The following is a 115,343-nucleotide window of genomic DNA, read 5'->3' on the forward strand; positions in this document are numbered from 1 at the left end:
GTCATCACTTCGTCGGCGATCAGCAGCGTGCCGGAGGCTTCGGCAATCTTCTTCAGTTCGGCCAGAACCCAGGCCGGGTACATCAGCATGCCGCCGGCGCCAAGCACGAGCGGTTCGACAATCAGCGCGGCGGCACGCCGGTCGCGGGAGACTTCTTCGAACCGATCCATTGTTTGCCCTCTATCGTGCCTAAGCAGACCGGCGTTCGGCATTCTGATCGATTTTCCAGTGTCGGCGTCGAGGGCGCGAGCGAATGGCGAATTCGTGGTGCCCTGCGTCGATCGCCTACTGGTTACATTTGACGCGCGCCCGGGATTATTCGGGCGTTTGGCTATCGCGACCAGAGCCCTGGACGCTCGAGTAATTTCGAAGGTCCTTACCGACATGGCCGCATCAAACATGCAAGCATGGGGCAGCTTGACCGGATTCTGCAGTCGCTGACGACGGGGCCCTTCATTGATTACGACGCCTTCCTTCCAGGAGATCGATGACCGCGCGCGCGGCATCCAAGATGTGTGTTCCAGGGCCTAATATAGCGGCGACCCCGTGGTCCATCAGGAACTGATAATCCTGGCGCGGCACCACGCCACCGCACACAACGATGATGTTTTCGCCGCCTTGTGCCTTCAGCGCTTGGACGAGCTGCGGCAGTAGTGTCTTGTGTCCGGCCGCGAGCGAGGACGCTCCGATGACATGAACGTGAGAAGCCACGGCCATGCTTGCCGCTTCTTCCGGCGTTTGGAAGAGCGGGCCGGCGACCACATCGAAGCCGAGATCGCCAAACGCCGATGCGATCACTTTGGCGCCACGGTCATGGCCATCCTGGCCGAGCTTGGCCACCATCAGCTTCGGCTGGCCGCCAAGCGACATGGAAACGTCCCTGATGCGGGACGTTAGGGTTTGGTATTCCGGCTCATTCTGGAAGGCGGCGCCGTAAACCTCCGAGGTCACCTCAGGAACGGCCACGTGATCGCCGAAGGCGCTACGCAGAGTGTCGGAAATCTCCCCCACCGTCGCGCGAGCGCGCACCGCTTTAACCGCGGCCTGAAGTATGTTGCCCTTGCCGCTGGCCGCGGTCTTGCCAAGCGCGGCAAGGGCTGCGTCGACGCGCTTGGGGTCGCGCTGACGCTTTGTTTGTTCGAGACGGCGGATCTGCGCCTCTCGCACCGCCGCATTGTCGATCTCAAGGGCATCGATCGCGGCTTCGGTCTCCAGCCGGTATTTGTTGACGCCGACGATCACCTCATCGCCGAGATCGATCGCCGCCTGGCGGCGGGTCGCCGCCGTCTCGATCAGACGTTTTGGCAAACCGTCAATGACGGCTTTAGTCATGCCGCCGATGGCCTCGATGTCCTCTATGAGCGCCCACGCTTTCTCGGCAAGCTCGGCGGTCAGGCTTTCGACGTAATAGGAGCCGGCCAGCGGATCGACGACCTTGGTCACGCCGGTCTCGTGCTGAAGAATAAGCTGGGTGTTGCGCGCGATCCGCGCCGAAAACTCCGTCGGCAGCGCGATCGCCTCATCGAAGGAGTTGGTGTGGAGCGATTGCGTGCCACCAAGCACTGCGGCCAACGCCTCATAGGCGGTGCGCACGATGTTGTTGTAGGGGTCCTGCTCCTGCAGCGACACGCCCGATGTCTGGCAGTGCGTGCGCAGCATCAGCGATGAAGGCTTCTTCGGTTCGAACTCTTCCATGATACGCCACCACAGAAGTCGCGCTGCCCGCAGCTTGGCGGCCTCCATGAAGAAATTCATTCCAATCGCAAAGAAGAACGAGAGCCTTCCGGCAAAATCGTCGACATCGAGGCCTTTCTTCAGCGCCGCGCGGACATACTCGCGCCCATCGGCCAGGGTAAAGGCGAGCTCCTGCACCAGCGTCGCGCCGGCCTCCTGCATGTGATAGCCGGAGATCGAGATCGAGTTGAACTTCGGCATCTCCTTTGCGGTGTACTCGATGATGTCGGCGACAATCCGCATCGAGGGTTCGGGGGGATAGATGTAGGTGTTGCGGACCATGAACTCCTTCAGGATGTCGTTCTGGATGGTCCCGGAAAGCTCGGACGACGAGCAGCCCTGCTCCTCGCCGGCAACAATGAAGCAGGCAAGAATCGGAATGACCGCACCATTCATCGTCATGGAGACGGAAATATCCTTGAGCGGTATGCCCTCGAACAGAACCTTCATGTCCTCGACGGAATCGATGGCCACGCCGGCCTTGCCGACATCGCCGACGGCACGCGGATGATCGCTGTCATAGCCGCGGTGCGTCGCAAGATCGAAAGCGACCGACACACCCTGCTGGCCGGCGGCGAGCGCCTTGCGGTAGAACGCGTTCGACTCCTCGGCCGTCGAGAAGCCCGCATATTGCCGGATCGTCCACGGCCTGCCGGCATACATCGTGGCACGCGGTCCGCGGACGAATGGCTTCAGGCCGGGCAGCGTGGTGAGGTGGTCGGCCCCATCAAGATCATCTGCCGTATAGAGCGGCCTGACGTCGATGCCTTCGGGTGTGCGCCAGACCAGGGCGTCTGGGGAGGCCTTCAGCTCCCGTTCGGCGAGAGCGCGCCAGTCGGCGAGTTTGGCGTCGGCCATCATTCGAACTCCAGAATGGGTTCGTCGACGGCAAGGCTTGCGCCCGCCTTGGCGGCGATCCGTTTGATAACGGCCCGCCGTTCGGCGCGAAGCACGTTCTCCATCTTCATGGCCTCGACGGTGGCGAGCACCTGTCCAGCCTCGACCTGTTCTCCTTCGGACACGGCGATCGCGGTGACCACACCAGGCATCGGGCAAAGCAGCAGCCTGGAGGTGTCCGGCGGCTGTTTCTTCGGCATCAATCGCGCAAGCTCGGCGATAGGTGGGCTGCGTACATGGGCGACAACATCCGTTCCGCGACAGCGCAGTCGGTAGCCGGTTCCTGACTTTGACGTCTTGATAGACGCGGACTCGGTGCCAATTTGAAAGTGCGCGATATGCCGTCCCGGCAGCCAATCGCTGACAACACTGAGAACCGAGCCGTCATCGAATGAAACCGCGGTAGCATCTTCCTGATCGCGCACCGCGATTGCGAAGGCATGGCTGCCAAGTGTGACGATCCAATCGCTAGGGACTTTGCGACGATGATTGTCCATCGCGCCGGAGATCAGGACATTGCGGTGCTGAAGTTTCCAGTTGATATGCGCCGCGACCGCAGCGAGCTTGCGCTCATCCGCGTCGGTTGGGGACACACCTGTGAAGCCGTCCGGAAACTCCTCGGGGATAAAGGCTGTGCTCAGCCGCCCCTCGCGAAACCGCGGATGGTCCATGACAGCGCAGAGAAACGGCAGATTGTTGCCGATGCCTTCCACTTCGAAATCATCCAATGCAGCAGCCATGGCGTTGATTGCGCCCAGCCGATCGGGCGCCCAGGTGCAGAGCTTCGCTATCATAGGATCATAGTGCATCGAGATGTCCGAGCCTTCGACCACCCCAGTATCGTTGCGAATCAGTGAACCATCTGCACGTGCACCCTCAATGGGCGGCCGGTAACGTGTCAGACGACCGATCGAGGGCAGGAAATTGCGACACGGGTCTTCGGCGTAGAGTCGGCTTTCGATCGCCCAGCCGTTCAGCTTCACATCTTCTTGGGCAAAGCGCAGCTTTTGGCCGGCGGCGATGCGGATCATTTCCTCGACCAGATCGATGCCGGTTACCAGTTCGGTGACCGGATGCTCGACCTGAAGCCGGGTATTCATCTCGAGGAAGTAAAAGTTGCGGTCGCGGTCGACGATGAATTCAACCGTACCTGCCGAGTGGTAGCCGACCGCCCTGGCAAGAGCGATGGCCTGCCTTCCCATCGCCTGCCGGGTTGCTTCGTCAAGGAACGGGGAGGGGGCCTCCTCGATGATCTTCTGATTGCGGCGCTGGATCGAGCATTCCCGCTCGCCCAGGTAGACGATGTTGCCGTACTGATCGCCGAGTACCTGGATTTCGATGTGACGTGGTTCGGTGACGAATTTCTCGATGAAGATGCGGTCGTCGCCAAAGGCGTTCTTGGCTTCGTTTCGTGAGGACTGAAATCCTTCGCGCGCCTCGATCTCGTTCCAGGCAATGCGCATGCCCTTGCCGCCACCGCCGGCGGATGCCTTGATCATGACGGGAAAGCCGATCTCCGAGGAGATGCGCGCCGCTTCCTCGGCATCCTCAATCAGGCCCATATGGCCGGGTACGGTGGAGACACCGGCGGATGCCGCGATCTTCTTTGAGGTGATCTTGTCGCCCATCGCCTCGATGGCGACGGGCGAGGGGCCGATGAAGGCGATGCCCTTGGCTTTGAGCGCTTCGGCAAAATTCGAATTCTCGGACAGGAAACCGTAGCCCGGATGAACCGCATCAGCGCCCGTAGCGGTGACGGCATCGAGGATGTTTGCAAAGCGAAGATAGGACTGGGCCGAGGCGGCGGGACCGATATGGACCGCCTCATCGGCCTGCCGGACGTGCAAGGCGTCGCGGTCAGCGTCGGAATAGACCGCGACGGTGGCTATGCCAAGCCTCTGTGCCGTCTTGATCACCCGGCACGCGATCTCGCCACGATTGGCAATCAGGATCTTCTTGAACATTTTTTGCGTACTCAAAGTGGGATCGTGTCGTGCTTCTTCCAGCGCGTTTCGACGCTTTTTCCGCGCAGAGCGGCAAAGGCACGCGCAATCCGCCTGCGTGAAGAATGTGGCATGATCACCTCGTCGATGAAGCCCCGCTCGGCGGCAATGAAGGGGTTGGCGAAACGCTGCTCGTATTCCCTGGTGCGAGCAGCAAGCCTCTCGGGATTGCCGAGTTCTGACCGGTAGAGGATCTCGGCCGCCCCCTTTGCGCCCATCACCGCGATTTCGGCGGTCGGCCAGGCGTAGTTGATGTCGGCGCCGATATGTTTGGAAGCCATCACGTCGTAGGCGCCGCCATAAGCCTTGCGCGTGATCAACGTGACCATCGGCACGGTCGCCTGGGAATAGGCAAACAGCAGCTTGGCGCCGTGCTTGATGACGCCGCCAAATTCCTGGGCGGTGCCCGGCAGGAAACCTGGCACGTCGACGAGCGTCAGGATCGGGATGTCGAAGGCGTCGCAGAAGCGAACGAAACGTGCCGCCTTGCGGGAGGAATCAATGTCGAGGCATCCGGCCAGCACCATGGGCTGGTTGGCCACCACGCCAACCGTCCTGCCCTCGATGCGAACAAATCCGGTGATGATGTTGCGGGCGAAGGCGGCCTGAAGCTCGAAGAAGTCGCCTTCATCGGCGATTGCCGTGATCAGTTCCTTCATGTCGTAGGGCTTGTTGGCGCTGTCCGGCGCCAGCGTGTCGAGACGCAACTCGATCCGCTCGGGATCGTCATGAAATGGCCGCACGGGCGGCTTTTCCCGATTGTTCAGCGGCAGGAAGTCAAAGAGGCGCCTGACCTCTTCCAAGGCCTCGATATCGTTTTCGAAAGCCCCGTCGGCGACAGAGGACTTTTGCGTGTGCGTTGCCGCGCCGCCTAGTTCCTCCGCGGTCACGATCTCGTTCGTGACCGTCTTGACCACGTCGGGGCCGGTCACGAACATGTAGGAGGAATCCCGAACCATGAAGATGAAGTCGGTCATGGCCGGGGAGTAGACCGCACCGCCGGCGCAGGGCCCCATGATCACCGAAATCTGCGGAATGACGCCGGAAGCATCGACATTGCGTTTGAAGACATCGGCGTAGCCGGCCAGTGAGGCGACACCCTCCTGGATGCGCGCGCCGCCAGAATCGTTGAGGCCAATGACCGGCGCCCCGTTGCGCACCGCCATGTCCATGATCTTGCAGATCTTCTGGGCGTGTGTCTCAGACAGAGATCCGCCGAGCACCGTGAAGTCCTGAGAGAAGACGTAAACAAGCCTGCCGTTGATCGTACCCCAGCCCGTGACCACGCCGTCGCCAGCGACCTTCTGGTCAGCCATGCCGAAGTCTGTGGCACGATGGGTGACATACATGTCGTATTCTTCGAAGGAGCCTTCATCGAGGAGCACCACGAGGCGCTCGCGGGCGGTCAGCTTCCCTTTGGCATGCTGGGCATCGACACGCTTCTGCCCGCCGCCCAGGCGGGCCTGCGCACGACGCACCTCGAGTTGTTCGAGAACGGCCCGCATCAGCGGTCAGCCTTCGGTGCAAAGTTCAAAGCCGTCGGCAATGGCGTCGCGGCGAGCCGGCTTTGCTTCAAATGCGGGTTTGCTTTGCTGGACAATCGCATGAGCTCCTCACTGGAATTACGCTGCATTAGTTCGCCAGCAATGGACGGGAAAGGCTTGACCGTGTGCGCTTGCAAAATGTATGAAATTGCGAACAGCAACATGCGAAATTGCAAATGGCAAACGGCAAGCTCTTCATTGGACGCCGCGTACGCGAATTGCGCGAGGCCAACAAGGCCACCCAGGCGGCATTCGCCGAGCGGCTGGGGATCTCGACCAGCTATCTGAACCAGATTGAAAACAACCAACGACCGGTGTCAGCCGCAGTGCTTCTTGCGCTCGCCGAAAAGTTCCATGTGGATATCGCTTCAATCGGTGGCAGCGAGGCCGACCGGCTGCTCTCGGCACTGAGCGAGGCACTTGCTGATCCGGTGTTCGGCGGTGTTTCAGCCGGATTTCAGGAACTCAAGCTCGTTGCCCAAAACGCACCGTCTCTCGCTCATGCGCTGATCACCTGTCACCAGGCATATCGACGAAACAGCGAGCAGCTTGCCAGCTTCGACGACCAGCTGATCCGAACCAATGCCTTTGCCGGGCCGACACCCTACGAGGAAGTGCGGGACTTCTTTCATTTTGTCGACAACTACATTGACGAGCTCGACGCCGCGGCCGAGCACCTGGCGAAGGCCTTGGGCTTGCCGGACCGAGATGTCGGTACGGCTTTGGCGGATCATCTGGAACAGCATCATCGCGTTCGCATTGCGCGTGCTGCCAGTGGCGAGCGGGTAATCAGGCGCTTCGACGCCTCCGCGCGCGTGCTGTATTTGAACTCTTACTCGCCTGCATCGACGCGCAGTTTTCAGATGGCACTCCAGATCGGCGCCTTGGAGCAGCGGGCGGAAATCGATGCGATCATCGAGCGCACGGGCTTCCGTACCCCGGAAGCGGCAGAGATATGCAGGGTCGGCCTCCAGAATTATTTTGCCGGTTCGCTCATGTTGCCATACCGTCCCTTCCTGGCCGCCGCAAAAGAACTAAGGCACGACCTCCACCTGCTCGCAATGCGCTTCGGCGCCAGCCTTGAGCAGGTGGCGCATCGCCTGTCGACCTTGCAAAGGCCTCGGTTGAAGGGCGTGCCCGTCTTCTTCGCGCGCATCGACCGGGCCGGCAACATCACCAAGCGCCATAGCGCCGCGAAGTTGCAATTCGCCCGCTACGGTGCAGCTTGCCCGTTGTGGAACGCTCATCAAGCGTTCGAAACCCCAGGCCGCATGGATTGCCAGTTGGCCGAGACACCAGACGGCGTGTGTTATCTCAGTATCGCGACAGAAATCACCAAGGCAGACGGTGGATACGGTTCTCCTCATCGACGCTATGCGATCGCGCTCGGATGCGAGATCTCCGACGCCGGCGATTTCGTCTACGCGGACCGGCTGGATTTTGCCAACAGCTCAGCGTTCGAGCCCATCGGCGTTTCATGCCGCATTTGCGAGCGGATAAACTGCATCCAACGCGCCGTTCCGCCGCTCAAGAGCACGATTACCGTGGATCACGACCGACGCGGCGAACTGCCATACACGATCTGCTGATTTCGATCGCCGGCAGCGCCAGGACATGCAAGTCGAATCATCATCATTGCTCCGACCTCGATTCGCCGAAATCGCTTCCCGACGTCAGAAGCATCGTCAACGACCGTGCGCGGGTCTCCCAAGCGACAGTTAAGGCGGGTCTAGCTGGCATCGACAACCAGACTCCAAAGCCTTCGCTCGAACAATGGCTCGATGTCGACGTTTTTCAACATGCTGCGAACCGTGGAGAGCGAACAAGCCGGCCACGATAATGATCAGAGCGCCTGCCAGGGTCGTGGCGCGCGGCAACTCCGCGAAGAACACATATCCCCACAGCGGAGTCCAAATCATGCCAGTGTATTCGAAAGTTGCAACACGGTTTGCCGGCGCTAGACGATAGGCTTGAGAGAGAAGCACCATTCCTGCAGAAGCAACTACGCCGCATGCGGTCATCTTCAGCAGATCGATCGATGTTGGCCATACCCAGGGCCTAACCAAGAATGCCAGGCTGGGGTGTTCTGCATGCGTGAAGCCTGCCACGCGAAACGCAACCGCGAACACGATCGATCCTGCCAGATACGCTACGTTCTGGTAGAATCCCATCGTAGTCGCGGATTCGGTTTCGCTGATATGACGCGCGATCACTTGTGAAAATGCATAGAGAAGTGCTGATCCAAGGGAGAGAAACGCGGCCCAGTCCAGCAAACCTGCTCCAGGGCGGAGCATTATCAGAACCCCCACCAAACCGAGCAGAACGCCAGCCAAGGTTCCGATGGAAATCCGCTCTCCCAAGTATGGGCTTGCGAGCCCCATTATGAAAAGCGGAGCCATGAAGAAGAGAGATACGGCATCGGCGAGCGTCAACGCTGCGATGGCTAGGTAATAAAGCGCGTACGAAAAGAACTGCGTGAATCCTCGGATGGTCAGAGTTATGTATCTTGTTGTAAGCAGCGCACCCAGTCCGACGTCGAGGTGGACAAGAACCACGAGGATCGGAAATGAGGCCAAGGCCCTTATCGCCATCACTTCGGAAACAGGGTACGCGGACGATACCGACTTGACCAATGGATCCTGTAGGGAAAACACAAAGACGCCTAGACAAAGGCTCGCAACCCCCAGCAACACTCGATTCTGCATTTCGGTCCGCTGAGTTAGAGCCTTCCGGCTGGATGAAGTTCACTGGGATCTGGAGAGCGAGGTCGCGCCACCGGAGACGCAAACACAGTAATGGCTAGCCACTTCAAAAAGTCTGAGTTAGGACCTCGGCGTGGGGTACTCGTTAGAGTAGCCAGGGTATGTTCGACCGATTCCACTTCGACCGCGAACCGGCGTCGGGAAATCCGAGCGCCTCGCGGGTAAGTCCAGCGTCAGCTAGAAGCCTGTCGTCGTGCCGTGCAAGAACTGTGTCCAAGGCGGTGTCTCGGCCGACCAGATTCCAGTGCTGGAGATACCTTGATCCGATTGACTGAGTTCTGGAGAGGAATGACATCCAAGTTTTCTTTCGTTGCCTACCCAGGATGCACGTGCCATGGGTATGAATCAAACGAATATAACTTCTGGCAGCAATGAGTGAATTTTATGAGTGCGGCTCTGGACAGCGATCTTTTGCGTACGTTTCTGGCGGTTCATGAGACCCGCAGCTTCACGCGCGCGGCTGACACAGTTGGCCGAACTCAGTCGGCGGTAAGCCTTCAAATAAAGCGCCTCGAAGGAATACTCGGGCAACCTCTGTTCACTCGTGGCGGTCGCGGAGTGGAGCTGACCCGGTCAGGAACAGAGTTGCTTGTCAATGCTCGTCGCGTCGTAGCTCTATTGGATCAGACGGTTGCAGCATTTCAGACACCGCAACTCGGAGGGCTGGTTCGCATAGGATTGCCGGAAGAGTACGGACATATCGTTGTAGGCCGTGCGTTGAACACATTCTCGAAGCTCCACCCGAATGTGGATTGCACAGCCAGATACGGGCACTCCTCCGAGAACCTGAACCGTGTGGTATCCGGAGAACTGGACTTGGCGGTGGTATTCGATTGGCAGGAAGACTCCGGCGGCGAACTTCTGATGATCGACCCTACGGTTTGGGCGACCTCCGATGAGCATAACACGCATGTGCGCTCTCCATTGCCGATTGCCCTGTACGTCAACTCCGGCTGGTGCACTGAATACGCCCTCGGATCGTTGAAAGAAAAAAAGGTCAAATTCCGGACGGTCTACACCAGCGATACGAGCAGCGGACTCAAGCTCGCAGTCCTTTCAGGCTTGGCGGTGGCACCTCTCTCTCGGAGCAACATCCCGGCTGGGGCCAGGGAACTGACCGAGGAAGATGGGTTCCAGCAGATCGATGCGTCCCGCGTGGTACTGCATCGGAACGCTCGGTCTGATAGCGAAGCAGTATCGGGTATGGCGGCAGCGATAAGAGAAGCCTTTGGCGCGCTGCACAAACGCTAAACAACGACAGCATTCACTCTACGATAGCTGTGCCGCGTTGATAGGCTGTCGCTTGTCAAATTCAGTGGCAGAAAAATTTTCGACGTGCACGTGAGAATTAGTCACGTTGCGCTCGAGCATGCCCCCTCGAATTCTGTCGCGAAGATCTGCAGCTCGCTGAACGGATCTGAGCGATTTGCCGATCGAGGCGCACTCGTGGAGTGTCATTTCATGGGCTTGCCCATTTCCATTGCCTCGCGGATGCGGATCCCATTGATCGCAGCGCCAATGCAGGGCGTGTCCGGGCCAGAACTCGTCTCAACCATCTGCCGTAATGGTGTTATAGGCGCCTTCCCAACCTTCAATGCTCGAACGCCCGAGCAGCTCGACTACTGGTTGACGATCATCGGTCAGGCGTGTGCCGAGCCTTCATCAGCTCCCTGCTGCCCGAACATCGTGATGAGAAGGTCTGCGGAAGCCCTGCAGACTGAGGTCGATATCTTGGTGAAGCATCGAGTCAAAATCGTCCTCGCAAGCGTAGGGTCGCCGGAAGCGATCATTCCCCAACTGCACGATATCGGATGCACAGTCTTGACGGACGTCGCTTCTATGCGGCACGCCGAAAAGGCGATCAAGGTTGGTGCAGATGGCCTCGTTCTTTTAAGCGCCGGCGCAGGTGGTCAGACCGGATGGTTGAACGGCCTATCGTTCGCTCGAGCGGTTCGTGCGATCTATGATGGGCCAATCGGATTGGCCGGGGGCATCTCGGATGGTCACGCCCTTTGGGCGGCCCAGGTGGTGGGCTGCGATTTCTCGTTGATGGGGTCGCCGTTCATAGCGACGCACGAAAGCATGGCTTCAGACGGCCATAAGGAAATGGTCGTCGCCTCTGGCATAGACGAGATACGTCTCACAAAGGCGATCAATGGCTTCGATGCCAACTATCTTACCAGATCCATACTGCAGACCGGCCTCGACCTCGCAGAGCTCGACATTCCGCTGAGCGTCGAGGAAGCGCGAAGGCGGTTCAGCGCGGACATGGCAGGCGAGGGCCCGAAACGATGGCGCGATATCTGGAGTGCGGGTCACACGGTCGCGGCAGTCAAGAAGATACGTCCTGCAGCAGAGCTGATCGCTGAGATAGCTTCGGAATATCATCAGGCGACCGAGCGCACCCGCGGCCTGCTCTCCCGCTAGTTTGCAAGCATTCTGGCGTTTTCGACCATTGTGCGCCCTGGCACCTATCGACGACAAGACGAGCTTCGCATTCCGCTACTCGTGCGCGCAGCCTAGCTCTTCTCACGCTGTAAAAAAGTAACGAGCTGAATGAGTTTATTTCGGATCTCTAGAGCAGCCCGCTTGCGATATGGAGGCTAATCAAGCGGCCGTAGTATCACCGCAAACCAGATCAATGGAGCACAATGTTGAGCGACCAAGACGCGCGAGAATTGAGACGCGGGCGCATCAAGCGGATGCTGTCCCCAAAAAGCGCCGTTTTCATCGGTGGGGCCGCAATGATTCCTGCGATTGAATACTGCCGTGCCCGGGGATTTCAGGGTGAAATCTTTGTCGTGAACCCACGCCGGAACGAGTTGGCTGGGGTGAAGTGCGTTCCCACCATCTCCGAACTCCCGATCGACCCGGACGTCGCTTTCTTAGCCGTTCCGAGAGACGGTCTAATCGGCGTTGTCAGGGAGCTGGCGAGCATCGGCGCCGGTGGTGCAATTTGCAACACCTCCGGGTTCTCCGAAATGCATGGCGGCGAAGAGTCTCAGAGGCAACTGGTCGAGGCGGCCGGAGAAATGCCGATCATTGGCCCCAACTGCCCGGGCGTAGCGAACTTCGCCGACCGTGCGTGCTTCATGATGGATCACTTCGGCGATCAAGACGTCGGTGGTTGCGTAGCTCTAATAAGCAACGGTGGTTCCTATCTGTCAGACCTTGGCTGTGCAGATCGTTCTATTCCGATTGCCTATTCGATTGGGCTTGGCAATCAGGCGATGTTGAGTGTCGCCGATTTGATGGACGTCGTTCTCGATGATCCACGCGTTAAGGCCATCAATCTGTATCTTGAAAGCATCAGGGAAGTCTCCGTTCTTTCCGCCGCAGCGCTGAAGGCAGCTCGCAAGAACATCCCGGTGGTTGTTATCAAGGGTGGAAGGACAACTGCAGGTCAACGAGCCACACAGTCACATACTGCCTCACTTGCAGGCGATGATGTTGTCGCATCGGCCCTCTTCCGTCGTCTTGGATTCGTCGAGGTTGGTACACCACTTGAAGCGTTGGAAACGCTGAAAATGCTTGTTTACGCACCGTCTGTGAAGGGGCGTCGCACGGCGTATGTAACCAGTTCTGGAACCTATGCGGTGCTCGGTAGCGACGTTTCGGAGTTCAACGGCTTGGACCTTCAGCCGCCGTCAGCCGAAGCGGCAGCCGAGACCGAAAAGTATCTGCCGCCGTTCATCCACCCGGCAAACCCTCTGGACATCTCTTCCGCGCAGAATGAGGGCTATGACCACAATCTGGATCTTTACCGTGCGTATCTTTCAGATCAGCCCGATATGGCGCTCATGGTCATGTGCTTCCCACCGGAGAAGGGCTGGGATCCGATAACGTGGCAAACCACTACTGCCGCATTCGCAAAGGCCGCCGCAGAACGGGAGATACCGGCAGCGTTCGTCAACACTGTTCCCGAGCTGCTTCCAAAAGCGGACCGAGAAAAGATGATTGCGGACGGCCTGGTTCCGCTTCAAAGCCTGGAAGACGGCATTCGCGCGGTTTCGAACGCAATGCGGGCGTCCGAACTTGCGGAAGAATTGGCTCGCAAATCCGATGACGAAATCCTGATTGAACCACGCCTTACTGGCCAAGTCGAGCCCATGTCTCTCGACGAGGCCGAAGCGAAGGCGGAACTCGCAATACACGGTGTAAGTGTGCCGCGAAACATCGTTGTCCAACCGGAAACCCGTGTTTCCCTGGAGGAGCTGCAGTTCCCGGTCGTCGTCAAAGCTCTCAGCTCCGAGCTCGCCCACAAGAGCGAGCTCGGTGGCGTTGCCCTGAAGATCCAGTCTGCAGAAGAAGTTTGGCAGATTGTTCGCCTGATGGCTGCGAAGCTCAAGCAAACCGCTCCACATATCGACATCCAGCACTTCCTGGTCGAGGAAATGGTAAGAGATGGCGTCGGTGAGCTGCTCGTGGGCATCCGCCATGTTGACGGGATCGGCCTCGCGCTGACTGTCGGCTTCGGGGGAACGGAGGCTGAGTTGCTCCGAGACACGAAGACGGTGCTTCTGCCAGCGTCCTCGGACACGATTTCCGAGGCCATTCAAAGCCTGCGGCTCTATCCACTGCTCTCCGGATGGCGCGGGCGTATCGCTGGCGATGTCGAAGCAGCCGTCTCGGCCATCAAAAAGATGTCCGATTGGGCGATCTCGTTAGGTGAAGCCTTTGTCGAAGCTGAGATCAACCCGTTGATCGTCCGCCCGAAAGGTGTGGTTGCGGTAGATGCTGTCACCCGGCTTTCAAAAAAGGCCGCTCCGACGCAACGGGAACAACTTTTAGCCTAGCCTAGAAGTGAGATCTCGCTCGGTTTGGCGAATTGCTGCGCTCCGAACGCGCAATCCGCCGAACCGGGAGAAAGCCCCACCTAGCACCCAGACACAGATAGGAAGAAGACATGGACTTTGCTCTCTCGGAAGACGAAAGCCTCATCTACAAGACCGCTACACATTTTTGCGAAAAGGAACTTATGCCGCACGAGGAATTGCTTGAGCGGACAGGCGAATTTCCAATCGAATTAGAGTTGGAAATCCGGCGGAAGGGCATCGCCGTAGGACTTCATGCCTGCAACATGCCAGAGAGTGTTGGCGGCGGTGGACTGAACTGCGTTTCCCTCACCTTGGTTGAGAAAGGGCTTTCCCGCGCCTCGACCGCTCTTGCTGAGGCGGTTCGCAGGCCTTTCAACATTCTGGCAGCGTGCGAAGGGGAGCAAGTCGCACACTTTCTCGAGCCGGTTATGAGTGGTGAAAAACGCGACTGCATCGCAATGTCTGAACCCGACGTGGGCTCCGACCTGCGGAGCATGAAAACCCGAGCGGTGCGTGACGGTGCGGATTGGATCATCAACGGCACGAAACATTTTATCTCGAGCGCGCAAAGGTCCCAATTCGTGATCCTTTTCGCGGTCACTGGAGAGGACGAGACACCACGAGGCGTCAAGAAGCGGATTTCCTGTTTCCTGATCGACCTCGACACGCCTGGGCTCGTGGTCGCAAAGGGATATCAGCAGTTGGGTCACCGCGGCCACTCCAACAGTATTCTTCATTTCGACAATTGTCGGATCGGCGGCTGGCAGTTAGTTGGAGAGGAAGGGCAGGGGTTTGCCCTCGTGTCGAAATGGCTTGGAGAGGGGCGCCTTTCAGTAGCAGCTGTCTGTCAAGCGCGTGCAGAAAGAGCTTTCGAGTATGCTTCTGAATATGCTGCGCGGCGCAAGCAGTTCGGGCAACCGATCGGTAATTTCCAAGGCATAGGGTTTCCACTTGCGGATATGGCCACAGATATCCGCATCGGCGACCTTCTGTTGATGAACACCGCCTGGAAGGTGGATCAAAAGTCTCCGACCGTCGCACAAGATTGTGCAATGGCGAAAGTGTGGTGTTCTGAAATGCTTGGACGAGTGGCTGATCAAGCCATCCAGACCTGCGGCGGCATGGGGTTGATGACCGACCTGCCACTAGAGCGCATCTACCGTGACGCGCGCGCTGAGCGCATTTGGGAAGGCACCTCGGAAATCCAAAGACGTATCATCAGCCGTGAGTTGATGCGCGAGCAGGGTATCTGATCTTAGGCCCGCTCGTTTCGAATTGAGAATGTGAAGGCTTCCTCGCATCAGCGTGCCGGGGCGCCGCAAGTGAGGATATAGGTACATGGGCGTTCTAAGCGGTGTCCGCATCATCGAGATGGTTGGACTAGGACCAGCACCATTCTGCGGAATGATCCTGGCAGACTTAGGGGCCGACGTGATCGCCGTTGAGCGTCCAGGTGCGGACCATGGAGCACCTCGGCCTTGGTCGTTGGTGAATCGCGGAAAGCGCTCAATCGTACTCGATTTGAAAAAGCCAGGGGCGGTCAATCTGTTTCTGGAACTGCTCGACGGTGCCGACGCTCTCATCGAAGGGAACAGGCCCGGCGTGATGGAGCGTCTTGGGCTCGGCCCTGAAGCCTGTATCGCAAGGCGGCCAGCGCTCGTCTACGGGCGCATGACTGGATACGGGCAGTTCGGACCGCTGTCGAATGCAGCGGGACACGACGCGAATTACGTGGCACTCTCCGGCGCGCTTTGGCTGGCTACCCAACCCGGAATAGCTCCAGAGGCGCCCCCGACTATCCTCGGCGATTCGGCTGGGGGAGCACTCTACCTAGCGATTGGCATTCTTGCTGGCATTCTGCGAGCGAGAAAGGACGGGGTCGGCCAAGTTATCGATGCCGCGATGGTGGATGGTTCCGCGCATCTCATGAGCCTTCTGCTGTCGTTCCTCGCCAGCGATTATAACTACTCGACTGCCAATGCGCGACCCGGCGCGCTCGGACGGCATTACGATCGCGCATATGTCTGCGGGGACGGACTATGGGTCGTCGTGCAGGCGGAAGAGCCGAAATTCTACGCAGAATTGTTGCATCGCCTCGGGCTGGAACAGGAGGAGCGATTCTCCGAGGAAGTCAGGCACAATCCAAAGTCCTGGGGACCTCTCAGCCAAGAGCTCGCAGCAATCTTCAAGTCCAAGACGCGGAAGGAATGGTGCGAACTTTTGGAGAATACGGACACCTGTTTCACACCGGTGCTCACGATGGAGGAAGCAGCGGTCCACCCGCATATGATGGCCCGCAACGTTTTCAGCAACGTAGATGGCGTGCTGCAGCCGAATCCTGCCCCACGTTTTTCGGTAACACCATCTGCCAATCCGACTTCCATCCCGCACCGTGGCGCGAACACAGCCGAGATTTTGGCTGAACTGGGAGTCGGCGCGGCGCAAATTCAAGAGCTCCGCCTTGCTGGCGCTCTTGGCCCTAGCTGATTGTCCAAACCTCCCAGTTGCGCAGAAGCTAACTCAGGCTGGAAGCAGATCCCGTTCGCGAACATAACAGGTAGGGGCCGGTGAGCACGGCCTTCTAACGACTGGCGCTGATCCTCCTAAAGGAGTCGGAGCAAAAGCTAGGTGTCAGATTTGGCCGCTTTCCACGCATGTACATCACCGATGCTGATGGCGCCTGCGAGATACAGATCTATGAGTTCGAGCAGACGTTGTCTTCCGAACGACGGAAAGTGGCCCGCGTGAATTGTCTCGACAGGAAGCTCCCGCAATCTGCGAAGAGACTCGCGGAAAGCTTCAGCGTCTGAATGCCACGCGTTGTCGACGAGATCGCCATCGTAGATCGCGTCCCCGCTGAACAATGTTTTTGTCGATTTTTCGTACAGCGCGATCGAACCGGGGGAATGCCCGGGCAGATGCAGCACCTGGAAGGCACGGTCGCCAAGATCAATCACATCGCCTTCGTCGAGATACCCTGTGAGCGGCGCCGGCGTGAGCCGATAGTTGGCGATTTCGAAGCCGTCATTTGGCAGGGCGGTGATGATTTCCTCGCTGAGCCATGCACGAGCGCATGTGCTGTCGGGATCTGGTTCGGCATGTATTTGCGCTTCCGATGCATGCCCGAGCCGCACATCAAATTCGTGCGCGCATCCGGTGTGGTCGAAATGGCAGTGTGTGCAGACGCATTTGATATGAATGTCTCTCAGGGCCTCGATCTCATTCCGGATCGGTCGGAAGCCCATGCCGCTATCGAGAAGAAGGCTGCTTGACCGTCCGCGGATAAGAAAAATATTGCAGCGCATCCACGGCACGACATGTTTCTCGATGATCTGACTTATACCGTCAGACACCGCTGCGACGCGGTACCATTCTCTCGCGACGGGCAGACCGTTGGGCTTTGGCATGCGTTACCCGATCTTAAGATCGATCACAATTCTCACCGGACCGCTAGAGAGAGAGGTCGCTGCCCTTAGTTGCAGACATTACCATGGCCGTACACACACGGCGGCGCGTAAAAAAGTCACCAGCTGAATGATTTTATTTCGAATTTTGGTGTCCACTCCAATCATATATGCCGCTTCTTATACAAGCGAGGAAGTGCTCTTCCCCGCCACACTCGAATGACTTGAGCGGTGGCGTGACGAAGTCTCTGCATCTCCTTGGTAACCGCAAAGCGCCAGCGATCCTGGCGCAAAACAGTGACTCGTGGGAGATTGAAATGAGCGAAGAATCCAACTGCGTTCTGATCGAGCGCCGAGGCTCGATCCTGATTGCGACTTTGAATCGCCCGCATACCAGGAACGCTTTCAATCTGGACATGGCCAAGGCGCTGGAGAAGGCCATGGACGTGCTGGATAATGAAGAGGACCTGTTCGTCGGAATTCTAACCGGTGCGAACGGCACGTTCTCTTCGGGTATGGATTTGAAGGCTGCTGCCAAGGATGGCATCCCGCCGCCGCTAGCGCGTGGTGATTTCGGCATAATGGGTCGTCCTCCACGCAAGCCGTTAATTGCGGCTGTTGAAGGGTACGCTCTTGCTGGTGGTTTCGAGACAGCGCTTTCTTGCGATCTAATCGTTGCAGCGCGCGATGCGAAGTTCGGGCTTCCTGAGGTGCGCCACAACCTAGTAGCGACAAACGGCCTTGTCCGGCTTCCGACACGCATGCCGTATCACCTTGCAATGGAAATTGCGCTCACGGGCGCATTCAAAGAAGCGCCGTACTTCGAGCGGTTCGGCGTGATCAATCAGATCACGGAACCCGGGAAGGCGCTGGAAGGCGCAATCAAGCTTGCCGAAGTACTCCTCGAAAATGGGCCGCTTGCGATGGCTGCGAGCAAGGAAATGATGTTCCAGTCTTTCGATAAACAGCCAGACGAAGAGCGGCTCAAGGAGCTACCGATCGTTCAAAGGGTGAATGGCTCAGAAGACGAGCGAGAAGGTCTGCTTGCTTTCGCTGAAAAGCGGAAACCCGTGTGGAAGGGGCGATAACACAGACCTACGCGCTGATCGCGGCACCCGAAGGCAGCCACGGCCGCTTTCAGAATTAAGCAGCGGTCAGTTCATCCAGCATTCTACATTTGAATTGGGAGGTAAATCGGTATGGACTTCGAACTAAACGAAGAAGAAAAATTAATTTACAATACTGCCAGAGAGTTCTGCGAGAAAGAGCTTATCCAACATGAGGAGCTGCTGGAACGGACTGGAGTCCTCCCTCCTGAACTGGATCTGGAGATACGCAAGAAAGGCATGGCAATCGGTCTTCATGCCTGCAATCTGCCAGAAAGCGTGGGCGGAGGCGGGTTGAACTGCGTCTCGTTAACTCTCGTGGAGCGCGGCCTCTCCCGCGCGTCAACTGCGTTGGCAGAGTGTGTGCGGCGGCCGAATAATATCCTCGCCGCATGTGAAGGGGAGCAGGTAGCTCATTTCCTCGAGCCCGTCATGCGAGGTGAGAAGCGTGAGTGTATCGCTATGTCCGAGCCTGACGCCGGCTCCGATCTGCGCAGCATGAAGACTAAAGCGGTCAAAGACGGTTCAGACTGGATCATCAACGGGACCAAGCATTTCATCGGATACGCTCAACGGTCCCAGTTTGTTATCTTATTCGCGGTGACTGGCGAAGAGCACACTCCAAAGGGCATTAAGAAGCGCATTTCGTGCTTTTTGGTCGATTTGGATGCACCTGGCGTGACTGTTGCCAAGGGTTACGAACAGCTTGGTCACCGGGGTCATTCCAACGACATTCTGCATTTCGACAATGTTCGAGTCGGTGGCTGGCAAATGGTCGGTGAAGAAGGAGAAGGTTTTAAGGTCGTTACAAAGTGGCTGGGAGAAGGGCGGCTTTCAGTTGCCGCCGTCTGTCAGGCTCGTGCCGAGCGAGCTTTCGAAGTGGCTGTGGAGTATGCCGCTCGTCGGAAGCAATTCGGCCAAGCCATTGGCAACTTTCAAGGCATAGGTTTTCCACTCGCGAATATGGCGACGGACATTCGTCTGGGCGATCTACTGCTTATGAATACTGCTTGGAAAGTTGATCAAAAAGCTCCAACGGTTGCGCAAGATTGCGCCATGGCAAAGGTTTGGTGCTCCGAGATGCTGGGGCGTGTTGCTGACCAAGCAATCCAGACTTGCGGTGGTATGGGCTTGATGACCGATCTTCCCCTCGAACGCATTTATCGAGATGCCCGTGCGGAACGCATATGGGAAGGCACATCTGAAATCCAGCGTTTCATAATTAGCCGTGAGCTCATGCGAGCGCACGGCGCGTAGGCCAACCGCCCAATCTCATTCAATCAACAACATCAGAAGATGTGCGCTGAACTATCGCGTAACCGACATCGGCCTCATTCACCCGTCTCCGCATAGGGGTGCCACGCGGAGACAAGCACAGGGAACCGTCCATGGGCGTACTTAGCGGCGTTAAGATCATTGAAATGGTCGGAATGGGCCCCGGCCCGTTTTGCGGGATGTTGCTCGCAGATCTCGGTGCGGATGTGATCGCAGTCGAGCGCCCGGCTGCAGACATCGGAACCGAACGACCATGGTCCGTCTGCAGCCGCGGCAAACGTTCAATCGTGCTTGATATGAAAAAGCCCGAGGCCGTCGCCACATTTCTCGATCTAGTCGAGGGAGCCGACGCGCTAATCGAAGGTAATAGGCCAGGAGTGATGGAACGGCTGGGAATTGGACCAGATGTCTGTCTTGCCCGTCGTCCATCGCTTGTCTACGGGCGTATGACTGGGTGGGGCCAGCACGGTCCTTTGGCTAAGGCAGCAGCGCACGATGCCAACTACCTTGCTCTGTCCGGTGCTCTCTATTTTGCCACTCAGCCTGATGTCGCGCCTGAATCACCCCCGACGATCTTGGGCGATGTGGCGGGTGGAGCGCTCTACCTTGCGATTGGCATTCTCGCAGGAATCCTAAGGGCCAAGAATGAAGGAACCGGACAGGTCATCGACGCCGCTATGGTCGACGGCTCAGCCCACTTGCTGAACCTCTTGGTCTCGTTCCTCCCTGTCGACTACAACATGGTTTATGCGAATGCCCGTCCCGGAGCATTGAAGAAGCATTTCGACCGGACGTACCTTTGCTCGGACGGAGAGTGGGTTGTCCTGCAGGCGATGGAGCCGCAGTTCTACATCGATCTCATGAAGCGACTTGGGCTGGGCGGGGATGAGCGGTTCGCAGAAGAGCGGCGTGACGATCCTGCCGTTTGGAAGCCACTCGGCGAGGAGATGGCAGCACTGTTCAAAACGAAGTCGAGGGATGAATGGTGTGCTCTCCTGGAGGGCACTGACACATGCTTCGCTCCGCTGCTGACGATGCCGGAAGCTGCTGAACACCCGCACATGAAGGCACGCGACGTGTACCGGACCGTAGACGGCATACTGCAGGCCACCGCGGCTCCGAGATTCTCGGTTACTGAATCCCCCGAATTGCGTTCGGTGCCGGCGCGAGGCGCCCACACTGGCGAAATACTTTCTCAGCTTGGACTTGGCGACGGCCAGATTGCAGATCTCCGGCGCACGGGAGCACTCGGTCCAGTCTAACAGTCCCAGGAGCAGGACAGACCAAATTTCAGCACCACTACCACTCAAGTAATGGCTCCCAAGGCCTCGACCGCGCCGCGAGCGCTGCTAAACCGCAGCGTTCGCGGCTGGGGTTTAGCGGTTACCATCGAAGTCCTGACAGGCTGCCTTTATCGGCCCTCATTGACGGCCGTACCTACGCGAACTCGTGAAAATCGGCGCACGTTTGAACGCTGACAACTCATGCCGGGGATGAGTTTTTTTCAGACGGTTCAGCATCAGTCCCGTGATAATTCACATGCAGCGGTAGCTGTACTGCAAATGCAGAAGCGCCGCCGGTGCTGTTAGAAGCGCTTAAGGGGAGGGTGTCATGGCTAACTACGATTTTTCACGAACAGGTCCTCATTCTACCCGTCGCCAATTCTTGACGGGAGTAGCTGCCGCAGGCGCTATGATGGTCGGCTCATCAGGGTTTCCAAACGTAGCGAGAGCCCAGACAACCGACGCCAAGCGAGGTGGTCATTTCAGGATAGGGATCGGCTCTGGCTCCTCGACGGACTCCCTCGATCCGGCGCTGTATCATGACACATTCATGATGTCGCTTGGCCGCAGCCTTCATGGCTACCTGGCGGACATCAACGCTGAGGGCGAGTTGGTTGGCGAACTGGCCGTGCAGTGGGAGCCGTCATCGGACGCCAAGACCTGGAATTTCAAGCTTCGCAAGGATGTCGTATTCCACAACGGTAAGACCTTGGACGCGGACGACGTCGTCGCCTCGATAAATCACCACCGGGGAGATCAGTCACAGTCAGGTGCGAAGGGTATCGTCGACGCCATTGAGGATATTCGCGCTGATGGCCCGCACATTGTCGTCATCAAACTCAAGGAAGGAAACGCAGATTTTCCGTTCATGATGGAAGACTACACGCTGGCGATCCTTCCCCAGAAGGATGGCAAGGTCGACGTGTCCGGCGTAGGTTGTGGCGGATATCAGCTCGACGGCATCGATTTTGGCGTGAAGGCAATTGCCAAGCGTTTCGAGAACTACTGGAAGCCAAATTCCGCCTGGTTCGATTCAGTTGAAACTCTGGCCATCCACGACACGGTCGCCCGGACAAATGCGCTGACAACTGGCCAGATCCACGCCATGGATCGATGCGACCTGAAAACGGTTCGACTGCTGGAACGCGATCGGCGCGTCGAAATCGCTTCTGTGGCGGGAACTCAGCACTACACGCTGCCGATGCTGGTGGACGTGGCTCCCTTCGACAATGTCGATGTTCGGCTGGCTCTCAAATGTTCCATCGACCGCCAGCAACTCCTCGACACTGTCCTCTATGGGCATGGACAACTGGGCAACGACCACCCGATTGCTCCGGGCACACGTGACTTCGCGGTCGACTTGCCTCAGCGCCAGTACGATCCGGACAAGGCTAAATTCCATCTCAGCAAGGCTGGCCTGTCGAGCCTCAGCGTTGACCTGTCAGCGTCAGACGCTGCCTTCGCAGGTGCAGTGGATTCGGCGGTCATCTACCAGCAGAACGCTCAGAAATCCGGAATTTCCATCAATGTGGTGCGAGAACCCGCAGATGGATATTGGGAGAACGTCTGGCTGAAAAAGCCTTGGTGCCTCAGCTACTGGGGCGGGCGGCCGACTGCGGACTGGATGTTCTCCCAATTCTACGCTGCAGGTGTCAGCTTGAATGAGACCCGCTGGAAAAATCCTCGTTTCAACAAGCTTCTGGTGGCAGCTCGACCGGAACTCGACGTCAAAAAGCGAGCTGAGATGTATACGGAGATGCAGGCAATCTGCAGGGACGACGGAGGCTCTGTAATTCCGCTCTTCGCAAACTACGTCAACGCCGTTTCTCGAAAGATCGGACACGGGAAAATCGGATCGAGCCGCGATCTCGATGGCTTTCGTTGCGCTGAGCGTTGGTGGTTTGCTACCTAAATCGCTCCAAGGCTAGGCTGCTCCAGCGCTGGGACAACCGCCTTCGTGCAGCCTGACAATTGTCAGTTTCCGCATTTCAGCATTGTAAGTCATGTCAGATATTTTCTCTTCTCCCATTATGAAGGTCGAGGACGCGTCCTGGATCGATTATAATGGCCACCTGAACATGGCTTATTACAATGTTCTCTTCGATCGAGCGGGGGAGTTCGCCTTCAGAGAGATGAAGCTTGGGGGTGGGTATGTCGCAGAGCGAAAGCTGACGACTTTCACCGCAGAGGCTCATGTTTGTTATGTTCGCGAACTGCACCTTGGTGACGACGTATTCGCAACACTCCAGCTTCTGGATTTCGACCAGAAAAGACTGCACCTGTTCCAGGAACTTTACCATGCTGATGGTTGGCTCTCGGCAACTTCCGAGCAGCTATGCCTCCACATCGACCTGACGGGCCCGCGAGTGGCTCCTTTTCCTGACGACATTTTTTTTGAGCTCGATCAGGTGTTGGCACGCCACTCCATGCGAGGGCGGCCTGTTCGCGCTGGCAAACAGATTGCCATCAAAAGGAAGTAGGGCATCCCGCCTTCCTCCGCGCAATACTGCACCTCCTATACGCGCCGGCTTTGCCCCGCTAGTTTCCGGCGGGCTGCATACGCCGTGAGGCAATAGCTCCATCGAGCCAACCCTCGTTCAGCTGCGGAACGGAAGAGAGCAGCAGTTCCGTGTACGGGTCGAACGGCGGATTTAGAACCTGCGATTTCGCGCCTGATCTTACGACCCGACCACGGTGCATAACGACTACCGAGTCCGCGATCGAGCTGACGGTCGCGAGGTCATGAGTAATGAAGAGGTACGCAATTTCCTCTTCCTTCTGCAGCTGGAGAAGGAGCTTCAAGATGCCGTTGGAAACCAGCGGATCCAGCGCGGAAGTGACCTCGTCACAGATGATGATGCGCGGCTTGGCTGCTAGAGCGCGCGCGATGCATATTCTCTGCTTCTGACCTCCCGAAAGCTCCGAGGGATATCGATTTGCGAACTCCTTGCCTAGTTCGATCTGGTCGAGCAGTTTCGCAACTCTACGATCTCGTTCGTCACCCTTGATACCGAAGTAGAATTCGATGGGCCGTCCTATGATCGTGGCGACCGTCTGCCGGGGATTCATAGCGACATCGGCCATCTGGTAGATCATCTGCAGCTGACGAAGCTCATTCTTTGACCGTTCGGCCAGCCTCGCAGGGAGTGCCTTCCCGTCAAATTTCAAGCTGCCGCTCATAGGCGGGAGCAACCCGGTGATGACACGAGCCAGTGTCGATTTGCCCGAACCAGACTCGCCAACTATCGCAAGGGTGTGAGCCTTCTCGAGTACTAACGCGACGTCTTCTAGAACCTTGATGGTGCCGTTTCCGTAACCGGCGGTGAGCCTGTCTATGGCAAGGATTGGCGACGCGGCTGCTGGTTTCTCAGGGTGCTGGATGTCGTGAACTGCGACCAGCGCCTTTGTGTAGTCCTGCCTGGGGTGGTGGATGATTTGACGCGTCGTGCCCTGTTCGACCATTTTTCCGCCGCGCAGGACCATGATCTCGTCGGCAACTTGGGCGACCACAGCCAGATCGTGAGTAATGTAGATCGCCGCGACCGACGTTTCCCGCATTGCGTCGCGTATCGCCGCCAGCACATCGATCTGCGTGGTGACGTCGAGAGCGGTAGTAGGCTCGTCAAAAACGATGAGGTCAGGTTCCGAACACAGCGCCATTGCGGTCATGACGCGCTGAAGCTGACCGCCTGACACTTGATGCGGAAAACGTCGGCCGATTTTCTCCGGATCCGGCAGCCCGAGCTTCTTGAACAGGATGACAGCGCGCGCTTCAGCGTCCGCTCGGCTGGAAACGCCGTGCATCAGGGCAGCCTCGACAACCTGGTCCATCAGCCTTTTGGCAGGATTGAACGCTGCCGCCGCCGATTGGGCGACATAGCATATTTCCTTGCCGCGCAGCTTTCTCAATCCGGCCTTACTGAGCTTACGTATGTCGCGACCGTTGACAACGACCGATCCACCTGTGATTTTAATACCACCACGCCCGTAGCCCATGCTTGCGAGGCCGATGGTTGACTTCCCTGCGCCGGATTCGCCAATCAAGCCCATAACCCGGCCGCGTCGCACGCTCAACGAAACGTCGTCTACGAGGATGGACGGAACTCCGCCACGGACCGAGTTTGACGCCGGCGCCTCGATACGCAAATTCTCGATGGTCAGGAGTTCGCCTGCCGTAGCGATGCCAGCGCATTGCTCTGTGGACATCTTTCCTCTTTCGGACATTGGAACCTCCAACGTGGTCAGTGTGGCAGCCGTTTAGTGCTGACACCACAAGGCTTCGCTTCCAAGGGTAGGGGTTCGAGCAGACTTGAATGCGTCAGTCGTCTTTAAGTCCGCTGGCCCGATGCAGAAACCAGTCCACAACCAGATTTATCGCAACCGCCAGCAGCGCGATGGCAGCGGCCGGGAGGAGTGGCGTCACGTCGCCGTAGGTTATCAACGTCGCGCTGTCGCGCACCATGGATCCCCAATCGGCTGTAGGGGGCTGGATACCCAGGCCTAGAAACGAAAGTCCGCTTATCAGCAGAAACACGAAGCAGAACCTCAACCCGAATTCCGCGATCAGCGTCGGAACGATGTTTGGCAGGATCTCCCGCGTCATGATCCAAATAGCACCTTCGCCTCGAAGTCTCGAAGCTTCGACATAGTCGAAGACCGTAACATTGATCGCCACCGCGCGGGTCAGGCGATAAACGCGAGTGGAATCTAGAACCGCGATCACGAGGATTAGAGAGGGGATGGAGATGCCAAAGATTGAGAGGAGCAATAATGCGAAGATCAGCTGCGGGATCGACATAAGCACGTCCACGAAGCGGGACAGGATCTGGTCTGTCCAACCACCGAAAGTCGCCGCTACCAGGCCACCGGTCGCGCCCAGCGCGAACGCGATCACAGTCGTCACAAACGCTATGCCCAAGGTGTTGCGAGCTCCGAAAAGGAGTCTCGTGAACATGTCCCGCCCGAGATTGTCGGTCCCCAGCCAGAATTGTGAGCTCCATGCTTCAAAGGGCGTAGCAACGATGTCTGCTTCGCCATAGGGAGCGAGTTGCGCCGCGAATATCGCCGTCAGCACGTACATGATGATCACAATAATCCCGAATTTGGCGCTTAGCGGGATGTCGCGTAGCTTGATCATGGTCAGTTAAGTCCAAGTATGCCGGATACGTAGCCTAGTGAGACCGACTTCTATTTTGGATGAAGAAGCCGGGGGTTCGTGACGATGGACAGGATGTCCGCGATTAGATTCAGGACGACGTATGTTGCGGCGAAGATGAGGCTGCACGCCTGTACGACAGGGATATCGCGCTTCTGTACCGAGTCGACGATCAACTGACCGAGACCTGGATAAACGAACACGACCTCAACGACGACCACGCCCGTTATAAGATACGCTAGGTTCATCACGATGACGTTCGCGATAGGGGCGAGTGCATTGGGGAGAGCATGCCCAACTAGAACGCGCCGCTCCGGGAGGCCTTTGAGGCGAGCTGTTTCGATGTATTGGTTCCCAAGCACATTGATGATCGAGGTCCTGGTCATTCTCATCATGTGTGCGAGGACGACCACCGCCAACGTCAGGGAGGGCAGGGCCATTGCGATCAGCCGATCAACGAGAGCGGTCGACGAGTCCACGTCCGACATGCTCGGCAATATACCTGCCTGCACAGACAAGAAAAGAATGAGCACGTAGCCTACGAAAAACTCTGGGAACGAGATCGAGGCGAGAGTGACGATGTTGATGGAACGATCGACGATCGTATTACGGTACAACGCCGCAACGATGCCCCCTAACAAGGCAAGCGGTACCGAGATTACCGCGGCGCTCAGTGCAAGCAGCAGGGTGTTGATAAATCTCGGCCGAATAAGCTCGGCGATGTCTCTGCCGTTCGCGAGCGCCGTGCCAAAATTTCCCTGAAGGATGGATCCCAGCCATTGGAAGTAGCGGATGTGCGCCGGCACGTCCAACCCCAAGCTCTTCCGGATTGCTGCGACCGCCTCCGGCGTAGCGGATCGTCCGAGAATTTCGGTGGCGATGTCACCTGGAAGAAATTGTACTCCCGCGAAGATTACGATCGAGACGATCCATAGGGTCAACGCGCCGAGGGCGACGCGTTGACCGATGATTTTACCAATCTGGTACATGTTTCGCTGAAGTATCTCTTAGCTATCAGCTCGCCACCAGCGCTCGAAGCAGCGGAAGCCGTCCAGGTCCCAATTGGTGGCAATCTTGTCGTGACCGACATTCCTGGAAAGCGCATTGATGTAATTCGCGAAGACAGGGATGACGGCACCACCTTCGTCGCTGCAGAGTTTCTGCATTTCCGTATACATTTCCAACCGCTTTCCGTCGTCGAGTTCACTTCGGGCGGCCACGAGCAACTCGTTGAAACGCGGGTTTTTCCAGTGGGTCTCATTCCAGGAAGCTTCCGCAGCGTAGGTAGTGGTGAACATCCAATCCGCCGTCGGGCGACCGCCCCAGTAGTTGGTGGAGAAGGGCTTCTTCATCCAGACATTGTCATAGTAGCCGTCCGCAGGCTCACGCACCACATCAATCGATATACCCGCCTTCGAGGCCTCCTGTTGATACAGCGTGGCTGCATCCACAGCACCGGTATACGCAGCGTCGGAGGCCGAGAGCTGTATGTTGAGGTCGCCCAATCCCGCCTTTTTGAGATGGAACTTTGCCTTCTCGGGATCATACACCCGCTGCGGCAGGTCCTTCGCGAAAAACCTATTGGTCGAGGCGATTGGATGATCGTTGCCAATCTGCCCATACCCGCTGAGCATTGTCTTGAGTATTTGTTCTCGATCGATAGCGTACTTCAGCGCAAGGCGAACGTCCACGTTGTCAAATGGGGCCACGTCAACCAGCATTGGGAAAACGTAGTGCTGGGTTCCGCTTACCGATGCGATCTCCAGCATTTTGTTACGTTCCAGCAGGTGGATCGTTTTAAGATCGCAACGGTCCATCGCATCGATTTGCCCCGTCGTGAGCGCATTCGTTCGGGCGGTAACGTCCCGAATAGCCAAGATTTCTATAGAGTCGAACCACGCGGCGTTCGGCTTCCAATAGTTGGCAAACTTCTTTGCTGATGCCTTTACACCGAAGTCGATAGTATCAAGCACGTACCCGCCACATCCTACTCCAGACGCATCAGCCTTGCCGTCCTTCTCGGGCATGATCGGGAGTTGATAATACTCCATAAGGTAAGGGAAATCGACGTTGCCCTCTGTGAGGTTCACGACAACGGTCTCATTTCCGTCTGCTTTGACATCTGTCACGGATTTCAAGATGTCTTTTGCCGCAGACTTGGAGTCTTTTCCGCGATGGTGATTGATAGACGCGATGACGTCAGCGGCCGTCAGTGATTTGCCATTGTGAAACTCGACGCCGCTGCGAAGCTTGAAAGTCCATGTCTTGGCGTCTTTTGACGGCTCCCAAGATTCGGCTAGTTCACCCACCAGATTTCCGTTCACATCCACTTCCGTTAGGTAGCTGTGCAGCCCGTGGCCAAGAATATACATAAATGTCTCAGCGTACGTTCCTGGGTCCAGCGAATCCGATGTGGAGCCTGAACCCACGCCGATTTTGAAGTGACCGCCCTTCTTAGGCTGTGCCGTTTGCGCGTGCGCGGCAAAAATACCTGAAGTGGCGCCTGCGGCTGCTAGGCCCAACATTCCAGCCGTCTGCAGGAACCGGCGGCGATTGGCTTCCCAACTTTTTGTGACGTCGTAATCTTTAGACATTCCGTTCTCCTCTCTGAACATCATTCGGTGACGTTTCTTTTCCGGCCGATCGCGTGGCCGCGCTGAGCAATCTCGAATTGTCGGCTGGTAAGCGGCCTGTTCGCCCAACGTTGATGAACGCTTAACATGGCCGCAGTTCGCGAGAGCGCGAAATAAAGTCATGCGGAGGATGACTTTATTTCGCTTCGATCGGCTCACCTGACAGGTGATAGCTGCTGTGAAATTTGCCAAATCAGGCCATACGTTCTGTCAGGACCTAAGAGAGAGCTTTTCCAATGTCCTATTCCACGGCAACTGCGTATTCGGCCCGTGTACGTCGTCTCTTTTCAGCACTTTGATCTAGAGCCATCGGCAAAAGCCAGCGCCGAGGCCAGAGGCTCCGCGTCGTGCAGTTATCGGCACCCGATGCGAGCGCGATGGTCGATCTGATTGGATACCCCGATGGAACATCGCTACCACAGCCTGCCGAGCCTGGATGCCTTGGAACTGTTTGAGTCGCTGGCGAGAAACCTCTCGATCAACGCGGCTGCCAGAGAACTCGGGCTGAGCGCATCCGAGATCAGGCAGAAGATGAAGGTAATCGAAGATGAGTTAGGCGTTTGCCTGATTATTGCGCACGATGCGGATGTTTTGCTAACGGTGCCTGGCAGGGAGATGTATCAGGCCATCTCCTTGGTTCTCTCGAACACGAGCGACTGCCTGGACAAAATCAAGCGGGCATCTCGCAAGCGCTTATCTCGCCGAATTACATAGATCGTTACGATACCGATCCAGTTTCACCCAGTCTGATACAATTCAGATCTCATCTCGTTCCCGACCAATTACACATATTCCAACCTAGATAAATGTTTGCTGCAATGCAGCGATTATAGCGGCTTCGCGCGCCTATCATCAGGGGAGCGACCGGAGATAACTGCTCGTCGTCATCAGTGTGCCTCTCAACATACTTAGCACACTTCAGCTAATGTTGACGAGAGGGCTTTTGGAAGCAAAGTCACCGGTCAGGTTACTTTTTTGCTGACACATGAAGTGCGGATTGCTGATATCCGATTCACGATCTCGCAAGGCGCACACGGCTGACGAGATGGATTTTACCGACAGAGGACCCATTGGACATGACCAGCGAGACTACAAATTACGAGAATATCCTCTATGAAGTGGATGCGGAGCACATCTGCTGGATCACGCTAAATCGCCCGGAGAAGGCCAATGCTATGAGCGAAGCGCTCATTCTTGAGTTGCGCTCCGGCTTGCTGCGTGCAGACCAGGATGACTCGGTGCACGTGATTGTAGTGCGTGGCGCCGGCAAGGGCTTTTCGGGTGGCTACGATCTGGATGGCGACAGCCAGGATGACCGCTCCTCCATCTACCCATACCGCCTAAAGTACATTAGGCAGTTCGAAGAGTTCATCACGCCGTGGCTCCTGAGTAAGCCAGTGATCTGCGCGATCCATAAGTATGCGATCGGAAAGGCGTTCGAGTTCTCGCTGTTCTGCGACTACACGATCGCCACGTCGGACACGAAGATGGGGTACAGCGAAGTGCGTTATGGCTTGTCCGCGCACTGCCTATTCATGCCTTGGCTGGTGAATATGAAGACGGCGAAGGACCTGCTTCTAACAGGTCGCGAAGTTCCGGCCGAAGAGGCGAAGACCCTTGGTTTGATCTCGGAAGTCTGCGCTCCTGAACAGCTTCATGAAGTTACGAAGCGCAAGGCGACGCTCATGGCGCGCATTCCGCGCCACATGCAGCAGATGCACAAGATGTACCTGAACCGTCTGTACGAGATGCAGGGACTTCGTAGCGCGACCGACTACTACCTCGAACTCGTCGCCGTGCTCGGGCAGCAGCCGGTTCCGGAGTATGAGGAGCTCACCCGCATGACGGTGGAGAAGGGCCTCCGCGCGGCTCTGGATCACGCTCAAGCTCGCTACAAGGGTCTGGACTAACTCAACCGGCGCACCACAGCAACCTGTGGTGCGCGACCGGCATCAAGTGGGAACTGAATAAACGGAGCGGAGGCGGCACTTGCACGTATCAAAGCTGACGCCGGAATTGGTCGCAGATCTTCGATCGCAGTACCAAGCGGTAGCGCCTTGGAAGACGGAGAGCGGCGAATCTTTGAAGCGTGCAGCCGTCGGCATCATTCTGATCGAGGCGGATGATGGGTCTGGCGAACCTGCTTTCCTATTAACGCTGCGAAATTCGAAGATGAGATCGCATGCTGGCCAATACGCTCTGCCCGGCGGGCGCGCAAATGACGGCGAGATGCCTATAGAGACGGTCATTCGTGAGTGTGATGAGGAAATCGGTCTGAAGCTTCGCGAGGAGCAGGCGATAGGGTCTCTTGACGTCTACGTCAGCCAATCTGGCTACGTGATCACGCCCGTGGTTTTTGTTGTGTTGTCCGACGCGGCCTTCAACATCAATCCTGAAGAGGTCACAGAGATGTTTCGGATTAAGTTGTCGGATGTAACTGGTGAGCGTGGAGCACAGTTTTCTGACGAGCTGGGGGGCGGCGCCAATCTGATAAGACTTCCTCTCTTCGACCATCACTTGCACGCCCCGACAGCCGCGATGATCTATCAACTCCTCGAATTGCTCGCAGGGAGATACACAGCTGTTAGTCACCTTGTTGCCCCAGATTTTGCGACGCGGTGAATGGTATCTGGCGATTCTGATCTCCAGCAGCAGACAGCTCGGATCCAGAAAGCATCAACTTCTTCCCAATGCTGCCGATATCGCAACACGCGAAACGTCATCGATGAGCGCTTTTGCAGCGGTGCGGCGAAGTCACAGTGACCTATTGAGTGAAAAGGCGTCGCGGAATGAAATATCAACCTGAGGCAAGCCACTTCATCAATGGCGCGTATCTCGACGATACGTCTGGAAAGCCCATCGAGGTCATCTATCCGGGTAGCGGTAAGGTGATCGCGACGCTCCACTCGGCCACGCACACCATCGTTGAGGAGGCTCTGCGGGGAGGGGACGCCGCGAAAGTCATCTGGCGAGAGGCCACCAGCGCCGAGCGTAGCCGTGTGTTGAGCGCAGCTTCGCGGATATTGCGCGAGCGTGCAGCTGAACTCGCTGAACTCGAAACGCAGAACACCGGAAAGCCCATACAGGAGACGATCGTAGCGGATGCTGGCGCTGCCGCCGACCTACTGGAGTACTTTGGAAGTGTCGCGGCGAGCATTACGGGCGACTACATCCCACTGGCGAACGGAGACTTTGCCTACACAGTGCCAGAGCCAGTCGGGCTTTGTGTGGGAATCGGCGCCTGGAACTATCCCCTGCAGATCGCTTGCGCGAAAGCGGCGCCCGCGTTGGCATGCGGCAATACCGTGATTTTCAAACCATCGGAGATCACGCCGCTGACGGCCCTTAAGCTGGCGGAGGTACTCCATCAAGCGGGTCTCCCGCCCGGCGTATTCAATGTCGTCCAGGGTTACGGTGAGGTCGGCGCTACGCTGATAGCAGATCCTCGCGTCGCGAAAGTTTCGCTCACGGGGTCCGTAGCCACAGGCAAAAGGGTCTACGCCGCAGCAGCCGAGGGTATGAAACGTGTGACTATGGAGCTCGGTGGGAAATCACCGCTTATTGTTTTTGACGACGCAGATCTAGAGACCGCGGTCAGCGGCGCGATTCTCGGCAACTTCTATTCATCCGGCCAAGTCTGCTCCAATGGAACGAGGGTGTTCGTTCAGAAGGGCATAAAAACTGCCTTCACGGAACGTCTGCTGCAACGGCTTTCATTGGCAAAGATCGGTGATCCGATGGATCCCGAAACGAACTTTGGTCCATTGATAAGCGAGCGACAGCTACAGATCGTCAGGTCTTATATCGAGAAGGGTATAGGTGAGGGGGCGAACCTGGTACATGGCGGTATCCAGCTCAACCGTGCCGGTTATTACCTGTATCCAACCGTTTTCACGGAAGTCGACGATCGGATGACGATCGCGCGTGAGGAGATATTCGGTCCGGTGATGTCCGTCTTGGACTTCGACACGGAAGAAGAAGTGATCGGAAGAGCCAATGCAACGGAATTTGGTCTGGCTGCGGGAGTTTTCACAGCCAACCTCGCACGGGCGCATCGTGTCGCAAAAGCCTTTGAGTCCGGGACTTGCTACATCAACACATATAACGTTTCGCCGCCGGAAACTCCGTTCGGGGGCTCAAAGCTATCGGGCGTTGGCCGAGAGAATTCAAAGGCTGCGATCCAGCACTACACCGAGATGAAGACGGTGTTAGTATCGGTGAACGAACTCAGTGCTCCCTATTAATGCGTCACGTGGCACGTCTGGCTCATGTCCTGAGGATCATGCTGACACGATGTAGAACTTTGAGAGCAGCAGACAAGGGAAATAGAGAGTCCGCCTTCGCGCCGCGATTGGAGCGAATATCCCGATCGCAGAGCTACGGTCGTCCTTTCTGCGAGAACCTCCACCGCGAACAAGGAGATACCCCCGGCTGCTGGCAGGATAACGCGGGTCGTCATAGTGACGAATGCAGCAGCCTAGATCGCGGGCTCTTTCGCTGCGAGCTCCATCATCCAGTCTCTGAACAGCTGAGCTGCCCCTGACAGCTTCCGGTTCTCATTCCACGTCAGGTAGAAGTTTCCGGGTGCGGGCAGACGCAAATCGGTAAGCCTGACCAACTTACCCGCAGTGACCAGAGGGTGAATGAGACGATGCCATCCGATTGCGACGCCTTGATCGGCTTGCGCAGCCTGCATCGTCGCCGAAAACTTCCCGAACCTTCGACCCCTAGGCGTATCATGTGGGATTGCTGCTTTCGTGAACAGCTCATCCCACCCTGTCCAATAGGAGTCAACCCAACTGAAATGCAAAAGCGGTAGCTCAGGTAATGACTTGGGTGTCACATCGCAGTGTTGCTGCGCGAATCCCGGTCCGCATACCGGGTACATGCCATCGTCGAAAAGATGCTCGGCACGCTCCGCCTGCCATGAGCCATTCCCGTAGCGAACGCGCAGCTGAACCTCCGCGTTCCTGAAGTCGCGAGGATCATCCGACACAAGATGGTCGACTGAGATGTCGGGGTATCGCTGCCAGAAGTCGGGCATCCGTGGCATCAGCCATAGCGATGCAAAATTGTCGGTGCACGCGATCGTTAGCTGACTAGCCTGATCGCCGCGCTTGACGCTCTTCACAACCTCCGACGCTCTTGTGAAACCATTCGCCAAAACCGAGTAGAGTTCCTCGCCGGCGGAAGTGAGCATCACACCGGTATGCACACGGTGGAATAGGGGAACGCCAATTTCCTCTTCGACAGCCTTTACTTGTCGGCTGACGGCGCCTGGCGTGACATTTAATTCTGACGCGGCGAGCTTGAACGAGAGATGTCTCGCGGACGCCTCGAAAACCGCCAGTGAGGTCAAGGACGGCAGGTCATAGTAGCGACGAACCATAGTATGAAACCATCAAAAGCGCCCACAGCCGTGGGCTGTTTGCGTTAAAGGCTATCCCGCGGCTGGACGCGTGACAAGAGGTACTAGTGGTCCCGGGTTCCTTCCCGCCGACCTACCGTTAAGACAATCCATCATCTGCATTCCTCCCACGCACTTTAAGTCGCTTTACTGGAAATCCTAGGCACGAGTGCTTTCAGCACGTCCGTCATTCTAAGTGTCCCACCACGCTCACCGTCGACCTCAACCGAGAGAACTTTGTCGGCCGCTCCCCCGGCCTTCAAGCTGCCTCGAGCGTCTGATCGCTACTGATAACCTCGTCTGCGTCGTGCGACACGGGCCCCGTTTGCATGACGGATCGAACGCGAAGTACGCGCGCCCTGTTGATATCGCTCATGAAATTATCGATGTAAGGGTCCGCCGGGTTCAGTAGAATGTCTTGGGGCTCACCCTGTTGGATGACTTCGCCATCCTTCAGGATCACGAGATGATCCGCGAGCTTCAAGGCTTCGTCGAGATCGTGGGTGATAAAAACGACCGTTTTATGAAGATCGTTTTGCAGGTCCAACAAAAGGTCCTGCACGCTGGACCGGATTAGTCGGTCAAGTGCCGAATAGGCCTCGTCGTTCCAAATGGCAGCGGCAGTGGGTCCAAGCTTCGTAAATTGCTGTGTTCTGGGCAACAGAGATGAGCCGATGACTTCTGAGACAATGCCCAAAACCGGAGCCCCGTAACCTGTGATCAGAGGACTCATGGATTCACTTTCCGGGACGCCTGAAAAGCCTTTGCAAAAATCCTCGCAGCCATGGCCTACGGCATTTGTTCGGCAACAGCGAGGTCCATTCGGTTGAAGAGCGCCAAGGGAAACCCATCGTCGTGGTCCTAACCTAAACGTTGCTGTGGTTCCGTCCTGTCGTCGCCGTGGGTACGAGCGCCTTCAAAACGTCAGTCATCTTGAGAGTGCCCACCCGGGCCCCGTTCGAGTGCACCGCAAATGACTTGTCGGCGGCACCGTGGGATCGCAGGATCGCTCGCTCCAGGGTTTCGTCCCCGTCGAGGACTTCATAGCCATCATCCTCGACGATAGTCTTTTCCATTACGGATCGGACGCGAAGCACCCGGGCGCGGTTGATATCGCTGACGAAGTCTTCGATGTAAGGGTCGGCCGGGTTGAGGAGGATGTATTGCGGTTCCCCTTGCTGCACGATTTCGCCGTCCTTCAGGATCACCAGATGGTCGGCGAGCTTGAGGGCCTCATCTAGGTCATGCGTGATGAAGACGACGGTCTTCTGGAGATCCTTCTGTAATTCCAAGAGGAGGTCCTGCATGCTTGAGCGGATAAGCGGGTCAAGCGCCGAATAGGCTTCATCCATGAGCATGAGCTCGGAGTTTGAAGTTAGCGCCCGCGCAAGGCCGACGCGCTGCTGCATGCCTCCCGACAGTTGGTGAGGATACAGCCCCTCCGAGCCCGCGAGGCCGACTCTGCTGAGCCATTTGCGGGCCGTCTCGTCGGTTTTGGCCCGCCCGTCCCCACGCACAGAGCATGGCATGCCGGCGTTGCGGAGGACCGTTTCATGGGGCAGCAGCGCAAACTTTTGAAAAACCATAGACATCTGGGTCCGGCGTAGCTGCTGCAGCCTCGCCCGATCGAGTTTCATGATGTCCGTCCCGTTGACTATGACCTCACCCGCCGTGGGGTCGACGAGGCGGTTGAGGTGTCGAATGAGGGTCGATTTTCCGGAGCCCGAAAGGCCCATGATCACCGTGATCTCGCCTTGTTTGATCTCCACATTGATGTCGCGCAGCCCAAGTACATGGCCGTAGGCCTGCAGCATGTCCTTCTTGTGCATCCCGGCCTTCGCGTAGGACACCATGGCCGGCGCGTTGTTGCCGAAGATCTTGTACAGGTTGCGGATGGATACGAAGCTCTCGGTCATGCTCATGTCCGCGACTGATGCATCTTATTGACGCGCTGGAGGGCTGCTCGGCTGACTCGGTCGAGAACAATGGCCAGGAGCACGATGCCGAGGCCCGCGACAAGGCCGACGCCGAGTTCGAGTTTGTTGATGCCGCGAAGGACAAGAGTTCCAAGGCCAGGCGCGGAGACCAGCGAAGCGATCACGACCATAGATAACGACAACATGATTGTCTGGTTGATACCGGCCATGATGTTCGGCAGCGCGAGGGGCAGCTGGACGCGATAGAGCTTTTGCCAGGAGGTCATGCCAAACGCCTCTCCGGCCTCGAGAACGTCTTTGTCCACTAGCCGTATGCCGAGGTTCGTTAGCCTGATCGACGGCACGATCGCATAGAGAATGATCGCGATGCCGTACAGCTTCGGCTCCGTGACGCTGAACAGGAAGATCAGCGGGATGAGATAGACAAAAGTGGGCAACGTCTGCAGCAGGTCGAGAAAAGGCGTCAGCCACCGCTCCAACCGGTTGCTGCGTGACATCGCAATTCCGATCGGCACGCCGAACAGGACACAGATGAATGTGCAGACCATGATGATGGCGAGGGTCTGCATGGCGTAACCAAAATGGTCGATGAACGCCAAGACTAGGAACACCACCAGCACGAAGATCGTCACGCCGGTGCGACGCCCGGCGAAATGAGCGATGGCGACCAGGATCAGGATAGCAGCCCACCAAGGAAGTGACTGCATCAGATCGATGGTGTTGCGCAACGCCCAGCTCAAGGGCTGCGTCACCGGGTCCAGAACGACTTTGACGGGGTCTTTCACGTCCAGGAACAGACGTTCCAATCCGGCCGTCATGTCGCGGGTCCGTGGGAAGGCGCCGCACGCCTTGTGAAGGACATCCAGGGACGGAAACGGGAAAAATTCGGTTTGCTCGGTCCCCGCCGCGCCGGCCTTGGCGAGTAGATCGTCCATCGACATCGGCCCGCCGATGGCGCCGGCGTCGCACCAGGACCGCAGCCCCAAGGAGTCAAAAGCTTTTTCGTAAGCTGACATTTCGAGCCTTAAATCGCCGCAATCCGGCAGCCACGCCCGTCAAGGCGCGGCCACCAGAATTGACCGAGAGGTGCTTGTCGATGTGCTTGAGGTGCCGCCAAGCATTTTGCCAAGTCAACCACTAGACCCACACACAGCGTGGGTGGTGCCCGGAGAGCGCGCTTGTTGATCTCACTTCAAGACGGCCGAAAGCTTTTCTTTCGCCTCAGGGCTGAGCCAGTCCGCCCACACCGTTTTATAAGTGGTCAGGAAGTGGACCGCTGACTCATCGGCCGAAGCCTTCTTGCCATCCTGCCACGCCAGTATTTCGTTCATCTGCTCGGTTGTGAACGTCACCTTGGACATTAGCGCTGCAATCTCGGGCTCGCGCTTCTCGAAATCCGTTGTCGCTGCTGTCACCACCTCTGCCGGCGGATAGGCCGACTTGCCGGGTGTCTTGCACGTTTCCACTGCATTGCAGGCATGGATTTCGGGGACATATGGACCAATGTCGACCTTGACCATCTTGTACTTGCCTAGAACGGATGTTGGACCCCAATAGTAACCGAACCAAGGCTGTTTGTTCTCGTTGGCAGCGGCGATCGCTGCGGCCAGCGTCTCTCCGGAGCCGTGATTGAAAACTTCGATGCCGTGGCCTTTCAGATCGAAAGCCTCAGCCAAATGGTCGTTCGTGATTTTACAACCCCAGCCTTCGGGGCAATTATGAAACTTGCCGCCGACCCAGTCGGGATGGGCCAGAATGCCATCAATCTTCGCAAGTTCCGGATGTTCGTCAACGAGGTATTGTGGGACCCACCATGCATCAATGCCGCCGGGGGTCAGGATATGGCCCAAGGTCTTAACTTTGCCGGCGGTCACCAATGCTGGGTATGCTGGCGCGCCGTTAAGCCAGAGTTCGGTGACGATGTCGGGACGGCCGGTCTCTGCAACCGATGTCACCGCAGTAGCAGTAGCCGAAGGAACAACCGTGACCTTACAGCCGTAGCCCTGTTCCATCAGGAACTTAGAGACAGCGGTGACGATCGATCCCGAGGCCCAGTTCATCTCCGTGATGGTGACGTCACCGCATTTGGCTTCGGCCGCAGTCGCGGCGATGGTAGCGATAAAGGCTGCGGCGGTGAGTTTAAGCGAGTGTGAGAGCATTGTTTTCTCCTGTTGGTATTCCAATTCCAGGCGATGTCCCCAGCAGCTATGAAGTCGCCGGAGCGGTTCCCCACATCAGGAATTATAGGAATGCCGAACATTTAACTAACGAATATAATTCGACCCTGACATCGACTTTTTCGATGTCCAAACGAGCCGTCAGTCGATCGCAAAGCGCTCCACAGCAGTTTCATCAAACGTGAAACCGGCTCCGGGACGGGTGGGTATGAGGATGTCGCCATCCACGATCTCCATCTGTTCGCGGAACAGCGGCGCATACCACGGCATGTGTTCCACGGAGATGCAATTGGCGGCAGATCCTGCGATGCACAGGCTGTGCTCGGTGAAAATATGGGTGGAAATGGGCAGGCAGTACGCTTCCGCCAAAGCCGCCACCCGGCGCATTTCGGTAAGTCCACCAATCCGCTGGAGGTCCGGCATCAACACATCGGCGGCGCGGGCCTCGATCGTGTTGCGGATGCCGAAGCGTGTCCACTCCGTCTCACCCGAAGCAATCGCCATGTCGAGCGCATTACGAACTTCGGCCTGGCCCACGAGGTCATGCACAGATACCGGCTCTTCCAGCCAGCCGATGTCGAGGTCCTCAAGCATCCTGCCAAGACGGATCGCCTGCTTTGGAGTGAGCGCCTGGTTGGCGTCCGTGAGGATTTCGATGGAGGGTCCGACTGCCTCTCGGACTGCCTTGACGCGCTCGAGATCCTTTCTAGGGTCTTTGTTGCCGACACGCACCTTCATCGCCCGGAACCCCTGGTTAAGAAAGATCGCCGCCTCATCAACCAGTTCGTCGATGCTCTGGGAAAGCCAGAGTCCGCCGCTGGCGTATGTGCGGATGCGATCTCGGCACGCTCCGAAAAGGTGATGCAGTGGCCGATCCGCGCTTTTGCCGACCAGATCCCAACAGGCCGTGTCGAGCGCGGAAAGCGCCGAGATCGTGACGCCAGCATAGCCAGTTGGATTGATTTCGGACCAGATGGCTGAATTGATCGCCGTCACATAGTGAGGGTCCTGGCCCACGATGCGATGCGAAAAGCCACGGACCATCTCGTCGAAGGCTTTGAGCCGGACGGCATTCAACGTGAAGATATAACTCTGGCCCACGAGCCCGACATCGGTCTCCAGATAGACAAGCAGGCATCCGACCGAACGCATATTGTGAATGGCAGTTGTGATCGGCTTAGCAAAAGGAACGTCTGTCGGTCGAGTCTTCAACGCGGTGATTTTCATGAGATTCCTTTGTGCAGGTTGAGGTTCAGGCGATCGCCTCACGCAATGCCTTCACAGCGGTTTCCATAAATTCAGGTGCAATGACGTCAATACGAACGGCTACGAAGACTGTTCGTTGAAAGCGCGGCGCACCCTTGACCACATGCAGGTGGCCGGACTTGACGTGCGGTGCCACGGATTCGGCCAGGAAATAGCCCGAACCACCGCTAGCGAGGATGTGATCCATGGCCACCGCGGCGCTGCGGATCGTGAGTTTATGGCTGAAGACGCCCGGAAAATGCATGCTATGCTGCGCCCGGAACGTTTCCCCCCAATCCACGAAAACGTAGCCAGGAACGACCCCGCTCTCCACCGCGCGCGGTGTTGTCGAAACCATCACGAGTTCTTCGCTGATGAGCGGTTCGATGCGCGCCTCCGCGCAATGGCGCGGATCATAAAGCACGGCAATGTCGAGCAGTCCCGCTCGGAGTTTCTCCATAAGCGTATCCGAGCGCTCGGCGATGGCGCTCGCGACTCCATCCGGCAGGGCCTTGGCCATACGTTCCAGCCAGCCGGGCACCACGCGGGGCCAATGATTGTCTTCGACGCCGAGCGTGACGAAGGCATTCAGGCCCTCCGGCAGGGTTGCGACTTGCTGGCCGCGCTCCCAGGCCCGGACGATATTGATGGCGCTGGAGTGGAACTGATGCCCGCCGGTCGTCAAAGCCACTCCGTTACGCTTACGGTGAAACAGTTGGCGGTTTAGCCGGCGCTCGAGGGACTTGATTCGAGCGCTGATGGTCGACTGCGTGACGTTCAACTGATCGGCGGCGTGTTGGAAGCTGCCGGTGCTGCCAACCTCCAAGAATGCCCGAATGTGCTCAATATTCAACGCAAAGCCGTCCTCAAATCGAATTCTTCGATATGACTCGATAATTATATTCGTTTGCCACGTCAATGCGGGTGAGAAAGAGTGGATTGCGGGATCCAGTGATGACAGCGCCAACTGGAGACATGCCAAATTTGGGCGGGCTCCCCCGGAGGTCGAAGCGCCGGCTGCCCCTGAACGGAGACATCTATGCGGATTGCATTTATCGGGTTGGGCAATATGGGCGGGCCTATGGCCAGCAACTTGGCGCGCGGCGGCTACGAACTCGCGCTTTTCGACCTCGATTCAAATAAGGTCGATGCCGTCCGATCAACCGGAGCGGCAGCCGGCAACCAGGCGATCTCAGCGGCCACGACTGCAGCCGAGGCCGCCTCTGGCGCCGACATCGCGTTCACCTCCCTACCTAACCCAAAAATCATCGAGTCTGCGGCGCTCGGAGAGAAGGGCATTGTTGCCGCGTTGCCGAAAGGTGCGGTATGGATCGATCTCTCAACGAACAACCTCGAATGCGAGCGTCGCATCCGCGCGGCCGCCGATGCTTGCGGGATCGATTTCCTTGATGCTCCGGTCTCCGGCGGCATTGAAGGCGCCGCAGCCGGGACGCTGATGATCATGGTCGGTGGAGACGCCCAAGTCTTTGCCCGCTGCAAGCCAGTCCTCGACAAGATCGGCAACCGGGTCATGCACCTAGGGCCTCATGGAGCCGGCTACGTCGCCAAGATTGCACAGGTCGTGCTATGCTACCTCAACTCCGTGGCCCTCAGCGAGGCCCTCATGCTCGGGGTCAAAGGCGGGGTTCCCGCAGATACCATGCTGGGGATCATCCAGGGCAGTACCGGGGCGAGCTACGTCGCCAATCGATACGGCCCGGCGATTCTGGACGGCAGCTATGACCCGGGATTTGCACTCGGGCTTGCACACAAAGATATGGCCCTGACCCTGGAGCTCGCAGGATCTGTCGGCGCCACGCTGCCGATGTGCGAGCAGGTCGAGGCGGTCTACAAAAAAGCTGTCGACAAATACGGTTTCGATCAAAACCACCTCATGGCTGTGAAGCTCCTGGAAGAGCAGAACGGCACATTCCTTCGTTCCACCTGACACGATATAAGCGAAAGGATTACCAATGGCATACGAGATGAAAGCCGAGGACTTCAGCGTCCAGGGCGGCCACGCCAACATCTCCAAGGAAGAATGGGAAGCGCGAGTGGACCTTGCGGCCCTCTATCGCCTCGCCAACATGTACGGCTACGACGATCTGATCTGGAACCACATCACGATGCGGGTTCCAGGTACCGATCACCAGTTCCTCCTGAACCGCTTCGGCCTACTCTATAACGAGGTCACAGCGTCGAACCTGATCAAGGTCGACGAACAGGGCAAGGTTCTGTACGGCCCGCCGGACGTCAATACTGCGGGTTTCGTCATCCATTCAGCGATCCACAACACCCATCACGACATGAAAGTGGTCTTCCACAGCCACGCGCCCGCAGGCCTGGCCATCACAGCACTACAGGATGGCCTGGAATTCCTGACACAGGACGGCTCGATGCTTTGGGGCGACATCGGCTACCACGACTGGGAAGGCCTGTCGCTGACCCTTGAGGAGCGGGATCGTCTCGCCAAGAACATCGAAGGCAAGAAATGCCTGATCATGAAGAACCACGGGTTTCTCGCGGTTGGTGCCAACGCCGGCGAAGCCTTCATGAACCTATATTATACGGTCCGAGCGTGCCGAGTTCTGATCGATGCCTATTCTACCGGCCTCAAGCTCGACAAGAGCCGCGAAGACATCTGGCGGCTAGCACATCGGCAGTATGACGATTTCCCGCTCGGTAAATATGAATGGCCTGCGCTGTTGCGCCAATGCGACCGGGTCGATCCTTCTTACCGCTATTAAACTGACAGCTTGATCCTCGGCAGACACTGGCCGGGGTTCCTGTGGCAACATTTTTTCAACGCCCCGCACGGAGGTCGAACGACCCGCCGTCCCTTCCGTGCGGGCCGAATTCCTTCCAGCCGGGGGCACCCGAACCGATGACCATCCTGTTGAATAATCATGGCTACGACAATGAAAGCTGGCGGAGGGAACTCTGCCGCCAGCTTCCTGAATTGCCTGTCAAAGTGTTCGGTGAACCGATTGATCCCGATGAAGTCGTCTATGCGATGGTCTGGAACCACCCCGCAGGTGATCTTAACCGCTATCCGAATCTCAAGGCAATTTTCTCCCTCGGCGCCGGGGCCGAACATTTCGTGGCAGATACAAGCCTGCCTGACGTCCCGGTGATTCTCCTCGCCGACCCGGCCGTGGCCCGAGACATGGCGGCCCATGCCCTTTACTGGGTGCTGACGTTCCACCGGCGCTACGCGGACTACCGTTCCCAGCAGAAAGACCGGATCTGGCATCGTAAGCAGATCGTCCCTACGAAAGAGTTTCGCGCGGGGGTGTTCGGTTTGGGTCGCATCGGCACAGAAGTCGCCAGCCGCATCCGCGATTTTGGTTACGCCGTCAGCGGGTGGGACCGCAGCGCGCGACAGATCGAGGGGGTCGACTGCTTTTCCGGAACGGATACCCTGCGAGACTTCCTGAGTCGCATCGACGTCGTCATCAACGCCCTTCCGCTATCCCCGAAGACGCGGCACTTTCTCGATGAGAAGATATTCGCGGTCATGCCCCCGGGCAGCTTTTTTGTCAACATCAGCCGCGGCGCAGTCGTCCACGACGAGTCCCTGCTTGACGCGCTCGACCGCGGCCATCTCGCCGGCGCCGCGTTAGATGCATTTGCCCAGGAACCGCTCCCTCCCGAGCATCGCTATTGGACTCACCCCCAGGTGTACATCACGCCGCATATGTCGGGGGCCACATTTGCATCGAGCGCCGTAGCCGTGATCGCCACCAACGTGCGCCGTCTTGAGCGCGGACTTGAGGTCTTTCCGTTGTTCAACCGGGAAGCCGGCTATTGAACTTATCGGCATAATATCACGCCCTATTTTGGTGCAGATCCAAATCAGGGTGCGTATGGACGGTGCCAGGTTGTGCTGCCGTTGGCACGCCGAGAAATCTTCCGGCCGGAAGATTTCTGGCTTTGTGAGGCGCTATCTGATGTGCCTGGCGGAAACACCTCGAAAAGTGGGAGGCGGACACGAAGCCACAGGATACCGCGATTTCCAGAACGGGCATCGCCGACTGGGCAAGCAGGAGCTTCGCGTGTTCCAATCGCAATTCCCGGAAGTAGCGGCAGGGAGAGCGACCGATATCATTGCGGAAGAGGCGTTCCACCTGCCGCCGCGACAGCCCTGCAGCCGCCGCAAGGTCCGCCATGGTCAGCGGGGCTGCCAAATTCCTCTGCATCAATTCGATGAGTTTCACGACCGTGGGGTTGAGCCTGCCATGCTGACGCAGAAGCGGCAGCCGCTGGCGCTCCTCGCCTGTGCGCACACGGCCCGCAACGGCCAACTCCGCAACACTCACCGCGACAGGTTCGCCGCAATGATATTTCACAAGCTCGACCATCATATCGAAGGCTGCCGTGCCGCCGGCGCAACTCCAGATGTTGTTGTCGACCTCGTAGATGGTCGCCGCAGCCTCGACGCGCATGAACCGCTCGTTGAAGGCCGGCAATGCTTCCCAATGGACGGCGCACTTGCGGTCATTCAGCAGACCCGCTTTCGCCAAAGCAGCGACACCACTCCCGAATGCGCCCGTGTCAATGCGGCGCTGCCGGCATTCGCGCAACCATGCGCTCAGCACCTTGGTTTCAGGTCCTCCATCAGGCTCATCACCGAAGACCAGAGCCAGTACCGGGCGTTCAGGCTGCATCAAATACCTGCGCTCCTGTGCCAAGTCGGCGTCCGCCGTGAAAACGATGCCGCAGTTGGCCCTCACGGTTCCACCCAGGTGGGAAACAATACGCCAGCGAAAGGCTTCACGCCCGGCGACTTTATTGGTGAGGCGGAAGACGTCCAAGACGGACGACACGGCGAGAAGTTCGAATCCAGGTGCCAAGTAGAGGGCGACAGTAATCGGTTCAATGGCAGAAGCCGACGCCCAGGCGCCGTGGGACCAGTGATGGACCATGATCAGACTCTCCGCCTTGTTCTTCGAGCGACAGGCGAGAACCCGCCCGCGCCATAATCTGATCGAAGGGGCAAATCCACGAAAGGATAGTTGCGTCAACATGGCGGTATATTTGCGACACGGTGATTTCTTCACCAAAAATCAGGCTCAAAGGCCAGGGCGCGAGCCTGCCCCGTTATCCGTCGGGTTTCTCCTCCTCCACCGCTTTACACTTGGGGCGTTCGCAAATTTCGTAGACGTGCTGCGACTTGCTGCCGACGATGGGGACCGAAGCCGCCCAATCCACTGCCAATGGCGTGTCATATCGCCCGATATGTCGCCGATCCTGTCCAGCTGCGGCGTTGCGATTTCTCCCCATGAACGGATCGGAGATCTTCGCCGCTTTGACTACCTGGTGGTCGTTGGCGGGGTTCTCGAAGAGGAAAGCCTCCTTGTCGACACCCGGTTTGACAACCATTTGCGGGTCGCTGCCGAGGCTGGCGTGCCTCTCGTGGGGTTGTGTACCGGTTCGTTCATCTTGCACCGTGCCGGTCTGATGCACGGTTATAGGTGTTGCGTCAGCTGGTTCCACAATTCGGATTTCCTGCGACTTTTCGAGGGCCTTCAGGCCATTTCCGACCAGATTTTCGTTGTCGATCGAGACCGGCTGACCTGTTCGGGCGGCGCGAGCGCCGCGCATCTTGCAGCCTTCCTCGTCGACAGGCACCTCGGCAAAGCCCTGGCCTCCAAGAGTTTGCGGATTATGATGTTCAACGAGGCGGCAAAGGGTGAGACGGCGCAGCCGACCGGGCGCCTTGAGGTTGTCGTCCGGGACGAAATCCTGAAACGCGCAGTGCTGCTGATGCAGCACCACCTTGAGGTTCCGCTGACTATCGGCCGGATAGCCGACAAGCTCAACATAAGCAAACGACTGGTCGAGCGCCGCTTTCGATCGGAACTCCATACCTCGCCTCAGACGGTCTACACCCAGATACGGCTCGATCACGCTCGCCATCTTCTGCTGAGAACCGACAGGTCGATTTCAAGCATCGCCCTGGAATGCGGCTTCTGCGACGGTTCGCACCTGAGCCGCGTCTTTCGCCCTCGTTACTTGCGGACGCCTCAAGAGTTCAGGTCGCAGCAAGGAGAATCGCTGTCCCTGCATCGCGGCCAACGGCACGGCAATAAGGAACCGGCGTCGGGTAACGGGACCTAGTTTGGATTAAAATAACCTTTCAAACAGGATCGCTATTCCACGAATAATCGCAGTATAGCGCTAGATGCGCCATGATACGCGGCGGCGGTAGCATAGCACAAAATGCCGATGATCGATCTCACACGGGAAAAAATCGTTGTGGTGGTGCAATCAGCTTTTCCGGGGTCCAAAAAGCCCTGCCGGTAGGAGGTTCACCGGTAGGCCACCCCGCTTGGAACTGCGGCCCGCGTAGCTACCCGAAGTCGACAACCGAAGTTGCGAGCTCAAACTGCGGTGTCCACCCACTACATCTTTGGCAAGGTCAGCCGAAGGTCGAAATAATGTCATGCGGCAGATGAGTTTTTTGCGCAACTGTCGGGCCCGGCGCAAATGATAGCGTCTACACACTGAACCGCCCGAATGAAGACGCGTAGAAATGAAATCCTTGAGGCGTACCGGTCCGCCGAAGAATATACCCGGCCGGGGAGTGGCGCAAACTGGTGGATTACATGTGCAGTTGTACAAGCCCAATCGAGACCACCGAATCGGCGCTGGCTGCGTCGTCTCACGCGGAGCACCCCATGCACAAGAATTCCCTGGCAGCTACAGGCTTTCTGTGCCTGGGCGTTTTCATCTTCTCGCTGCAGGACGCGATTATGAAAGGGCTCTCGGACACGTATTCGGTCACCCAAGCGATAACGGTTCGATCAATTGTCGCATTGCCCATACTGGTGGTGTTGGTGCGCGCGACCGGGAGTATTCGGTTCCTTCTTTCAAAGCGTGCCGGGCTGCTGACCATTCGTGCAGTGATCCTCCTAGGCGCATACCTTTGCTACTATCTTTCAATCGCAGCGCTGCCTTTGGCCGATGCTATCGCGCTCTATGTTGTCGCTCCACTTATCATTGCAGGGCTCGGAATTCTTTTCCTCGGCGAGCGACCTCACCAGACCACCTTTATGGCTCTGGTGGTGGGTTTGATCGGCGTGATCATCACGTTGGAACCGGGTCTTGCGGCCTTCGAATGGGCATCTGCGTTAACCCTCTTGGCTGCAGCCCTCTACTCGTCGGCACAGATCCTGGCGAGGAAACTTGGCGACAGCGAGAGCGCCGCAGTTATCACATTCTATCAGAATTTGGCCTTCCTCATTGGCGCGCCCGTGTTGGCCGCGCTCGTGAGTTCGAGCGCCCTCAAAGATGCTGGTCACCCGAGTCTTGCCTTCCTTATGCGCCCATGGGTCTGGCCAACGCTCAACGATACGTTGCTGATGGCCGGCTGTGGCGTAATCGCATCTGCCGGAATGACATTGCTTGCGCAGGCTTACCGGCTTGCGCCAGCGGGGAACGTCGCCGTCTTCGAGTACAGCGCCATCCTATGGGTGCCATTGTGGGGGTTTCTGTTCTTCGACGAAGTGCCGAGATTCACCACCGTCGTGGGGGCAGCCCTGATCTGTGGAGCCGGATTGTTTGCACTGATTGGGCAGAGCTCCGCTAAGAACGCAGCTCAACCGACTTGATCTGGTTCTCCACGGATAATCGTCGGCTCCAGAAGTGTGCCAAACGCGGCACCCCATGGTTGGTAACGTTGGGGGAGAAGCCCTTGTTGAATGCGGTTGCTAATACGAGGGCGATCACACCGCCGGATATTCGTTCCCGGAAGGGTGGCACTCGTCTGCCTGACGGCCTATACTACGCCGATCGCAAAGCTCGTTGATCGGCAGTGACATTGTTCTCGTTGGCGACAGCGTCGGCATGGTACTCCACGGCTTGCCGTCGACGCTGGGCACGCTTGAGATGATGATCATGCACGGCTAGGCCGTGCGCCGTGGCCTCGAACAGGCGCTGTTGATCGTCGACATCCCATTCGGCTCCTACGAGGAAAGCCCCGAGCTGGCCTTCCGCAATGCTGCACGCGTCATGGCGGGAACCGGCTGCGCGGCGATCAAGCTCTAAGGCGCATTGCATCGCCTGAACTGCTCCCGGATGTTGGGCCGTTGCCTCATCTGATTTGCTCCCCGCAGTTTGGTGGCGGGAGCAAATCAGATGAGGCGGATAAGCATGGCGACGCGGGATGAGCTGGTGAAGGTGGTAGCAAAGCGCTACGCCCGAGGCGATCGGGCAGATAAGTCGCGCATTCTCGATGAATTTGCGGCGGTAAGCGGCTTTCACCGCAAGCATGCCATGCGGTTGCTGCGGAATGGACCACCGGCGCAGCGTTCGGGCCCGCGACCGGAGCGCCGGCTTTATGACGACGCGGTGCGCGAAGCGCTGATCGTGCTCTGGGAAGCTTCAGATCGCATCTGCGGCAAGCGTCTGAAGATGCTGATTCCGATTTTGGTGGAGGCGATGGAGCGTCACGGGCATCTGCATCTAACCGCCGAGATCCGCACTCGGCTATTGGCGATGAGCGCGGCCACGATCGACCGCGCGCTTCGCGAGGTTCGAGACATCGCTGGTGGGCCGAGACGCCGTCGCAGTACAGCGTCCACCGCGCTGCGGCGCAGCATTCCGATCCGAACCTTCTCCGATTGGCAGGATCCTCCGCCTGGATTCGTCGAGGCCGACCTGGTGGCGCACAGCGGACCGACGACGCGGGGAAGCTTCATACAGACGCTTTGTCTTACCGACGTCGCGAGCGGATGGACGGAATGCGCGCCCTTGCTGGTGCGTGAACAGAAGCTGTTGAGCGAGGTGCTGACGGTATTACGGCGGCTCCTGCCATTTCAGCTTCTCGGATTCGACACGGACAATGACAGCGTGTTCCTGAACGAGACGATACGCGACTACTGTCTGGATGCCGGCATCGAGTTCACCCGCTGCCGTCCTTACCGCAAGAATGACCAGGCCTTCGTCGAACAGAAGAACGGCGCCGTGGTGCGACGCATTGTCGGGTATCGCCGGCTGGAGGGGCTCGAAGCCGCTGCTGCCCTTGCACAGCTCTATTCGACGGTTCGGCTGTTCGTGAACTTCTTCCAACCCTCCTTCAAGCTGGCCGGAAAGGAACGGGACGGCGCCCGCGTGCGCAAGCGCTATCACCCTGCGGCAACACCTTGCCAGCGACTGCTGGCAGATCCAGGGCCAATCTGGAAACGAAGCGGAAAGCCCTGGAAAAGGTCGCCGTTCCAACCACACCCGGCGGCCAGCCACCTTGGAAGCGTGATGCAAGCCTGCTCGCCTGGCTCGACACACTCTGAAATAATGCGGAGGAACATGCACAAGAACCGCGAAAATCCGCCGATCAGGCCGTGCTCCTCCGCATTATGGGGACCTCGTGATTAGTAAAACGGGGCAAGACGGACGCCGCCGACGCCGAAGCGATCAGCGAAGCCGTCACCCGCAAGACCATGCGTTTCGTTCCGATCAAATCGGCTGATCAACAAGCGGCGGCCATGGTGCTGAGGACGCGCGCCCTTTTGATCCGCCAGCAAACTCAGGCGATCAACGCGCTTCGCGGGCATTTGTCGGAGTTGGGCGTTATTGCCGCCCTCGGCACGGCTAATGTGGCTGCGTTGATCGAGATCGTACGGGACGAGGAGGACGTTTGCCTGCCAAAAGCCGCTCGACTTGCTTTGGCTGAGATCGCCGATCAGATCGAGGCGCTGACGCGTCAAATCGACAAGCTCGAACGAGGGATCGTCGGCGAAGCGAAGCGCGATGAGGACATGCGACGGCTGACCACAATTCCGGGCGTCGGAGCGATCACGGCGGCTTCCGTCAAAGCGCTGGTCCCGGATCCCGGCGGGTTCAAATCCGGCCGTCACTTCGCCGCCCGGCTGGGACTGACGCCAAAGCCTCATTCGAGCGGCGGCAAGGAGCGGCTCGGCGGCATATCGAAAATGGGCAACCCGACGCTCCGCTCGCTGCTCGTTTGTGGCGCGACGTCTGTCTTGCAGCGCGTTAAGGGAAACGACAAAGCGCTGCGATGGCTAGTGACCCTTTTGGCGCGGCGGCCTTTCAAGGTCGTCGCGGTCGCGCTCGCCAACAAGATGGCGAGGATTATCTGGGCGCTGCTCACCAAGGGCGGGACATATCGAAATACTGGTGCGGCAAGCGGCGCAGCACGCGCCTGAGCCGAACGACGACCAGGACAGACTGGCCGGCGCGACGCCGGACAGAGGCGAGGTGCACAATTAGACGATGACCCACGGGACGAAATCCCGAGGCGAGAGAGGCCGGCGCGACAATGCGCTTACAGCGCGTCAGATTGATCAGCCCCTCGCATCGCGAATTTCATCGAGGCCAGCGGTCTAGACCGCGCTGAAAGGCCGGACATATGACCGCACCTATCCCGCTGGGTGAAATGTCTGAAAAAGCGCTTGCCCGCGTGGCCGTTCCACATATGTCGCGCTATAGCAACGCCCCGCTCCTTGATCAATCTCACCGCCTCAAGCTTGAACTCGCGGCTGAACTTCCTTCTCTCCATGGGAAAACTCCGGTTCCATCTTCAACACCTTAACTCGGTGTCCATGGAACCGGCAGCAGGCCAAACGACCTACTGCAACTCTCGCGCCCGTCCGGCACCATTCCCAGTTTCCCAAATCGAGTCGAAGTTGCGTAACATCACTTCCGCGACACTGAAGGTGTGCTTGCCTTGCCGCGAAGTCAGGCGAGCATCGATGTCTGGATAGATAAAAAAGGGCAGTGAAATCCGGTCAGTCGGACCACTGTGCACGACCTGGTGCGGAGTGCTCATGAAGCGGTCGTCGCTGAGGGTCTGAAGCATGTCGCCCAAATTGACTACGAGACTGTCGGGCAAGCTCGGCGCCGGGACCCAGCCGCCGCGAAACCACACCTGCAAGGAGCGCGTGGGGAGCTCCTCCTGCAGCAGCAGCGTGAAGAAGCCATTGTCGGTATGCTTTCCGGCCGTGCCGCCAGTAGACGGATATCGTATCACGCGCTGCAGGACCGTCGGCGGGCTGAAATGGCGTAGGAACCAGCTCTCTTCCATATCGAGCAGGTCGGCCAGCGCGATCCCAAGCTCCGGCACAACCTCGTTGACCACGGTAGCTTGCAAAGCAAGCAGGCTTCGAGCGAAACCAGGAGCCAGCGCGTCATCCGGAAAGCGTGTACAACCAGCAAACGGACGCCGGTCGCCTTCGTTCTCGATTCCGAGGTCGAACATTTCCTTTGGATCGGGACCAACTTCGGGATGTAGCACCTCGCCGTGCAACGGACTGTATCCACGGGCGGTAGTGGGGTACACGTTCTGGGCGGCGTGACCGTACCGTTCCTTTGTCGACTGTGGCAACGCGAAGAACCGCCGGGAAGCTTGTATCGCTTCTGAGATCTGTTCTTTCGGGATTCCGTGCTCAAGGTAGAAGAACCCGTACTCCTCGCAGGCCAGGCGTAGGCGCTCGCGCTCTTCGTGTCGCGTTGCATCGGCTGCCAGTTTCATCAGTGAGATTTGCGGTAGTGTGGTCATACCTGCTGCTCCGTTTCTGCGCGGGCCCTATCGGGCACTTTGAAAACCCAGTAATGCGCACCCTCCTCCGCGATGTATTTGGCGTCGTTTAGACACTGTACCGCCACAAGCACGCCCGCATCCTGAAGACGCCTTACCTCATTTTCAAAGGATGTAGCCTCCGCATAGCTCTTGCGGGTACTTACGATGATGAATCCGTTTGGGCGCGTAACGCGCGCGAGTTCGCGCAGTGCGTCCGGTCGGATGTGCCCGAGCGTGAAGACGCCGCAGCAGATGGTGATGTCATAGCTCGCGCTGGCGTGGTCGGAGAGCGGCCCGTTAAGGTCGACATCGCCTTGGACATGGCGGTAGACGCAGGTTTGCCGGGCCTTTTCCGCCATTTCCTCGGAGAGGTCGATCCCGTCAATCAACCGGAAGCCGAGGCGTTCCAGTTCCCCGCCGACAAGGCCCGTTCCGCACCCAGCGTCCAGGATTGCGGTGGCAGTTCGTTCGCTGGCTAAATACGCTGTCTGCACAGTGCCTGCCAATTCCGCAACAACCGTCGGCCCGCAGTATTCCTCGCAACCGACATCGAGATCATAGGAACTGGCCCATCCACCATAGAAGTGGGTCAAGCGATCGACGTCGCCGTCGAGAGCATGGGAAGCCTTGATGCGCTCTGCGGCTTCCTCAAGTGCGGTCTGTTGATCGAGGTTGTTCATCGCAGTTTCCTCCGTTTAGGGGCATATGAGATGCGGCAAAGTCGTCAGCGGCGGCGCAATGTCACCGACTCGATCCACAAGCTGCTCGTTGCCGTATTGCTGAGCATGGCTATCCGACCATGCGGAGGCGCCTACGCTCCAGGTGATAACGTCGTGGATCAGGGCATCGCTTAGGCCCATTCCGCGCCCAAGATCAAACGCCTCGTCAAGGATCAGGCGATTGACGTGGGTGAGCTCGCCGACCAGAGACTCAAGCAAGCGTATCTGGATGCCACTGAGCTGGACGTCGTCGGGCGGAAACACATGCTCGCGCTTCGGTTTGATGCGGCCAACGGGATCAGTCAGGAATTCCTGGTCTGGCGGATGCGAGGGGTCGGCACCGTACTTGGATGGCGCTCGATAGCCCGGCACTTGCAGCCGAACGCCGAAGACCACCTCCGCCAACTCCACAACTCTCAGATGGCTGTCGTATCGGTCGAACTTCCGTCCTGCCTCGCTATAGCGCTTTTCGACGGCGCGCCCGATCGGCAGTCCCACGTGCAGTTCGTCGGCCAGCTGAACGGTCAAGCCCATATCCTTCACCGTGATCTCCAGAGTGCAAGAGCGATCGTAGCTGCCATCCAGGAGAAACGGGACGAACTGCTCGATTGCAACGGAGTTCGCGGACGAGCCGACAAACTTGCGCCACGCCTGCTGCACTGGAATAACCTCTCGCACGCTTCGGCAGAGCGCGTGGCCGCTCGCAACGGCTGCAGCGTAAAAAAGCAGGTTCGTCAGTAATTTGACTGATTGGCCCTGACCTATGTCTCCGACATGGAAGGAGATGGCTCCCATGATTTGCAACACCGTCTCGCAACGCACATAGGCCTCCTTTGGCCCGCCGACGAAGAAGCTGACATTGGCAAAATCGACCCCCATGTGGGACAGGTTGCTTACGGGCGCTTCTAGCGAATCCACGCCAATTGCTGCGGCCCGACGGCCGATCTCGATCGTGTTGTGGTAGTCGGTGGTGGACGTATCAATCCATACGCTTCCCGGTGGCATTCCCGCCAAAGCGCCTTGCTCGCCCGTCATGTTGTCAAAGACGTCTTGTGGCAGCGGCAGGCAGGTGATGACAATGCCGCAATCGCGGGCCGCGTCGCGCGGTGCGTCATGCCAGCGGGCGCCGTTTTCCAGCACGTCTTTCGCAGCCGCAGGATCGATGTCGTAGACGTCCACATGATAGCCGGCTTGCAGGAGCTTGGCGATCATCGGTCGGCCCATGCTGCCAGTACCAATGAATCCGATGCGTTCGACGTTGCGGGAACGATCGGGGCGGACGCTGCTTACACTGCTTACACTGCTTACACTGCTTACAGCAGACATTTGACTTCCTTACCCGGCAAACGGGCTTTATGACACGACTATCTCGAATAGCGTTCGAATGCCTATTCGTAGGATACTTATATCGCCCTTTTATATGCCTATAACGAAAAAATCAATTTGGTTATTTATAAGACTACGTTTAACATCGTAACAATATTATCATATTTCGCAATTTAATTATAGATATTTGAAATAGGATAGACTTTAATAATAAATATAGATGATTTCTTTTCACATTCTTCGGGTAGTCGCTCGACAAGCATGAACCAAAACTCGTCGGAATTTCATGCCGATGTTTATCGGTTGACATTTCGGATAACATCTCAGCCGATCCGGTGCGGCCACCACACTTTGACAACCGACCGGCTTCCAAATCCACGATCATAGGGTCTTCACTAAGCGGATGGGCTTCAGAGCGAAAGTCGCGAGAGATAGACATGCAGCCAGGTGAAGCCAGCGTGCCTCAATGGGCAGTGCGGGGCCTCTCGGCCAATCCTGTTGTCAAGTTCGGCGGTCGGCGGGATCGCGTGGCTCATCTGCCCGTTGCACCGACGAAAGCCTCCATCGTCGCCGTCGAGAACGCCACGGTTCTTCGGACCACCGCATCCCGATTACCACGTCGAGGTCGACGGTGCCTTCTGCTCGGTTCCGCATCGGCTGATCGACCGAACCGTCCAGATCCGCCTCACCAACGCTTGTGCACCTTTCATGTGACTTGTTCGATCGGCGCCGCCAGCAACGGCCTCACGGCTGCTCGCTCGATCTCCTCGAATAGTTCCGCGAGAAGTTTGCCGACATGATGCATTAGCCGACTATAGGGGCGGGAAAAACCAGGTTGATGGCCCACCGTTCTCGATGGCCGCGAGCGGGTAAGATTTATCTCCCCTCGCGATGATCATTTCACAGCCCGCGTCCGTGGCAATCCTTGCTGCCATCAACTTTGTCACCATGCCACCCGAACTATGGCGAGCAAGGGAATGACCCGCCATGGCCTCTATCTCGGGAGTAATGCATCGAACCTGTGTCACCAGGCGGGCTGCGGGGTTGTCGTGTGGGTTTTCCGAGAAGAGGCCATCAACGTTGGAAAGCAGAACGACAACGTCGGCGTTTACCAGCTGCGCGACTCGTGCCGCTAGCCGATCATTGTCGCCAAAACAGATCTCCGCCGTTGCGGTCGTGTCGTTCTCGTTGATAATGGGTACAGCACCAACTTTGAGGAGTTGGTGAAGGGTTGAAGCCGCATTGAGGCGACGATGCTGATCGTCTATATCTTCGCGGGTCAATAGTATTTGCCCAACGCCAAAACCATGGCGCCTAAAACTCCGTTCATAGGCACACATGATTTGAACCTGACCCATAGCGGCGGCCGTTTTTTTCTCCTCAACTCGAAGAGATCTGTCCAGATGGTTGAAGTGACTTGAGCCGACCGCGACGGCACCAGAGGTGACGAGGATCACCTGCTGCCCGCGTGCGAAAAATCGGACGACATCCTCTATTAGCGTCTCAAGCCAAGGACCGCGTATCTCTCCCGTTTCTGCATCGCCGATCAGTGCTGAGCCAATCTTCACTATCAGCCGGCGAGCCGAAGCCAATCGGATCGAGCTTGTTGGCGCTGCCGTTGAACGTTGCTGCACTAGAAGTGAAGACACGTCTCTCCACTCTCACCTTTCCTGAGCGCCACAACCTCGGAGGTATAAGGGCGCACGAGACGCCCTTAATTTCAGATCGGCAGCCCAAACGAGCGCTTACTTCTTAGTCGGGACTCCAACAATCCCGCTTCGCCTTTCGTGATCAGAAGCGGTAGGTGACACCTGCGCCTATCAACCAGGGATCGAGCGCCGCCTTGCCCGTCAGCTTCGCGCCGTCTACCGTGACGTCGAAGTTTGGCTTCAGGAAAAGCTTCTTCACGTCGAAGTTGACGCCCCAGTGTTGATCCACCATGTAGTCGAATCCGACCTGCAGCGCGGTGCCGAACGTGTTCTTGACCTTGAGAGCATCGGCGCTGCCGGCATCCTGGTTATAGAAGATCGTGTAGTTCACGCCGGCACCGACATAGGGCTTGAAGGCGCCGAGATTGGTAAAATGATACTGCAATGTGAGCGTGGGCGGCAGCAGCCAAACCTTGCCGACCTTGCCCAGCCCGCCGATCGACCCTTGGCCGTCGATGTTGGCATAGGTCGTGCCCAGTATGAGTTCCGTGGCGATGTTGTCCGTGAAGAAATAGGAGATATCGAGTTCCGGTGTCAGGGTGTCCGAATAGGAAAGACCGGAATCGGGCACCGCATTGACGTAGCCCGAATCCTCAGTGATGACCCCCAACGCGCGCAGGCGGACCTGCCAAGGGCTTGGCGCTTCCGTGACCCAGTCTTCTGCCTGCTGGACGCTCGCGGCTTGTTCAAGGTCCGCGGCGACGGCCTGCTGTCCCACCATAATGAGGAGGGCCGCCGCCCGCGCCACGCCCATTCGCTTTTTCGCCATAATATTCTCTCCTTGCTCTTCAGAAATAATGCACTGCACTACGAGAAATCCTGCTCGAATTGCTTGAGACTGATGGAGCACTCATGTCTGCTCTGATTATTTGAGCCCTGCTCGCAATCATCTACCCGTGCTCACTTTTGTTGAAACGTTGCTTTGGCTGGGTCTCAGCCGCCTGTCGAAGGCAATCCGCCTGCCAGCCGATCGTACTGCGAAGGAAATTGTTGCCCAGAGCGGTGAATGCGGCCCGCTCCCGATGGTCCTTGCCGTGGCCGTGCCCGCTCGTGCTGGGTTCGTAGAAGTAAGCGGAATAGCCAAGAGCCTGCAGCTTTGCGGCCATCTTGCGCGCATGGCCCGGGTGGACGCGGTCGTCCCGCGTCGAGGTGGCGATCAGGATCGGCGGATAGGGCTCTCCCGGCATCGCGGCGTGATAGGCGGAGATTTCCTTCAGGAAGGTCCAATCCTCCGGCTTGTCGGGATCGCCATATTCGTCAATCCAGTTCGCGCCCGCTAAAAGCTTGGTGTAGCGGCGCATATCGACGAGCGGCATTGTGCAGAACAGCGCGCCGAAACGCTCGGGATAGCGGGTCAGCATATTGGCGATCAGGAGGCCGCCATTTGAGCCGCCCTCGGCGGCAATCCGCCTCGGCTGTGCAATGCCTCTTCGCACGAGGTCGGCAGCGATGGCGGCGAAGTCGTCATGGGCGAGACGTTTGCCCTGTCTTCGCCCGTCCTCGTGCCAACGGGTTCCAAACTCGCCACCCCCTCGGATGTTCGCCACCACGCACGTGCCGCCGCGTTCGAGCCACAGCTTGCCGATCAAGGAGTTGCAGTAGGGCAGGAGCGATGTGCCGAACCCGCCGTCGGTGGTGAGGTGAACCGGAGCGTCCCCGCTCCTGTTCGCCGGGCCGACCTGCGTATAGGGGATCATCTCACCATCGGTCGAGACTGCCTCGTGGCGCGTGACCACCAGCCCGGATGCGTCGAAATTCTGCGGGTTGCGCTTCAGGACCACTGGAGCGCCGAGAGGCGGCGCGGCATCGAGGTCGAATAGGAGAAGCTGCGGCGGTGTGATGGGATCCTGAGCCGAAACGAGGACCTCTCCATTGGTCTCGTGCTGTTCCGCATCGAGCGGGCACAGGTGAACAGTCCCTTCGGCGGGCACGGCGTCCAAGGCCTGGCGCGTCCATTGCTGCCGGCCGGGTATCCACATCTCGAAGCGCGGAACGAGGTTGACGAGGTAGGAGATGATGAGCTTCCCGTTATTCCAGAAGAATGACTGCAGGAAGCGCCTGGCGCCTGGTTCAAAAAGGGTAACAAAACTGCGCTCGCCGGCGATGAAAGAGGAGAGCGAGATGCCGACCAGCGCGTCCGCCCGATGGGGCGTCCCGCCCACCGTCCAGGATTTGCGCGGCTTTACCGCCAGCCAGTCGCTGAAGCCGTTCCACTTGGCGTCTCGAGGAAGGTCGACCTGCATCATCGGCCCGCTCCTGTCCCCGATTCGCACGGTCTCCTCGAAGAAGGCCGTCTGCTCGATGAACCAAAGGCGCTCGCTCTCGGCGGTGCGGTCCAGATGGCAGGACACGCCGAGGGATTCGGAACCGGTCTCAAAGATTACCGGCGCGGTGAGCGGATCCGCGCCTCGCTTCCACAGTCGCACGGTGCGCGCGTGGCCGGAGCGGGTGGCCATGCCGTAACCAAGCGCACTGGAAAGCAGAAGTGTGTCGGGGTCGAGCCAATTAACCCCGCCCTTGGCCTCCGCGAGGTTGAAACCGTCGGCGACAAAGCTAAGAGACGCCAGATCGAATTCGCGATGCACGACCGCGTCGCTGCCGCCGCGCGACAGGCGCAGAACGGCTCTTTCTCGTCTCTCCGGCTCAAGCGACGCGCCGCCCCAGATCCAGTCCTCTCGGTCGCTAGCGGCGAGGGCGTCCAGATCGAGCAGTAGCTCCCACTGGGGTTCCGCCTTCATGTAGCCGGCAAGGGTAGTCCGGCGCCACAGTCCACGCGGGTTTCGGGCATCTTGCCAGAAATTGTAGAGGTACTGACCGCGGCGGGTGATCAGGGGAATCCTGTCGGGATGGTCGAATATCGCCGTCAGGGCGTCGCGGTCGCGATCGAACTGCGTCCCACCGAAGTACCCCAGCGTCCTGGCCGACTGGCTGGCGGTCCAGGCAAGTGCCCGTTCGCCTTCTACATTTTCAAGCCAAAGATAGGGATCATCGTCGGGAGCATCCAGCGTTGGGCGGAAATCGAATGCGGTCATGTCCGGATAGCGCGATGAATGATGTCGACTGGAAAACAAGCTCAAGGTTCTCCCCCGGCTCGGGAGAGCTTTGTTTTCGCGGCGGCGACCGCATGTTCGGCGAGCGTGATCATGGATGAGTTCTCCCGGTCCGCGGCAATGCGTTTGGGGATAGCCAAGCATGTGTCGTGCCAAACAGGAAAATCATTTTAGAACAATGGGATGGCTCTGATACGCTATGTCTCATGTCCGACATTGTCGAAGACCCGACAACGAGTGAAGCCGTAAACGCCTGATTGGTCTCCTGTGCGAGCTCGGTGGGGCACCGCGGAAAACTCAAGCAGTTGAGCTCTCACTGCGAACTGGCAGAGTTTCGGATCGACATCGGCGACGGGGGCGATCGCCTGATTCTGAGACAAATCGCCAAGCCGCTGGTCGGGCTTTTTCAACGAGGGTCTTGAGGGTGAAGGATCTTGCAGCTCTTGCAACTGCCGACCTTGTTGGACAAGGCATATCGCGATCTGTCCAGCAAGAGACACAAGGTTCTGCACCGTCCGTTCATGAAGACATCGTGCTGGTCTCCATGAGAAGTCTTCTGGTGCAGAAGGTGCCCGATTAGCTATTCGGAAAAAGGCGACATCGACGTGCAAATCGGGTGCCGCCGTGAGGCGCCCCCTCAATGTCGGATTCTCGACAGGATCGCACATCCGCCAACCCATTGCTTTAATAAGATTTCCTTTCTCTGGCACGGCCCTTGCTTAGGATTCTCCGAAGGTTCAGCGAGACGCCGTCCATGATCATCCGCATAGAAAATGCCGTCGCCGCAGTGAAAACCGCGCTCTCGCCCGCCACCAAGCCGCCAAAAGGCCGGCGCGTCATGGTCGAGCGGGCGACTGCGCCGGCTTCAAACATCTAATGGGACTGGAAGGCGTCTCGCGTGACGGCGACCCGGTCTTCGAGGCGGGCGGAAAGGATGGACGTCGACACTCCCTAACCACGTCGCCGGCACGACCCGTCGATTGTGACCGGGCTGCAATGCTCGGAGTCTACATTCGACAATCCGATCCACGGGACAATTTCCGCAAATCCGGCCCGGACCAAGGCTCGAAAACGCTCGCGAGGGGGAGCCAATGGCTATGGCCGATATTCGCCACGAGCAAGCCGCTTGGTGGGAAAAATCAATAGGAGCAAGGCAAAGTGGAGTTCTCTTGCGTTGGAGTCGGTGCTGGGCCGTCTAATTTGAGTCTTGCATGTCAGATACACGAGCAAATCGGGCAAGGGGCGCTGTTCCTGGATCGGCAAGTCGACTTCCGTTGGCATCCAGGCATCGCTTTCGATTCCTCAGAGCTCCAGGTCAGCCACTTTAAGGATCTGGTCACGCTGGTGAATCCGCGATCAGCCTACACTTTCGTAAACTACCTGTACGAGAACGGGCGTCTGTACCACTTCCTGAACGCACAGTTCGGGGCCGTGTTCAGAGCTGAGTTCGAGCAATACTTGAACTGGGCCTTCCACAGGAACCCACTTGTTCGTGGCGGGGAGACCGTGCACGAAATCCGCTTTGACGGCGAGTTCCGGGTGCGGACGGAAAACGCGGTTCTTGGCGCCAGAAACCTCGTGGTCGGCATTGGCAAGCAGGCGAGAATTCCGCCTCAGTTTGAGGGCTGGACTGGACGCAACCTGTTCCACTCATCTGTCGTCCTGCACATCGATCTTGACGTGCGGAGGAAGCATGTCTGCGTGGTTGGCGGAGGCCAGTCGGGGGCCGAGGTGATGTTGCACCTTGTCGGCCTGCCGAAAGAACGGCGGCCTCGATCGATCACTTGGGTCTCGCAGCGTGAAAACTACCTGCCCCTCGACAACAGCCCGTTCACAAACGAGTTGTTCATGCCCTGCTTTTCGGATCGTTTCGCCAAGATGAGCCAGTTGCAGCGCAAGCTGTTCCTGGAGCGTTTCGTACTCGCCTCGGACGGCATTTCGGAAAGCACGTTGCGTGCTATCTATCAGGCGCTGTACCGCCACGCATTTCTCGAGCCAAACCCATGCGACATCACACTGCGGCCAGGTTGCAACGTTTCGCGCTGCATCAACGCTGGCGCGGGTCACAGGCTGACCCTGCAGCGCGCCAGGCACTATGTCGGAGACGTCATGGCCGATATCGTCATCTTGGCCACCGGTTACCAGAACGCGGTGCCAGACTTCTTGGAACCGATCGCGGACCGGCTGGAGCAGGTCGACAATGAATTGGCCATTGGCGAAGATTTTTCGGTGCACTGGGACGGGCCGCCAGACAGTCGCATCTTCATACAAAACGCGAGCCTCGGGCAGCGCGGACTGGCTGATCCGAATCTAAGCCTGCTCGCCTGGCGAGCGCGTCGCATCCTCGACAGCCTTCTCGGGCGCGCGCCGCGCGCCACCCCCGAGCATCGCGGCTTCATCAGCCCTACTTCCATCGAGAGTTGGTCCGACCCGTTGGCCGAAGAAATGGGCAGCGGGATATGACTCGGCGACTACTGATCATCGGCGGTAGCATCCAAGGAATGATGTCCACCTTCACTGCGGGGAAGGTGGGAGCCTTCTGCGAAATCATCGTGACGGGAGACGGGCCACATGGACCATATCAGATTTGGGAAGGCGGTGTTCAGTGAGCCGGATCCGGACGATTTGGACGTTGCCCTGCCGGCAGCAGAGGGAACGAGTGTAGACACGCTACGGCAACGGCTACGCCGCCGGTACAGGCTTGGACAGAACCGGAAGATCCCGGGCATTCGCCTTGACCTCTCCGGGATCGGGGCAGTTGGCCGAAGTGCAAGTGAGTCACGATCGGAAGGCTCTGGTTCAAATTCAGCCCCAGAGACCCGACAACGCACAACCCGCGTTCACGATCGCGCAGGCTTCCAACCGACCCGCGCAAACAACAGCCCGGCGCCTTAAGATAATCGGCGAGTGCCGCCAAATCGCTCGCAAGCGTTTCCTCCGTTACATGCGCGCCGTTTCGCTGGCAATGCGGACGATAGTCTCGTCTTGAGATACATCCAGCCAAGATAGTATTTCAGGATTGCGTTTTTGCTCCGGTTGCCGAGCCGTTCGTCCGCTCCCATCGAGGACGTTCCTGCATTCGGAGGTGGCTCGTTCGATAACCGGGTCTGCGAATCCGCAAAAAGATGCGTCAGATGCCGCCCAGGCAGAGATATTTCATTTCGAGGTAATCCACGAGCCCGTGGCGGGAACCCTCCCGTCCGATGCCGGACTGTTTTATCCCACCGAACGGCGCTGCTTCCGACGACATCCGTCCCGTGTTGATGCCCACCATGCCGTACTCCAAGGCCTCGGCCACGCGCCAGACACGCTTCAGGTTTGACGCATAAAAATAAGCGGCGAGGCCGTAGATCGTGTCGTTGGCCTCACGCACGACCTGATCCGCATCCTCGAAGCGAATGATTGGAGCCAAGGGCCCGAATGTCTCTTCTTGCGCCACTATCATTTCGCTGGAGATCTCGGTGAGGACCGTCGGTTGGAAAAACGTGCCTTCCTTGCCGATGTGTTTGCCCCCGCATCGAATTACACCGCCTTTTGCGACGGAATCGGCAATATGGGATTGGATCTTGACCAAAGCATGCTTGTCGATGAGCGGGCCGATGTCGACCGCGGGAGCGAAGCCATCCCCAACCGATAAGTGGCGGACTTTCTCCACGAATTTCTCGACGAACTCGTCGTGAACGCTTGACTGGACGTAAAGGCGGTTCGCCGAAACGCAGGTCTGTCCGGCATTGCGGAACTTCGCCTGGATCGCCCCGTCAACCGCGGCGTCGATATCGGCATCGTCGAAGATGATGAAAGGTGCATTGCCGCCGAGCTCGAGGCTGACCTTCTTGATTTGGTCCGAGCACTGGCGCATCAGCAGCCGGCCAACCTCGGTTGAGCCGGTGAAGCTGATCTTACGGACCTTGGGATTGGTGCACAGTTCACGGCCGACAGCATCGCCTTCGGACGCATAGATCAGGTTGACGACGCCTTCGGGAAAGCCAGCCTGATGCGCTAGGGCGAACATTGCGCCAGCTACGAGCGGCGTCTGTTCAGCGGGCTTGAGGACGATTGTGCAGCCCGCCGCCAAGGCCGGCGAAATCTTGCGCGCCACCATGGAGGCCGGGAAATTCCACGGTGTTATCGTGCCAACGACGCCGACCGGCTGCTTGATCACCAGCATCCGGCGGTCCGTCGACGGCGCCGAGATCGTCTCGCCGTAGATGCGATTGGCCTCTTCGGCGTACCATTGCAGATACGCGGCCGCATGCGAGACCTCCGATTTGGCTTCGGCAAGCGGCTTGCCCATCTCCGCGGTGAGAATCGCAGCAAGGTCATCGGCGTGGTCGATAATCAGCTGATGCCAGCGCCAGAGCATGTCGCTGCGCTCGCGTGCGGTCAATGCCGCCCATTCAGCCTGTGCGACATAGGCCATGTCGATTGCAGCGCGCGTCTCCTCGACACCCATGTCCGGAAGTTCTGCCAGCAATTCGCCGGTCGACGGGTTAAAGACCTTGAAGGTCCGCTCGCCAACAGGTGTGCCAAGTGCCGGCATGCGGTCGATGGCGCCAAACAGGTCGGGGGATTTCAGGTGGCGGATCATCGGCAGGCACAGGGGCAATACCGGATTCCTCCTCAACGCAGCGAATATCCATGTCGGCAGAATGTGGGGTGTATTCTGCAGGTGCGGCTTTCTTATAGGGCCTCGGCCAGACGGCTGGTAGACCACGGTACTCAACGGGAAAGGGAAAGGACTTCGAATTCTCTGGTCGATGGCTCGCGGTTCTCACTGAGGCGAAAACTGGACAATCGGTCGTCGGCTTCGCCAGCCGCACGCGGTGCACGCTGGTGGCCTGCGCCTACAATTGCAGACAATCCTCCGGCGTCCACCATCCGCTCGAAAAGCTGGGTGAGGAGGAGCGGCACAATCAGGCGAGAGTCGACCGCCTGAACCGGGCAAATGCCTCACAAGGTCCCCGAGAACTGCTCCGCGGGCCTCTAACCGAAACGGACTTCGCTCCATGCGAAAAGGCCCACAAGGGGAGAAGGTAAGCACCGGGTTCCTGGGCCTATCCTTTGCCCCCCAGCGACGGGCCGACGACCATAATAGAAGGCTCGGCCGAAAGCAGCTTCTTCGCCGCTGCCTTGACCTGGCCGAGCGTCACCTGATCGATGAGGGCTGGGCGGCGCTGGATGTAGTCGATGCCGAGATTGTCGATCTGCATATCGACCAGGGTGGCTGCAATCGAGCTGGAGGAATCCAGACGGGAGATGGCATAGGCGCCGATCAGATATTTCTTGCTCGCCTCGAGCTCGGCTTCGGTCGGGCCCTCTTCCACCATCTTCTTCACCACGTCGCGCACAATGCCGAGGGTCTCGGAGGCGCGGTCCGAGCGCGTCGCGGTGCTGATGATCAGCGCGTTGGAATGCTCTTGGTCGACCAGGTTGGAAGCCACACTGTAGGCAAGGCCGCGCTTTTCCCGCACCTCGTCATACAGGCGTGAGGTGAAGGGCAATCCGCCGAGGATTTCGTTCATCAGCACTGCGGCGAAGAATTGTGGCTCGCTGCGCGCGACGCCTGGAAAAACCAATTGCAGCGAGGTCTGTGGAAGGTCGTAGTTCACCTCCACCTGCTGTCCGAGTTCTGCAGCGACATCGGCGATGGGAAAAAGCGTCTTCTTTTCGCGCAAATCGCCGAACAGCTGGTCGAGCTTGTTACTGAGCGTCTTCGCGTCGATGTCCCCGACCACGGCAACACGGAGCCCGTCGCGAGCGAAAATGGCCTTGTGGAAGGCGCTGAGATCGGCCGGCGTGATGCCGGCGAGGCTCACTTTGGTACCTTTGTCCGGCCTTGAATACGGATGCGTGCCGTAGAGTGCGCGCCGCCATTTGCCCTGTGCGATCGTCTTGGGATCGCGTTCCTTGGCGATGATGTCGGAGAAGACCTGGGCGCGGATGCGCTCGAACGCCTCCTGGTCGAAGCGCGGCCTGTTGACCGCGAGCCTGAGCAGATCGAAAGCGGCATCCTGGTGTTGAGAAAGCATGCGCATCGACCCATTGATGCAGTCGCGCTGCGCGATGAAGCTCATGTGGGCGCCCGCATCGTCGAGCTCCACCTGAAAAGCATCGCTGTCGAGATCGCCAGCCCCCTCTGCGAACAGGCCGGTCATCAGATAAGCGAGCCCCTCCTTGCCGATCGGGTCCTGGGTGGTGCCGCCCTCGAAGACAAAGTGGATGGTGACGATCGGCACCGTATGGTCTTCCACCAGCCAGGCCTTTATGCCCTTTCCAGATTTTACCTCCTGGATGTCCATCGCCGCATGGGCGGTGAGCGCCTGCTGGATGAGGAAGAAAATGGCGAGGAGAAGGATGGCCAGCGGCATGGCGAGGCGCGCAGCCTTGCCTTCTCCTGCAAGCGGAGAAGACAAGACGTGTGCGAAGGCGCCGCGGTGTTGGTTCGTCATCATATCAATTCTCCGTCTCGGGAAAGAGATAGCCGGTGGTCGAATGGTCGAACACCAGATAGCGGGCGGCAACCGCTTTGACCTGATCGGCAGTGATCTTGCGGATGCGGTCCGGCCACTCCACGACGTCTTGCACGTTGCCGCCGGTGGCAAGGGTGGAGCCAAACATGTTGGCGATGTGGTCCTGCTTGTCACGGGCGAAAATCATCGAGCGGACAAAGCGGTCTTTGGCCTTTTCCAGCTCGTCGCTGGTGACGCCGTCCCTGGCGATCCGGGCGACTTCGGCATCGGCAGCCGCTTCGAGATCGACCAGCTTTGCATCTCCGCGCGGCGAGCCACGGATGGTGAAGTAGGTGGCGTCCAGCATGGTGCCCCGGAACCAGGCGTTGGCCTCGGTGGCAATACCCTGTTTCACCACCAGTTCCTGATAGAGCCGGCTGCGGTTGCCGCCCCCGAGGATCTCAGCTAGAAGGTCCAGCGCCTCGGCCTCGCCGGGCTCGGCCGTGCGATAGGAAGGCACCACCCAGTACGTCGAAAAGCTGGGCACCGCAACGCGGGCATCGCTCAGCGTCACCACGCGCTTGGTGTTCTGCTCCGGCTCGACTGGGCGAATGCGCGGCGGCAGGTCCGGTCCGCGCGCCACCTTGCCATAGGTCTTCTCGGCCAGCGCCTTGACCGTCTCCGGTTCGACATCGCCGGCCACGATCAGCACCGCGTTGTTGGGCCGGTAATAATTGTCATAGAAGGCCTCCGCGTCGGCGCGGTTCAACTTCTCCATCTCCTGCATCCAGCCAAGCACCGGTATGCGGTAGGGCTGGTTCTGCCACAGCGTCGCGACGACCTCCTCGTCCAGCACTGCGTGCGGGTTGGTGTCGATGCTCCGACGGCGCTCTTCCAAGATTACGTCCCGCTCCGTCTTGACGACGTCGTCGGTAAGGATGAGGTTGCGCATCCGGTCGGCCTCGAAGCCCATCATCTGTTCGAGGGCCAAGGGCGCTACCGTCTCGTTGAAAGCGGTGTAGTCGTATGAGGTGAAGGCGTTTTGGTAGCCTCCGATGTTGGCCACGGCGCGGTCGAACTCGTCGGCGGCGTGGTTGCTTGTGGCCTTGAACATCAGATGTTCGAAGAAATGCGCGATGCCGGATTTGCCGGGTGGCTCGTCGGCGCTGCCGATCTTGTACCATACCATATGGGTGACGACCGGCGCACGGTGATCGGGGATGACGACCACCTCCATGCCGTTGTCGAGCAGGAAATCCGCCACCTTGCCGTCATCCTTAGCGGCCGCAGCCGTAGCGGTCGTCGCGAGGACCAAAGCGGTTGCAACGAATGCTCTGCGCAGCCAGTGCGACCGAAGTTTGATCGGCGGCACCAGTTGTATTGGCTGGTTGAAAGGCAAGGTTCGAGGCAAATGTTGCACATCTCGAACGCGCCGCGTCCACCTCTCCCCCCGTGGACGGATCGGCGGGCAGCGCCGAGCCAGAGGAGGAGCAACCGCCTTCATGGTACCGGGCCTTACTCGAGCCCCATCTTCGGATGGACCCGGGAGACCGGTGTTTCTTGGTGGGGCGATCATTGGACGGCTTCTCCTTGATCCGTGACGCATGTGCGCATGACCACGCAGGTACCGTGCCAGATCAGAAAACCGTTCGGCGCAGGTGATAGTTGGGCACCGCCATGTCGCGTAGCCGACATTGTCGCACGTGGGACACCGCCGACGACGCGCTTGTGGCTTGGGACGAAATCGTCCTCGCTCACAAGAACAATTGAGCGCGCTGCGTTGGGGGATGGGATGCGCCACGAACTGGCCGGCACTCAGAGGGTTTAGAATGGAGAGTTCGGTGGTCGCCCGCGGAACGCTGTCCTTGATAAGCAGGTCAGGGTCGATGCTGAACGCGAGAGGCGTCAGGAGCGTGGCGGGCTCAAGCGCCCGGAGTCGGCTCGCACGCGCAGACAGATCTTATCAAGGATCTGCGACAGTTAATGAGGCGGCCTATAAGCCAAGCCTATCTGGTCAACAACAGCCTGATCCTGCTCAATCTTGTGCGCGCCAACCGGCGCGCGGGATTGTGGAACCGCTCGCGGGTGGCTTCCACAACAAACAGCAAGGTCATCAAATCAAGCAGGAAGTCGTCGATCGCATGGGCGATTGTTTCCGACTTATCCTTGAACTGACCCAGCAAATCGCGCGCGTCATCGATCGCATCCGCGCCGGCCGTATCCGCATCCGCGCCGGCCGCATCGATCAGACCCTCGATCTTCTTGAAACAATCCAATTTTGCGAAACTCCTTCAAGCGCTTGCCAGGCGGGTTATGCACGAAGACGGCACCCTGAACCACCCAGCCGTTATCCTGGTGGCCCGACGAATGAGGCGTCACGCTAAGTGCGTCTCGTGCGCGATGCAGTTGTTGGATCGTCGTCAGCGTATCCTGCCTGGGTCGGTAGGTCGGATGGTCGCGTGATAGGCCAGCAAAAACCAAGCCATGGACGGGCGCTGCGGAGCGTTGGAAGATCGGGTGCTTGGGCCATGCCTGAGTGGCAGCGCTGGACAAAGCTTGCTGGTGGTAGGCGGTTGCGATGGCGTGCGCCAGCTGCCCGCCGGGCGATCAAGCAGCGCCTTGAAATTTTTCGTTTTGCTACGCCTCGCTCTCGGCTATGAATCGGGCTGGCCTAATGGCCTGCCTACGTTACAATTGTTACAAAGGAATGCGTATAATGGCGACTGGAACGGTGAAGTGGTTCAACAGCACCAAGGGGTTTGGATTTATCCAACCCGACAATGGCGGTCAGGATGTTTTCGTCCATATTTCCGCTGTCGAACGCGCGGGCCTTTCGACTCTCGCTGATGGCCAGAAGATCAACTATGAGGTCGAACAGGACCGCCGCACTGGCAAATCCTCTGCTGGCAGCCTCAGCAAAGCTGGCTGAATTTTCTCCTGCGTCCCAGCCAGAGTGGGCGCAGTATGTCAGCAGATACTCACGGCCGCTCGATAAGAGCGAGCAAGAAAGTGGTTCAACGGCAAGGCCGGGCAGCAGATTGCTGCAAGGCGTCGCGAACTCCAGTAAAAGCAGGCTGTCTGCAAAGGAAAGGCGGGGTTGGTCCCCGCCTTTTTATATCCGGCGCATTTTAAGCCGATGGCTACAGCGCTCGAGAACGAATCTCGATCGTCGAAATCAAGCTGCGACCTTCTTGCGGGTCCGCTTCGCCGGCTCCGGCGCCGGCTCCGGCGTTTCCGTCTCTTTCGGTTTGCGGCCGAGCCCCATCGTCTTGGCCAATGCCGAGCGCGCCGAGGCGTAGTTCGGCGCGACCATGGGATAATCTGCCGGCAGGCCCCATTTGGCGCGATATTCATCCGGCGTCAGCCCATAGTGGGTCGACAGATGGCGCTTCAGCGACTTGAATTTCTTCCCGTCCTCGAGCGAGATGATGTAGTCCGGTGTCACCGACTTCCTGATCGGTACCGCAGGCTTGAGAGGCTCTGGCTCTTGTGTGGAGACACTTCCGGCCGTGCCTTTCAGAGCCGCGTGCACCTGGCCGATCAGGGCAGGGAGATCCCCCACTGGGACCGGATTGTTGGACACGTAGGCTGACACGACATCGGCGGTCAGCTCGATAAGGGTGTCGATGTTTTTTTCGGCTTCTTCTGTCATGAAACTCTCCAGGCGGCGTGAAACATAGTCAGCGAAGCGTCGCTTCATAGTGCCGGTTGCCACTGAAAGCAACAAACGTCTCGACGGCATTATTGCGATGCTCGTCCAGCGGCGAGCTCTTTAGCGCGGTATCGCGCCATCGTGAACGTTGATCCGCCCGTTATTGGCGACCGTGCCGCCGCGGTGCTTCGCACATTTCCAGGCGCGTCTCGACCGTGAACTTTTGCGCTCAAAAATTGCCGGTGTTCTCGAAACGAAGCGGTCTATTTCTGTTTTGCCATCCTCTCTTTGGACTGTGAAATCGATGGCCGCGGCTGTGTCCTGGCGCCGTGTCAAGGAAGATGTATCAAACGTGTTCATTCTCAATGGTCGAAACGGTGCAGGTTCATCATCCGTCAGCCGCTATTGCTCCGGCTCCGGTGCCAGCGCTTCGGGGCTTGCCGAGCACTGCCCCTTTGCTTCCCTGAAATCCACTCGAGAAGAGCGTTCACTTCCGGGCCGGTCGCGGCTCTGCCGCGACCACAGGGGACCGGTCCTGATCTAGCGCAAGGCGCCCACCAACCGCTTGTCCCACAATGGTGCGGTGCACCACGCAGGGAGACTATTTATGAAAATCCTAGTGACTACGGTGGCTGTCGCCTTGCCTGTAGCTGCCGCTCTTGCTGCGCAAGCGATCCCCGAAGACCTCAGGGAAACGGCACGGGCCACCTTCAAGGCTTTGCCATCCACCACACCGGCAGTCGCCAACAACCCGATCACACGGGAGAAGATCGCCCTTGGCAAGGCCATGTTCTTCGATCCACGCGTCTCGGCGTCAGGCGTCTTCTCGTGCAATTCGTGCCACAACCTGGCCACCGGAGGCGACGACAATCGGGAAACCTCGATCGGTCATGGGTGGCAGAAGGGGCCGCGCAACGCGCCGACGGTATTGAACTCTGTCTTCAACATCGCGCAGTTCTGGGATGGGCGCGCCGAAGACCTGAAGGCCCAGGCCAAAGGACCGGTCCAAGCCAGTGGCGAAATGGCCAACACACCGGGTCAACTCATCGCCACGCTCAAGTCGATGCCGCAATATGTCGAGTGGTTCAATGCAGCTTTCCCGGGTGAAGCTGATCGTGTCACCTTCGACAACTTCGCCAAGGCAATCGAAGCCTTCGAGGCGACACTGATCACGCCGGCCCCCTTCGATCACTTCCTCAATGGCGATGACGCCGCCATGACTTCTGAACAGAAACAGGGCCTGGCTCTTTTCATGGACAAAGGCTGCTCGTCCTGCCATGCCGGCATCAACGTTGGTGGGGACGGCTATTACCCATTTGGCCTTGTTGAAAAGCCTGGCGCCGACATCCTGCCGGAAAAAGACAAGGGCCGATTTGCGGTCACCAATACACCCGACGATGCCTATGTTTTCCGGGTGGCGCCGCTGCGCAACGTAGCACTGACCGCACCATACTTTCATTCGGGCAAGGTTTGGGATCTGAAGCAGGCCGTCGCCATCATGGGAACCACCCAGCTCGGTGAAGAATTGACGCAAGAAGAGGTCGACCGGCTCGTTGCCTTCCTTAACTCGCTGACCGGAAAGGTGCCCGAGGTCGCCTATCCCATCTTACCCGCCGAAACGGCGGCGACGCCTCGACCTGTCTCGCAAATCTTGGGAAAATAAAGGGCCGGAGCCAGGGGAGCGCTATCAACAATGATGGCGACTTTTCCCTGGGACATGGTGCGAAATTCAGAAAGGCTCCGGCCTCACTTTCTCCCGGAGCGCGCGTGCTGCAACGACCATGTTCGTGAGGGCAGGGCGGACCTCCTCCCATTTGCGTGTCTTGAGGCCGCAGTCCGGGTTTACCCACAGTTGGGCGTCGGACAATCGCTCCCGGGCAAGCATAAGGAGGGCCGAAATCTCGGCGACTTCCGGGACGCGTGGTGAGTGAATGTCATAGACTCCGGGACCGATTTCGTTCGGATATTTCGAGTTCGTGAAGGCGTCCAGAAGTTCCATTTTCGAGCGCGACGTCTCGATCGAAATTACATCCGCATCCATTTCAGCGATCGCGTCGATGATCTCGTTGAACTCCGAATAGCACATGTGAGTATGGATTTGGGTCGCGTCCTTTACACCCGTTGAAGCGAGCCGGAAGCATTCGACCGCCCAGTCGAGATAGACTTTCCAGTCGGACTTGCGCAGTGGCAAGCCTTCGCGAAACGCGGCCTCGTCGATCTGGATCATCCTTGCGCCGGATCTTTCGAGGTCCCTTACTTCATCGCGGATGGCAAGCGCGATCTGGCGGCAGGCCTCGAAGCGGGGTACATCGTCGCGAACGAAAGACCAGTTGAGAATGGTCACTGGACCTGTCAGCATTCCCTTCACCGGCTTTTCGGTAAGCGACTGGGCGAATTGCCACCAGCGCACCGTCATCGGATTGGGCCGTGACACGTCGCCGAAGATGATGGGCGGGCGAACGTAGCGGGAGCCATAGCTCTGCACCCAGGCATGCTGGGTGAAGGCGAAGCCGGACAGCTGCTCGCCAAAATGCTGTACCATGTCGTTTCGTTCGAACTCCCCGTGCACCAGCACGTCCAGGCCGATCTCCTCCTGCCAGCGAATAGCAGCCTTGGTCTCCTTCTTCAGGAAGGTCTCGTACTCGACATAGCTGAGCCTGCCTTTCGCATGAGCGGAGCGCGTCTTGCGCACCTCCGGCGTCTGCGGAAAGGACCCTATGGTCGTCGTTGGGAACGGCGGCAAGCTTAGCGTGCCGGCCTGGACTCTGGACCGTTCGGAAAATGCGCTCTTTCGATGCTTCATGCCGCCGCTGATGCTGGCGATCCGCCCCTCGACGAGCGGATCGTGGACCTTTATGGACGTTGCGCGCGCGGCGGCCGCCTCGGTCGAAGCATTCAACGCGTCTGCCACCGCATCCCTGCCTTTGGACAAGGCCTGGGCCAGCACAACCAGTTCGTCGGTCTTCTCGGCCGCGAAGGCGAGCCACGACCTGATGTCCGCGTCGAGTGCCGTCTCCATACGCAGGTCGATCGGCACATGCAGCATCGAGCAGGAAGGCGCGATCTCGACGCGGTCCAACGGCCAGCCGGCGACGATCGGCTTGATGCGGTCGAGAATGGCAGGCAGGTTCGCACGCCAGACGTTGCGACCGTCGATCAATCCAAGTGAGAGCACCAGATCCTTCGGTGCGAGACGACCAACCGTTTCCAACTGCTCGGGAGCGCGCACGAGATCGAGATGCAGGCCCGCCACCGGTAGGGAAATTGCGGTCTCGAGATTGTCTCCCAGCGACCCGAAATAGGTCGCCAACATGATCTTCAACTCGGGCACGGCTTTCGACAGTTGGCCGTAGGCGAATTGGAACGCAGCTCGTTCGTTCGGGTTCAGATCGAGCACAAGCGCTGGCTCATCAATCTGCACCCAGTCGGCTCCTGACAGACTTAGCCTCCGCAGGAGTTGCTCGTAGACAGGCAGAAGCCGTGGTAGGAGCGCGATGGGATTGAAACCTTCGGCAGGTGACTTCGCCAGCTTGAGGAAGGTTACCGGTCCAAGGATGACTGGGCGTGTGTAAATGCCGAGGGCTTTAGCCTCGAGGAAATAATCAACCGGTTTCGTGGACGAGAGGGCGAACGTCTGATCATCGTCGAGTTCGGGCACAATGTAGTGATAGTTGGTGTCAAACCATTTGGTCATTTCCATCGCGGTTAGGCTAGGTTCATGAGCCGCATGCTCGTGACCAGCGTGTCCACAATCCTCCGTTCGACCTTGGTTGCCGCGCGCCATGGCGAAGTAGATGTCGAGTGGGACCTCGCCGCTATTCCAGGCGTAACGGGATGGCACGGCGCCGACCATGGCTGCGGTGTCGAGCACATGGTCGTAGAGCGAGAAGTCGTTCGACGGGATTTTCGACACGCCGCGATCGTGCTGCTCTTCCCAGCTGGCGATGCGGAGCGCCTTCGCCGTTGTAAGAAGGTCGGCAGCACAAGATTTTCCGGCCCAGTAACTTTCAAGCGCGAACTTCAGTTCGCGCCGGCGACCGATACGCGGCACGCCGAGCGTTGCTACAGGAACTTGCTGAGAGACAGTCATGCCATACCCCGATGGTTGGGGCGTGGGGACCAGGAAGGCGCTGGTAGGCCGACAGGAACGTCGGGCTGCCGCGACCACCGAGACACCCCGCCCGTGGACATTGTTCGCCGTGGCAGGTCTCCTGGCTCGCGGGTCATAGCCTCTACCCGTCTTCCCGAGGCTGTTCGCCTCAGTGACATGAGTGGGATTGGCTCGCCGCTAACAGTTGCGGGGGCAGCGCCGGCATCGCACCGGCTTCCCTCTTAGCTCCGCTGCGGCAGTGCCGTACGGAGAACCACGACATTCAGACAATCGCAGCAGCACGCGCCTTTGTCAAACACCATATAAATAAATGTTTATGTCGTTATGTGAAATCCGTTCGGCGTTGTTCCCCTTAGGGTCGCGTGCGATGCGAGCAGCAGCGCGTTTCTATGCGAAAATGCCTTATCAGGTTCGGCATCCTGTTGCATTGTCGGCACATTGGCTACATGAGGATATTACCCCACCGCTGTAGGTGACCGATGGCTTGCCAGCCAAACGACAGTCGTGTTGTTCGAAGGGTGAACGGCGTTCCCGGCTCATAAGCTGAAGTTCACAGGTTCAAATCCTGTCCCCGCAACCAATTCTATCATAAATCAATTACCGCCTCGGTCTAACCGGGGCGGTTTTTTGTTCAAATGGCGCGCAATCACTGCGGCGCCAAAGGGCGTATCACTGCGCCGAGAAAGTCGCGCGAAACGTAAAAGCGAGCAAGTTAGCGCGGCTTGGCCCCGTGTAACGCGCAAGCATTGTCTCATTGTGGACGGTAACGGGTTGCTCATATTGGGCTAGGCAGGGCGGGCTAGGGAGTGCATGGGCCGACCGCGAAATCAGCGCCCGGCGACCCGCTCCCAAAGCGGACATGCGCAAGTATCTAGAATAGCGCGCTGACAAAAGCCGACATGGCCTGGCACCTTGGCCAATAGTCAGGCGCTTGCATGGTCCTAAGGTCCTACCCTCAGCAAACATTCTGCGTCTCGTGGAGATCCACATCGACATCTTTTACCTCTCGCCATTAGCGCAGGGCGGCCCACGTCCGCCCTGCCATCTTACCCGCGAGCAGCATCAACCCACACGCTGTTCGTCTGCCTGGATGTGTGTGCTCCGGGCTTGTAGTTAGGGTAGACCGAAAAACTGCATTGACCATCAAGAACGGCCCCTTGTTTCCTGTGAGTATCCGGTCAAAGTTCGAAAGACTTGTGGCTCAGGCGAATAATGACGCGGTAGCCTGACAAAAGGAGGAGAAGTCGTTGCTACTTGCAGAGTGCCTATGCGGATCGACCTTGGGGTCGTCGCGTTGATCGAGGACTCCGAACCTGTAGTCACGGCGGTCTTGTTGGCGCGTGGGCTCTGCGAGATCTACGACCGTATCGCCCAGGAAGGCGAGATCGTTCAACAAGGGGCTTCGATGCCACCGATCGCTCGAAGGGCGCTGGCCCGTCTGTCGCGGCATTGCCTGACCGAAGGAGTCGATGACTTGGGGTCGAGCATCCACCTGGTGATGGGGGCAGCGTCGCGGGCGATGGGGTTTTGGGGCATCCCCAGCTTCGCCGGAGACTTCAAGTACAGCGACGTGGAGTTGGTGGACGACGCCTCGGGCGTTCCGACCGCCGACTGCAGGGAACTGGCGCGGCTGGGCGGAAGCGAGTTCGATGCCATCGAAGACATCCATCATGAGCAGTTGAGGGTCGCGGTCCAGAGCTATCCGGCTGCTCAGCGGGATCGAGCTTACACCACCATCCGGGAATTCGTGGTGCGGCGGCCGGTTTGCAGTCTGGACGCCCTGCACAGGTTTATCACGAACGATCACCTGCACGGCGCGCGCGCGATCGCTGCCCTTTACCGGCCAATTCCTCAGACTGCGATGGCAAATGGCTCCGCCCGGCTGTGCGGACGTTGCGGGTCTCTGCTCTGGCCGACCAGTGATCCCGCGTTCCCCAATGGACGATGCAGAGTGCGTCGGTGCGCCATCCGTGGGGAAACGATCGTGGGCGACGGCATCGCTGATCCTTCGTTGTTTCGACTCGCCACGGGTGCCGTTCTGGCCTTCTGGGTGGGACCCGGGCTCGACGAGGTGGCGTTGCATGACCACCTCGCTGGCCAAGGCCGATCCGTTTCCCTCTACCCCATGTCCGATGCTGCGGACGTCGGGCTCGACGGGCTGGAGGTTGGTCTGGACGTGAAAAGCTACGCGAGCCCGCTCGTCCTCGGCGCTCGATTGTCCAGAGGTGTTGGGCGTCTCAGTATCTTCGGTCGGAAGATCATCGTCGTCCCAGACTACAAGGTGCGGCTGAACCCCCGCTACATCGACGATCTCCGAGCATCGTACGTAGGTGCAGAAGACTTGGAGTTCATGACGGTTGCCTCCGTCATCGAGGAATTCTCGGCATGAGAGCGCAGCCGAAGGACTTTGTGGGAGCCCTGGGGGCGCAATGGTTGTGCGCGGCCATGGACACCATCCTTGGGGCGAAGCATCTTCGCGATGCCCCAGCCTTGATGTCGGGCTTCGGCTCAGTGCTGGACAGCGCAACGCTTAAGGGCTTCGCGGAAGCGGCCACGGCCCTTCGTCTGCTCGGCGTCGTGGCTGCATCGGAGATTCAGCTGCGTCAGCTGGTCTACTCGGCGCTTAGCTGGGAGGAGGACCACCGCCACCTGCCCGATTACAGGGAGCCGCCGTACAGGATCGATGCATCAGATCCTCGGTTCCCGTTCCGCAGGCGAGTCCCGGACGACGACCCAGAACTGGTCGCGATGATGGCTGCGCTCAAGAACCCTTTGGCGTTTAGATCATGGTCGCTCACGGCGGCCGATCCGACACGATCTATGATAGTCGAGGTGGGTCCCTCAGGATCGAGCGAGAGGATCTCCGTTGATCTCGAAAGCTTCCTTCCAGATGCTCCGCCGCGTTTCGATTTCACCAGGGAGCCGCGTGGTGCCATCGAAGTACCGGTATCTGAACTGATCCTCGTGGCCGAGGAACTCGACGAGATGGATCGGCGGCAGCCGGGACGACCGCCCGGCAACTGGGCGGCCCGGATGCGCGAGGCGAATGGCGCTCTGAAGGTGGAGATGCTCTCACCCGATAGGGCCACTGGTCGCCTGGTCGCGAAGGACACCATTCGGCTAGACGGGCTGCGGCACCTGATCGGTCTCCCCGGCACCGGCAAGACCACGTTGATCGTGCTGTTGCTCATGTGGCTGAGCGCACGGGATTACCGCGTCGTCGTACTGCTGCCATCCATTGAGACATCGTTGAACCTGCTTGGCGACCTGCGCAAATACGGCGCTGATGTCGGTCTGCTGATGGGCCAATCGCCGCAGACGCGCATAGATCACGCTCGAAAACTTGCCGATCGCATTGGCGCAACCGAGACCAAAGGGTTCGGCGCAACGGCGGAGGGCGCGGAATTGTTGGCACTGAACTGCGCCTTGGGCGGCTTCGAACAGGATGCTCAACCAGAACGCGAGTTTCCTCACCTGTCGCCCCCGTGCACGTCCGTGCTTCAGCGCTCGGCCAGGGCGGATGGCTCGCTGCGACCAACTGAAACGGCCCATCTCTGTCCACTGTCGGCGCACTGTGGCCGCCTGAGAGCGCCGAGGGAACTTACCGATCACAACATCTGGTTGGGCCATGTACTATCGATGGACACCCGGATCAGCCCGCACTTCAGCGATGATCGGATTCGACATTTCGAAGCGGTGGCCATGAATTCCGATCTGGTCATGGTTGATGAGGCGGACGGAGCGCAAGCCGTCCTCGACCGCAAGGCCGTGGCGTCGCTCGATCTGACCGGCAGCGAGTCCAGTTACGAGCACGCGCTCAATCGAGATCTCTTCGTTCCGTTGTCGACCGGGCGAACCGACGTAGCGGCAGGCAGCATCCAGCAGTACGGTCGAGCAGCGTCCGACTTCCGCAGCTTGAATCACAGCCTGGTCGGGCACCTTCAGAACCTGAGGCTCCGAAGCGGAGTGGAGACGCCGCTATCGCGGTTCGAGGATACCTTCGTCACCGGCAACAACATCCTCACGGCCATCTTCAGCCCAGAGGACATTTCCATCCTGTCGGGCTCCCAACGCGAGAGCGAAGAAAGACGCTTCAACGCCATCCGGGCGTTCTGGGACGGCTGCATCCGCGCGGCCCTGATGCGCCGCACGGACGAGGACCAGGACGTCGACGGATACGGCTTCGATCCCGAGCGCATCGCCATCGACCTAGGCAGGAGCAAGGGCGAGGTGTCGGCGACCGCAACGGCCATAGCGGGGCTGACGCGCGACTGGATCTCGGAGCCGCTGGCTGCGCAGCGTGATCAGTACTTGGAGCAGGTACGCAGCGAATTCTTCAAGCTCGTCGAACCTGGCGCTCATCTGGGGCGTGACGAGGTCGTCGAGCTCTTCCGTTTTCTCGTCGGCGTGACCACCGTCGTCATGCAGTTTCTTGCGCTAATCCCTGCTCAGCAGGCCATGGTGGCCGAGGGCGTTCACAGGGAGCCGCTGTTCCAGCAAGGCATTTCGGAGGACCTCGGGCGGCTGGTTCCGGAGGCGCTGATCGGTCGGCTCTCCGGAGTCCGGTTCCGCTATGAGGACGAAGGCCTCCGGTCCAAGGTTCGCCTGCAATACGTGTCGTTCCGCGGCGCTCCCAGGGTGCTGCTGTATCGTCTTGGCAGGTTGTTGAGGCATCAAGGCCGTGCAAGGGGCCCCAATGTCCTGCTTGCGAGTGCAACTTCGTACTTGGCGGAGAGTCCAACTTTCCATATCCCCGTCGGGCCTGACATCGTCCTGCGTCGCACCGGGCGGGACGCGGGGTCGCGCCAGTCGAAGTACGTGTTCGCGCCGATACCAGACACATCGAACCCAAGCCGGATGCTGCGGTTCAGCGGCTCGTCGACCACCGAGCAAGACAGAGTGCTCAAGAAGATGGTCGAGCACTACTTCCTCGGCGAACACCCGTTGGCGATGCAAATGGTGACCGACTTCGATCCTGGCCGCAAGGTCGGCATGGTGGTGAACAGCTATGAGCAGGTGATGAAGATCAAGGCCCATATCAAGAGGATAAGGCCAGATTTGGCGGGCCGCGTGATCGGCGTGGCGAACAGGCCGCCCGATCAGAACGATGGGGATTGGATCAGTGCCGCACAGGTCGAGCGCCTGAGCGCTAGGGACAATTGGGACGTCCTCCTCTTCCCGATGAAGGCGCTCGCAAGAGGGGTGAACATCGTCTTCGAATCGGGGCCTAGGGTCCGCGATGCCTTGCTCGGGACCCTCGTGTTCCTAATTCGTCCGCATCCGGCATCGGAGAGCCTGGACCTCGTCGCGGGTATTGCCGGTCAACAGTCGTTGGCATTCGACATGCGGCATTTCCGCGACGAGGAAGGATACGAGGACTTGGCGACCGCTTGGCGCCACGCGCGTCGCGAGCTTTCATCAGTCACACGACGCCTGTTGCGGTTCCCACTGCAGGCCAGCCGACTAGGCGAGCTCGCGATACCCTTCACGGCGGACATAATGGTCGACGTGCTTCAGACCATCGGCAGAGCGATGCGCAATGGAGCAGCCGCGCGGGCGATCTTCGTGGACGCTGCATGGGCACCTCGCTCCGCGGCAGGTGCTCAGGACAACTTCCGGAGCAGCATGCTGGTGGCGATGCGGGACATCCTGCGCAATCGTATTCACGACGATGACGCCGTCGATGCCGAAATCTATGGGGCTCTCTACTCGCCCTTCTACGATCCGCTGCGCCGCTGCGCGGGCGTAGCATTCTCGGATGGACCACTAGATGAGTGACCGACTGCCAGACATCCTGTACCGCGGCGTGAAAGGCAGTCGGTCTGGAGGAAGGGAAACCGTCGTCTCTGCGCTGCAGTTCGACGGCGAGGCCGGCGATCCCGTGGAGGCTGAACGCGTCACGTGGACAACGCGCGCTGCGGCATTGATGAGGGAACTCGCTCAGGCGGGTGACGCTTCCGAGAGGGAAGGGGGGCACGCGTTGCCATACGCTTCCCTGCGGGCGTCGATCGCGTCGCAGGTGCCAGAAGCATTGGTCCTGGAGCGCGACCTGGGTGCGCCTTGGTCAGACCAGCCAAGAGCATTGATGGATGTGCCGAGCAGCGGCGATCTCAAGGAGAGACTGGGAAGGGCGCTCACACTGTGGGTAGGGTCGGCATTGCGCCCATGGGCTACAAGAGTCGGTGCGCCCGAGCAGCTCGTGGATGCGATCGACGTCTTGGCCTCGAACGCCTTTTCCTGGCAACGCCGCTCGGTAGTTCTTGGAGGAGCTTTGACGTCCGACAGTTTCGTGGAGGCGCGGGATGCCATCATCCACACCTTCGCGCGTTGCCTCGAAGGCAAAGTGCTCTTCGAGGGCATGGGGCCGGTTCGGCGGATTGTTCGGGGTCGCAGTTCGTCCAATCAGATCGACTTCATCACCTGGCCGAGGCGGCACGGCGAAGCACTCTATTCGATGGTGGCCACGATCACGGTCGAGACCGTTCCGTTCTCCGAAAAGCCGATCGCCACAGTGCGCGCGTCCCGTCGGCGCTGGATGCAGGAGGTTCCAACCGGTCGAGTCCTCATCGGTCAGAGCAACGTGAGCCTTACGCTCATGGCCCAGAACGGTGCGAAAGTGTGCTTGGAAGTACCAGCGCCGGTGCGATCGCAGCAGGTTCAAGACCCGATCACGCCTGAATTCCTCGGGCACCTGCTCGGCACGGGCGCCGACATCGGCAGCAGCATGGCCGAGCAGGTGGAGAGGGGTGCCAGTTCTTCCCACTTCTTCGGCATCCCGTACTCGCCGCGTTTCGGTTCCCATCCCATCGGCGCGGGCGTTTCAACGAGAGATCAGACCGATCTCTTCGATGTCGTGCAGCAGATTATGGGCGGCCTCGGATTCGTCGCGATACCGTTTGAGGAGACAACCACGACCAAGCAGGTGCCGAAGCGGGCCGAGGAACTCCACAAGGCATTGGAGACCGAGGCGCTGCTGTCCGACATCGCCATTGCAGTAGGGCGAAACGATCTTGCGGACGATGCATCCATCCGAGCCGCGTGGGACTCCCTGGATCTTGGCGAGTATGGTCCGATCATAAGCGCCACGGCCGCGTCCAAGGCCCGCGAGAAGCTGCTAGAGGTCAGAACCGCCAACGCCCAACGGGTGTCCAGAGCTTTCGGTGAGAAGAAGCCATCGGTGGTGGCGATTGCTCGTAGCGAGAACGAGCGCCGCCTGCTCGAATCTGTCCTGCGAACCCTATTCGGGACAAGTATCGAGGTGAGCACTCGTCCGCTGCCCAGCGATGTGCACGGATCACGCGCGACCCTTCCGCTGTCCGAAGCGAAGAATGGTCAACGCTTCGAGGCTCGTGTCGCCGCATGGCGACCTCTTGCCGAGCTGCTTAACCAGATCGACGGTGGCTGTCACGCGCTGGTGCAGGCGACCGACTGGTATGATGGACGACCAGACGATCCAGTCAACAAGCCGGCCGGTCGGTACGCACTCGCCGCGGAGGCCAACGCGAACGTGCAATATCTGCGACCTAGGGCGTCGGGTCATAGAGGATTCGCGAACTACCTCCACCGGATACAAGCGGCGACGTACGATCTGATATTCGGTCATGCAGGACTGGTCTCCGATGTCGCGAACGTGGTCGCCGATGCGTTCCGGGACAGCACGGAGGAGCCAACATCGTTGATCGGGATATCCGTCCTCACTCAGGCGCGCACCCGACTGGCAGGCAAGGGCGGCAAGCTCTGCATCGCGACCCGGGTCGATTGCGAGAACGGTCGGACCACGGCACGGGTGGGCTGGTACGACGGCGAGATGAAGTGGTCCGCGAGATGGGAGCCGCTGTTCAAAGCCTTGAAGCGGATCGCAAGCCCTTCGATCAAGGCGTCATTGGGGAGCGGCCTTGCGACCGAACGCGCCAGTTTCCAGGCGTTCGTGCGCGAGATCTTGGACGATTGCGTTGAAGTCGGCGACCGCCCCCTCGTCATGATCGACAGCACTGGGGCAGCCTCCCTGTGGCCCTGGCTTAAGGACGGTCAAATCTCCGGCGAGATCACTCTTGGTTCGGAACGCCTGGACGCCTCTCGTCGATGGCCCGGCGCCAGATTGGTTCGCGTGCGCTTGGGCAATGCGGCTCGGATCGCCGAGCGCAAGACCACTGACTATGTCGCGGTTGCCACCGACACGGGAGCCGAGACCGGTGAGATCCTCCGCCGGTACTGCCCCACCATAGTCGCGAGGACGGTCAAGCTCTCGTCGTCGCGCACTGGCGCTCATTACTGGGCGACAGCGGGATATTTCCAGATGTCGCTGCCAAGAGGACTGAGCGTCTATCGGCGTCTGGTCTCACTGGTTCACGTGGCCAAGGCGTTCAAGGACGCTCCTCAACCCATGGAGAAGCTCTTTGCGCCGATCGAGATACCGATCTTTGACGTGAGCTACCGGCTCCCGAACCCGATCGAGATCACCGTCGCCAGCACACGGGAGGGGGACGATCCCGATCGCATTGCCCACCTCGTCGCCAGCCTCAGGTACGGCTATGGGCATACCGCGTCCGCCACGTCCTTGCCCGCCCCACTATCGTTCGAGTCCAAGGCGCGCGATTACATGACGCGCTTCGCTCTTGATCTGTCCCCGGAGGAGGACGACGAGGCCGCCGAAGTCGGGCAAGGACCAACGGTCGACGACGGCACGTATGCCGACGAGGGCGCGCCGGATGATGCCGGTGCTGGCGGTGGGGCATCCGACAAGCAGGCCTGGGACGGCATACTTGCCAGCAAACCGGGGGTGACGGTCCTCAATGCTCCGCTATGGCCTAGGGACGCCGGCGCGCCCATCTTCAAGCCCAGCGATCGGTCTGAGACCGCTGTGCACATGTTCCATCAAGCGCCGAAGGTGAATAGGGAGCGGCCAAACGACGACGGCGATGAAGAAGCGCCTACTTGGTCGGAACTTGCGGGAGTCATCCGTCTCCCGGACTTCGTGACCGAGGAATGGCTCTCCGAGTTTGTGCAGATTCCGAATGCACAGCTCAGGGCCATTCATCAGTCTCGATCGGAACTGGCGACATTGACCGGCTTCGATGGCTGGCCGGACCTCCGGCCCGACCAGAACGACTTCGTGCCGATCCTGTTGAATGGACTGAGGTATCCACGGTTCGCCGCCGCGATCTGTCAGATCGCCAAACGAAGCATGGCTTCGAACAAGGCTAAGCAGTGGAGCCCCTTCAACCCTCTCTGGCGCCAAGCGATCACGGCGGCGAAATCCACGGTCCGGTCCGATGCGTCCCTCTCCAGACCCGACACCTTCTGGAATTTCCTCGATATCCTGTTGAAGGGCGACGCGGTCCGACTCGCCAAGGCTCAAGTCGTGCTTGGCGCCTATGAGCACCCGTTCGACGCAGCGATCATCGGCACGATCAAGAACGATGGGCGGCTCGGGGACGTTCGCGAGTTCGCGACCGACGCCGCCGAGCACCTTTTTCGTTCCGACTACGAATGGTCCGGCGACATTCGCCGCTTCCCACCCAAGCCGACTGGCGAGGGTGAGGTGCAACCTGCTCAAGTCGAGTTCGCCGACCCCGAAGGGCCATCCATCAACACGGCCCGTCAAACCCAAACGGAGCATGTCCCCATGATTGGTACCAATGCAGTTGGCCATTCAGCACCTGCCTTGGACATGGGAACGGAAATTGATATGGCGTCCGACGCACCCGATGGGACGACGTCGATCGACGATGAAGCCGCTTGGCGCAGCGCCATGGGCAGCATCCTACGATTTGCCGACCCCGACGCGGGGCCCGACGAAGGCGTCCTAGCCAAGATCGAGGAGCAGCTCGAAGCCGCGCGGCAGGCGCTTGTTCGATACGATGCGTCCAAAAAGAAAGGCTGTGTCCGCTCAAGCCTTGTTGGAACGCTCCCAAGCGATACTCGAACACGCCAAGGCAGTTCTAGTCGATGCCGGGGTCGAGAACGAGGATTTCGGTAGCGTTCCGACCGGGTCCTTCAGCGCGACGATCGATCTTGAAGCAGCGGCCTCGATCGAAGAGACGCTTGCGTCGGCGGAGGAAATTGGGAGCGCTGCGCGGGAGAAGATCGACAAGGCGCAACGCATCCTCCGGCAAATGCTGATGACTCGACTGGACGAAGCCTCCGCTCTGAGGATACAAGCGATCGAAGCGGGTCGTAGCGTGATCGCCTCCGTGATCGAGGTGCTGCAGCGATTGGCGCCGGTCCCGCGGCCCTCCGGGGACAGGCAGTTCGAGGCTTCGGTTGATTCAGCCGAACCGCCCGCGTCGGACGAGCCGCCTTCTCTCGCAGCGGACGCGCCGGAAGCCGACGAGACCTTCTCGACACCGCTGGACGATGTCGGCGAAATCTCTTCGAAGCGCGATTGGGATTCCTCCAATGAGCTGGATGAATTCACGCCCGTCGAGGATGCCGATCTCGTCCTCGATCGGTTCGCAACCGAGCCGGACGAGGGCGAAGATGCATTGGCATCCGGTCCGGATCCGATGGTGGCGAAGCTCGAAGAACGATTCGAGGAATTCGTCGTCACACAGAGGTTCGGGCTTGCATTCCACTTGTCCGAGGCGGCGCGTCGAGCTGGCCTGCACCAGGATTTCGCCGTTTCCCTGCCGGAATTGAAGCTTGCTGCCTTCGCGGGCCGCTTCAACCACTCTGCCCACCAGGGCAGCTCCGTGGTCCACGATCTGATGACCGAGGCCGCGCTGGTGTTCGAGAGCCTCGATGACGAGCAATCAACGACCACGGCGAGGCGGATCATGGGACTGGCTTCACTCGCACCATTCGCGATCTTCCATGGGGAGTCCGACGCCAAGGCCGCCCTTGAATCCCTGCGTCAGGTGGGGCCGGGCCTTGGGAAAGCAGTCCATGGGCTGAGGGAGGCCTTGGCAGCTCCGCTCAGATCCGGGATCTCGCTCAGTCCTTCCCTGCTTCGGCTGGCGCGCGAGGATGCACAGGACGACGAGTACACGCGCATCCTTGCTGACAAGATCAAGCATGCCTTAGAGGAATTCGGGGCCAAGCGCTACAAGTTCCAGTTGGGGAACAAGCTTCGTGGTGCCCTTACCAACCGTGATGGCGCCTTAGGCAACCTTGGGGCGCGGGTCGAACGAGGCGGGCAGTCGGCATTGGACGCCGCCCGAAAGTTCGCTGCCCAGTACAACGACCGTAGCTCTGTCATCCACCTCCTCGAGGAGACGGAGAAGCGGGTCGCAACATACAAGCTCACAGGCATCGATGGCATCGCCAGAGAGAAGCTCGTCGGCCTCATCCAGTCGCTGGCGCAACTCTGCGCGGAATACGTCGATTCCGCCGACGCTGCGCCAGTGATGAAAGGCATGAGGGCCAATATTCAGAAGGCGAGGTCCGGCATCACCGACGCGGTCGATACCCTGGATGGCGCGCTCGCGCAGTTTCCAGCGGCCACCGCTCTGGAGGCATCCGCCGTCAAGTTCGCACGAGAAGCCTTCGACAGCTTCAAAAAAACGCTGAACGGCGGGGAATCCACCCCTAGTCCAGTCGATCATCTGGTTGCTCTGCATGGGCAGCTCCTATGGGTATCGGCGCTCAACTTCGGCCGCGGTTGGTATCCGGCGCCGTACGCGCCAGAAACTGTCACGAGCGCGCTCGTCGGATTGGGCTCGGACCAAATCCATGGCGCCGCCGATGGGGCTGCCTTCGATACCGCGATCCGGAAGCGACTGGCTGTCGGGTCGCACATCGCAGCGTCGATGATGATCGAAATGGCGGTATCGTTCGGGGTTGCCGACTTCGATCCCGAAGGCCTGTCCGAACTTCGCCTTGCAGATGAGGAGACGAAGAGGGATTCGCTCGAGGCGGATCTTCGTGACGCAAGGTTGATGGTCGACCGCGTCCAACGAATGGGAGGTGTCGGTTCCATCGACGAAGCGCAGTCGCTTCTCTCCCTGCTGGATCGGATCGAACCCAGGACATTGCCCGAGATCGTGCCCTTGGAGGCACGAACGGAAGCAACGGAGGACGACGAGCAGATACTCGACTTCAGGGCGGCGTACGGGTTAGTCGCGGACGTCAAGAGCAAGGTCGACGTCCTTCTCACCCGTCCCCGCGAACAGCTGCTGGCTCGGCTGGGGGTGTTGGAGTCCAGGAGGACGGCCGCTGCTGGTGATCTGGAGACGGTGCGTGGATTGGTGCAACGTGACGATCTCTTGACGGCGACCGAATACGTAGAGTTCCTCGAGAACGGTCGCGGGCTGCCTGAGACCACCTCGCCCAACCCTCGATACAGAGCGTACTTCCCGAAGGTGCCCGATGCGTTGGCGGAGATGTCTCGCACCGAGCAGGATCGCATACTTTCAGTGATCGAAGGGGGCGGCGAGTTCGCCGGTCTGAACTTCGGACGGATCGCTGCGGATCGTCGCGCTGATGTGGTGAACCTGCTGGAGGAGTGGAACGAGCTCAAGCGAGCGGTCGCCTCGTTGCGACAAGAAGCAGACGTCGCAGGCCGCCTCGTGCGGTTGCTCGAAGGCTTCGGACTGAATGTCGTGCTGCGGTCACCGAATCCGCGCGGCAATCGCAAGTTCTACACCGTGGACATGCATGTGGACCTGTTGCCGGACAGCGCCTCGGTACTTCTTCCAGACTTCGGCAGTCTTACGGGGGGAGAGTATCGCTTCTGCATCGGCCCCAAGATGCCCACCGATGGCGAGGTTGCCGGCATCGAGGCCGATGCAGGAGCCCTCCGGCTAGTCTTCGTCGTGACCGATATGGTTCCGTCCGAGCGTCGGCGGCAGCAGCATCTGTCCAGTCTGGAGAAATCAAGGCGGCTGCTCGCGATCGACGAGTCCATCGTCTATTTCACGCTTTCCGAGCCCGAATCGCGCGGACTGACCTTGTTCGAATTGGCTCAGCCTTTCTCCTTCGCGGATCCTTACCGCGACTATGGCAACCAGGCCGTGCCGAGAGAGATGTTCTTCGGGCGCGCCGAGGAGCGCAGAAAGCTTCTTGAGCCGCATGGCAGTTGCATCGTCTACGGCGGGCGACGCCTGGGCAAGACCGCGCTGCTACGTCATCTGCAATCCGAGGAGGATGACCCCGGAGCCGGCACAGCGGTGGCGTACGTGAACATCAACGACATCGGGACCAATGCTGGCGAAGAGCAGATATGGGAATCGATGTCCCGCGAACTGAAGCCGATCTTCTCGAAACCGGTCGAGCAGAGCGATCGGTTCAGCGAGACGATCCGGCGCTGGCTGGCGGGGGACAGCAAGCGGCGGGTGCTGGTGCTCCTGGACGAGTCCGATAGGTTCATCCAGGCCGATGCAACCAAGGATTTTGTCCAGTTTATTCGTCTGCAAAGGCTAATGGACGATACGAACCGACGGTTCAAGTTCGTGCTCGCGGGTCTGCACAACGTGACGCGGCTCGTGCACACCGAGAACCCGCCCCTCAAGCATATCGCATCCGATCCCCAGCGTATCGGGCCGCTCATGGACGACGAGCTTGGGGATGCCGAGGCATTGGTCAAGCGTCCATTGGCGGGCATGGGTTATGAGTTCGAGAACCGTGAGGACGTCTGGCGCATCCTCAGCTACTGCAACTACTACCCGGTCCTGGTGCAGAAATTCTGCGAGGGCCTGGTTCGGGAACTGGTCAAGGAAACGTTGAAGAAGCGACGGCCCATAACCGGGATCACGTCGGACCACGTTCGCCTGGCGCTGGAGAACGAGACGATAGCGAAGGAGATCGGCGAGACCTTCGATTTCACGATCAGCAAGATCGAGGACCGGTACTCCCTCATCGCGAACATCGTCGCCGAGCGAGCCCTGCGCGATGCCGCGGACGGCCGAGTGGGTGAAGGCATGACCGCAGTGGAGGTCCGCGACGCCGCCGCGTCTTGGTGGCCAGCGGCCTTCGGGGAGGCCAATCGCCTCTCGGTGGCAGAGGATCTGCTCGACGAGATGGAGGGATTGGGAGTGCTGCGTCGCGTGCAGCCCGATCGCTGGGCGCTTCGTTCGCCGACGATCCTCCGGCTCCTTGGCAACGACGACAAGATCGCGGCCAAGCTCGGCGAGTTCATGGATCGCAATGCCCCACCGGTCTTCGACCCGCGGTCGATGCGCCGAAAGCTCAAAGCAAATGCGGCCATGCGCATACAGGAGGGCGGGATGAGTCCGCTCACCTTGGGTCAGGAGCACGACATGCTGCGGGACAGGGTCCCTGCCACACTGATCTTCGGCAATGCGCTCTCCGACATCGGGATGGTTACAGGCGCCCTCTCCTCCGCCTCGAGCTCCCGGGAGGACAAGCGCGGTACCGGGCACGTCACGGCCCGGTCGTTCCAGTCGATGGATGCCATGCTCAAGGACCTCAAGGGGCCGTTGCCCGGAGAGCCCGCCGCGCTTCTCGTCGTTCATGACGCCAGTCCATGGAACGCCGCGTGGGTCGAGGGGGCACTCCGCGCCAGATCGGTCCGCGAGGGGAAGGTTCGATTGATCTTCGTGGGGCAACCGGAACACGCCCTGGATTGGGTCCGCGACCCGAGCAGCAAAGCACTGTCCAAAGAGGTGAAGATCGTGCCGTTGCAGACCTGGTCCACAACTCTAGCGGACCATTTCCTGCATCAGGAGCATCTCGATCCGATGCACTTCAGGGCTTCGTTGCAGGCCGCAACCGGCGGTTTCAACCGGCTGATGCAGCAATTGTTCACCACGGGAGGAACTGTGAACGCCAAATCCCTGGCGACGAGGCTCGAGAATACGGCAGTTCGACGTCGCCGCGATCCAGCGTTGCCGGGCGAACTGGGCCTCGCAGGGGCGATGTACGACATATTCAAGGCCGTAGCGGTATACACGGAGGGCGATATCACCGCCTATGAGATAGGTGAAGGACCGGTTGCGGAGCTTGGTGCCAACCTCGCGGGGCAGCAGGTCGTCGATTTCGGAGTGATGATGGGTCTGCTCGAGGCACAGGGAGCAGGGTCGGCTCGCGACGAGGACAGCCGACCGTACCGTTTGAACGCGCTCGCCAGATCGTTGCTCGGGGCCGGAGGTTCGTAGTGACCATCGACTGGGGCAGCGTGGACTGGTGGGATCTACCAGGACCATCAGCGTTTCTAGGACGTGCCGTCGACCGGCTGGCTTCCGACGACGGCGGCTTGATCGGGCTCTCCTTCCCAATACGACGGCCAACCGGCCTGATCCTAGCCCTCGTATCTGCTTTGGAGCAGGGGCGAGGGCTTCGTGCAATCCTGGTAGACGCCCGGAACGCCAGCGGCGCCCGATCGCCTGCTCACGCCTTGGCCGCAGCTGCTGGGGCGCCACCCGGAAGCATCCGATCCACCAATGACTTCATCGAGTCGGCCGCCCTTGCGAACGCCGTGTTCCTCATCGACGAGCTGGGTGTTGAGCAGTGGAACCAATGGAGCCTCTTCTTCCGCACCTTCCGCAATGAGCGAACCCGGTCCGGAAGGATCTCGGCCCCCAGCCTGGGGGTGCTTACACCGCTGACTCTCCCTCTCGATGAGGTCGAAGCGGTTTTTGGTTCATCCGAGGTGAAATGGCGAGACGTGGTCTCCCGAGCGGATATGCACCTCTTCGTCGAGTCGCGGCTCGGACGGTCCGGTCGTCTCGCGGAGCGGGCAGCCGTAGCGACTGTCGCGGAAGTCGCATGCTGGGACCCTGGGATTGCGCTTCAACTCACTGAACGCCCTATAGGGGACCAGATCGACCCGCGTCAGCTCCTCAGCGCACTGGAACTCAAGCTTGGAACGCCCTCTTGGTCGAACGGGCTCGTCGACCTGATGGACGGAGCTCCGCACATGCACACTCTGGCGCTCCTGGGCTCCAGGGAGCTCTTGGCACGACGGGTATGGCGGGCACACGTCGCGACCATCTTCCCCGCGATTGAACAGATCCGCCAAGCGTTCGTGGAAAGGTACTTCGGCAAGCTCACCTCGATCCTGCCTGTCACCAAGACCTTCCAGAACAACACGCAGCGAACGTACCACCATCCCCTCGAGCTTGAGATCAATGACGTCTTCTATCATCTGAAGGATGAGATCCCGCCGCTCGAAGCGAACCTTCTCCGAGACCTCAAGACGCTGAGGACATCGATGGCCCATATGGAGCCCGGCGACGCTTCGCTCATCGTCAGGGCATCCAGGAGCTGGCAGATGATGCTTGGGGATACCGAGGGCTTCGCCGGCGGCGTCGGTTGGGATTGGCCGCGCTGCGGTCAACGCCTCGTCCTGCTGGTCGGTCCGTCCGGGGCGGGCAAGAGCTCCTATGCCGCGGCCAATTACTCGACCGAGCTGGTGATATCCGCCGATGCGATCCGCGAAGAGCTCTATGGCAGCCACAATATGACCGGAGGTCAGGAGGCCGTGTTCAACACGGTGCGGCAACGTGCAAGACTTGCACTCGCCGCAGGGAACAGCGTGGTGATCGACGCCACCAACCTCAGACGCAACGACCGTCTACTCAACGCCACCTTGGTCCCGGCCGACATCGCGGTCGACTACGTGCTCATCGATCGTCCGATGGCGGAGAAGCTGCGCGATGGCGGTTGGCGTCTGGAAAAGAAAGGCCTCATCGAGGGCCACACCAACCTCCTGCTCGGGGAACTTGGTGACATCCTGGCGGGCGATGGCCTGCCGAATGTGACCGTTCTCGATCGACGAACCTAGATCCGTCCAGACGCGGATGCCAGCAGTGGCGAAGAGCGACTGCCAATGGGTTGGATCGATAGCCTGCGTATTCCGGTGATGCCGGACGGCTATTCCAATCTGAAGCCGGACAGTGATGGAGTGCACCCCCAGACTGAGACAAGGAAAATCGCGGACAGTTTCCCCGCAAGGAGAGGAAACTGGGGTATGGCCGGACGGCAAAGAGTTATTGATGATGACCAAAAGCTGGAGCTTCTCCGGCGCATGGAGGCGGGCGAAACCGTCAGCAAGTTGGCAGATGAGGTTGGTATCAGTCGCCAACGACTTTACGAGTGGCGCGATCATCTCAGGCTTCATGGTAATCTGAGGTCACGTCGGCGCGGCGGCCGGCCAGGACAGCAGGAGAGTGCAGTCGATGTGCCGTCACCTCAGGAAAAGGCACTGAGCAGGGTCAGGCGCCGGATCAGGGAACTGGAGCAGAAGGTCGGGCAGCAGCAGCTCGATCTCGATTTTTTTCGCGAAGCCTTGCGGCACTTCGAGGAAGATCAGCGTCGGAGCAGCGCTCTTGGCGAAACGGCATCTTCAAAGTCATCGAAAAGATGATGACCGGCCTGTCGCAAGGCGAATTCAACATCGACAGAATGTGCTGGCTCGCTGGTGTCAGCCGCGCGAGCTATTATCGTCACTGGCTGGATTCGGCCCCGCGTCGGGCCGAGACGGGTTTGCGCGATCTCATTCAGAAGCTGGCTCTCGGCAACACACACTACGGCTACCGCCGGATTGGAGCCCTGCTTCGGCGGGAGGGGTGGCGAGTCAATCACAAATGCGTTCTACGGATCATGCGTGAAGACAATCTGCTGTGCTTGCGCGCTAGACCCTTTGCGCCTGTGACGACCAACTCCAGGCATGGTTGGCAAGTCGTGCCGAACCTCGCGAGGGGAATGATCCTCAATGGCGTAAACCAGCTATGGGTTGCCGATATCACCTTCCTGCATCTGGCCGAGGAGTTTGCCTTCCTTGCCGTTGTCCTTGACGCGTTTAGCCGCAAGGTTGTCGGATGGGCGCTGGATACGCATCTTAGAGCAAGCCTTGCCATCGGGGCTCTCGAGATAGCGATCGCTGATCGCCAGCCCGTACCCGGGAGCCTCATCCATCATTCCGACCGGGGGGTTCAATACGCGTGCGGGGCCTACTCCGAACTTCTGCATCGCCGCGGCATCCAGGCGAGCATGAGCCGTGTCGGCAATCCTTACGACAATGCGAAGGCGGAGAGCTTCATGAAAACCCTGAAACAGGAAGAGGTGCAAGGTCTCGCCTATAAGGATGCAGATGATGCCCGCAAGCACATCGGTGCTTTCATAGAGACCGTTTACAATACGCAGCGCCTGCATTCGGCGCTCGACTACCTCAGCCCGGAGGAATACGAACAGAAGCATTCACGCGGGCGACAGATGGAAAAGGCTGCATAGCTTAACACGGGAGCTGTCCGCGATTTTCCTTGTCTCAGTCTGGGGGTGCACTCCAATGCCGTCCGGATTTTGATCGGAATCCCGTCCGGTCGTTCCCTGGAATCCGCAATAGCCAGGGTGGGTTGCTTGCCAGCTTGCTGAGTAGCTCGAGGGCCAGCGAAGCCCAGAGCTAGTATTTGCCGAGGTCGTCCGCCGCCTTCCTGGTCAAGACTTGCAGCTCGATTGACGCACTTTTCGACGGCCATGTCGCTCAGACTAGGGTCGATCAACGGCAGACCCAGTGGAGTATTCCAGGCTATGATCTGACGGGCAGGCGTACCCTGGAACCATTGCGCTATTCGCAGGTCAGATGGGAACTCTCGCGAAACTTGAGGTGCTTCCGCGTACAGGAACACCGGCACAGGACGTGTGGGATCTAAAGTTGCTTTTTGGTAGCTCGGTCCTTCGGGCCTCGTGGCGGAGGGCCGAGTTGGGAGCCTCCGAGAAACAAGTGATCCGAGCGTGATCCTGACCGAGGTCCCGGGCCGCCCTGACTATGAGAGAGGAGCGCTGGTGATACCGGCATCGTAAAACTCCGCACGCTTTTGGGCCGCCATCACATAATCCTTGTTGAGCAAAACAATATGCTGGGCGCGTGGCTTCTCATTCTCCGGATCACGAAGCAAGCCGAGTCTTTTCAAGACGTAGAACAACATCGCCGTACGAACGGACAGGACGGCTTTGAAATCCTGCATGCCGTAATCTTTCGCGACGACAGTCTTCTGGCTTTCGGTCAGCTGCGGATGCGGAGTAATCTCCACCGCGACGTGCTCTTGCCAGAGCACGTCGTCCTGGCCCCTGGCTCCGCCGGGTCCGGGGGAACGCACGTCAAGAATGCGCGGCAGCAGAAAGTCTTTGAACTTTCCGTCGATATGGCAATAGGCGCGGGCGTGCCAACGAAGTCCGTCAGAGCCGAAGGCATGGGGTGACATCCGCCGCCATACCGGATCGGTTCGGGTGTCGCTCATGGATTGGTAAAGCACTTCTATCGATTTCCCCTCGCGCATGGCGTCGAGAACAGCGCGCAACCCAATGGGGTCGACCTCCCGATGCGGACTGAGGGCAATGTCAGTATCGGGACGGTAGCCGATCCATGATTCCGCTGGCTTCGCCAATCCCTCCGCAAGGGAGCGCAGGCGCGACAGATAACCATCCGAATCGGGCTGCAAAAACCTTGGCTTGAAATTGTGCGCCGCGACATAGCGCTTTGCGCTCTTGTCGTACTCCACATTTCCCGGCGCCCGTTCTTGATAGAGCGTCAAGTCCTTGGACGCCTGCGGAACTGACACGCCGAACCTTTCGATGATGTCCTTGCGGCGAACCCCCCCCTCCCAGAACAGGCGGAATTCTATGAATTCCAGCCTCTGTTCGACGCCCCACCGGATGCCGGTCACTTCATTATTCATTGCAAGCCTCGCCGATGGGGATAGAAACTATATTGACAGCTAAACACGATCCGTATAGTAACTTAACACAACCATACAGAATCGTCAATTAAGAGGAGTGCGTAGCATGAGCCGCGACCACGTAAGTCACGCGGACCTGGTTCGTTTTGCCGACGAACGGGTGAACCTGAAGCGCGATGACGCGGCGGATTTGCGCGCTCAGGCGAACCGCTTGCGTGACCGCCTGGAGACCTATCTGGCAGAACATCCCGACTTCGCGCTGCGCAAGATGATGCTTTCGGGAAGCCTGGCCAAGGGTACGGCGCTGAAGTCGATCAGCGATATCGACGTGGGCTGCTACGTTTCTTCCGACTCGGCCCCGGACAAAATCTCAGATCTGATCGACTGGCTGGCCAAGAAGCTCGAAACGGCGTTTCCGAACTTCAAACCCGAGCAGATCAAGCGCAAGACCTATTCCGTCGGGGTCAATTTCATCACCACGGGCAATGAAGTCGACATCGTCCCCATTCTCTATGCGGGCGATCCGCAGTGGCGCGGTGACCTTGTCTCTCAGGACACGGGCGAAAAGCTGATGACGAGCGTGCCGATGCACCTCGAATTCATCCGCAAACGGAAAACCGCCAATGACAAGCATTTCGCGCAGGTCGTGCGGTTCGTGAAGTTCTGGAGCCAGCTTATCAAGCAGCAGGACGAAAATTTCCGCTTCAAGTCATTCATGATCGAGCTGATAGTCGCCTATCTCGCCGACCGCGGCCTTGCGTTGAGCGACTATCCGTCGGCCCTGGGGAAGATCTTCGCCTTCATAGCAAACGACGACTTCGAAACGGCCATCACCTTTGCTGATTACTACAACCCGGCGACCTGCGCGGCGACAGGCGCGCCGGTCCGAGTCTGGGACCCCGTCAACAACAAGAACAACGTGAGCGCTCTCTACACCCGGCAGAACAAGGAGAAGATCGTCGAAGCCGCCCTTGATGCGGGTGACGCGATCGACTCGGCGCTGCGCGCGATCACCAAGGGCGACACCGTGCGCTACTGGCAGAAAATTTTTGGCCCGACGTTCAATGTGTGAGGCAATATGAGCTCCTACTCCACCACCGAAACCGAAACCTTCACGATCGCCCATGCACGGCGCATCGCATCGAAGGTTGCCACCGACCTGCTGCGGTTCCAGTCGCTTTATAACGGCGTGCCGTCTACGGCCTTGATCGACAACTACGAGAAGGAGATCGTCGAGTATCTCCGCCACGACGTCGTTAAGTCCGTGACCTACGGCTTCAAGCGCGACGGCAAGTGGACCGAGGCCGCCGTGCGCTACCGCGCGCTCGCGGGCGGCATCCTGGTCTCGGACGATGATCCGGGGAAGATCCGGCCGCGCCTTGACGTTGCCGGTGCCACCTTTACGTCCTTTCTCGTTCACAACAGCAACTGGTCGAACATGACGGCAGCAGAACGTCAGGCGATAGAGAACGCCTGCCCCTTTCAGCGGTCGTTGGGCACCGAACCGCCGCTCGAATCCGGCTATTGGACCGACGATCTCAACTACATCGCCGGCGGTCGTGGTCTCGGCCGCAGCACAGTGAGGAAGATATGAGCGACGCCATCTCAATTGACGACGTTTTCGACCGTCGGCTCGATTTTCCCGATATGGGCGCGGCGCGGCGGCTTGCGCGGCTTGTCGGCATAGATGACGCGAAGACGCGCCTTGCCAAGGTTCTGGGCGTTCTGGTCAATCCCGCTGGCCCGCGCGATTGGGCGGAAAAGCACCATAAGGGAGCGTCAGTCGCGCTCGACTATTTGGAGCGACGCCCGCCACTGGTGATTCTAGCGGGTGACGTCGGCACAGGAAAAACCGCTCTCTCTGAAACCGTCGGCGATGCCGTCGCCCGGCAGGAAAAGATCGGCGTCACGCTCTATCCCCTGTCGCTCGCGACGAGGGGAAGCGGCAAGGTCGGCGAAATGACCAAGCTGCTGTCTGCTGCATTCGATGCGACGCTTCTTGCGGCCGAGAAACTCAAGCGTTCGTCGGGCAAGGCATCGGGCGGGATTATCCTCCTGGTCGACGAGGCCGATGCCGTTACGCAGAGCCGCGAAAGCGCCCAGATGCATCACGAGGACCGGGCCGGTGTTAACGCGTTCATTCGCGGCGTCGATCGGCTTGCCGAGAGGCAGTTGCCGGTTGCCGTGGTCCTTTGCACGAACCGCCTATCGGCAATTGACCCTGCCGTACAACGGCGGGCGGCGGAGATTTTCGATTTTGACAGGCCCGGCGATAAGCAGCGCCGCGCTGTGATCGAAGACCCTCTGACCGAGCTGGGTTTCAACAAGGCGCAGATCGATCAGGTCGTGAACCTGACCGGGGGCGAAAAGGGCGCGGTTGGTTACACCTTCTCCGATCTCACGCAGCGCTTACTGCCGACACTTATCCTGGACGCTTATCCCGACCGGCCTGTCCGGTTCGAACGCGCCATCGAGATTATTCAGGCCATGAAGGCTACACCGCGCTTCCGCGACGGTAAGGCGACATGAGCGCAGCTTTTACGGAGGACTGCCCGTGACCCAAGCCGTTATCGTCGCCCGCGATGGAGCAGCCTATCAAGCCCGTCTTTTCTGGCAAAAGGCGGCGCTGCTTCTCGATCCCCATGGCCCCGTCGTAAAGGTCGGCTTTGAAAGCGGCGCGAACGGGTTTGATGACATGTGGGTCGAATATGATCCGGCTCTTCTCGATCAGGAGGGACATCCCCTGCGCAGGGAGCATGTCCAGTGCAAATGGCATGTCAGCCCCGACAGTTACGGCCATGCGAGCCTGGCCGACCCGGCGTTTCTCGGGGCGACGGCGCGGTCTCACTTGCAGCGCGCCATAAAGGCGCAGCGTGACCACGCACCCGATGGAATGGGCACTCGCTTCCGGCTCGCCAGCAACTGGCGCATTGATCGCGCCGACCCTCTGCGCGCGCTCGTGAATGAGCGGTCGCACACACTTCGTGTCGGCATGCTTTTCGGAACCGCCACCGATAACAGCACGATGGGCAAGGTGCGCAAGCTTTGGCGAGATCACCTGGGTGTCACGGACGACGAACTGCGCATCCTCGCGCGGACCCTCGCTTTTTCGGAAACGTCCGAATCCCTGGACGGACTGCGCGAACTTCTCGACCTGCATTTCCTGGCCGTAGGGCTGAAACGTAGCTGTGCCGGGTTTTGCCGACCGCCAGATACGGCCGGATTCGGACTGGCAGGGGACGCTGTATCCGGCGTTGAAGAACTTCCTTCTTGAAGCCGCGCGCGAGAGCGAACGGCTCAGGCTCGTCCTCGACGCGCACCTCACGCTTTCATTTGCGGCAGGTTCGGTGCTCAATATCAAATCGGGGCGTCTTATCGAGCTGGAGCAGCGCACTACGGGCCGTGCGGTGTGGTCGCCCAATGACCTGCCTCACGATCCCGCCTGGCCGGTATGGACCTTCAGTGAGCATGACGGCATGCCGGAGGGGGACGGGATAGTCGTCACGGTGAGTCTCACTCATGACGTAGCGGCGGCGGTGTCCGGATATGCGGCCGCGTCGCTGCCCGTAGCGCGCGCTACGCTTGACGCGCGGATCGCAACGGCGCCGGGTGCTCGCGCCGTGATCTGCGGCCGTCATGCCTTCGAGCTGGCAGAGTCTCTGGTCGCCAAGATCAGGTCAGTCCGCGACACTTCGCCGGGACAAAGGATTCACTTGTTCATGGCTGTTCCGGGGGCCTTTTCATTTTTCCTAGGCCAGCGCGCAACCGCCATTGGGCCGGTCACGATTTATGAGTTTGATTTTGATGGCAACAGGGGGGGTAGCTACGAAGTGTCGCTGTCCTTGCCGGTCACGGTGTCGTAGGAGACGAAGCGCCGCTCCCGCTCAAGATCGTCATCGCGCCTGCGGCAGCGCTCGCCCTCCACCGGGGAGAAGCGCGGCGGTTATGGCGGATTTGATCCATTATGCTTTGTGCTGCGCGACATTGTGGTCGCGTCTCTCGAGAGACGACGACGTCATACCAGGACGAGACACACTCAACCGTGCTATCCATGTATTCTCTGGCATGATCCCAGTCGTGAATATCAAACCGACCCTAAATAGACCAGAACGCCTAGCGGCCGTCCCGCCTGTCGCCGACGACTTGGCGGCAAATCTGCTCCTTTGAAGCAACGCGGGAGGCGAACGATAGAGCTCTTTTGTGGACTGGACGTGGCGATGGATGAGACAGCGCTGTGCGTCGTCGACGATCATGGCGTCGTGCAACTTGTGACGACGGCGGTGACGGATCCCGATGCGCTGTTTGCGGTGCTGAAGCCGTTTCTGCCGAGCCTGCGCCGCGTCGGCCACGAGGCAGGATCACTGTCGCCGGTCTGCATCCGGAACTGAAGAAACTCGGCCTGCCGGCGATCTGCCTGGAGACGCAGCACGTGCGCGGCGCGATGTCGGCGCAGCGCAACAAGACCGACAGGGCTGATAGACTCGGCATCGCCCACATCATGTGCACCGGCTAGTTCCGCCAAGCCTACATCAAGTCAGAGAGCTGCTGCGGGACGAAGCTTCTGTTGATGCGCCGGCGCAATCTGAAGGTCAAGTTTCTCGACCTGGAGAACGCGATCAGGCACTCGCTGAAGGCATTCGGCATCCGCCTTGGCAAGGTCGGACGCGCGCTTTATGACGACGATCGACGATCCCACACGCTTCCGCCGCTCACGCGACGTCGCGGCCTACTTCGGGCTGACCTCGCGGCGCTGGCAGTCGGGCTCCTCGATCGACCTTCAGCGCCGCATCTCGAAGGCTTGCGATGCGGACGTGCGGCGCGCGCTCTACGAGGCGGCGTCGGGACTGATGACGCGCTTCAAGGGCAGGGACAAGGTCAAGAGCTGGGGCCGGGAGATCGCCAAACGCTCCTGCCACCGCAAGGCCTGTGTCGCTGTGGCGCGCAAGCTGGCGGTGATCATGCACGCCATGTGGAGCGACGGCACGTTCTATGTCGGCGACGCAGCCATGAGTGACACCGACGCCGCGCAACGCGCCCACATCAAGGATCGACGCCTGCTCGGAGCGCAGCGATGAGCGGCGCGGCGGCGGTTGAAACGCATGGCGCCCGCACGCTGACGGACGCCATCTGACACAAGGAGATCCGCCCCTGCGGATGAGAACCGAAGCAGACCAGGAACGACGGAACGCACGTTATCTTGCCTGCTGCCGCGCCGACGAACAGCCGGCCGGACCGCGCTCGATTGCCTGTGACGATGCTCCGTCAGTCCGATGGAAAAGTGCGCCACGACGGTCCGAGCGCTGCAACCATGCAGCCGAACCACACCGTCGCAGAGCGCGGAAGATTGCACGGCGCATCGGAACTCGACGTTCAAAAGCGGAATCGTAGCGCAGAGAATAGAGTCGTTTATCATCGTAGACGGAAGGAGGAACGACGATGATTACAAAGTATTGCCAAACACAACCGATTAAGATGGCAAGATAAAAGGCAGCACATTGTGCTTTGGGCGGTTGGTTGTTTTTGTTGGACTTTTCGCTGTCTCCCACACATTGCAACAGTCCAGCGATATCCTCCTGATCGCGGCTCAGGCGATCGATCGCCTCTGCGAGCACGACGACGAACTTGCCCCGCATCGCATCGCTGATCAGCTCCTGAAGGCCGGGACGCAGCAGCAACGCGCCGGAGATCGCCCGGTCGGTATTGCTGTCGACGACTGTCCAGCCTTGCTTTTTGGCATGGAGGCGCCAGAGCCGCAGCTGATCCCTCGATCGAGGCGTCTCGCTGATTGTCAGTCGAGTAGCGGGCGTAGAGCGCGACCTTCATGAGGCGACCTCCCTATTCCGGGAGGCGATCTCGCTTCCAATCATGCGTTTCGGCTTGTACGAAATCCCGTGCGGCCTGTCGCGCCAGCAGCCGGACCAGATCGATGAGGCGTGGATCGGGCTTCGAGGACGCAGGCACTGCCGGTTCGCGGGCCGCGTCGACGACCACACCAAACTTTTCGGCTGTTGTACGTCTCGGTCGCACCACGATCGCGTCCTCGTCCTCGCGCGGAGCACTCCGCTTCGCGACGAAGATGCCACGTGACGGCGCGTTGGCAAGAGAGAAATTCATTTTGAATCAATAGCTTGTTTCGCGCAGGAGCGAGTTCTGGCGGACGGCAGCGTAGTGGCGGGGCACGAGTCGACTACCGTCGTAGCAAAAATATTTTTGCGATCACCTTCCTTTGAAGAGGGTAGTTTCGTCATGGTGGCAACCCTCGACACCATGAATGCCTTGGGGAGGCCATCCTCACCCACCGGGATGCATAACAGTTTCACCAGCCTTGCCCTCCAAGGAAAAGACGGCTATATATCCGGATATAGAACGGAGGCACGCGATGAGCAACAGTGCGCAGAAGAGAGCCATCGAGAATTATCGGTCTCGCCTGACTGAGCGCGGCATCGCGCGGTTCGAGATCCAGGCGTTCGACGCCGACCGCGATCTACTGCGAACCCTTGCCCGGAAATTGACGGAGGGCGGGCCGGAAGCCGGACAGCTTCGTCGGGCCGTACAGCAGGCAGTGGCGGGTGAGTCTCCGAAAGCGGGCGGCATTCTCGCTGCGTTGCGTCGCTCGCCTCTGGTTGGCGCGGACCTCGACCTCAGCCGGCCCCGCGAAGAGGGGCGCAAGGTCGACCTGTGACGCGTTACCTGCTCGATACCAACATCATCAGCAATGTCGTCAAACCGCAGCCATCAGAATCACTCGTGGCATGGATGTCGTCACAGCGCGATGAGGACCTGTTTATCGCCTCGCTGACCGTTGCGGAAATCCGACGCGGGATTTTGGAGAAACCACGCGGCAGAAAGCGCGATGCACTCGACAAGTGGTTCACTGGGTCTGAAGGGCCGCAGGCTCTGTTCGCGGATCGCATCCTCGCATTCGACGAGAAAGCAGGTCTGATCTGGGCGCGGCTAATGGCAGATGGCAAGGCCAAAGGCCGCCCACGAAGCGCTCTCGACACGATCATCGCCGCTGTTGCCGAGAGAAATGGGTGCCTTGTCGTCACGGACAATGAGAAAGATTTCGAGGGAGTCGATATCGTTAACCCCCTGCGGGAAGTCGAGAGATGAGCGTAGTCACCTCCGTTTGTTCATGTAATGGTCCTATCGAGGTCGACTCACAGCAACAGATCAAAAAGCCTATGGTTTCACGCCTCGGCAGGCTCAGCCTAGCTTCAAATTCATTCAGGAGCAGGCACCTAGCGGCTCTGTCGAGGTAATAAATGACTGATTACAATAAATTGAGTCGAGAAGATTTGATCCGCGTGCTGCTCGACCGGGACGGAGTGGACGTCGGCGGAATCCGTCTGACCTACCCCGGACAAACGCCGCCTTGGCAAATCATCCGCCAGTTGAAGCCACGCTCGCAGCGTATCGAGAAAAAGCTGTGTGTTGGCTCCGAGGCATTGCAGTCCGAGAACGTCCTCCATGCGCCGTGGAGGGGATCGTCGGTTTGAGGAAACCTCGCCCGAGGAACTCGAGGAGTGCTTTTGGCGCGCCAAGATGATCTCGGACTTGATCATTGCGAGGCTCGGTCCTGGCAGGGATGGCATCGCCACATGAGCCTGTGCATGGCCGCCCTGGCGTTCCTCTCCAAGCTATCGGCTGATCTTCGCCGCAGCGCATGGAGCAAACCGAACGAAAGTCTGAAGGAGCCAATCGCCGCCCGATCCGGATGGCTGGGCTCGTCCCGAGCGTGCCCGAGATCCGCTATCTCCTCGCCCGGATCCTCATCTTCCCACCGACACAAAAGCCCTTCATCATCGCATGGTCGCTATGGCGACGACGACATCGGGCCGCAGCCACCATTTGTCACTACAAACGGCGTGGACATGCGCAACCTGTAGTACTAGCCCAAGCGGCGGCGTGAACACCAAGGGCTGCCGTTTCGTTTTTCAGGGTTTGCCTGAAAAATCTTTAGCCCAGACCGGGCTATTCTGGTGCACCTGTCGTATTTCCACAGGGTGTTGCACGGTAGAGTGACAACGCCTTGCCGCGTGCGCGGAGCAGGAGGGCATGGCAACAGGCCGGAACAAGTAGGACGGCGCAGACCGTCACACTCTTCAAAAAGAGACTATTCGCCAGAGGGTATCTTCATCATCGATCCGGCGGTCGGGAGGCTCTGCCGGCTGAAAAGGACGATGGCTATGATACAGTCAGGAGATGGATGGCGTGATCCACGTCGGGCACCTGCACCGATCACCTCCCCAAAATGGCGATCCGGTCCTGGTATCGAGCCGCCGTGCCGAGATTTTCGCGGCCGTGGAGGCTTCGCTCTCTGGTGTCTGCAGGGCGAAGCGGGCAGCAGATGAGAGCCAGCGGCGGGGGAGCACCAGCCGCCCGAACCGACGTGCGTCGACGGACACGATCGTAAGGACGCTGGCCTGTCTTGGCAGTCTCGGCCGGATGTCGACGTCGCTCTAGATCCCAAGACGTCGATCTTGAGATAGCGATTTGCCAGCACTTTCCTTAGACAGCTTGCACCGGGGTGGGGACCTAGTTCGCACGCTACAGCAACCCAGCCTGTTCAGCCTCGCGGCGCAGGTTCTGGCGCGGGCGCGGGCCGATCTGCTGGATCACCAATCCGGCCGCCAGGGAGCCAAGGTCGCCGCAGGCCTTGAGGTCGCGGCCTTGGGTGTAGCCATGCAGGAAACCGGCGGCATAGAGGTCGCCGGCGCCGGTCGTGTCGACCAGTTCCTTGATCGCCGTCGCCTGGATGACCACGGTCTCGTCGCCGCGCACGATGACCGAGCCTTTTTCCGAGCGGGTCACGGCGGCGATCCGGCAATCCTTGCGGATCTGCGCCAGCGCCTCGTCGAACGACGATGTCTGGTAGAGCGACTTGATCTCGTGGCTGTTGGCAAAGACGATGTCGACGGTGCCCGAACGCATCAGGTCGAGGAACTCGTCGCGATAGCGGTCGACGCAGAACGAATCCGATAGGGTCATCGACACCTCGCGGCCTGCCGCGTGCGCCAGCTTCGCCGTCTGCCGGATCGCTTCCTTGGCGCGCGGCGGGTCCCACAGATAGCCCTCGAAATAGGTGACCTTGGCGCCGGAAGCCTTGTCGGGCTCGACATCCTCCGGCCCGAGTTCGATGGCGGCGCCGAGATAGGTGTTCATCGAGCGCTCGCCGTCGGGGGTGACGAAGATCATCGAGCGCGCCGTCGGCGGCTCGCCCTTGAGCGGCCTGGTGTCGAAGGCGACGCCTTGCGCATGGATGTCGTGCGCGTAGATTTGGCCCAGCGCATCGTTGGAGACCTTGCCGAAGAAGGCGGCGCGTCCGCCGAAGGAGGCGACGCCGGCCGCCGTGTTGCCGGCGCTGCCGCCGGACGCTTCGATGGCCGGGCCCATGCGGCTGTAGAGCAGTTCGGCGCGCTGGGTGTCAATGAGGTTCATCGCGCCCTTGATGATGCCGTTGGTCTCGAGGAAGTCCTCGTCGCACTGGGCGATGATGTCGACAATGGCATTGCCGATGCAAAGCACGTCATAATCCGGCATCAATGTCTCCGCGATGAACCTGCCGGCTTTCTGCCGCCACGTGCGGATCTGGCGAGTTGGAATGGGTTTTCCAAATGACAATCCAGTCGACGTCGGCGTTCATGCGGCTGCGAGCCCTGCCGCGCGCCGCAAGTCTTCGGCTCTGTCTGTCCTCTCCCAGGTGAACTCAGGCTCTTCACGGCCGAAATGTCCATATGTCGCGGTCTTGCGGTATATCGGACGTAAGAGATCAAGCATTTTGATAATGCCCTTCGGTCTGAGATCGAACAGCTCAAGAACGAGGCCCTCGATCCTTTTTTCCTCAATCCTCGCCGTTCCGAAAGTGTTGACCATGACAGAAACCGGACTGGCCACGCCGATCGCGTAAGCAAGCTGAACCTCGCAGACCTCCGCAAGTCCGCTAGCAACGATGTTCTTCGCGACATAGCGGGCCGCATAGGCAGCCGAGCGGTCTACCTTGGACGGGTCCTTGCCCGAAAAGGCGCCGCCGCCGTGACGCCCCATCCCACCATAGGAATCGACGATGATTTTGCGCCCTGTAAGGCCGCAGTCGCCGCGCGGCCCACCCACCACGAACCGCCCCGTTGGATTGACCAAGATCCTGATCCCCGCCGTATCCAAATCGGTCGGCAGGACCGGCCTTATAATCTCCTCGACGACGCCTTCCCGGACTGTATCTTGTGAGACCTCTTCCGCATGTTGCGTCGACAGGATTATGGTATCCAGCGCCACTGGGCGCAAACCTTCATAGCGGACAGTCACCTGCGACTTCACGTCCGGACGCAGCCAGCTAAGCTGTCCTGCTTTGCGGACCTCTTCCTGCCTTTTCGTCAAGCGATGAGCGAGCTGGATCGGCAAGGGCATCAGTGTATCGGTCTCGCTGCATGCGAACCCGAACATCAGGCCTTGATCCCCCGCGCCCTGCTCGAGATCCTGCCCCCGACCCTCGTCAACGCCTTGGCTAATGTCGGGCGACTGCTCGGTGAGGGCCAGGACGACGGCGCAACGCCGACCATCAAAGCCAACGGCATCATCATCGTATCCAACATCGAGAATCGTGTCGCGGGCAACTTGGCTGTAATCGACCTGCGCATCGCTGGTGATCTCGCCAGCCAGAACGACCATCCCTGTCTTGACCAACGCCTCACAGGTCTTCACCAAAGCTTCACAGGCGACGCGCGCCTTTGGATCGGAGCGCAGGACCGCATCGAGGATGGCATCCGAGATGTTGTCGGCCAATTTATCCGGATGTCCCGCGCCGACGGATTCAGAAGAGAACACGAACTGCCTAGCCATGAAATGCCTCGCTTCGGGTGTGGAGTTGTATGGAGCATTTTGATGAGTTCGCCTTAGATGTCGGTGATGCCCGGCACCCCGAACGCAGCGCAGAAGTCGGCGACGTCTCTTCGCACGCTGGTGTGAACATCCGGATCGTTGGGCTGGCGGCAGACCAAGTCAATGAAAGCGGCGATCTGCAGCATTTCCCCCTCGCGCATGCCCATTGAGGTCACTGCTGGCGACCCCAAGCGAATTCCGCTTGCGACCGCCGGGTCGCGCGGGTCGCCCGGCACCATATTGAAGTTCGTAATGATGCCAGCGTTTGCCAACCGCTCGGCATAAGCTTTTCCTGACAGTGGTCGATCACGCAGATCAAGGATCAGCATGTGATTGTCAGTCCCCCCGGTGACCAGGTCATAACCTCGCTCCAGAAGCGCCTGGGCCAGAGCCTTGGCATTCTTGACGATCTGGTGACCGTAGCTGCGGAAGGCCGGGGTCGCGGCTTCCTGCAAAGCGACAGCTAGCGCAGCGACAACATTCATATGAGGCCCTCCTTGCAGTTGAGGGAAGACAGCGCGATCTATCCGCCTGGCGAGATTGTATTTGCTCTTGGGATGGTACAGAGCCTGATAGCGATCTTCGTTCCTCGACAAAATGAAGCCACCGCGGGGACCGCGGATCGATTTGTGAGAGGTGCTGGTGACGACGTCGCAATGGCAAACCGGATTCGGGTGCGCTCCTGCGACAATCAGGCCACTGATGTGCGCGATGTCGGCCACGAGATAGGAGTTCGTCTCCAGAGCGATTTCTGCCATCAGCGCGTAGTCAAAGATACGGGGATAAGCAGTACCGCCAACCCAAATGAGCCGAGGCTGTTCGCGCTTTGCTGTTTCGCGCAAACGGTCATAGTCAATTTGCTGCGTCTTTTCGTGCAGCCCATAGGGGACCCGCTTATAGTCCGTTCCGGAAAAATTGATGGCCCAACCATGAGTGAGATGGCCGCCTTCCGGAAGGGGCAAGCCCATGACTTTGTCACCGGGGCTCAAAAGCGCGCGATAGACAGCCTGGTTGGCCGGCGAGCCGGAATAAGGCTGGACGTTGGCATGCTCGCTGCCAAATAGTGTTTTCAACCGCTCAATCGCAAGGTTCTCAAGCTCATCGACGATCTCGTTTCCCGCGTAGTATCGTGCACCGGGGTACCCCTCGGCATACTTGTTCGTGAAAATCGAACCGGTCGCTTCCAGAACGGCCGAGGAGGCAAAGTTCTCAGAGGCGATGAGTTTGAGCGTTGTCCGCTCCTGCCGCTCCTGTCTTAGAAGCAGTTCGTGAACGCGGCGATCAACCGCGGCCAAGGGAGACCATGCGGAGGTTTCGGGCTGCGCGATGGCGCCGTCGGTGGTGTTGTCCATGGTAGCTTCTCGCTCCGCTTGGATTGATTTATTTCACGATCAGGCAGGCGGTCCCTTCGGCCGCGCGTCTCGGATCGCTTCGAGCCGCTGCAGGTCCCGTTTATGATAGCCGTCGCCATGGGGCAGGAGATCGACCAATAGTTGAACCAGCCCGCCGTCCTTGCCTGCTTTCAGATGGTACGAGCGCCACGGGCGTTGTTCGTTGCAGCAAAGAAAGTCGGCTCTGGCGAGCAGCCGGACGTGTCGCACAATCCGCTCGCGACGCACGCCCAGAATCTCCGCTAGTTCGCAGACAGTTAGGTCCGCATGCGCGCAAAGGCCCAGGATTCGAAGGCGATCCAAATGCGCTGCTGTGCGTAGGCGACTGACCAGTGTCATCATTGGTCAACATCAGGCCACATAGAAAGACAGGGCACTCGTCCTACTGACTTTGTCATTTGGCAATCTCCGCAGATGCTGCAGCTTTCGAACCAAATCATGTTTTTGCTTAATCCGGCCACCAGACAATCGCCGTGGTCGCGAGGAACTTCTCCTATTTTTGAGCGCGTATTTGAGCGCGTACTTGTTTTGAGGCGACAGTAGAGTTTTTCAAAAACCCATGATGTGCGCTCTTCTGCTGTTGCCGCAAAGAATTGCAGTTTGACCATTGAGAGTAAGTGTCGCCAGGCTTTTGACCTACTTACCTCGGATTCGACGATGAGCTTACCATTCCAACGAATTTGGTGTTGCTAAGAGTGTATGAATTTCTTTGAAGGATCTGTTGCAATGTCTGCACGCGAATTGGCGAAGTGCCGGTCAGGCAGCGAGACTGGCGAACAGCTTGACCAGGGGGGATCGGATCAAAAGCGGATCCCGCTTGCCGTTTTGTATCCCGGCGATCGATCTGTTCGAAATCGACGACTGCGAGCAGGAAGTAAAGACAGGCGGCCAGATCGACAAACGCTGATTGCCGGACAATGACCCAGGTCGAAGTCAGATAGGGAGGAAATTGAGTACCAACGCTCCAGTCAACTCAATGGCAAAGGCACGGCTTGCGCCGATGTCGTGCTGCCAGAAAGTTTATCCTGTGCCAGACTATTCCCAAGCCTTGGGGCAATCCCAGAGCTGATGGGGGATCATCGATCCTGAGTCGTCATGAGGACCCATGTCCGTGGCGCACACGGACATGAGTATGCCGTCGTTGGCTTCGATCAGGTAGACGATGAGATGGGCCTCGAATGTTGAATACGTATTGGCGGCGATAGTTCAAGCCGCTCCCGGGCCATGCGCGGATTGGCAGCGATCAGATCGAAGATCGCGAACATCTCGTCATGATCTTCTCTGACCTGCACAGCACCGAACAGGTGCACTGCCTGCTCGGCAATACCGATAATGGTTTGGCCGCTTCCGCAAAAAGCGTGTCCCTGGAACGTTTGCCGGCGCCCCTTTTCAGGCCATCATCGACAAAACGCCAACGCGAGCGATTATGTGCGCGATTTGATCCGCCGGGATCAGGAGCGAAATGACAAAATCGCGGCCATGAAGCGCCGCGCGACAATGGCTAATGGGAATTCGCCTCTCGTTAACAGCCGTAGCGGCCCGTTTTGGCTTGCCCCTCGACCCAATCCTTCATCGGGTCGGGTAGTGATACGTTCATCGTTGCCATAGTGCCCTCCGTACCCTATACCAGCATGGCATATTTTGGCAAAGTTTGTCAAAACGCTGGCCGAGCCGCGCTATCCGAAGGCGCTTGGGTCAAGTGTTCATGGGCGGCCGATCATTGCGGATGTCGCGGACCTTGTCGCAATAGCTGACGCCGGCCGTGCTTTTCAATGAAAGACGATGGCACGCGGCTGCCCCGCCAAGCCCAAATCTGGTTCAACACCAGTGCCCGGCCTTCGGCCCGTCCTCAAACTGCTCACGTTGAACGCCAGCGATTGGTGCATCTTGCAGAAGCTGAGCTTGCGGAAGGCGAACACGGTGCTGGAGGTGACTGAGTACTCGCGGCGACGCCTGCGGAGTACGTAGCGGTCGAGAACGCCGCAAGGGGGGCAGACAGGCTCGCCCTGGGTCTTAGGCCAGCGGAACTGACGGAAGATCGCGTAGGCTTTCTCTTCGTCAATCTTGACGAGGTGCTGGATGGGCATGTCCCGGCATCCCGGGGACATCAGGAAGTGCTGGCCGTCCTGGTATTTCGCACCTCCGCGCCTCAGCGTCGTGATTGACGTGGATGAAACGCCACCGGTCCGGAAGTTCTAGAATCTAGGCGGGGCGTGCGGGAACTAGAGGCGTGGGTGCTCATGTTCAGGCTCCTGAGGCGATGGTCGCCGATACACATGGCGATGCGGCGGCTTCGGGAGGCCGTCGAAATCAGCGCCGTATGCGGATCTGCCTGACATAAGCGGGCCATTAGTGGATCTGGCCGCAGGAGTCGATCGGTTCTTTAACTTCGAGGCAACGAGCCGTAAACGAGCATGGGCCAAACTCGCTAACTGCTTCACCCGCATTTCAGTGACGGTTAACACTGGTTGCCATGCAGCCGCCCGCCGCATTGACTTTCAGGCAGGTCGGGCAGATATATTGCTCGATCGAGGAAGGTAGTCGTGAGCGTTAAGGTTGGCCATTTCAACGTGAAGGATCGTCGCGCGGAGAAGCAGCGTTCCCGTGATGTCGACCTTGCGCGCCTTGCGTCCAAGCAGATTTCCGCTAAGGAACTTCGCGATGAGAATGGCTTTTTCTCGTCCCTGGATCGGTCGAAGGCCCGGCTTCTTGTTCGCAGGGCCTCAGTCGCGTTGAGATGAGTGACGAGCCTGCGCGTTTCGGCCCGGTAGACGTTCTCCAGATAGCATCAAAACTTACGATCGATGATGCCACATTTGTCATCGGCGGCCAGGCTACCAACCTGTGGGCATGGTTCTACCAAGACCGAACTCCTGAGTTGTCGTCCAGCTCCGAACTGACGAGTAAGGACATCGACTATTTCGGCACGAAGAAGGCGGCAGAGAGCCTGGCGCAGGCGCTTGGTGGGAAAGTCTATCTTCCAAATGCAGATGATATGAACACGCCGAACACGGCAGTTGTCGTGGCCGAGGTCAACGGAAAGAAGTTGCAGATCGACTTCATGCACGGCGTTCTGGGTCTCACAAAACGCGAGTTGGAAAACGGCGTTTCGGTCATCCGGCTTGAAGCAGATTCGGACGGAAAGCTGCTGCGGGCAGATGTTGCTGTCATGCATCCAGTCCTCTGCCTCAAGAGTCGAGTCGCGAATATGCTGTCGCCGGCCACCATGCGGCGAGATAAATTCGCGTGGAAACAGTTGTATGCAACGATTGCCATCCTGGAAGTCTACATAAGAGATGCATTGGACGACGGCGATATAAAGGAAGTTAATCGCTGCTTCCGAGAGATTTTTAACTACCTAAGGAGCGATCGTTACGGCCGAAGAGTCGTAGATGAATTGGGTGTCGATCCCCTAAAAATCTTGGAGACGTTCGCTTCCGACAGCTGCCTTGACGAGCGCTATCGCGAACTGACGCTCGGAAAAATGATCGACAGAATCGTGACGGCACGACAACGCCGCCATGACACATGAACGGCAGTTCGGGTTAGGTGGTGGCGGTTGCTACCGAATGGCGCTTTGCCGCCGGAAACATCCGGCTTCGTGCGTGTAAGGCGTAAGCTGAAATCTCAGGGATGGAAGGATCCAGCAACCAATGCAGGGCCGTGTCCCATCAGATTCCATGTGACATGAATTGTCATTGACGTGCTTTCATGAATTCTGGGGTCTATGTCACATCCTCGCTTGCTGCCCGAAAAGAATTTCCCGGGCTACGCGTACCTGCCTGGCAAACATCCTCATCCGGTTCGCGATCCGTTAGGCCACAGTTACCAAAGCGACCCGGTGGCCGTTGTCGCCGTCGAGGAATCCCTCAGCTCAAAGGGGTTTCGATGGGGTGTGGACCTTTTCAATCACGGCTATTACTGGGAAGCTCATGAGGCTTGGGAGCCTCTTTGGCACGCTGCGAAACGAAGCACTCAGCATCGCCTTTTCTTCAAGGGATTGATCCTGTTGGCAGCGGCCGGGGTGAAGATCCGCGAGGGAAAGCGGGTCGCTGCCGCGCGCCATGCGGCAAGAGCTGCAGCCGTCTTTCGTCAGGTGACGTCTCTGCCGAGCCGGCCCTTTGAGGACGCACTCGGAATGACACCTGCCGCGCTCGCGGTACACGCCGAAGCGACCGTAACTTCCCCAGCTGTTTTGCGAGAGCCGATGCTTGGCCAGCCCGACCCGGTTTTCGATTTCATTCTCGCCCCTGGATACGAGGGCTGATGGACGACCGACACCACCGTGCCCTTCGTTATTTCATTGTACGCACTTCCGGCTGTCATGGGCAGTTCGACAATAGAAGCTTCAATCCTGACGCGCGTGCCCCTGCGCTCACACTGCTCTGAGCGCAGCTCCAGTGACAGGCGCTGTTCCTTCGTTCACTCGCGGTAAATTCCCATGGCGTCCCGAGAAGCGACACAACGGGCAGCGCAAACCTGAAGCGGTTGCCTGCGGCCTCGGGCCTCGGCCCTTGACTAATTGGCAGTGATGTACAGGGATTCCCCGAGAGCTTAATCTTAACCGCGCAATGACCTGCTACGGCTGATGGAGGGGAGGGCGCTTGGACGAGAACGATCCGAAGGAAGAGCTGATCGAGACGATTTTCCGCAACGGCACAATCACCGTCGTGGGGATCTTGCTTGCCTTTTCGCTCGGCTTCGTCACGCATTGGGCTGCTAACCCCATGCCATGGCGATTCTACGACCTGGTTGCCGTTGTGCCGATCCTGCTCGGCATCGCGCTGCAGATGCGGGCGCTGTCCATGCTGCTCGACATGAGTTCGCTGCGCCGACCCATCTACGAACGCGCCAACCGCATCTTCATGGCGGGCCTCATCTTCACCGCGTGCGGCGTGGGGCTGGCCATCCTGCTCGATGTCTTCGAGATGTCGGCGAAGGGCGCGCTGCCCGGCGCTTGAGGGCCCCGTCACTGCGCTCTGGCGCTGCCGCTCATCGACTGACGCATCGTCAAGTCCAGGGTTTCCTAGTGCTGCCTCCCGTGCGGCGCTGGCCCTTCTTCCCGAGGCCCTCTTCGCCGACGCCTACAGTTGGACTTTTCCACTGCCCGACTCGCTGGCAGCGAGCCACTGCATTGCGGAGGTTGCATCTTCCAATATGGCGGCACGTTTTGCAAAGCCGAAAAAGGCGTTACGCGCTGCGCTTACAGGTTTTCGCCCGTCGTATGCATCATAGCACGCCCTGAGGGCGGCTTCGTGGATCATGTCTCTGCGATCTTCAGGCCAGTCGTTGAGGAAATCGATAGCGTCCGCAAGGCCGGCAATCTCTTGCACGACGTACGCTGCACGTTTCACGAAAAGTGGACTGCTGAAAGCCTCCGGGTTCATTCGTTTCTCCCAATTGCTGACCCACTGGTTTCCCTAAAACAGGCAGCCTCATCGACACCCGCGGACGAGGTGCCCAGTGGGCGAGGTGCTGACTTTCGGTCCCGATTGCCTGAGCCAATCAGGCGGCTTTGAGTTCCTTCAAAGCCATCTCAAAAGCATTCTTGATCGGCTTGGATACATCCTCGGTAGCTCTCAGCATCAAGGCTTGTAGGACCTTGGCCTGCTCGGCGGATTTTTCAATCTGTTTGTGCAGGAAAGCGATCTGCACCTCGATGAACTCGGAGGGCGACTTCACGGCAACCAGTGCTTCGAGGTGCGTGAAGCCAGCTTCGGCATTGGCCCGCAGAGAGGCAATCATCTGCTGGGACACCTCGTTGCTGGTGGTCTTGGCCGTTTCAAAGGTCGACTCAAAAGCCTTTTGAGTCGTTTCGGCGCCCGAACTCAATTTGGAAAATGCCTCCTTCGACCGCTCAAGGCCCTGTTCGGCGACAGCGCGGACTTGCTCGACAGGCTTGGATGGGTCGAAGGCAGGGGAGCCGGCGTTTTCGATCGTTTCGGTATTTCCGGTGATCTTGGACATTTTTTCGATCCTTTTCCACGGGCGACAGCTAAACAAAGCCGCCATCGTCTATGTACGGAATAGTCGCAACGGATTTATGAAGCTGACATGAATTTGCGCGAGTTGGGTCTCCACGAAGGGTAAAGCAAGGGCGGATGGCTCATCAAAAAGAAGAGCAAAACCGGCGCTATCACCGATATCGGGCCGCCCAGGCTGGTCGGACTTGCAAGGCGCGATCAACGGCTATCCGACGCGGTATTGTGCCGGTCTGGAAACGGCCGGTGTGCTCCAAAATGCGTTCATACGAAAGCAAGTGCGAATGAAAAAACCAAAAGCCCGCAGCATGGATGGGATCGTCGAAGGGACGACCTGCGTGAGTTTCCCGTCGATGTTCGCCGTGTCATGGGTGTTGCAATCAACGACGCCCAGAATGGCGAGGAGCATGCGGCGGTCAAAGCCCTTAAGGGATTTGGCGGCCGCAGCATCCTGGAGGTGGTCGATGACTTTGACTGAGACCTTATCGCGCCGTCTACACCGTCCGCTTCGCTGGCGTGATCTACATCCTTCATTGCTTCCAGAAGAAGTCGAAAAAGGGCAGAGAGACGCCCAAGCACGAAATCGAGCTCGTGACAGTGCGATCGAAGGCCGCTGAGGCGCACTATCGCGAAAACTATGGGAAAGGAACAAAGTCATGACAGAAGACATCACCGCCGAAGTGAGCGGCGGCAACGTGTTTGCGGACCTCGGCCTTGACAATCCCGAAGAGGAATTGCTCAAGGCGAAGCTGGCCCGTGAGATCCGCGCCATCATTAAGCGTCGGCGCCTAACTCAGGCCAAATCAGCTGAATTGCTCGGGATGAAACAGCCCGACGTCTCCGCGATCGTCACCGGGCGAACTGGCAAGTTCTCGATAGATCGCCTGGTGCGCTGCCTCGATCGGCTCGACTATAAGGTCGACCTGGTGGTTCGCCATAAGCCTCGACGCTCAACACACGTGGCTGAAGCCGCTTGACGGCTCGATCATGACATCGCGTCAAGGCCGATGGCGGCCCGAGCGTCGTTCCAAAATTTCGCGAGCGCCGAACTTATTCCGACCGGATCCGCGCCAAAGGAAGGGCGGCATTGCTGCCGCCCTTTCCGAGATTGTTGAGAGGCGTGAACCTTAAAAATCCATGCCGCCCATGCCGCCCATGCCGCCGCCGGGCATCCCACCCGGCATGCCGCCGCCAGCCGACTCCTTCTTCGGGGCTTCCGCGATCATGGCTTCGGTGGTGACCAGCAGGCCGGCGACCGAAGCCGCGTCCTGGAGAGCCGTACGCACGACCTTCATCGGGTCGACGATACCCATGGCGATCATGTCGCCATATTCGCCGGTCTGGGCGTTGTAGCCGAAGGTCGCGCCCTTGTTCTCAAGGATCTTGCCGGCAACGATCGATGCTTCCGCACCGGCGTTGGCCGCGATCTGGCGGGCCGGAGCCTGCAGCGCACGACGAACGATGGCGATGCCGGCCGTCTGGTCGGCATTGGCGCCGGTGACGGTGATGGCTTGCGAAGCGCGCAGCAGGGCAACGCCGCCGCCTGCAACGATGCCTTCTTCCACGGCCGCGCGGGTCGCGTTGAGGGCGTCATCGACGCGGTCCTTCTTTTCCTTGACTTCGACTTCGGTCGCACCGCCGACGCGGATCACCGCAACGCCGCCCGCCAGCTTGGCGAGACGTTCCTGCAGCTTCTCCTTGTCGTAGTCCGAGGTGGTCTCCTCGATCTGCTGCTTGATCTGGGCGACGCGGCCCTGGATCTCGGCCTTCTTGCCGGCGCCGTCGACGATGGTGGTGTTCTCCTTGGAGATCGACACCTTCTTGGCGCGGCCGAGCATGTTGAGGCCGACGTTCTCGAGCTTGATGCCGAGGTCTTCCGAGATGACCTGGCCACCGGTCAGGATGGCGAGGTCTTCCAGCATGGCCTTGCGGCGATCACCGAAGCCCGGCGCCTTGACGGCGGCGATCTTCAGGCCGCCACGCAGCTTGTTGACGACCAGCGTGGCCAGAGCCTCGCCTTCGACGTCTTCCGAGATGATGAGCAGCGGCTTCGAGGTCTGCACGACGGCCTCGAGGACCGGCAGCATGGCCTGCAGGTTGGAGAGCTTCTTCTCGTGGAGCAGGATGTATGCGTCCTCGAGATCGGCAACCATCTTGTCGGCGTTGGTGACGAAGTACGGGCTGAGGTAACCGCGGTCGAACTGCATGCCTTCGACGACTTCGAGTTCGGTCTCGGCGGTCTTGGCTTCCTCGACGGTGATGACGCCTTCGTTGCCGACCTTCTGCATCGCTTCCGCGATCATGGCGCCGACTTCAGTCTCGCCATTGGCTGAGATCGTGCCGACTTGGGCAACTTCCTCGGAAGTCTTGATCTTCTTGGCGTTCTTGGTGAGGTGGGCGACGACTTCGGTGACGGCCAGATCGATGCCGCGCTTCAGGTCCATCGGGTTCATGCCGGCGGCAACCGCCTTGTGGCCTTCCTGGACGATCGACTGCGCCAGAACGGTCGCGGTCGTGGTGCCGTCGCCGGCGATGTCGTTGGTCTTCGAAGCAACTTCGCGGATCATCTGCGCGCCCATGTTCTCGAACTTGTCGGAAAGTTCGATTTCCTTGGCGACGGTAACGCCGTCCTTGGTGATGCGCGGGGCGCCGAACGACTTGTCGATGACAACGTTGCGGCCCTTGGGGCCGAGCGTGACCTTCACCGCGTCGGCGAGAATGTTGATGCCGTGAAGCATGCGCTCGCGAGCATCACGGGAGAATTTTACGTCTTTGGCAGCCATTTTTTACTCCTGGGCATTTCGCCCGAAATTCAGATTGGATGGTGCGGGTGAAAGGCGGCAGCGTGTCAGCCGATGATGCCCATGATGTCGGATTCCTTCATGATCAGAAGGTCTTCACCATTGAGCTTGACTTCGGTGCCCGACCACTTGCCGAACAGGATGCGGTCGCCAGCCTTGACGTCCAGCGGGACGAGCTTGCCAGCTTCGTCACGAGCGCCCGAGCCGATGGCGATGATCTCGCCTTCCTGCGGCTTTTCCTTGGCGGTATCTGGGATGATGATCCCGCCGGCGGTCTTCGCTTCGGACTCGACGCGGCGAACGACCACGCGGTCATGCAGCGGTCGGAAATTCGACTTTGCCATTTTTGGATGTCCCTGGTGCTGTTGAACGGTTCTCCGTTGCCGGAGCGTGGTTAGCACTCGCCTATGCCGAGTGCTAACGCGACCGTGAGATAGGTAGTAGGTTCGTACTCGTCAAGACGAAATAGGGACGGCCGAGGAGCAAAAAATTCTGCAATCGGCGCGGAAGCACCGGGTCCCTGTACATGAGCTCTTTCTGCATCTTTGCTGGCAGTCGCTCGTCCCCTCCGGCTCAAAATAGCTCTGCCAGAGGTTCCGGCCTGGTGTCGCCTAAGAGGAAGGGCCTGAATGGTAGTTCGCCCAGTGACTTTTCGGCGAAGAGCACCGCGCGGAGGTCGTCGTGCATCAGGAGCAGATCATTCAAGGATTCCCATTGGCAGTGGACGGGATGAAAATTCGCGAGGGAAAGCGGCTTGCCGCTGCGCGCCATGCGGCAGGAGCTGCAGCGCTTTTTCGTCAACGATCTTTCTCGGCGCTCCGAAATCTCTTCGTCACCCCACATCGCAGACCTCCGCTCCCGCCACTCATATTCATCGCATCCGCGCAATCGCGCACTCGAAAGCACCTGATGGCGCTTGTGCGCATGCCAGCCGGGGAGACACCAGTTTTTGACGGGCAATTGCATTCAGGCGCGGAGCACGCTCGAAGCCGAGAAGGTCGGCAGAACGCAAGCCAACCGCACTTTGGCCGTGGCTCTCGACATCCTGACGCTGGATTTTCATGTCAGTAGAATGGCGGGGTACGCCCTCGATCATCAAGGCGATACACCGTGCAAAACGATACGATCGTCATGCACAGAGCTACCTCTCGGCCCTTGCTCTCGCTAACAAAAAGACCCGGCCCAATCTGGAGGGATTGGGCCGGGTCTTTAAGGTCACATTCCATTGGTGGGCAGTGACGCTTCTTGGCTATCCCGCCATTATTAACGAAAGGTTAACCGCGGGCAAACTCCTCTGCTTCCACTAGGCGACAAGGGCGTCCACACAGGGAACAATCGATAAGACCCCTGACAGTCCAGGACGACAATATCTGCTCGCCATCGCCAAAGGCGCTTCCATTTCCCAACAAGAATCGTTGAACGTGATCGAACGCATCCGCTCTGCTGCCGATCGCTGGCCATGGTTCGTGGAGCAAGCAGGTCCATTCAAACACGAACCGATGAACTTGATCTCAGCCTGAACGGACGGAGGCCTCAGCCTGCGCAGGCGCTGCATCGGCATATCTTCCGACGACCCGGCTGTTCCGAGCCCCTGCCCACACGAAAGTAAACGTGCACCAACGATGACGAGTACCGTTCCGTGGCCGCCGGCGATGCCGAAAATCCTCGCCGCATGAGCGCGGCGTGACGTTCAACCGACCTTGCGACTCAGCTGGAGTTTGCGACGGAGCCGGAACCAACCGGAGTGTTCCAACTGGAAATCCTTCGCCCGAGCCTTTGCGAGAAGTGAGCACTTCGTCTCGGGCTCGCCGACTTCAAGCGGCTTTAGGAATCAAAGGCCCCGGAACTGGGTCGGTTGCCGGGGCCTTGGCCATGTACGAGATACCTAGCATGGCCGCATTGACAGTGAGCTAATATGCTCAACAAACGGTAAATGGCCGCCGCACTCCGGTCCCGAGGGCTCCCGGCCGCGCAGAGGCATGCGCGCTGCCGAAAGGCGACCAGAGCTTCTTCCTTTATCTGTTTGGCCAATGCATAACTCACCTAAAGGGTCACATTGAAGCCGATCCTCGGAGTCACTGAACTGTCCTTTAGCCAGTCCCTATGGACTGTTCCACAGAGCCCCATCGGATGCAGGCGGTGGGCCTTTTGCATCGGCAATCAACCAAGGCGGTGATGCGCGCCCTTGCCTGACCCGAACGTGGCCGACGAGGCTCCAACTTCCTCTATGCTGGCCGGCTACGATGAAGAACTGTTGCTTGCCAATATATCCGTCTCCGACGTAGCGGCTGAAGATGCCGACTGACGTGCCCGGCCATATACATGCTCATTGCTTTTCTTCAGCCTATTCGCAATTTGTCGTCTCAAATGCGATGATTTGGGACTGAGCCGTCGCTCTCAACGAACAACATGCGCCGTCCGAGGTAGAGCTAAGCGCAGAGCGGCGGCCCATTTTCTTCGCCAGTGCGTTCGGAACTCACCTGGATGCTAGCCGGGGAGCGCTCGGCCGCTGGCTCTTTTACTTATCTAGGGTGTCGGACTTGGCTTTGTTACCTTTCGAGGCCCAGGTGGCCCTAATTCGATCGCTGGCTTCAAGGTAAGACATGTCGAGCAAATAGGTCAGGAGGCTCTCACCGTCTGCCTGCACTATCTGACGAATTTCTCTCAACATTGCCTGGACAAACTGCAAGTTCTCTAACTTTCTGGACTGTTGCACTGGAACCCCGCCTTCCGAACCGTTTGCTGAAACAAAATTGAAACTCGCTCCTGAACAAGAAAACCTCC

At 59.1% G+C, this 115,343-nt stretch carries 84 protein-coding genes, 12 pseudogenes and 1 riboswitch; of the genes and pseudogenes, 50 read left to right on the top strand and 46 right to left on the bottom strand.

The features are described from left to right. From ABID19_RS31880 to ABID19_RS31900, 5 genes and pseudogenes are all read right to left on the bottom strand, one after another. Positions 1 to 176: pseudogene (locus ABID19_RS31880) on the bottom strand (aminotransferase class III-fold pyridoxal phosphate-dependent enzyme); the annotation flags it as partial. Positions 177 to 453: 277 nt separating this feature from the next. Next, positions 454 to 2,592, bottom strand: coding sequence for a methylmalonyl-CoA mutase (gene scpA, locus ABID19_RS31885; protein WP_263807097.1), 2,139 nt, complete (start codon positions 2,590 to 2,592; stop codon positions 454 to 456). Further along, complete coding sequence (locus ABID19_RS31890) at positions 2,592 to 4,595, bottom strand: acetyl-CoA carboxylase biotin carboxylase subunit (RefSeq protein ID WP_263807098.1); 2,004 nt, start codon at positions 4,593 to 4,595, stop codon at positions 2,592 to 2,594. Before ABID19_RS31890 ends, scpA begins: the two co-directional genes overlap by 1 nt. An 11-nt stretch (positions 4,596 to 4,606) precedes the next feature. Beyond that, complete coding sequence (locus ABID19_RS31895; protein ID WP_263807099.1) at positions 4,607 to 6,139, bottom strand: acyl-CoA carboxylase subunit beta; 1,533 nt, start codon at positions 6,137 to 6,139, stop codon at positions 4,607 to 4,609. Beyond that, entirely contained in the window at positions 6,139 to 6,342 is a 204-nt protein-coding gene (locus tag ABID19_RS31900) for a hypothetical protein (RefSeq protein WP_263807100.1), read from the bottom strand. The genes ABID19_RS31895 and ABID19_RS31900 overlap by 1 nt, the downstream gene beginning before the upstream one ends. 12 nt (positions 6,343 to 6,354) lie before the next feature. On the opposite strand from ABID19_RS31900, the gene ABID19_RS31905 reads away from it, so the two are divergent. Continuing rightward, on the top strand, positions 6,355 to 7,767 hold the full coding sequence (locus ABID19_RS31905; protein ID WP_263807101.1) for a helix-turn-helix domain-containing protein: 1,413 nt from the start codon (positions 6,355 to 6,357) through the stop codon (positions 7,765 to 7,767). 129 nt (positions 7,768 to 7,896) lie between these two features. Here ABID19_RS31905 and ABID19_RS31910 read toward each other — a convergent pair whose 3' ends face one another. Continuing rightward, positions 7,897 to 8,883 carry a DMT family transporter gene (locus ABID19_RS31910; RefSeq protein ID WP_263807103.1) on the bottom strand — a complete coding sequence of 329 codons (987 nt, stop codon included), beginning with the start codon at positions 8,881 to 8,883 and terminating at the stop codon, positions 7,897 to 7,899. A 441-nt stretch (positions 8,884 to 9,324) separates the two neighbouring features. On the opposite strand from ABID19_RS31910, the gene ABID19_RS31915 reads away from it, so the two are divergent. The 5 genes from ABID19_RS31915 to ABID19_RS31935 all read left to right on the top strand — a co-directional run bounded on the left by ABID19_RS31915 (position 9,325) and on the right by ABID19_RS31935 (position 16,244). Continuing rightward, a complete protein-coding gene (locus tag ABID19_RS31915) occupies positions 9,325 to 10,191 on the top strand; it encodes a LysR family transcriptional regulator (protein ID WP_263807104.1) in 867 nt (288 codons plus the stop codon). Positions 10,192 to 10,401: 210 nt separating this feature from the next. Continuing rightward, a complete protein-coding gene (locus ABID19_RS31920; RefSeq protein ID WP_263807105.1) occupies positions 10,402 to 11,367 on the top strand; it encodes an NAD(P)H-dependent flavin oxidoreductase in 966 nt (321 codons plus the stop codon). A gap of 227 nt (positions 11,368 to 11,594) precedes the next feature. Beyond that, a complete protein-coding gene (locus ABID19_RS31925) occupies positions 11,595 to 13,736 on the top strand; it encodes an acetate--CoA ligase family protein (protein ID WP_263807106.1) in 2,142 nt (713 codons plus the stop codon). A gap of 110 nt (positions 13,737 to 13,846) precedes the next feature. Then, on the top strand, positions 13,847 to 15,010 hold the full coding sequence (locus ABID19_RS31930; protein ID WP_263807107.1) for an acyl-CoA dehydrogenase family protein: 1,164 nt from the start codon (positions 13,847 to 13,849) through the stop codon (positions 15,008 to 15,010). An 85-nt stretch (positions 15,011 to 15,095) separates the two neighbouring features. Continuing rightward, complete coding sequence (locus ABID19_RS31935) at positions 15,096 to 16,244, top strand: CaiB/BaiF CoA transferase family protein (protein ID WP_263807108.1); 1,149 nt, start codon at positions 15,096 to 15,098, stop codon at positions 16,242 to 16,244. Between the two features lie 137 nt (positions 16,245 to 16,381). On the opposite strand, the gene ABID19_RS31940 is transcribed toward ABID19_RS31935, so the two are convergent. Further along, entirely contained in the window at positions 16,382 to 17,164 is a 783-nt protein-coding gene (locus ABID19_RS31940) for an MBL fold metallo-hydrolase (RefSeq protein WP_263807109.1), read from the bottom strand. Between the two features lie 314 nt (positions 17,165 to 17,478). Between ABID19_RS31940 and ABID19_RS31945 the strand changes: the two genes are divergently transcribed. From ABID19_RS31945 to ABID19_RS31965, 5 genes are all read left to right on the top strand, one after another. Beyond that, positions 17,479 to 18,249: a crotonase/enoyl-CoA hydratase family protein gene (locus ABID19_RS31945; protein WP_263807110.1), complete on the top strand. Its 771-nt coding sequence runs from the start codon at positions 17,479 to 17,481 to the stop codon at positions 18,247 to 18,249. Positions 18,250 to 18,360: 111 nt separating this feature from the next. Next, entirely contained in the window at positions 18,361 to 19,524 is a 1,164-nt protein-coding gene (locus ABID19_RS31950) for an acyl-CoA dehydrogenase family protein (RefSeq protein ID WP_263807111.1), read from the top strand. A 131-nt stretch (positions 19,525 to 19,655) separates the two neighbouring features. Continuing rightward, on the top strand, positions 19,656 to 20,804 hold the full coding sequence (locus ABID19_RS31955) for a CaiB/BaiF CoA transferase family protein (RefSeq protein ID WP_263807112.1): 1,149 nt from the start codon (positions 19,656 to 19,658) through the stop codon (positions 20,802 to 20,804). Positions 20,805 to 21,153: 349 nt separating this feature from the next. Further along, entirely contained in the window at positions 21,154 to 22,737 is a 1,584-nt protein-coding gene (locus ABID19_RS31960; protein ID WP_263807113.1) for an ABC transporter substrate-binding protein, read from the top strand. Positions 22,738 to 22,828: 91 nt separating this feature from the next. Continuing rightward, on the top strand, positions 22,829 to 23,305 hold the full coding sequence (locus ABID19_RS31965; RefSeq protein WP_263807114.1) for a thioesterase family protein: 477 nt from the start codon (positions 22,829 to 22,831) through the stop codon (positions 23,303 to 23,305). A gap of 58 nt (positions 23,306 to 23,363) precedes the next feature. Here ABID19_RS31965 and ABID19_RS31970 read toward each other — a convergent pair whose 3' ends face one another. From ABID19_RS31970 to ABID19_RS31985, 4 genes are all read right to left on the bottom strand, one after another. After that, positions 23,364 to 25,049, bottom strand: a complete 1,686-nt coding sequence (locus tag ABID19_RS31970) for an ABC transporter ATP-binding protein (RefSeq protein WP_263807115.1) — start codon at positions 25,047 to 25,049, stop codon at positions 23,364 to 23,366. Between the two features lie 94 nt (positions 25,050 to 25,143). Beyond that, the gene (locus ABID19_RS31975; protein ID WP_263807116.1) at positions 25,144 to 25,962 is read right to left on the bottom strand and encodes an ABC transporter permease; all 819 of its coding nucleotides are present in this window, start codon (positions 25,960 to 25,962) and stop codon (positions 25,144 to 25,146) included. A 50-nt stretch (positions 25,963 to 26,012) separates the two neighbouring features. Next, positions 26,013 to 26,969 (bottom strand): ABC transporter permease, encoded by a 957-nt coding sequence (locus ABID19_RS31980; RefSeq protein ID WP_263807117.1) that lies wholly within the window; start codon positions 26,967 to 26,969, stop codon positions 26,013 to 26,015. 18 nt (positions 26,970 to 26,987) lie between these two features. Continuing rightward, complete coding sequence (locus ABID19_RS31985; RefSeq protein ID WP_263807118.1) at positions 26,988 to 28,574, bottom strand: ABC transporter substrate-binding protein; 1,587 nt, start codon at positions 28,572 to 28,574, stop codon at positions 26,988 to 26,990. Between the two features lie 441 nt (positions 28,575 to 29,015). Here ABID19_RS31985 and ABID19_RS31990 point away from each other — a divergent pair, with 441 nt between their 5' ends. The 4 genes from ABID19_RS31990 to betB all read left to right on the top strand — a co-directional run bounded on the left by ABID19_RS31990 (position 29,016) and on the right by betB (position 32,857). Beyond that, positions 29,016 to 29,327, top strand: coding sequence for a LysR family transcriptional regulator (locus ABID19_RS31990; protein ID WP_263807119.1), 312 nt, complete (start codon positions 29,016 to 29,018; stop codon positions 29,325 to 29,327). A gap of 362 nt (positions 29,328 to 29,689) precedes the next feature. Then, the gene (locus ABID19_RS31995; protein ID WP_263807120.1) at positions 29,690 to 30,523 is read left to right on the top strand and encodes an enoyl-CoA hydratase/isomerase family protein; all 834 of its coding nucleotides are present in this window, start codon (positions 29,690 to 29,692) and stop codon (positions 30,521 to 30,523) included. A gap of 79 nt (positions 30,524 to 30,602) precedes the next feature. Then, complete coding sequence (locus ABID19_RS32000) at positions 30,603 to 31,235, top strand: NUDIX hydrolase (RefSeq protein ID WP_263807121.1); 633 nt, start codon at positions 30,603 to 30,605, stop codon at positions 31,233 to 31,235. 167 nt (positions 31,236 to 31,402) lie between these two features. After that, positions 31,403 to 32,857, top strand: a complete 1,455-nt coding sequence (gene betB, locus ABID19_RS32005) for a betaine-aldehyde dehydrogenase (protein ID WP_263807122.1) — start codon at positions 31,403 to 31,405, stop codon at positions 32,855 to 32,857. Positions 32,858 to 33,090: 233 nt separating this feature from the next. Here betB and ABID19_RS32010 read toward each other — a convergent pair whose 3' ends face one another. The 7 genes and pseudogenes from ABID19_RS32010 to ABID19_RS32040 form a co-directional block, all read right to left on the bottom strand. Continuing rightward, positions 33,091 to 34,002 carry a LysR substrate-binding domain-containing protein gene (locus ABID19_RS32010; RefSeq protein WP_263807123.1) on the bottom strand — a complete coding sequence of 304 codons (912 nt, stop codon included), beginning with the start codon at positions 34,000 to 34,002 and terminating at the stop codon, positions 33,091 to 33,093. 343 nt (positions 34,003 to 34,345) lie between these two features. Next, a pseudogene (locus ABID19_RS32015) lies at positions 34,346 to 34,624 on the bottom strand (glycine betaine/L-proline ABC transporter ATP-binding protein); the annotation flags it as partial. Between the two features lie 262 nt (positions 34,625 to 34,886). Further along, positions 34,887 to 35,942 carry a quaternary amine ABC transporter ATP-binding protein gene (locus ABID19_RS32020; RefSeq protein ID WP_263807124.1) on the bottom strand — a complete coding sequence of 352 codons (1,056 nt, stop codon included), beginning with the start codon at positions 35,940 to 35,942 and terminating at the stop codon, positions 34,887 to 34,889. Beyond that, positions 35,939 to 36,973, bottom strand: coding sequence for an ABC transporter permease (locus tag ABID19_RS32025; RefSeq protein WP_354494676.1), 1,035 nt, complete (start codon positions 36,971 to 36,973; stop codon positions 35,939 to 35,941). Before ABID19_RS32025 ends, ABID19_RS32020 begins: the two co-directional genes overlap by 4 nt. A 171-nt stretch (positions 36,974 to 37,144) precedes the next feature. After that, a complete protein-coding gene (locus tag ABID19_RS32030; RefSeq protein ID WP_263807126.1) occupies positions 37,145 to 38,116 on the bottom strand; it encodes an ABC transporter substrate-binding protein in 972 nt (323 codons plus the stop codon). A gap of 159 nt (positions 38,117 to 38,275) precedes the next feature. Beyond that, positions 38,276 to 39,361 carry a mandelate racemase/muconate lactonizing enzyme family protein gene (locus ABID19_RS32035; RefSeq protein WP_263807127.1) on the bottom strand — a complete coding sequence of 362 codons (1,086 nt, stop codon included), beginning with the start codon at positions 39,359 to 39,361 and terminating at the stop codon, positions 38,276 to 38,278. Between the two features lie 25 nt (positions 39,362 to 39,386). Then, a complete protein-coding gene (locus tag ABID19_RS32040) occupies positions 39,387 to 40,232 on the bottom strand; it encodes a LysR family transcriptional regulator (protein ID WP_263807128.1) in 846 nt (281 codons plus the stop codon). Positions 40,233 to 40,418: 186 nt separating this feature from the next. On the opposite strand from ABID19_RS32040, the gene ABID19_RS32045 reads away from it, so the two are divergent. The 3 genes from ABID19_RS32045 to ABID19_RS32055 all read left to right on the top strand — a co-directional run bounded on the left by ABID19_RS32045 (position 40,419) and on the right by ABID19_RS32055 (position 43,190). Then, positions 40,419 to 41,327: an NAD(P)-dependent oxidoreductase gene (locus tag ABID19_RS32045; RefSeq protein ID WP_263807129.1), complete on the top strand. Its 909-nt coding sequence runs from the start codon at positions 40,419 to 40,421 to the stop codon at positions 41,325 to 41,327. Between the two features lie 25 nt (positions 41,328 to 41,352). Continuing rightward, the gene (locus tag ABID19_RS32050; RefSeq protein ID WP_263807130.1) at positions 41,353 to 42,126 is read left to right on the top strand and encodes a class II aldolase/adducin family protein; all 774 of its coding nucleotides are present in this window, start codon (positions 41,353 to 41,355) and stop codon (positions 42,124 to 42,126) included. A gap of 137 nt (positions 42,127 to 42,263) precedes the next feature. Further along, positions 42,264 to 43,190 (top strand): 2-hydroxyacid dehydrogenase, encoded by a 927-nt coding sequence (locus tag ABID19_RS32055; RefSeq protein ID WP_263807131.1) that lies wholly within the window; start codon positions 42,264 to 42,266, stop codon positions 43,188 to 43,190. A 16-nt stretch (positions 43,191 to 43,206) separates the two neighbouring features. Here ABID19_RS32055 and ABID19_RS32060 read toward each other — a convergent pair whose 3' ends face one another. Next, the gene (locus ABID19_RS32060; RefSeq protein WP_263807132.1) at positions 43,207 to 44,304 is read right to left on the bottom strand and encodes a GlxA family transcriptional regulator; all 1,098 of its coding nucleotides are present in this window, start codon (positions 44,302 to 44,304) and stop codon (positions 43,207 to 43,209) included. A gap of 313 nt (positions 44,305 to 44,617) precedes the next feature. On the opposite strand from ABID19_RS32060, the gene ABID19_RS32065 reads away from it, so the two are divergent. The 5 genes and pseudogenes from ABID19_RS32065 to ABID19_RS32085 all read left to right on the top strand — a co-directional run. After that, positions 44,618 to 45,499, top strand: a complete 882-nt coding sequence (locus ABID19_RS32065; RefSeq protein ID WP_318528306.1) for a GlxA family transcriptional regulator — start codon at positions 44,618 to 44,620, stop codon at positions 45,497 to 45,499. A 560-nt stretch (positions 45,500 to 46,059) separates the two neighbouring features. Then, positions 46,060 to 46,992: a DMT family transporter gene (locus ABID19_RS32070; protein ID WP_263807133.1), complete on the top strand. Its 933-nt coding sequence runs from the start codon at positions 46,060 to 46,062 to the stop codon at positions 46,990 to 46,992. 86 nt (positions 46,993 to 47,078) lie between these two features. Beyond that, positions 47,079 to 47,425: pseudogene (locus ABID19_RS32075) on the top strand (3-methyl-2-oxobutanoate hydroxymethyltransferase); the annotation flags it as partial. A gap of 93 nt (positions 47,426 to 47,518) precedes the next feature. Further along, positions 47,519 to 48,547: pseudogene (locus tag ABID19_RS32080) on the top strand (integrase catalytic domain-containing protein); the annotation flags it as partial. A gap of 206 nt (positions 48,548 to 48,753) precedes the next feature. After that, positions 48,754 to 49,545 (top strand): annotated as a pseudogene (locus ABID19_RS32085) (IS110 family RNA-guided transposase); the annotation flags it as partial. Between the two features lie 422 nt (positions 49,546 to 49,967). Here the strand turns inward: ABID19_RS32085 and ABID19_RS32090 are convergent. From ABID19_RS32090 to ABID19_RS32100, 3 genes are read right to left on the bottom strand one after another with little or no spacing between them, the layout of a single operon-like run. Then, the gene (locus ABID19_RS32090; RefSeq protein WP_263806993.1) at positions 49,968 to 50,897 is read right to left on the bottom strand and encodes a 2-oxoglutarate and iron-dependent oxygenase domain-containing protein; all 930 of its coding nucleotides are present in this window, start codon (positions 50,895 to 50,897) and stop codon (positions 49,968 to 49,970) included. Beyond that, a complete protein-coding gene (locus ABID19_RS32095; RefSeq protein WP_263806994.1) occupies positions 50,894 to 51,598 on the bottom strand; it encodes a class I SAM-dependent DNA methyltransferase in 705 nt (234 codons plus the stop codon). The genes ABID19_RS32090 and ABID19_RS32095 overlap by 4 nt, the downstream gene beginning before the upstream one ends. 15 nt (positions 51,599 to 51,613) lie before the next feature. Continuing rightward, a complete protein-coding gene (locus ABID19_RS32100; protein ID WP_263807034.1) occupies positions 51,614 to 52,885 on the bottom strand; it encodes an NAD(P)-dependent oxidoreductase in 1,272 nt (423 codons plus the stop codon). A gap of 681 nt (positions 52,886 to 53,566) precedes the next feature. On the opposite strand from ABID19_RS32100, the pseudogene ABID19_RS34400 reads away from it, so the two are divergent. After that, positions 53,567 to 53,656 (top strand): annotated as a pseudogene (locus ABID19_RS34400) (Mu transposase domain-containing protein); the annotation flags it as partial. 119 nt (positions 53,657 to 53,775) lie between these two features. On the opposite strand, the gene proB reads toward ABID19_RS34400, so the two are convergent. From proB to ABID19_RS32115, 3 genes are all read right to left on the bottom strand, one after another. Continuing rightward, the gene (gene proB, locus ABID19_RS32105; RefSeq protein ID WP_263806995.1) at positions 53,776 to 54,612 is read right to left on the bottom strand and encodes a glutamate 5-kinase; all 837 of its coding nucleotides are present in this window, start codon (positions 54,610 to 54,612) and stop codon (positions 53,776 to 53,778) included. 142 nt (positions 54,613 to 54,754) lie between these two features. Then, positions 54,755 to 55,441: an OmpW/AlkL family protein gene (locus ABID19_RS32110; RefSeq protein WP_412177313.1), complete on the bottom strand. Its 687-nt coding sequence runs from the start codon at positions 55,439 to 55,441 to the stop codon at positions 54,755 to 54,757. A 121-nt stretch (positions 55,442 to 55,562) separates the two neighbouring features. Beyond that, a complete protein-coding gene (locus ABID19_RS32115; protein WP_263806997.1) occupies positions 55,563 to 57,704 on the bottom strand; it encodes a prolyl oligopeptidase family serine peptidase in 2,142 nt (713 codons plus the stop codon). A 772-nt stretch (positions 57,705 to 58,476) separates the two neighbouring features. Between ABID19_RS32115 and ABID19_RS32120 the strand changes: the two genes are divergently transcribed. After that, positions 58,477 to 58,599 (top strand): hypothetical protein, encoded by a 123-nt coding sequence (locus tag ABID19_RS32120; protein ID WP_263806998.1) that lies wholly within the window; start codon positions 58,477 to 58,479, stop codon positions 58,597 to 58,599. A gap of 281 nt (positions 58,600 to 58,880) precedes the next feature. Continuing rightward, positions 58,881 to 60,185 (top strand): lysine N(6)-hydroxylase/L-ornithine N(5)-oxygenase family protein, encoded by a 1,305-nt coding sequence (locus ABID19_RS32125; RefSeq protein ID WP_263806999.1) that lies wholly within the window; start codon positions 58,881 to 58,883, stop codon positions 60,183 to 60,185. A 667-nt stretch (positions 60,186 to 60,852) separates the two neighbouring features. Here the strand turns inward: ABID19_RS32125 and ABID19_RS32130 are convergent. The 4 genes from ABID19_RS32130 to ABID19_RS32145 form a co-directional block, all read right to left on the bottom strand. Further along, on the bottom strand, positions 60,853 to 62,262 hold the full coding sequence (locus ABID19_RS32130; RefSeq protein ID WP_263807035.1) for an NAD-dependent succinate-semialdehyde dehydrogenase: 1,410 nt from the start codon (positions 62,260 to 62,262) through the stop codon (positions 60,853 to 60,855). Between the two features lie 514 nt (positions 62,263 to 62,776). After that, complete coding sequence (locus tag ABID19_RS32135; protein WP_263807000.1) at positions 62,777 to 64,174, bottom strand: M16 family metallopeptidase; 1,398 nt, start codon at positions 64,172 to 64,174, stop codon at positions 62,777 to 62,779. Position 64,175: 1 nt separating this feature from the next. Then, entirely contained in the window at positions 64,176 to 65,486 is a 1,311-nt protein-coding gene (locus ABID19_RS32140; RefSeq protein WP_435528785.1) for a M16 family metallopeptidase, read from the bottom strand. A 691-nt stretch (positions 65,487 to 66,177) separates the two neighbouring features. Beyond that, positions 66,178 to 66,447, bottom strand: a complete 270-nt coding sequence (locus tag ABID19_RS32145) for a hypothetical protein (RefSeq protein ID WP_006199620.1) — start codon at positions 66,445 to 66,447, stop codon at positions 66,178 to 66,180. 440 nt (positions 66,448 to 66,887) lie between these two features. On the opposite strand from ABID19_RS32145, the gene ABID19_RS32150 reads away from it, so the two are divergent. Then, complete coding sequence (locus tag ABID19_RS32150; RefSeq protein ID WP_263791708.1) at positions 66,888 to 67,100, top strand: cold-shock protein; 213 nt, start codon at positions 66,888 to 66,890, stop codon at positions 67,098 to 67,100. Positions 67,101 to 67,346: 246 nt separating this feature from the next. Here the strand turns inward: ABID19_RS32150 and ABID19_RS32155 are convergent, their stop codons facing one another. Beyond that, positions 67,347 to 67,823, bottom strand: a complete 477-nt coding sequence (locus ABID19_RS32155; protein ID WP_263807001.1) for a Ros/MucR family transcriptional regulator — start codon at positions 67,821 to 67,823, stop codon at positions 67,347 to 67,349. A gap of 607 nt (positions 67,824 to 68,430) precedes the next feature. Here ABID19_RS32155 and ABID19_RS32160 point away from each other — a divergent pair. Then, complete coding sequence (locus tag ABID19_RS32160; RefSeq protein ID WP_263807037.1) at positions 68,431 to 69,486, top strand: cytochrome-c peroxidase; 1,056 nt, start codon at positions 68,431 to 68,433, stop codon at positions 69,484 to 69,486. A gap of 66 nt (positions 69,487 to 69,552) precedes the next feature. On the opposite strand, the gene metE is transcribed toward ABID19_RS32160, so the two are convergent. Next, positions 69,553 to 71,913 (bottom strand): 5-methyltetrahydropteroyltriglutamate--homocysteine S-methyltransferase, encoded by a 2,361-nt coding sequence (metE, locus tag ABID19_RS32165; protein WP_263807002.1) that lies wholly within the window; start codon positions 71,911 to 71,913, stop codon positions 69,553 to 69,555. 94 nt (positions 71,914 to 72,007) lie between these two features. After that, a riboswitch (cobalamin riboswitch) is annotated at positions 72,008 to 72,207 on the bottom strand. 994 nt (positions 72,208 to 73,201) lie between these two features. On the opposite strand from metE, the gene ABID19_RS32170 reads away from it, so the two are divergent. From ABID19_RS32170 to ABID19_RS32195, 6 genes are all read left to right on the top strand, one after another. Then, a complete protein-coding gene (locus tag ABID19_RS32170; RefSeq protein ID WP_263807003.1) occupies positions 73,202 to 74,323 on the top strand; it encodes a restriction endonuclease-related protein in 1,122 nt (373 codons plus the stop codon). Beyond that, positions 74,320 to 77,712 (top strand): hypothetical protein, encoded by a 3,393-nt coding sequence (locus ABID19_RS32175; protein WP_263807004.1) that lies wholly within the window; start codon positions 74,320 to 74,322, stop codon positions 77,710 to 77,712. The genes ABID19_RS32170 and ABID19_RS32175 overlap by 4 nt, the downstream gene beginning before the upstream one ends. Before the next feature lie 4,070 nt (positions 77,713 to 81,782). Continuing rightward, positions 81,783 to 86,987, top strand: a complete 5,205-nt coding sequence (locus tag ABID19_RS32180) for an ATP-binding protein (RefSeq protein ID WP_354494684.1) — start codon at positions 81,783 to 81,785, stop codon at positions 86,985 to 86,987. Next, a complete protein-coding gene (locus ABID19_RS32185; protein WP_263807006.1) occupies positions 86,987 to 88,615 on the top strand; it encodes an AAA family ATPase in 1,629 nt (542 codons plus the stop codon). Before ABID19_RS32180 ends, ABID19_RS32185 begins: the two co-directional genes overlap by 1 nt. 45 nt (positions 88,616 to 88,660) lie before the next feature. Continuing rightward, positions 88,661 to 89,197: a helix-turn-helix domain-containing protein gene (locus ABID19_RS32190; RefSeq protein ID WP_263807007.1), complete on the top strand. Its 537-nt coding sequence runs from the start codon at positions 88,661 to 88,663 to the stop codon at positions 89,195 to 89,197. Beyond that, entirely contained in the window at positions 89,197 to 90,063 is an 867-nt protein-coding gene (locus ABID19_RS32195; protein WP_263807008.1) for an IS3 family transposase, read from the top strand. Before ABID19_RS32190 ends, ABID19_RS32195 begins: the two co-directional genes overlap by 1 nt. A gap of 533 nt (positions 90,064 to 90,596) precedes the next feature. Here ABID19_RS32195 and ABID19_RS32200 read toward each other — a convergent pair. Next, positions 90,597 to 91,508: a WYL domain-containing protein gene (locus ABID19_RS32200; protein WP_263807009.1), complete on the bottom strand. Its 912-nt coding sequence runs from the start codon at positions 91,506 to 91,508 to the stop codon at positions 90,597 to 90,599. Between the two features lie 106 nt (positions 91,509 to 91,614). Between ABID19_RS32200 and ABID19_RS32205 the strand changes: the two genes are divergently transcribed. The 6 genes and pseudogenes from ABID19_RS32205 (at position 91,615) to ABID19_RS32230 (ending at position 96,583) form a co-directional block, all read left to right on the top strand. Beyond that, positions 91,615 to 92,580 (top strand): CBASS oligonucleotide cyclase, encoded by a 966-nt coding sequence (locus ABID19_RS32205; RefSeq protein WP_263807011.1) that lies wholly within the window; start codon positions 91,615 to 91,617, stop codon positions 92,578 to 92,580. Positions 92,581 to 92,586: 6 nt separating this feature from the next. After that, complete coding sequence (locus ABID19_RS32210) at positions 92,587 to 93,102, top strand: HORMA-1 domain-containing protein (RefSeq protein ID WP_263807012.1); 516 nt, start codon at positions 92,587 to 92,589, stop codon at positions 93,100 to 93,102. Then, positions 93,099 to 94,037 carry an ATP-binding protein gene (locus ABID19_RS32215; RefSeq protein WP_354494687.1) on the top strand — a complete coding sequence of 313 codons (939 nt, stop codon included), beginning with the start codon at positions 93,099 to 93,101 and terminating at the stop codon, positions 94,035 to 94,037. Before ABID19_RS32210 ends, ABID19_RS32215 begins: the two co-directional genes overlap by 4 nt. 25 nt (positions 94,038 to 94,062) lie before the next feature. Then, entirely contained in the window at positions 94,063 to 94,782 is a 720-nt protein-coding gene (locus tag ABID19_RS32220) for a hypothetical protein (RefSeq protein WP_263807014.1), read from the top strand. Next, entirely contained in the window at positions 94,697 to 95,371 is a 675-nt protein-coding gene (locus ABID19_RS32225; RefSeq protein ID WP_263807015.1) for an SAVED domain-containing protein, read from the top strand. The genes ABID19_RS32220 and ABID19_RS32225 overlap by 86 nt, the downstream gene beginning before the upstream one ends. A gap of 324 nt (positions 95,372 to 95,695) precedes the next feature. Further along, a pseudogene (locus ABID19_RS32230) lies at positions 95,696 to 96,583 on the top strand (IS110 family transposase). Between the two features lie 480 nt (positions 96,584 to 97,063). Here the strand turns inward: ABID19_RS32230 and ABID19_RS32235 are convergent. Together ABID19_RS32235 and ABID19_RS32240 are read right to left on the bottom strand one after the other, a co-directional pair. After that, positions 97,064 to 97,331 (bottom strand): annotated as a pseudogene (locus tag ABID19_RS32235) (recombinase family protein); the annotation flags it as partial. Positions 97,332 to 97,343: 12 nt separating this feature from the next. Then, complete coding sequence (locus ABID19_RS32240) at positions 97,344 to 97,622, bottom strand: hypothetical protein (RefSeq protein WP_263807016.1); 279 nt, start codon at positions 97,620 to 97,622, stop codon at positions 97,344 to 97,346. 265 nt (positions 97,623 to 97,887) lie between these two features. Between ABID19_RS32240 and ABID19_RS32245 the strand changes: the two genes are divergently transcribed. The 4 genes and pseudogenes from ABID19_RS32245 to ABID19_RS34405 form a co-directional block, all read left to right on the top strand. Continuing rightward, positions 97,888 to 98,190 (top strand): hypothetical protein, encoded by a 303-nt coding sequence (locus ABID19_RS32245; protein ID WP_263791813.1) that lies wholly within the window; start codon positions 97,888 to 97,890, stop codon positions 98,188 to 98,190. Then, the gene (locus tag ABID19_RS32250) at positions 98,187 to 98,621 is read left to right on the top strand and encodes a type II toxin-antitoxin system VapC family toxin (RefSeq protein ID WP_263807017.1); all 435 of its coding nucleotides are present in this window, start codon (positions 98,187 to 98,189) and stop codon (positions 98,619 to 98,621) included. Before ABID19_RS32245 ends, ABID19_RS32250 begins: the two co-directional genes overlap by 4 nt. Before the next feature lie 152 nt (positions 98,622 to 98,773). Further along, positions 98,774 to 99,007: a hypothetical protein gene (locus tag ABID19_RS32255; protein ID WP_263807018.1), complete on the top strand. Its 234-nt coding sequence runs from the start codon at positions 98,774 to 98,776 to the stop codon at positions 99,005 to 99,007. Between the two features lie 19 nt (positions 99,008 to 99,026). Then, positions 99,027 to 99,217: pseudogene (locus ABID19_RS34405) on the top strand (IS701 family transposase); the annotation flags it as partial. A gap of 841 nt (positions 99,218 to 100,058) precedes the next feature. Here the strand turns inward: ABID19_RS34405 and ABID19_RS32265 are convergent. The 4 genes from ABID19_RS32265 to ABID19_RS32280 form a co-directional block, all read right to left on the bottom strand. Continuing rightward, entirely contained in the window at positions 100,059 to 101,051 is a 993-nt protein-coding gene (locus ABID19_RS32265) for an adenosine kinase (RefSeq protein ID WP_263807019.1), read from the bottom strand. A gap of 99 nt (positions 101,052 to 101,150) precedes the next feature. Next, on the bottom strand, positions 101,151 to 102,347 hold the full coding sequence (gene metK / locus ABID19_RS32270; RefSeq protein WP_263807020.1) for a methionine adenosyltransferase: 1,197 nt from the start codon (positions 102,345 to 102,347) through the stop codon (positions 101,151 to 101,153). Positions 102,348 to 102,400: 53 nt separating this feature from the next. After that, positions 102,401 to 103,738: a serine hydroxymethyltransferase gene (locus ABID19_RS32275; protein WP_263807021.1), complete on the bottom strand. Its 1,338-nt coding sequence runs from the start codon at positions 103,736 to 103,738 to the stop codon at positions 102,401 to 102,403. A 39-nt stretch (positions 103,739 to 103,777) separates the two neighbouring features. Beyond that, positions 103,778 to 104,119 carry an ArsR/SmtB family transcription factor gene (locus ABID19_RS32280; protein ID WP_263807022.1) on the bottom strand — a complete coding sequence of 114 codons (342 nt, stop codon included), beginning with the start codon at positions 104,117 to 104,119 and terminating at the stop codon, positions 103,778 to 103,780. A 1,068-nt stretch (positions 104,120 to 105,187) separates the two neighbouring features. Between ABID19_RS32280 and ABID19_RS32285 the strand changes: the two are divergent. Then, a pseudogene (locus ABID19_RS32285) lies at positions 105,188 to 105,265 on the top strand (type II toxin-antitoxin system ParD family antitoxin); the annotation flags it as partial. Positions 105,266 to 105,304: 39 nt separating this feature from the next. Here ABID19_RS32285 and ABID19_RS34410 read toward each other — a convergent pair. Both ABID19_RS34410 and ABID19_RS32290 read right to left on the bottom strand, forming a co-directional pair. After that, positions 105,305 to 105,383 (bottom strand): annotated as a pseudogene (locus ABID19_RS34410) (ribbon-helix-helix domain-containing protein); the annotation flags it as partial. 163 nt (positions 105,384 to 105,546) lie between these two features. Beyond that, positions 105,547 to 105,864: a transposase gene (locus ABID19_RS32290; RefSeq protein WP_263807023.1), complete on the bottom strand. Its 318-nt coding sequence runs from the start codon at positions 105,862 to 105,864 to the stop codon at positions 105,547 to 105,549. Between the two features lie 650 nt (positions 105,865 to 106,514). On the opposite strand from ABID19_RS32290, the gene ABID19_RS32295 reads away from it, so the two are divergent. The 3 genes from ABID19_RS32295 to ABID19_RS32305 all read left to right on the top strand — a co-directional run bounded on the left by ABID19_RS32295 (position 106,515) and on the right by ABID19_RS32305 (position 108,738). Next, entirely contained in the window at positions 106,515 to 107,309 is a 795-nt protein-coding gene (locus tag ABID19_RS32295; protein ID WP_006199651.1) for a hypothetical protein, read from the top strand. A gap of 210 nt (positions 107,310 to 107,519) precedes the next feature. Beyond that, complete coding sequence (locus ABID19_RS32300; protein ID WP_263807024.1) at positions 107,520 to 108,044, top strand: DUF309 domain-containing protein; 525 nt, start codon at positions 107,520 to 107,522, stop codon at positions 108,042 to 108,044. A 337-nt stretch (positions 108,045 to 108,381) separates the two neighbouring features. After that, positions 108,382 to 108,738, top strand: a complete 357-nt coding sequence (locus tag ABID19_RS32305) for a hypothetical protein (RefSeq protein ID WP_263807025.1) — start codon at positions 108,382 to 108,384, stop codon at positions 108,736 to 108,738. Positions 108,739 to 108,861: 123 nt separating this feature from the next. On the opposite strand, the gene ABID19_RS32310 is transcribed toward ABID19_RS32305, so the two are convergent. Both ABID19_RS32310 and ABID19_RS32315 read right to left on the bottom strand, forming a co-directional pair. Further along, complete coding sequence (locus ABID19_RS32310) at positions 108,862 to 109,164, bottom strand: DUF982 domain-containing protein (RefSeq protein WP_263807026.1); 303 nt, start codon at positions 109,162 to 109,164, stop codon at positions 108,862 to 108,864. 118 nt (positions 109,165 to 109,282) lie between these two features. Next, positions 109,283 to 109,744: a phasin gene (locus tag ABID19_RS32315; RefSeq protein WP_263807027.1), complete on the bottom strand. Its 462-nt coding sequence runs from the start codon at positions 109,742 to 109,744 to the stop codon at positions 109,283 to 109,285. Positions 109,745 to 110,274: 530 nt separating this feature from the next. On the opposite strand from ABID19_RS32315, the gene ABID19_RS32320 reads away from it, so the two are divergent. Together ABID19_RS32320 and ABID19_RS32325 are read left to right on the top strand one after the other, a co-directional pair. Next, the gene (locus ABID19_RS32320) at positions 110,275 to 110,418 is read left to right on the top strand and encodes a type II toxin-antitoxin system RelE/ParE family toxin (RefSeq protein WP_263807028.1); all 144 of its coding nucleotides are present in this window, start codon (positions 110,275 to 110,277) and stop codon (positions 110,416 to 110,418) included. Then, positions 110,415 to 110,735 (top strand): helix-turn-helix domain-containing protein, encoded by a 321-nt coding sequence (locus tag ABID19_RS32325; RefSeq protein ID WP_263807029.1) that lies wholly within the window; start codon positions 110,415 to 110,417, stop codon positions 110,733 to 110,735. Before ABID19_RS32320 ends, ABID19_RS32325 begins: the two co-directional genes overlap by 4 nt. A gap of 150 nt (positions 110,736 to 110,885) precedes the next feature. On the opposite strand, the gene groL is transcribed toward ABID19_RS32325, so the two are convergent. The 4 genes and pseudogenes from groL to ABID19_RS32345 all read right to left on the bottom strand — a co-directional run. Then, positions 110,886 to 112,541: a chaperonin GroEL gene (gene groL / locus ABID19_RS32330; protein WP_263807030.1), complete on the bottom strand. Its 1,656-nt coding sequence runs from the start codon at positions 112,539 to 112,541 to the stop codon at positions 110,886 to 110,888. A 65-nt stretch (positions 112,542 to 112,606) separates the two neighbouring features. Continuing rightward, the gene (gene groES, locus ABID19_RS32335) at positions 112,607 to 112,903 is read right to left on the bottom strand and encodes a co-chaperone GroES (RefSeq protein ID WP_006199659.1); all 297 of its coding nucleotides are present in this window, start codon (positions 112,901 to 112,903) and stop codon (positions 112,607 to 112,609) included. A 229-nt stretch (positions 112,904 to 113,132) separates the two neighbouring features. Beyond that, positions 113,133 to 113,402: a hypothetical protein gene (locus tag ABID19_RS32340; RefSeq protein ID WP_263807031.1), complete on the bottom strand. Its 270-nt coding sequence runs from the start codon at positions 113,400 to 113,402 to the stop codon at positions 113,133 to 113,135. Positions 113,403 to 113,502: 100 nt separating this feature from the next. Next, a pseudogene (locus ABID19_RS32345) lies at positions 113,503 to 113,664 on the bottom strand (Tn3 family transposase); the annotation flags it as partial. Positions 113,665 to 115,343 lie beyond the last annotated feature (1,679 nt).

The organism is Mesorhizobium robiniae (assembly GCF_040545535.1).
Taxonomy (GTDB): Bacteria; Pseudomonadota; Alphaproteobacteria; order Rhizobiales; family Rhizobiaceae; genus Mesorhizobium; species Mesorhizobium robiniae.

What these genes read in the sequence shown, in the direction of transcription:
- scpA (WP_263807097.1), bottom strand. Translation starts at nt 2,592, where the DNA reads ATGGCCGACGCCAAACTCGCCGACTGGCGCGCTCTCGCCGAACGGGAG.
- ABID19_RS31890 (WP_263807098.1), bottom strand. Translation starts at nt 4,595, where the DNA reads ATGTTCAAGAAGATCCTGATTGCCAATCGTGGCGAGATCGCGTGCCGG.
- ABID19_RS31895 (WP_263807099.1), bottom strand. Translation starts at nt 6,139, where the DNA reads ATGCGGGCCGTTCTCGAACAACTCGAGGTGCGTCGTGCGCAGGCCCGC.
- ABID19_RS31900 (WP_263807100.1), bottom strand. Translation starts at nt 6,342, where the DNA reads ATGTTGCTGTTCGCAATTTCATACATTTTGCAAGCGCACACGGTCAAG.
- ABID19_RS31905 (WP_263807101.1), top strand. Translation starts at nt 6,355, where the DNA reads ATGGCAAACGGCAAGCTCTTCATTGGACGCCGCGTACGCGAATTGCGC.
- ABID19_RS31910 (WP_263807103.1), bottom strand. Translation starts at nt 8,883, where the DNA reads ATGCAGAATCGAGTGTTGCTGGGGGTTGCGAGCCTTTGTCTAGGCGTC.
- ABID19_RS31915 (WP_263807104.1), top strand. Translation starts at nt 9,325, where the DNA reads ATGAGTGCGGCTCTGGACAGCGATCTTTTGCGTACGTTTCTGGCGGTT.
- ABID19_RS31920 (WP_263807105.1), top strand. Translation starts at nt 10,402, where the DNA reads ATGGGCTTGCCCATTTCCATTGCCTCGCGGATGCGGATCCCATTGATC.
- ABID19_RS31930 (WP_263807107.1), top strand. Translation starts at nt 13,847, where the DNA reads ATGGACTTTGCTCTCTCGGAAGACGAAAGCCTCATCTACAAGACCGCT.
- ABID19_RS31935 (WP_263807108.1), top strand. Translation starts at nt 15,096, where the DNA reads ATGGGCGTTCTAAGCGGTGTCCGCATCATCGAGATGGTTGGACTAGGA.
- ABID19_RS31940 (WP_263807109.1), bottom strand. Translation starts at nt 17,164, where the DNA reads ATGCCAAAGCCCAACGGTCTGCCCGTCGCGAGAGAATGGTACCGCGTC.
- ABID19_RS31945 (WP_263807110.1), top strand. Translation starts at nt 17,479, where the DNA reads ATGAGCGAAGAATCCAACTGCGTTCTGATCGAGCGCCGAGGCTCGATC.
- ABID19_RS31950 (WP_263807111.1), top strand. Translation starts at nt 18,361, where the DNA reads ATGGACTTCGAACTAAACGAAGAAGAAAAATTAATTTACAATACTGCC.
- ABID19_RS31955 (WP_263807112.1), top strand. Translation starts at nt 19,656, where the DNA reads ATGGGCGTACTTAGCGGCGTTAAGATCATTGAAATGGTCGGAATGGGC.
- ABID19_RS31960 (WP_263807113.1), top strand. Translation starts at nt 21,154, where the DNA reads ATGGCTAACTACGATTTTTCACGAACAGGTCCTCATTCTACCCGTCGC.
- ABID19_RS31965 (WP_263807114.1), top strand. Translation starts at nt 22,829, where the DNA reads ATGTCAGATATTTTCTCTTCTCCCATTATGAAGGTCGAGGACGCGTCC.
- ABID19_RS31970 (WP_263807115.1), bottom strand. Translation starts at nt 25,049, where the DNA reads ATGTCCGAAAGAGGAAAGATGTCCACAGAGCAATGCGCTGGCATCGCT.
- ABID19_RS31975 (WP_263807116.1), bottom strand. Translation starts at nt 25,962, where the DNA reads ATGATCAAGCTACGCGACATCCCGCTAAGCGCCAAATTCGGGATTATT.
- ABID19_RS31980 (WP_263807117.1), bottom strand. Translation starts at nt 26,969, where the DNA reads ATGTACCAGATTGGTAAAATCATCGGTCAACGCGTCGCCCTCGGCGCG.
- ABID19_RS31985 (WP_263807118.1), bottom strand. Translation starts at nt 28,574, where the DNA reads ATGTCTAAAGATTACGACGTCACAAAAAGTTGGGAAGCCAATCGCCGC.
- ABID19_RS31990 (WP_263807119.1), top strand. Translation starts at nt 29,016, where the DNA reads ATGGAACATCGCTACCACAGCCTGCCGAGCCTGGATGCCTTGGAACTG.
- ABID19_RS31995 (WP_263807120.1), top strand. Translation starts at nt 29,690, where the DNA reads ATGACCAGCGAGACTACAAATTACGAGAATATCCTCTATGAAGTGGAT.
- betB (WP_263807122.1), top strand. Translation starts at nt 31,403, where the DNA reads ATGAAATATCAACCTGAGGCAAGCCACTTCATCAATGGCGCGTATCTC.
- ABID19_RS32010 (WP_263807123.1), bottom strand. Translation starts at nt 34,002, where the DNA reads ATGGTTCGTCGCTACTATGACCTGCCGTCCTTGACCTCACTGGCGGTT.
- ABID19_RS32020 (WP_263807124.1), bottom strand. Translation starts at nt 35,942, where the DNA reads ATGAGCATGACCGAGAGCTTCGTATCCATCCGCAACCTGTACAAGATC.
- ABID19_RS32025 (WP_354494676.1), bottom strand. Translation starts at nt 36,973, where the DNA reads ATGTCAGCTTACGAAAAAGCTTTTGACTCCTTGGGGCTGCGGTCCTGG.
- ABID19_RS32030 (WP_263807126.1), bottom strand. Translation starts at nt 38,116, where the DNA reads ATGCTCTCACACTCGCTTAAACTCACCGCCGCAGCCTTTATCGCTACC.
- ABID19_RS32035 (WP_263807127.1), bottom strand. Translation starts at nt 39,361, where the DNA reads ATGAAAATCACCGCGTTGAAGACTCGACCGACAGACGTTCCTTTTGCT.
- ABID19_RS32045 (WP_263807129.1), top strand. Translation starts at nt 40,419, where the DNA reads ATGCGGATTGCATTTATCGGGTTGGGCAATATGGGCGGGCCTATGGCC.
- ABID19_RS32050 (WP_263807130.1), top strand. Translation starts at nt 41,353, where the DNA reads ATGGCATACGAGATGAAAGCCGAGGACTTCAGCGTCCAGGGCGGCCAC.
- ABID19_RS32055 (WP_263807131.1), top strand. Translation starts at nt 42,264, where the DNA reads ATGACCATCCTGTTGAATAATCATGGCTACGACAATGAAAGCTGGCGG.
- ABID19_RS32060 (WP_263807132.1), bottom strand. Translation starts at nt 44,304, where the DNA reads ATGGTCCATCACTGGTCCCACGGCGCCTGGGCGTCGGCTTCTGCCATT.
- ABID19_RS32065 (WP_318528306.1), top strand. Translation starts at nt 44,618, where the DNA reads ATGTCGCCGATCCTGTCCAGCTGCGGCGTTGCGATTTCTCCCCATGAA.
- ABID19_RS32070 (WP_263807133.1), top strand. Translation starts at nt 46,060, where the DNA reads ATGCACAAGAATTCCCTGGCAGCTACAGGCTTTCTGTGCCTGGGCGTT.
- ABID19_RS32090 (WP_263806993.1), bottom strand. Translation starts at nt 50,897, where the DNA reads ATGACCACACTACCGCAAATCTCACTGATGAAACTGGCAGCCGATGCA.
- ABID19_RS32095 (WP_263806994.1), bottom strand. Translation starts at nt 51,598, where the DNA reads ATGAACAACCTCGATCAACAGACCGCACTTGAGGAAGCCGCAGAGCGC.
- ABID19_RS32110 (WP_412177313.1), bottom strand. Translation starts at nt 55,441, where the DNA reads ATGGCGAAAAAGCGAATGGGCGTGGCGCGGGCGGCGGCCCTCCTCATT.
- ABID19_RS32115 (WP_263806997.1), bottom strand. Translation starts at nt 57,704, where the DNA reads ATGACCGCATTCGATTTCCGCCCAACGCTGGATGCTCCCGACGATGAT.
- ABID19_RS32120 (WP_263806998.1), top strand. Translation starts at nt 58,477, where the DNA reads ATGATCATCCGCATAGAAAATGCCGTCGCCGCAGTGAAAACCGCGCTC.
- ABID19_RS32130 (WP_263807035.1), bottom strand. Translation starts at nt 62,262, where the DNA reads ATGCCGGCACTTGGCACACCTGTTGGCGAGCGGACCTTCAAGGTCTTT.
- ABID19_RS32135 (WP_263807000.1), bottom strand. Translation starts at nt 64,174, where the DNA reads ATGATGACGAACCAACACCGCGGCGCCTTCGCACACGTCTTGTCTTCT.
- ABID19_RS32150 (WP_263791708.1), top strand. Translation starts at nt 66,888, where the DNA reads ATGGCGACTGGAACGGTGAAGTGGTTCAACAGCACCAAGGGGTTTGGA.
- ABID19_RS32155 (WP_263807001.1), bottom strand. Translation starts at nt 67,823, where the DNA reads ATGACAGAAGAAGCCGAAAAAAACATCGACACCCTTATCGAGCTGACC.
- ABID19_RS32160 (WP_263807037.1), top strand. Translation starts at nt 68,431, where the DNA reads ATGAAAATCCTAGTGACTACGGTGGCTGTCGCCTTGCCTGTAGCTGCC.
- metE (WP_263807002.1), bottom strand. Translation starts at nt 71,913, where the DNA reads ATGACTGTCTCTCAGCAAGTTCCTGTAGCAACGCTCGGCGTGCCGCGT.
- ABID19_RS32170 (WP_263807003.1), top strand. Translation starts at nt 73,202, where the DNA reads ATGCGGATCGACCTTGGGGTCGTCGCGTTGATCGAGGACTCCGAACCT.
- ABID19_RS32175 (WP_263807004.1), top strand. Translation starts at nt 74,320, where the DNA reads ATGAGAGCGCAGCCGAAGGACTTTGTGGGAGCCCTGGGGGCGCAATGG.
- ABID19_RS32190 (WP_263807007.1), top strand. Translation starts at nt 88,661, where the DNA reads ATGGGTTGGATCGATAGCCTGCGTATTCCGGTGATGCCGGACGGCTAT.
- ABID19_RS32195 (WP_263807008.1), top strand. Translation starts at nt 89,197, where the DNA reads ATGACCGGCCTGTCGCAAGGCGAATTCAACATCGACAGAATGTGCTGG.
- ABID19_RS32200 (WP_263807009.1), bottom strand. Translation starts at nt 91,508, where the DNA reads ATGAATAATGAAGTGACCGGCATCCGGTGGGGCGTCGAACAGAGGCTG.
- ABID19_RS32205 (WP_263807011.1), top strand. Translation starts at nt 91,615, where the DNA reads ATGAGCCGCGACCACGTAAGTCACGCGGACCTGGTTCGTTTTGCCGAC.
- ABID19_RS32210 (WP_263807012.1), top strand. Translation starts at nt 92,587, where the DNA reads ATGAGCTCCTACTCCACCACCGAAACCGAAACCTTCACGATCGCCCAT.
- ABID19_RS32215 (WP_354494687.1), top strand. Translation starts at nt 93,099, where the DNA reads ATGAGCGACGCCATCTCAATTGACGACGTTTTCGACCGTCGGCTCGAT.
- ABID19_RS32240 (WP_263807016.1), bottom strand. Translation starts at nt 97,622, where the DNA reads ATGAATTTCTCTCTTGCCAACGCGCCGTCACGTGGCATCTTCGTCGCG.
- ABID19_RS32245 (WP_263791813.1), top strand. Translation starts at nt 97,888, where the DNA reads ATGAGCAACAGTGCGCAGAAGAGAGCCATCGAGAATTATCGGTCTCGC.
- ABID19_RS32255 (WP_263807018.1), top strand. Translation starts at nt 98,774, where the DNA reads ATGACTGATTACAATAAATTGAGTCGAGAAGATTTGATCCGCGTGCTG.
- ABID19_RS32265 (WP_263807019.1), bottom strand. Translation starts at nt 101,051, where the DNA reads ATGCCGGATTATGACGTGCTTTGCATCGGCAATGCCATTGTCGACATC.
- metK (WP_263807020.1), bottom strand. Translation starts at nt 102,347, where the DNA reads ATGGCTAGGCAGTTCGTGTTCTCTTCTGAATCCGTCGGCGCGGGACAT.
- ABID19_RS32275 (WP_263807021.1), bottom strand. Translation starts at nt 103,738, where the DNA reads ATGGACAACACCACCGACGGCGCCATCGCGCAGCCCGAAACCTCCGCA.
- ABID19_RS32280 (WP_263807022.1), bottom strand. Translation starts at nt 104,119, where the DNA reads ATGATGACACTGGTCAGTCGCCTACGCACAGCAGCGCATTTGGATCGC.
- ABID19_RS32290 (WP_263807023.1), bottom strand. Translation starts at nt 105,864, where the DNA reads ATGCCCATCCAGCACCTCGTCAAGATTGACGAAGAGAAAGCCTACGCG.
- ABID19_RS32295 (WP_006199651.1), top strand. Translation starts at nt 106,515, where the DNA reads ATGAGTGACGAGCCTGCGCGTTTCGGCCCGGTAGACGTTCTCCAGATA.
- ABID19_RS32310 (WP_263807026.1), bottom strand. Translation starts at nt 109,164, where the DNA reads ATGAACCCGGAGGCTTTCAGCAGTCCACTTTTCGTGAAACGTGCAGCG.
- ABID19_RS32315 (WP_263807027.1), bottom strand. Translation starts at nt 109,744, where the DNA reads ATGTCCAAGATCACCGGAAATACCGAAACGATCGAAAACGCCGGCTCC.
- ABID19_RS32325 (WP_263807029.1), top strand. Translation starts at nt 110,415, where the DNA reads ATGACAGAAGACATCACCGCCGAAGTGAGCGGCGGCAACGTGTTTGCG.
- groL (WP_263807030.1), bottom strand. Translation starts at nt 112,541, where the DNA reads ATGGCTGCCAAAGACGTAAAATTCTCCCGTGATGCTCGCGAGCGCATG.
- groES (WP_006199659.1), bottom strand. Translation starts at nt 112,903, where the DNA reads ATGGCAAAGTCGAATTTCCGACCGCTGCATGACCGCGTGGTCGTTCGC.
- ABID19_RS32340 (WP_263807031.1), bottom strand. Translation starts at nt 113,402, where the DNA reads ATGTGGGGTGACGAAGAGATTTCGGAGCGCCGAGAAAGATCGTTGACG.